This is a genomic window from Mesorhizobium sp. WSM4849 (assembly GCF_055811385.1).
Genome location: NZ_JBVVPW010000007.1, coordinates 1 through 113,298 on the forward strand (window position 1 = coordinate 1; position 113,298 = coordinate 113,298).

Consider the following 113,298-nt stretch of genomic DNA (forward strand, 5'->3'; position numbering starts at 1 on the left):
TTTCGCCGACCTTGACTGGCGATGTAGTTCTGGACGTAGGGCTTGCGGTGATCGGGGTGACCCGGATCGCCGAGGTCTTTGCCGCTGCCGGTCTCCAAGTTCTCGATCCAAGGCAGGCCGAGGTCGCCGATCTGCTCGCGTGTCAGACCGCTGCTGCCCCTTCTTGACCTCGGTATGATCGATGATCGAATGCGGAAAGCCATAGCTCGGGATGGACACGCTGACGCGGTCCTCCGTGACCCGTCTGCGGACGATGGCCATGATCGCCACCAGATCTCCAATCCCAATTCCCCGCGCCATTCCATGAGTCTGGAGCGGCCGGCACCTTAGTCAAGTGATAGCTAATTATAGGGACCGCTTCATCCGATCGATGGAGGAAGCCCATCAAGGGCCGGTGCTAATTTGATGCATGTCGCGACCTTACTTACCCCCGAGCCACCTTGCTATCGCTATCCTCGCGATCAGCGTCAGCTATGCCGAAGCTGCGGACCGTAAGGTCGAAACCGCGACGCTCGGCACGTACGCCAATTCGATCCTGCCGGTTTGCTGCGCGGCAAACTCACTCTTCGAAATGCTTGATAATTGGAATCGTCGCCCATGAGGCTCGCGACCCTCCACCTAGAAACTGCGACATACGGCGACGTTTATCGCGCCGAAAGGCTCGCGCGGCTGAGGCAGGAGGTGATCCGGCACATCAAGCGCACTGACGCCTCGGCTCAAAAAGTCGAGCAAGCGCTGGCTAGGTTGGCCGAAGCAAACGCCCCCATGGACCGGCTCGCGCGGCATCAGTAGGGCCACGCTCATGCACGCCTGCGCATCAGCGATGTGCGGCGGGTTGTTTGTGGACTGGAGGATTTTGAAGATCCAAACGAGGCTTTCCTGTCGATCGCCGCCGCGATCAGGCGCCTTGCAGACGGCGGCGCAGCATGAGCACCGCACCAACCGTCGAACCGTTCTGCGTCTCTGACACGTTCTCAGGCTGACCTTGCTTGTCAAACAGCGATCGACCTACGACAGCGACGACAGCGGCACAGAAAATGCCGTGGTGGCCAAGCTTGTTGGGAGCCGCTTCGACATGCTCCAAATCGCGGCCGCCATCCTTCGCGGATGCAACGCGCGGTCAATGCCGATAGCCAAGGTGGCTGAGAGCTTCATGGAGTTTCTCGAAGCACCGGCAGAGCGTCACTGACCGAGTGGACAAATTGTCCAGACGGCCCGCTGCCTCACGGTGGCGGGCCTTTTTTGTTGCTGAGGAACCATACGCTGCGGCGGCCGTTGAGCCCCACCCCAAAGGGAGATCACAAATGGCCGACGACCCAAACGAAGCCGCAAAGCCGACGGAGACGCAGCGGGAAGCTCAGGAAGCCTTGGAGAAGCAAGTTGCGCAGCTGAAGCGCGAGATCAGCAAGATCAATCGGACGCTCGCGGAGCGCGCTGAAGAGGTGGTCGAGGAAGCCACTGGTTGGTATGAGGGCGCGGCCGATGGCGTGTCTCGGACAACGCAAGCGCTTCGCAAACGGGCATCTACTGCTTCCGATATCGTTCAAGAAAATCCTGGCACGGTGTCGTCCGCCTTCATTCTGGGCGCGGCTGTAGGCTTGCTGTTGGGCCTTGTTCTTGTGGCCGGCGACCAGCGCCGGGACCGCTGGATCTAACACGCCCAAATGAGGCGGGGCATCTAGCTACGGCTTCCTCCGACTGATTTGACCGGGCCCCACATGCCGCCTGTAAAACTTTCGGAATCGGCGATCTGCACGACGTTTGGCAGGTCTTTTTGATATTTTTCTCCGAACCAACCTTCATATTCGATCTGAATCGGAAACTCGGCCTGTGCCCTCCAAAAGCTTCGGCGCAGATCTCTATGGGTGAATCCAAACGAGCATGACGTCCGGGCGCCGTTTTGGAGAAGGCGGATTACCCTGGAGGGCTCGAAACAAGCGAGCCACAATTCTCGTGCGTCTTTGTCGGCGCCGGCGCCAAGCGCGGCCTCTAGCGAAGGCCGATCGCGCAGGTGCAGTTTGATGTTCTTCGCCGGGATTGATCCTGAATTGAGGATGACCAGGTTGTAAGAGATCCCATCGCTCCCGCCGTGGTGTGTCTCGACCATTGCCGTCACGATCGGCCGAAACTGACGGTGCCAAAAGAAGATGGAAAAACCTAAGGCCACCACCGAGACAATCAATGCCACAGTTGCGACTGCAAGATTAAGCAAGTCTGCATTATCGCCCATTGCCGTCCCCCAATACCATGCATGTCGCATGGGCCCTGTCGATAGTCGCAGGAAGACGCGGGAATGCAAGTAAAGCGGGAAGCCGACGCTACGGTTTGGTGCGAAGGTCGCGTACAGAGCAGCCGTTGGCCGTGGCTACCTTTGTCAGCGCTTGATCATTTGTGACCAGGAGAAAGCCGTTCTGGATGCAAGTGTCGGCGATCAGAGCGTCATTCGTATTGCTAGGGCGCCTCTTCTCGGCATCCAGTTGCGTCTTCAAGGTATTATACTGCGAAGCTGGACCAGACCACTTAGCCTCCCCCATCGAGATGTGCCCCACACTGCCGATTCGGTCGCAACCTTAACCGTCACCGTGGCGATGACCATAGCTTGCAAAGCTTTGCGCTTTGTCGGATCTGAAGTTCTTTCGATCTCGTCGTTCTGAAGGTGCGTGATAACCGGCTCCCAGTCGCCGGGTATTGAGGCTGGATCGATTGCCCCCTCCACCAAGTGGTTGAAGACGTTTGTGTCCAGCATGACTTTCACGGCAACTTACCCCTTCAGCGGGTGATACAGCCCGTCGCTCGGCCGACCTCGATCATGGCCATGATGACCGTGGCAACGGTGACGGCCAGCGCCATTCCCCGCTCGAAATTGGCAAGACGCTTCTCCGTCGCAAGCTCCTGCCCATCCCAGTAAAGTTTGTTGGTCTTGGGATTGATGCCTAACAGCGAAGTGCCCGGCAAGCTGATGGCGCGTACGCCGTCAGGCCATTCCGGCGGTGGCGCATCCTCGGTGTAGCGAAATTTTCGGATGTTATCCCAATCAATCATTTACCCCTCCCCGCGCTGTGCGCAATCCTGTACGCAGGACTAGTAAAACGACAGATTATCCAAGAAAAACAAAGGTTGATGGCGGAGAGGATGGGATTCGAACCCACGAGAAGCTTTTGACCTCTACTCCCTTAGCAGGGGAGCGCCTTCGACCACTCGGCCACCTCTCCGTTGCGCCGGTGGATAAAGAAAAGCGCCGGCACAATCAACAAGCCTGACCCATTATCGTTGAAAAAACCGGCTTCTGCCGAAACCGCGCTTTTGCCATGCGGCGATTCTGCGGCAATCCCTTGGCTGACGACTCACAACATCGTCGCAATTCCGGGAGGGGGCAATTGCCGGAATCGGCCGGATTGCAAGGGCTCGCCCAAGGGTCTCCGACAGCTCAATGGTTAACGGGAGCTTTCCGAGTGAGGCCAAATCGTGTCATTTGTGCAACAACGCAGGGGGATAGCACCCGCACAGACCTTTCGCCGATGCGATGGTGGTTGAACGCCGCCGCCTCATGGGTAATGTCGAATTCGAAGGAGCGGCGCGGTGCGCATCTTTTTCGGTAGTGGGGATGGGGCAGGGAACGCTGTCCTTCAGCAAAGAATACCCAGACCCGTTTTTTAACTTTTGACTGGAGGTCAGAAAATGAACATCAAGAGCCTTCTTCTTGGCTCCGCTGCGGCACTGGTCGCAGTTTCCGGTGCGCGCGCCGCCGACGCCGTCGTCGTTGCCGAGCCGGAACCCGCTGAATACGTCCGCATCTGCGACGTCTACGGCGCTGGCTACTTCTACATCCCCGGCACCGAGACCTGCCTGCGCATCGGCGGCTATGTCCGCTACGACATCGGCATCGGCGACGTCGGCTCGTTCGATGGTGCTGAGAACTTCGACGTCGAGGACGGTGACGCGCAGGACACGTACTACAAGCAGGCCCGCTTCACGCTGAAGACCTGGACCGGCCAGGAAACCGAGCTCGGCACCTTGAAGACCTACACCGAGACCCGTTTCAACTTTGGCAACCGGAACCGACACGTCAGCGTCGACACCACCGACCCGGACGGCGACGGTCCGCTGCTACCGGTCACGACCTATGTCTTTAACCCTGCCGAAAACAAAGGCATTTCGCTGAACTTCGCCTGGATCCAGCTCGGTGGCCTGCGCGTCGGTAAAGACGAATCGGCCTTCGATACGTTCATCGGTTATGCCGGCAACGTCATCCAGGATACGCTGGTTCCCTACGGCGGTTTCGACACCAACGTCGTTCAGTACTACTTCGATGCCGGCAACGGCTTCTCGGCCGTGGTCTCGCTCGAACAAGGTTATGGCGACTTCACGATCGACAGCTATGTTCCGAATGTCGTCGGCGGCGTGAAGTGGACGCAGGGCTGGGGCGCCATCACCGGCGTCATTGCTTACGACGCCAACTATGAAGAAGTCGCCGGCAAGGTTCGCCTCGACGTCACCCCGATGGAGAACCTGTCGCTGTTCATCATGGCCGGCTACGGCACCGACGACAACCTCACGGACGGCGGCTATGCATTCCCCGCCGCCGGCGGCCGCGGCTTCTACAAGCTGTGGTCCGGCAACTGGGCGGTCTGGGGCGGTGGCACTTACACCATCAACGAGAAGACCTCGTTCAACACCCAGATCTCGTATGACGAAGGTGAAAACCTCGGCATCGCCGCCAACATTGCCTATGACATCGTTCCCGGCCTGACGATCACGGCCGAAGTCGACTACCTGCACGCCGGCGAGTTCGGCGAGGACGGCTTCTCCAACTGGACCGCTGCGGACGACGAAGACAGCCTCGGCGGCATGCTCCGCTTCCAGCGCTCGTTCTAACAGGCTTTGCCTGACTGAACTCCAACCCGGCGGGCAACCGCCGGGTTTTTTCGTATCGGCGGGCTGTCAAGGGCGGAATGTATGGCGCCGCCGATACCGGCCAGGGTCGTTCGCTGCTGGATCGGTCTTCATCTGCTAGATTGGCCTTCCATTGCCAAATCTCAAACGCCGGCGATTGGCGATCATGCCTTCGTCATCCTAGGGCGGAGTGACGCGAAGCGGAGCGCAGACCCTGGGATCCATTCCGTTACCTCAGCCGAAGAATGCAGCTGTGCAGAACGGCACTTGCATACGCAACGGCGCGAGCTACCCTTCAACCGCGACCGGTTACGTCTATATGACCGCGAGCCAGAGCGCGGCACGATCCACACCGGCCGGGTGGTGGCGTTCGGTTCTGGTCCGGAGGAGCACTGCCGACCGTAACGGCATGGATCCCAGGGTCTCCGCGACGTCGCTTCGCTCCTGCTCCGCCCTGGGATGACGAAGCGAAGGATGCTGACAGGTACCGGCCGCACGCTAGAAATCGGTCAGCAAGCCTATGCGCTTGCGACCCTCGTGACCCGCGCAATGCGGACCGCCGGCCTCAAGTCAAATCTCTGCAAGATCGCCCAGCGACTGTATCAGCGGCTGAATTTCGTTTTCGTAATTCTTCCAGCGCTTGACCGACGATTTGTAAATCGGTTGACGAACCTGCCAGCGACTGGGCGTGTTGACCGAACCATCCCTGTCGAAAAAGCGCAGGCAGGCATCATCCCAGGGCAGCCCGAGATAATCTATCAGGCGGCGTGATTGCGCTTCCTGGTCCTCGACCAGCGTTTCGTAGCGATTTTCGAAGATAAGGCCCGGAAAAACCTCGTTCCAATGCTGCATCAGGCGGTCATACTCGCGATAATACAGCCCGAGTGTCTGCAAGTCGGTATTGTAGCTGTGTGCCTCGCTGAAGTTGAGGACAAAGCAAGAGACGCAATTGTCGATGGCGTCACGACGGCAATGAATGATGCGTGCGTTGGGGAAGAGAAGCCCGATAAGGCCGATCAGTTCGAAATTGTGCGGCGTCTTATCCACGACGCGAAGTGCGGCAGGCGCCCGCTCCCGCAAGTAGGACAGATGCTCTTCGGCCAAGGTTCTGGACAGGTCTTCCGTGATCGACGTGATTGGCTGGTGCAAATCTCCAGCCGATGATGTCTTGAGACCGATCGCATTCGCGACCCGCCTTAGTTTGCTAAGCTCCCCTGCACCATGAACATCGGGATGGCTGGCGCAGATCTGCTCCGTGAGCGTCGTTCCCGAGCGGGGCATGCCAACCACGAACACAGGCATTTCGGAAGGATTTCCATAGCCGGCCCGGGCAGCCAAAAAGTCCGGCGTGAAGGTCTCAATCATCGAATCGATCCACCGACGATACAAGTCGATATCGAACTTGTGGCCTGAGGCCTGTTTCGCCCTGTTGAAGTGGTCGAATGCCTCATCATAGCGCTTGAGGTCGTTCAGCACCTTGCCGGCGGCGTGATGGAGTTGCTGCGCGGCTTCCGAACCAAGTTTCGGATTACCGAGTTCGCGAAGGATGGATTGGAGCTCCTCGGGCTCCTCGGTGAACTTTCGCGTCTGTACAAGGTCGTTGTAGGCAGCCGGCACCCCAATACGGCGATCGATCGCTTCTTTCAGATAGACGGCGGCTTCATCCATACGCCCCAGGCCGCTGAGCGCGCCGGCCAGCCCGGCTCGCACCTTGGGATGATCGCGGTTGATTTTCAGCGCCTTCTCGTAAAGCGGCAAAGCCATGTCGGGCTTGTCAAACTCCGTGTAAGTGCGCCCCAATGCGCAAAGTGCTTCGATTAGGCCGGGCTGCAGTTCCAAGGCATACTGAATATGCTTGATCGCTGGCGAATACTCGCTGACCTTCACATAGGCCTCGCCCAGGCTGAGGTGGTAGTAGGGGTTTTTAGGTTCCTCGCCGACCGCCCGTGCGAAATATCGCAAGGCCCTCTCATCATCGTAACCCAGGTATACGGTGCCCAGGATGTACAAGGCGAGCGGATGGTTTGGCGTGCGCGCCAGAACCCGAAGGCATAGGTCCTGAGCCTCGTCGAGCCGCTTGGCCTGCTGAAAGGTATATGCCTGTTTCAGCAGCGCATCGTCGGCCTGCGCACGCGATTGGGCGTTTCCTTTCTGCGGGCTCGCTAACGGCTTCGCTATCGGCACCTTCGCTTTCGGCGCGGGTCCGGGCTTGATGTGCTTTGACCAAGCAGGTGGGAGTCGATTGTTCATGATATCTCGCTAGCAAAAAGAGCGGGGAGAATCCAGCATGGTGGTTGCAGCCAAGGAGGGAGCTTGCGCGGCCAACTGTGCCGCGCTAGCAAGAAGGCCCTTTTCGACGAGCCTTTGCCATGCGCCAGCGCCCTCCCCTCACGCCAATCATCAGCGCGCTCCCCTCGACGGTGCCGTTTGTGGGCCCGGAAGCGCAGGAGCGTGACCGCAGCCGTGCGTTTCGCGCCCGCATCGGCGCCAATGAGAGCAGTTTCGGGCCTTCGCCGCGCGTCATCGCCCGCATGGCCGACATCGCCCGCGACATGTGGATGTATTGCGACCCCGACAATCACGATTTGAAGGTGGCCATCGCCGCGCATCTTGGTGTCCGCGCCGAAAACGTGGTGGTCGGCGAAGGCATAGACGGGTTGCTCAGTCTGGTGGCGCGCATGTATGTGGCGCCGAGCGACGCGGTGGTCACCTCGCTCGGCGCCTATCCGACCTTCAATTTCCATATTGCCGGCGTCGGCGGCCGGCTTGTCGCGGCTCCCTACGAGAACGACCGGGAAAGCCTGGACGGCCTATTGGCTGCGGTCGCCAAGGAAAATGCGCCGCTGGTCTACCTGTCCAACCCGGACAATCCGATGGGCAGCTGGTGGGAGGCGGCCGAACTCATCCGCTTCATCGAAGCCCTGCCGGAGACCACCATGCTGGTGCTCGACGAGGCCTATGGCGAGCTGGGCCCGGCGTCGGCGCTGCCGCCGATCGATGTCGCGCGGCCGAACGTCATCCGCATGCGCACCTTCTCGAAGGCCTACGGGCTGGCCGGCATACGCTGCGGCTACGCGATGGCCGACGCCCAGGTGATCCGCGATTTCGAGAAGATCCGCAACCATTACGGCGTCAGCCGCATGGCGCAGATCGCCGGTGTCGAGGCGCTGGCCGATCAGGACTATCTGCAAAGCGTGGTGGCGCGGGTCGCTGCCGGCCGCCGCCGCATCGCTGAAATAGCCGAGGCGAATGGGCTGAAGCCGCTGCCGTCGGCGACCAATTTCGTCACCATAGACTGCGGCGGCGACGGCGCCTTCGCCCTGAAGGTGCTGCAGGCGCTGCTGTCGCGCGATGTGTTCATCCGCAAGCCGATGGTGCCGGTGCTCGACCGCTGCATCCGGGTCAGCGTCGGCCTCGACCACGAGCTCGACATTTTTGCTGAGGAGCTGCCCGGTGCGCTGGCGGCGGCACGGGGGAACTGAGGATCGCAAAGCCCTGCCGCTATTTCCCCCCGTCGCCGAGCAGGCACATGACCCGCTTCAAGGCGTCCGCAAGCTCGGCGGCTTCGTTGTCGGCCAGGCCGGCCGTCAGCCGGGTAAGATCGCGGTCCGCCGCCGCCTGCAGCGTGGCCAGTTCCGAGTTTCCCCGCGCGGTCAGCGACAGGATGCGCCGACGCCGGTCGTCCGGGTCGGCACGCAGTTCGATCAGGCCCATGGCGGCGAATTTTCTGAGGATCCGCGCGACATAGGCAGGGTCCAGCCGGAGTTCGCCGGCAATCCCGGACGCCGCTGGCCCGAGATCGAGATGGAACGCTCGCGCGAGAAACCCTGCCTCGCCGCCCGGGTTGCTAGCGACGGCGCCCGCCCGGTGACCCAGCTCGGACAGCACCCGCGCCTCGGTCAGCGTGTAGGTGCTCTGCATCAAGGTCTCGTCGAGCAGCCCGATCAAGCTGGTGTAAAACCTGTTGAAATGGCGGATTTCGGTGACCATGGCATTCCGCTCATCCGGCATGGCAGGCTCCTTCTCAGGAGATTTCTACGCTGCAGGACCATCGCCAAATCGATTGACTAAGTCAACTATTTAAAAGACGTGGTCATTTATCTTGGAATCGAATCCACGCTTGAATTAATTGAACGTTCGTTTTATTATTGCCACTCGAGAGGCGATCATGGCGCGCACGACCGGTTCCGACGGAGAAAAGACCGAAGCTGCGGTCCGCGAGGCGGCGGTCAGCCTGATCGCGCGTCTTGGCTACGAGGCAATGTCGATGCGTCAGCTGGCCGCCGAGGTCGGCGTGCAGGCCGCGGCGCTCTATCGCTATTTTCCGACCAAGGAAGACCTCTTGTTCACGCTGATGCGCGAGCACATGGAAGGGCTGATCGAGGCGTGGGCCGCGGCGCGCCCCGTCGTGGCCGATCCGGCGACGAGGCTCGCCGCCTATGTCGAAAACCACATCGCCTTCCACATCGAACGCCGCCACTCCACCCATGTCTCGAACATGGAATTGCGCAGCCTGTCGCATGATCGCCTGACGCAGATCCTGCGAATGCGCACGACCTATGAAAAGGAGCTGCGCGCCATTTTGCGCGACGGCGCAGAAGCCGGTGTCTTCGACGTCGAAGACACGGGGCTGACTGCCATGGCGCTGATCCAGATGATGACCGGCGTCATCGTCTGGTTCCGGCCGGGCGAGCGGCTATCGATCTCGGAGGTAACCGCCACATATCTTTCAATGACGATGCGCCTGGTTGGAGCAAAGGCCCGCAGCGCGACAACGACCTACAGCGCCGGGCGAGCAAACGACGCTGTAGCACTTTGATTTTGCGCATGATCCACCGCGAAAATCGAATTCGATTTCGCGGTCGTGCGCCGGGAGGAACGGCATGTACACGCACACACTTAACTTCGGGCTTGACGAAGACATCGAGGCGCTGCGCGACCTGGTGCGGCGCTTCGCCCAGGACAAGATCGCGCCGATCGCCGCCGAGATCGACCGCTCGAACGAATTTCCGGCGCATCTGTGGGCCGAGCTCGGTGGGCTCGGCCTGCTCGGCATCACCGCCGATCCGGATTTCGGCGGCACCGGCATGGGCTATCTCGCTCATGTTGTCGCTATGGAGGAGATTTCCCGCGCCTCGGCATCGGTCGGCCTCTCCTACGGCGCTCATTCCAACCTCTGTGTCAACCAGATCAATCGCTGGGCAACGCCTGCGCAGAAGCAGAAATATCTGCCTGCGCTGTGCACCGGCGAAAAGGTCGGCGCGCTGGCAATGTCGGAATCCGGCGCCGGCTCCGACATCGTGTCGCTCAAACTGCGTGCCGAAAAGCGCAACGACCACTACGTGCTCAACGGCACCAAGATGTGGATCACCAACGGCCCGGACGCCGAGACGCTGGTCGTCTATGCCAAGACCGATCCGGAGCTCCATTCGCGCGGCATCACCGCCTTCATCGTCGAAAAGGATTTTGCCGGATTTTCCGTCGCGCAAAAGCTCGACAAGCTCGGCATGCGCGGCTCCAACACCGGCGAACTGGTTTTTTCAGACGTCGAGGTGCCGTTCGACAATGTGCTGCATGAGGAAGGGCGCGGCGTCGAAGTGCTGATGTCGGGCCTCGACTACGAGCGCACCGTGCTCGCCGGCGGCCCGATCGGGCTGATGGCGGCGTGCCTCGATGTGGCAATACCTTATGTGCACGAACGCAAGCAGTTCGGCCAGCCGATCGGCGAGTTCCAGCTGGTGCAGGGCAAGCTCGCCGACATGTATACGACTATGAATGCCGCGCGCGCCTATGTCTATGCCGTGGCCGCCGCCTGCGACCGCGGCGAGACGAGCCGCAAGGACGCCGCCGCTTGCGTGCTGTTCGCTGCCGAGAAGGCGACGCAGATGGCGCTCGACGCCATCCAGCTGCTGGGCGGCAACGGCTACATCAACGACTATCCGACTGGGCGGCTTTTGCGCGACGCCAAGCTCTATGAGATCGGCGCCGGCACCAGTGAAATCCGCCGCTGGCTGATCGGGCGCGAAATCATGGCGGATGCGATCTAGTGGTCCCTTTTTTGAATCTTTGCCATGATTAGCCAATTGTGCCATATTGACTAGAATGTGCCACATTTCGAGAACGAGGCAGACTATGGCGAACGGAACCGAAAAGGCTGGGTTTGACGAAAATCCGCAAACACAATTCGAGGCCGGAGCTCGGAAAACTCCGCTCCGGGTTCCAGCGAAACGCGAGCGCGTTAGACTTGGCGAGGGCGGACGCTTCGTTATCCCGGCTGCGATGCGCGAGGAAATGGGCGTGAAGCCTGGTGAAGACTTGATCCTTCACGTCGAGAACGGCGAATTGCGGGTAAGGTCGTGGCTTCGGAATCTCAGGCGCGTCCAGGCGGAATTGTCGGCGTTGAAAAGGCCTGAGGAAAGCGTCGTCGACGAATTTCTCAAAGAGCGGCGGGAAGAACAGCGTCGAAGCGATAAACGTTTGGACCGGCTTCATGCCGAAGGGATTGCGAGGAAGGGAGCGAAGTGAAACCTTACGTCATGGACAGCTCGGCGGCGCTTGCGATCCTGCTCAACGAGAAAGGCACCGATATTGCCTTGGGTTTCGCGCCGGATGCGCAATGCAGCTCCGTCAATGCGGCCGAAATCATCGCCAAGCTGATCGACAGGGGACGCAGCATGGAAGAGGCCGCGGACGACCTCGCCAGCCTCGGCATGCCGGTCGCTGTTTTCGACGAAATGATGGGCATCGCCGCCGGTCAGCTTCGCGAGTTGACGCGGCATCGCGGCTTGTCGCTGGGCGATCGCGCCTGCCTCGCACTGGCAATTCGCGAGAACGCCATTGCCGTCACCGCTGACCGTGACTGGGGCGACCTGGATATCGGCTGCAAGATCGAACTGATCCGGTAACATCATGCCCACCCTCACCTCCCAGATCTCGCCCGCCTCCGGCACCTTCCGCGCCAATGCCGAGCGCATGCGGGCGCTGGTCGCCGACATTGCGGAAAAGGCGGCAACCGTCGAGCGTGGCGGCTCGCAGGAAGCGCGTGAGCGCCACCAGAGCCGCGGCAAGCTTTTGCCGCGCGAGCGCCTTGCCCAATTGCTCGACACCGGCTCGGCATTCCTTGAAATCGGCCAGTTCGCTGCATGGTCGATGTACGGCGAAGACATCTCATCGGCCGGCATCATCGCCGGCATCGGCCGCGTCGAAGGCACCGAAGTCATGGTCGTCGTCAACGATGCCACGGTGAAGGGCGGCACCTATTATCCGCTGACGGTGAAGAAGCATCTGCGCGCCCAGGAAATCGCGCTGCAGAACAGATTGCCTTGCGTCTATCTGGTCGACAGCGGCGGCGCCAATCTACCCAATCAGGACGAGGTGTTTCCCGACCGCGACCATTTCGGCCGCATCTTCTACAACCAGGCCAACATGTCGGCTTCGGGCATACCACAGATCGCCTGCGTCATGGGTTCGTGCACGGCGGGCGGCGCCTATGTGCCGGCGATGTCGGACGAGACGATCATGGTGCGCAACCAGGCGACCATCTTCCTCGGCGGCCCGCCGCTGGTGAAGGCCGCCACCGGCGAGGACGTCAGCGCGGAGGAGCTGGGCGGCGCCGACGTCCACACGCGGCTTTCCGGCGTTGCCGACCATTTTGCGCTGGACGACGAGCATGCGCTGGCGATCGCGCGCCGCATCGTCAAGAACCTGAATCGAAAGAAGGAGATCGGGCTGGCACTTCGCGATCCGAGTCCGCCACTTCATGCAGCCGATGAGCTCTACGGTATCGTGCCGACCGATCTGCGCCAGCCCTATGACGTGCGTGAAGTGATCGCCCGCATCGTCGACGGCTCCGACTTCGATGAGTTCAAGCAGAATTACGGCACCACGCTGGTCACCGGCTTTGCCCATCTCAATGGCATGCCGGTCGGCATCATCGCCAACAACGGCGTGCTGTTCTCCGAAAGCGCGCTGAAGGGCGCGCATTTCATCGAGCTGTGTTGCCAGCGCAAGATCCCGCTCATCTTCCTGCAAAACATCACCGGCTTCATGGTGGGGCGAAAATACGAGGCCGGCGGCATCGCCAAGGACGGCGCCAAGCTAGTGATGGCGGTCGCCACTGCCCGGGTGCCGAAGGTAACCATCATCATCGGCGGCTCGTTCGGCGCCGGCAATTACGGCATGTGCGGACGCGCCTATTCGCCGCGCTTCCTGTGGATGTGGCCGAATGCCCGCATTTCGGTGATGGGCGGCGAGCAGGCGGCCACCGTGCTGGCCGTCGTCAAGCGCGAGGGGATCGAGCGCAAGGGCGGGGAATGGAGCGCGGAGGAGGAGGCAAAATTCAAGAAGCCGATCCTGATGAAATACGAGCATGAGGGTCACCCGCTCTATTCCTCCGCCCGACTCTGGGACGACGGCATCATCGATCCGGCCATGACGCGCGAGGTGCTGGCGCTCAGCCTTTCAGCCGCGCTGAACGCCGAGATCGAGGAGACACGGTTCGGCGTGTTCAGGATGTGAGATGAGCGAAATCAATCAGAGGATTCGCGTTCATATCGGCGACATTACGAAGCTGGCGGTCGATGCCATCGTCAACGCCGCCAACACGTCACTTCTGGGCGGCGGTGGCGTCGACGGCGCCATTCACCGGGCGGCCGGCCCTGAGCTTCTGGCCGAATGCCGAACACTCAATGGCTGCAAGGTCGGCGACGCAAAACTCACCAAGGGTTACAGGCTGCCGGCACGCTATATCATCCACACGGTCGGTCCGGTCTGGCAAGGCGGCGGCAAAGGTGAAGCCCATCTGCTCGCCTCCTGCTATCGCCGGTCGCTCGAACTCGCCGTCGCCAAGGATTGCCGGACCGTGGCATTCCCGGCGATCTCGACCGGTGTATACCGGTATCCAAAGGACCAGGCGACGCAGATCGCCGTTGGCACCGTGAGCGCCTTCGTCGGCCAGAACGCGGTTCCGGAAACTGTCATTTTCTGCTGCTTCGACCAGCAGACGGCAGAACTATACCAGCAGGCGTTGCTGCGCTTGGCGGGAGCGTGACCTGTCCCGATGAGAAATCCCATCCACACCCTTCAGACTCATTTTCAAACATCGAACTGGCCAGACGGAAAAATTGCGGCTATTGCTGATTTGCAATTTCCATGGGGATGGGGCGAAGATGAGACTGCGACTTTCTCAGAAAACTACTGTATCGATACTTGCAGGGCTTCTTATATTAGCTGTTCCAGGCGGCAGCGCTGCGGAATCACTGGCGGGCAACAAAGGCGACATCCGTTTCTACCCGACTTTGGCTGGAAACCCGAAGGATCCGTGTACCAAGACGTACAACGCCTATGTGGCGGCCAGCGGCCATTCAGCCTATGCAACGACCTTTTATTCGCGCGTCGTCGACATCTCCATCATTTGCGGCGCGCGGCTGAACGCACCGTCGCAAAAGGCGGCGGAAGATCTGGCGCTGCGGAACTGTCAGTCAGGCTTGAAAAAGTGGAAAGTCAGGCTTGCGAGCGGCGGCTGTCAGATCGCGCTTTCCAAATAGTCAGTCGCCTGGCTGACTGGCACCGCCCGCGGAAAATCCGGGAGGTTTCATGTTCGCCAAAATCCTGATCGCCAACCGCGGCGAGATCGCTTGCCGGGTGATCCGCACGGCGCGCAAGCTGGGCGTACGTAGCGTTGCCGTCTATTCCGACGCCGACGCCGGGGCTTTGCATGTCGAGATGGCCGACGAGGCGGTGCATATCGGTCCCTCCCCGGTCGGCGAAAGCTATCTGCGCGGCGACAAGATCATCGCCGCGGCTTTGGCCACCGGCGCCGAGGCCATCCATCCGGGCTACGGCTTCCTCTCGGAAAACCCCGATTTCGTCGATCAGGTGACGGCGGCGGGGCTCGTCTTCATCGGCCCGTCGGCCGCCTCGATCCGCGCCATGGGGCTGAAGGACGCGGCCAAGCGGCTGATGGAGAAGGCCGGCGTGCCTGTCGTGCCGGGCTATCACGGCGAGGCGCAGGAGATTGTGCTGCTCGCCTCCAAGGCACGCGAGATCGGCTATCCCGTCCTGATCAAAGCGCGCGCCGGTGGCGGTGGCAAGGGCATGCGGCGCGTGGAACACCCCGACGACTTTTCCGAGGCGCTGTCGGGTGCGCGGCGCGAGGCCAAGGCCGCTTTCGGCGACGACCGCGTGCTGGTCGAGAAATATATCGACAAGCCGCGCCACATCGAGGTTCAGGTATTCGGCGATATCTTCGGCAACGTCGTGCATCTCTACGAGCGCGACTGCTCGGCGCAGCGCCGCCATCAGAAGGTGATCGAGGAAGCCCCCGCCCCCGGCATGACGCCAGCATTGCGCAAAGCGATGACGGAGGCGGCGGTGAAGGCCGCCAAGGCGATCAATTATTCCGGCGCCGGCACGATCGAGTTCATCGTCGATGCCTCGCAAGGGCTGAAGGCCGACCGCTTCTGGTTCATGGAAATGAACACCCGCCTGCAAGTCGAGCACCCGGTCACCGAAATGGTTACCGGTACCGATCTGGTCGAGTGGCAGTTGCGGGTGGCGTCCGGCGAAAAACTGCCGAAGACGCAGAGCGAGACCACGCTCTCCGGCCATGCCTTCGAAGCGCGCATTTATGCCGAGGACGCGGCAAAGGGTTTTTTGCCGGCGACGGGCACGCTGCATCACCTGAAATTTCCGGATACTGCGCCCGAGGGCGCCAGCATGCGGATCGAGACCGGCGTGCGGGCCGGCGATGCCATCTCGCCCTTCTACGATCCAATGATCGCCAAGCTGATCGTCCACGGCAAGGGCAGGCAGGCGGCGCTCGAAGCGCTGAGCATGGCCCTTTCGCAGACCGAGATCGCCGGCTCGACCGTCAACACCGCCTTTCTCGCCGCTCTTGCCGCTGACGCGGATTTTTCGGCAGGTGATGTCGATACCGGCCTGATCGGCAGGCATCAGCAAGCGCTGACCGCAGTGCCGCCGCCGAGCAGCGAGATCGTCGCCGCAGCCGCATTTGCGGCGTCCGGCGCCGGGGCTCAGGCGCCGTCCGACGATCCATGGTCGTCGCTTGCCGGCTATGCGCATTTCCACACTGTTCCGCGGCGCACGCGACTGCGCTACGGCGAGGACGAGATTGTCGCGCTAGTGTCGGTACTGCCGCCGGACGGGCGCTTCCAAGTGGCACTGGACGCACCTTATAACAATAACAGCGCGCTTGATCTGCGCGCTGGCTCTCGCCTTGCCCGCTGGCCGGGCCATGTCACTGTCTTTTCGGGCGCCGTCGGCTACAGCTTCGCGGTGCCGGACCCGTTGGCAAGGGCCGACGAAATCGCCGCCGGTTCTGACAGCCTGCGGGCGCCGATGCCGGGTCTGGTCAAGCTGGTGCGTGCAGCCAAGGGCGAGGCCGTCATCAAGGGCCAGCCGCTGTTGATCCTGGAAGCGATGAAGATGGAACACACGATTTCCGCCACCCATGACGGCACGATCGCCGAAATCGCAGCGGAAGGCGCGCAGGTCACCGACGGGACCGTGCTGGTGCGTTTTGCCGAGGAAGCCCACGGCTGACCGCTGTTCCCCCATTCATAAGGTGACGTTGAAGACACGCGCCACAAACGCATGCCCAAATGAAAATGGCCGGTCTGACGCGGCCATTTCCGTTTTACCGCAAGCGACGCCAATTGTTACGGCTGGATCGGCGCGTATTTGCCGTCGTGCCACTGGTTGATGTCGTAGCTGACGTTCTTGAGGTCGCCCTTTTCATCGAAAGTGACAGGGCCGACGACGGTGCTGATCGGCTCGCCGTTCTTCAACGCTTCGGCAACCTTGGCCGGGTCGTCGCTGCCGGCGCGCTTGATACCCTCGGCAAAGGCCTGGATCACGGCATAGGAGAACAGCGTAAAGCCCTCGGGCACGAAGCCGCCCGCCTTGATCTTTTCGATGGCTTCCTTGGCTTCGGGCTTGGCCCGCGGATCCGACGGGAAGACGAACATGGTGCCTTCGCCGGCCGGGCCAGCAACCTGCCAGAATTCCGGGGTGGCGATCGAGTCCGGCATGATCAGCTGGAACTTGAGGTTCTGTTCCGCCGACTGGCGCAGGATGAGGCCGGCCTCGGGGTGGTAGCCGCCGAAATAGACCACATCAGCCTTCAGTTCCTTGAGCTTGGTGACAAGCGCCGAGTAGTCCTTTTCGCCGGCGTTGATGCCCTCGTAGAGGATCTCTTTGAGACCGTTCTGGTTCATCGTCGCCTTGACGGCATCGGCCACGCCCTGCCCATAGGCGCTCTTGTCATGCATGATGACGACCTTCTTGCCGGCATATTTCTTGGCGATCCATGGACCGATGAAGGCGCCCTGCGCATCGTCGCGCGTATAAAGGCGCATGATCGTCGGCCAGCCGGCTTTCGCCGCCGCGTCCGTCAGCTCTGGGTTCGACGAAGCCGGACTCATCATCAGCGCACCGGCTTCGGCATACACGGCCGAGGCCGGGATGCTCGAGCCCGAGCAGGCATGGCCATCGATGAACTTGACCCCGTTGGCGACGATGCGGTTGGCGACCGAAACCGCCTGCTTCGGATCGCACTGGTCATCCTGGACGTCGAGCTTGATCTGGCGGCCTTCGACACCTCCAGCGGCGTTGATCGCGTCGGCGGCGGCTTGCGCGCCCTGCTTGAACTGGTCGCCGATGGTGGCAAGCTGTCCGGTCATCGGTCCGACCACCGAAAAGGTGATGTCTTCGGCGAAGGCAATCGGCGCGCTCATCACCAGGCCTATTACGGCCGCGCTCAAAATACCCAACTTTTTCATGGTGATACAACTCCTCCACTCTCGCGCGGCCGTCCCGGCCGCGCCTCTTCCAGAGTGGCCGGGAGAATCTCACCCTTCGCTAGGCCTGTCTAGGCGCATCGGCGGCACTCGATTGGGCCTGCAACCTGAGGCCTGAACACAAAAACCACGCCGGCCTTGTTCCGGCCGGTCGCGGCTTTTGTCGATCGAACGATCCCAAGCGCTCCCGCGTCCGAAAACCGCTCGCCTTCCCCGTCCGTCGCGCAGCTTGGCCGTATCCGGCCTGCCGCGTTCTTGTCATTGTTGGTACGACCGTCTTGCGCGGCCTTGTTCCTGCAGGTCCTGCCGTCTTGCGCGGCGTTGACCTGAAGCGTCCCTATCGATCATCTCGGTGCCTGATGAGTTCAGGGCCAGCTTAGTGCATCGTCATCCATTCGCGGGCTTCGCGCAGCGCCCTGGCGATCTCGACCTTCGACATGGCGACCGACAATTCCGAGCGCAGTTCCGCGGCGCGGACCGAGCCCTTGATCGCAGCGATGTTGAACCATTTGTGGGCGGCGACGACATCGGTCTCGCAATCGCGGCCGGTCGCATACATCATGCCCAGTTCGAAAAGAATGTCGGCCTGGGCAGTTGCCCCCATGGCGCCGAAGCCGGCTTCAGGCATTTCAAAACGTGCCATTTCAATCCCCTGTTCTAGCCCCTGTCAGGCTCCCGAGAGCTGCCTCGTTCTGTCCCTTGGTGTCTGTTGATAACCCTTGGGGGTGGCCGCTCTTTCGATGCTTTCGAGAATGAACCGGAGGCTTGAATCCGCGGTTAAGTGGCGTGCTTAATTTGAGGAAAACAAAGCTAAAACAAGAGGTAAACGCGAGAATTCGTTAAGGATGCAAAGCCAGCAATTGCGCCGGTTTGCACTAAATTTGACGAAAATTTGCGAGGCGAAGATCAAGACTCCGCTAACCACGGGAGACAAAGACGGAGTTGCGAACTTTTCATTTCCCACCGACGAGACCGCTTCGTGCGGCCAGGAAATCCTGAAGTCTTCCGCAGCGGCACCGCTTTTGTTTTGTCGGGAGGTGAATTAGCTTACGTTTGCGTAAAAGGCAGACAGGCGGGGCGGAACACCCGGCCGGATGCCCAGAGGGAGGAGAAACATGTTTCGCAAAATCAGCATGGCCCTTGCGGCCACCTTGATCATGGCCGGCGCGGCTTGGGCCGATCCGATCGAAGGCAACTGGAAAACGCAAGCTGGTTCGACTGCCGCCATCTCAAGCGGCGGCGGTGCATTTTCGATCACGCTCAAATCAGGCAAGTTTGCCGGCAAGCGCATCGGTTCGTTCAAGGTGTCCGGCGCCAACAAATATACGGGGACCATAACCGACCCGGAGACCGACAAGACCTATTCGGGCAAGGCCTCGGTCTCGGGCGCTTCGCTCAAGATGAGCGGCTGCGTGCTCGGCGGGCTGATCTGCAGGAGCCAGACCTGGCACAAGCTCTAATCGTTTCCGCTGCCACAAATTGAAAACGGGGCCGCGAAGGCCCCTTTTTTGTTTGCGCCGTCTGCTTGGGACAACGGATCAATCGTGCGGGCCGTGCCTTCAGCGCCCTAATAGCAATTTTACCCGCCCTTGTCGGCAGCAAGATTGGATGTCGGTAGCAAGACTGCGGCGGCGCTCGTGGCCGGCGACGGCGCGGTGGCGGCGGGCACTCGACCCTCCGTCGATAAATTTGAACCGCAGATGAACGCCGGCATCAGAACCGGTTCAGTTGCATAAGGGCATTCTCATGCGTGTTGAAGGAGACACCACGCAATGTTCGCCCGCCGCTTCACCATCGTCTGCCTGCTGATGAGCCTGTTCGGCATGTCGTTCGCCATCCTCGTTGCCGAGGCCGGCCGCCCAGCCCGCTCCTGGGACCAGGCCAATTCCTGCCGGTTCGGTTGCCCGAGCCACCTTCGCCATTGACGCCGACAGAAACCCTTAGAGAGAAGCAACACACCATGAACCGCATCATCGCCAACGCCCTCAAGACCCTTCGGCTTGTGCCGCGGGCGACGCTCATCCTGATGGTTCTTGCAGCGCCGGTTCTGGCCGTGCCCTCGATGCGCGCCGATGCCGGCTCGACGATCGAAGCGCCGGCGTTGAAGAAGACCGGCGTCGGCTTTGTGCTGTTGGTCAGCCTGCGGCGCGGCTAGGCGCAATCGGCCTTCATCGAAACTATCCAAAAACAAAAAACGACCCTTTGGCCCCTCCCAACCGCATGGCCAAGCCTCTATATTGGGTCATGGAAAAGCGAATCTATCCCCAAGCCATAGACTCAGTCGTGATGCCGGAGCCGTTTGGTCGGCAAAGCTTTAATGATGCAGGAAAGGCCGTCGCGGCCTTGCAGGTCCTCTACGATCGCAACACCAAATTCCTGCGCGATTCATTTACGGCGCTCGCCGCAGGCGGCGACAACAACAAGCGCTACCGGGCCTTCTATCCCGAGGTCGGCGTCACCACGACTTCATTCACCCAGATCGACTCGCGGCAGGCTTACGGCCACATGCCGACACCTGGGCATTTCTCGACCACCATAACCCAGCCTGCCCTTTTCGAACGCTATCTTACCGAACAGCTTGGCCTGATCATGCGCAATCACGGCGTTCCGGTCACGGTTTCGGAATCAACGACGCCCATCCCGCTGCATTTCGCGTTCCTGGAAGGCTCCCATGTCGACGGCGCGGCAGCCGAGCGCATCAGGCGGCCGATTCGTGACCTGTTCGACGTGCCGGACCTCGACGGCACCGACGACCAGATCGCCAACGGCACGTTCGAAGTGGCGTTAGGCGAAGCCAGGCCGCTGGCGGCGTTCACGGCGCAACGCATCGACTACTCGCTGCACCGGATGTCGCACTACACGGCGACCAGTCCGCAGCATTTCCAGAATTTCGTGCTGTTCACCAACTACCAGTTCTACATCGACGAATTCGTCGCCCGTGCGCACAAGCTGATGGCGAATGGCGGCGGCGGATACGTCGAATTCGTCGAGCCGGGAAACGTCGTCACCAAGGCTGGACAAAGCGCGCCTAGCGATGGCGTGGCACCGCCGCGCCTGCCGCAGATGCCGGCCTATCATCTGAAGAAGCCGAACCATGGCGGCATCACCATGGTCAACATCGGCGTCGGCCCCTCCAACGCCAAGACGATCACCGACCACATCGCGGTGCTCAGGCCGCATGCCTGGGTGATGCTCGGCCATTGCGCCGGGCTGCGTAACACCCAGGCGCTGGGCGACTATGTGCTGGCGCATGCCTACGTGCGGGAAGACCATGTTCTGGACGACGATCTTCCGGTCTGGGTGCCGATCCCGCCGCTGGCCGAAATCCAGGTTGCGCTGCAGGAGGCGGTCGCCGAAGTCACCGGCCTTTCCGGCTACGACCTCAAGCGCATCATGCGCACCGGCACCGTCGCCACCATCGACAACCGCAACTGGGAGTTGCGCGACCAGCGGGGGCCGGTGCAGCGGCTGTCGCAGTCACGGGCGATCGCGCTCGACATGGAATCGGCGACGATCGCAGCCAATGGCTTCCGTTTCCGCGTGCCCTATGGCACCCTGCTTTGCGTCTCGGACAAGCCCCTGCATGGCGAATTGAAGCTGCCCGGCATGGCGACCGAGTTCTACAAGCGACAAGTGGCACAGCATTTGACCATCGGCATCAGGGCGATGGAAAAGCTGGCCGAGATGCCGATGGAACGGTTGCATTCGCGCAAGCTCAGAAGCTTTTCGGAGACGGCGTTCCAGTAGCACCGATCGGCTTGCATCGACCGGACCTTGGTAACCGCGCGGCAGGGCATTTCGTAATCTTGATTTGGGCTGCATTTCTGCCGATAAACAAAGTAGATGGCACGCGTTCGAAACATGATGGCGTCGGCAGCATTCGTAGCAATGCTCGTCTTCTCGGTCGCGCTGGTGGCCGGGTTTTTCGGAACGCTGCATCCGGCCTTCGATTCCTTCGCTCATTTCCGCGCTCATCTTGCTGTGCTGATGGCGCTTTGCGCGCTGCCGCTGCTGGCGACCTCGTTTCGCCTAGAGGCGGCCGCAGCACTGCTCTTTGCGGTGGCTGCCTTTGCCACCACCTCGAACGCCCTGTCGGTGCCCCGCCTGTGGCCGGTCCAGGCAGCCTACGAAGCTGAGGCCGGCGATCAGGCGGTCCCCGGTGACCAGGCGGTCTACCCCGGTGACCAGGCGGTCTACCGCCTGCTGCAGATGAATCTGCGGTTCAACAATCCAACGCCTGAAAAAGTCCTGTCGCTGATCGGCCGGACCCAGCCTGATGTGATCGCCCTCGATGAGGTATCCGACATGTGGAAGGCGAAGCTCGGCCTTCTCGCCAGTGCCTATCCTTACCGGATCCTCTGCCCCTACCCCAATGGCGTTTTCGGCGTTGCGCTGCTGTCCAGACGGCCGTTTGCCACCGGCACGCAACCGCGCTGCGATGGCCGCGGTGCGATGGCCATCGCGACGGTCGATTTCGGCGGAATCGACGTCGACGTCGCCGCCATGCACCTCACCTGGCCATGGCCGCGCAACCAGTCACAGCAGATCGGCGGATTGTCGGGGGAGTTCGCCTCGCTCGGCGAAACATCGATCATGGCATGCGACTGCAATGCAGTGCCGTGGAGCGCCGCCGTCCGGCGCGTCGCAGACCTTGGCAAGCTGACCGTGGCGCCTTCGCCGGGGCCGACCTGGCTCTATATCGAGCTGCCGGATTTCCTGCGCTTCGCCGGACTGCCGATCGACCAGGTTTTCAGCAAGGGCGCGGTTCTCATCCATTCGGTGTCGAGGCTGGAAGGTACCGGCTCCGACCATGTTCCGCTGATGGTGGAATTCTCGCTCAGGCCGGAACAGAAAAAGCCGGTCGACGAACATGAAACCGCAACCGCCTCCGTGAGACAGGACGGCAGGACTCGAAGCTGAGCGCCTACTGCTTGCGCAACAGGGCACCGATGAGGCGCTCGACATGGCCGCCGGCGCGATGCTCGCGCGCGTCGAAAGCGTTCTGTTTCGCCTCGTATTCGGCATAGACAGCCTTGATCCGGCGCCTCGCCTCGCGATGCGTCTTGCTGCAAACCCAGTTGTCGGCGAGTTCCAGTCCGGTGATCGATTTCTCGGTCGCCCGCATCATTGTCCTGGCGATGCGGCCGTGGTTATGCTCGTGGGCACGAACGCCCGCGAAAAACCGCTTCCAGCGCTTCTGAAGCGCCGGCGTCGCGGCTGAGACCATGCGCGGTAAGGTGTAGGTGAGATCGAGTGTCCCATTGGCCTGCCGCAGACGGCAGACACCACCCTCCCTGGTGATCTCAAGGTCCCAATTTACCGTATAGGCGGCCAGCGCGATGGCGTGCGTCATGAAGCCGTGCCGCTTCGGACCTTTCCGGTCCATGGCCTCGATCAGGGCGGCGCCCGTGGTTCCTGATATGTCGTAGGTTCGGGTCTTGACCAGCACCTTCGTGTCAGCCGATGCCGACGGTGCGAAGCCGCACAAGCCACCAATAGCCACAAGGCACGTCAAAACCGCCAGGCGCATGGTCATTTCTCCGCGTCAGGAGGGAAGGGAACCACAAGCGCCGCGCCGCTTCAACTTCTTTTAGACGCCGCAAATATAACGGAGTTCCCCGGCTTTCATTTTGGTCGACGGTTCCGGTGGACTTCACACGCTGACGTTGTGCTCCATTGATCCACGCATGACAGCGACGCATTCGATCGCACATTGAACTGGCCGGAACGTCTCTCGATCCAGAAGCGGACTTCCTGCGCTTCCGGGTTCTCGTACCCGAACATACGCTCTCGAAAACCACCATGTCGGCGCGGCCTGGCTTGAATCTCAACACACCCCGAGTTCCCGATGGTCCGCTGGCTGGCGCAAACGCGGCGTCTCTTAAGCGCCTGCGGCACGGAAAGGGGGCGACGCGTCATGCGTTCGGCAGCGCGGCGTGCTGCGCGCCAATCGCGATCCTTGCGGATTTCCTCAACGCGGCGGACCCGTCGATCCGCGGACCGCCAGCTCAACCGACATGATGATCTGCCTCGGCTGGCCGTTTTCAAACACCATCTGGGCAGCAAGGCGACCCTTCCCGACGATGTCATGCGTGACAGTGGTGAGTGGGGGCGTGGTACGTGCCGATTCCGCGGTGCCATCGAAGCCCACAACCGACACGTGCTCGGGTATGTCTATGCCGCGACGAACCGCTTCGTCGAGCACGGTGATTGCCTGCCAGTCCGACATGGTCAGGATTGCCGTTGCTTCTGGAAATCGATCGAACACGACAGCTCCGGCCGAAGGCTCCCCAGGGGTGGTTTCGATGATCGGAAAATCATCGATCGACAGATTGACCTCCGCCAAGCCTTGGGCGAAGCCATCAAGCCTTTCATAGTCGAGCTGAAAGCCCGCGGTAATCGCACGCTTGCCCTTGCCCGGCATGTGGACAATCGGTGGTCCGGATGTGCGCCGGATGGAGAGGATCACAAAATGCCGGTGCCCGAGAGCAGCCAGGTGCCCGACAGCCATCAGCGCTCCGCTCCTGCCGTCGATCCGGATCGAATTGATATCCGGGCCGGCATCGCTTTCGAGGATGACGAATGGCAAGCGCCGGCGCTGCGCCGAGGTGATCAGGTCGATGTCTACGCTATGGCCCAAAATGAAGCCGTCAACCAACGCCTCCCGGATGGTGGAGGTGCGCGTTTCTTCCGTACCGTTGACTAGGCTCAGCGTCGCCCCGGCCTCGTCGCACGCAAGCGAAACGCCAAGCACAAGTTCGCGTCCATATGGGCTTCTGATCACGTCGGCAATGGCATAGGCGCCCGGCGGCATAAACCCGATGGCGTTGAATTTGCCATTACGCAGTACCCGCCCCCTAGGGTCGGGACCATCATAACCAAGCTGGCGCGCCGCAGCTTCGACGCGCTCGCGCACGTCGGACCGCACCAGGTCCGGGTGATTGAAGACATTGGAGACAGTGCCGCGGGAGACCCCGGCAACTCTCCCGACATCCGCGAGGGTCGGCGTTTTGGAATGGTTCACCCCTTCAGTTAAACACTTTTTTGGAGCGCTCCAAGTTTATTCTTGACTCGTCATCATAAAAGGCAGACCCTGCATTGGAGCGCTCCAATTAGCAGAAATAGCAGATTTGTAAGCATTCTGTGCCAGCGAAGGCTCGTGTGCCCAACTCTGGGCGTGTGAGCGCTAAATCATCACATCAAAGGAGGAATAGGATGGCTGCTACCAGTGGTGGGGCGACATCGCTCGTCGGGAAGACTTTCGACTGTGCATTCGGCCCGTTCGTGCCGCGGCTGACGGTTCTGTCGCCGACAGAATTGCATGTGCGGGCGACGCTCGGCGCTACTCAGATCGACGAGGTCGTGAAGAGCGATCTGACAGGCGTCCGCCCTGATCTGTTCATCATGAGCTGGACGGAGCAGAGCGGTAACTTCGTCGTGCAGGTTCAGGATCACGAGAACAAAGTCGTTCATAATTATGCGCGGCTGGCCGACGGGCAATTGTTCTGTGCGCAGGGGATCATTCAGCCGGTACCGGCGGCCTGACAGGGTATCACACCGCGCCGCGCGAACTACGCGAACTGTTGTGCGGCCACTTGACGAATACAGGAGTACATTTCCCTCAATATAGACCCGTTCACCTTCAGGAGTGTCGTTATGAACACCCTTTCCGAACCAATCTTCGATGTCGCCCAGCTCGCGCATGTCGAATTGCTGACGCCCGATTTCGATGGGACATTACGCTTCTTCACGGACCTCATGGGTATGCAAGAGACCGAGCGGCGCGGCAAGTCGGTCTATCTGCGCGGCTATGAGGAGCAGTACCACCATTCGCTGAAGGTGACCGAGGCACAGCACGCCGGACTGGGGCACGTTGCTTGGCGAACGCGCAGCCCGCAGGCGCTGGAGCGCCGAGTCGCAGCGGTAGAGGCGACCGGCCTCGGGCGAGGCTGGATCGACGGTGACGCCGGCCATGGCCGCGCCTTCAGATTCGCAACGCCCGAGGGGCACTCGATGGAGCTGCTGTGGGACGTCGACTATGTCAGCATACCGCCGGGGCAGGCTACGAAATTGCTTAATCGCCCGCAGAGACGCCCGCTCAACGGCATTCCGGTTCGCCGCATCGACCACCTGAACCTGATGGCCGCCAACACCGGCGCCTGCCGCGATTTCATGGTTGACGTGCTAGGCTTTCGCGAGCGCGAGCGGGTCGTTGGTGACAACGGGTCGGCGATCGCGAGATGGCTCAGCGTGACCAACCTTTCGCACGATATTGCAATCGTCCCGGAGCCGACGGAGATGCGTGGACGCTTCCACCACGTCTGTTTCCACTACATTTCGGTGCAGCATCTCTTCGATCTGGCGGAGCTGGCAAGGGAAGCCGGCATTTCGATAGAGTACGGGCCGGGCCGGCACGGCATCGGCGGGGCAACGTTCCTGTACATGCTGGAACCAGGGGGCAATCGCATCGAGGTGATGGGCGATCCCGGCTACATGATTTTCGATCCGGCCTGGAAAACCGTGGTGTGGGAGGCGTCCAAGATCGCCGATGCCGTGGTCTGGAGCGGCTCTCCGGTTCCGGATTCCTTCTGGGTCTATGGAACGCCGGTGCCGCGGCCGGTGGAGGGTACGACCATCGCCGCCGTGGCGTAGATTCGGTATTTGCGCGAAGACAGAACGGCAATTTTCTGGCATTCAATACGCTCGCCGGATCTGCTCGGCACGGCACCGCGCGATCCCACGTCGAGTGCAAGATGTGCCAGCAGTCTTGCCACTCGTTCTGTCAATTAGGAATAGCTAATATCTGACGCTACATGTTCTGGTAAACTGGGCCTTCGCCACCTTGTGGTGGCACCCAGGTTATGTTTCGGTTCGGGTCCTTGATGTCGCAAGTCTTGCAGTGGACGCAGTTCTGCGCGTTGATGACGAAGCGCACGTCCTTCGCCTCGGGATCGGCGGCGGCGTTGCCATCCTTGTCGACCCATTCGTAGACACTGGCCGGGCAGTAGCGTGTCGAAGGCCCGGCATAGACATCGTGCTCGGAACGCTGCTGCAGATCCATATCCGCGACCAGCAGGTGGACAGGCTCGTTTTCCTCGTGGTTGGTGTTGGAGAGAAACACCGAGGACAGGCGGTCGAAGGTGAGCACGCCGTCCGGCTTCGGATAGGCGATCTTCTTATGCTTGGCGGCCGGCTCCAGCGTCGCATAGTCGGGCTTGCCGTGCTTCAGCGTGCCGAAAGGCGAGAAGCCGAACAGCGTGTTCAGCCACATGTCGAGGCCGCCAATGCCGACGCCGATGGCGGTGCCGAAGCGCGACCACAATGGCTTGACGTTGCGCACCTTCTTCAAATCCTTGCCGATGTCGGTTGCCCGCCATGCCGCCTCGTAAGAAGCCAGTTCGTCATTGGCGCGGCCGACGCCGATCGCCTCGGCGACATGCTCGGCCGCCAGCATTCCGGAGAGCACGGCATTGTGCGAGCCCTTGATGCGCGGCACGTTGACGAAGCCGGCAGCACACCCAATCAGCGCGCCCCCAGGGAAGGACAGTTTCGGCACCGACTGCCAGCCGCCCTCGGTGATGGCACGGGCGCCATAACCGAGCCGCTTGCCGCCCTCGAATGTGCCTTTGATCGCCGGGTGGGTCTTGAAGCGCTGGAATTCGTCGAATGGCGACAGATAGGGGTTCTTGTAGTTGAGGTGGACGACGAACCCGACCGCCACCTGGTTGTCCTCCAGGTGGTAGAGGAAGGAGCCGCCGCCGGTCTTCATGTCGAGCGGCCAGCCGAAGGAATGCTGGACAAGGCCTGGCCGGTGGTTCTCCGGCTTGACCTGCCAGAGCTCCTTGAGGCCGATGCCGTATTTGCCGGGCTCACGGCCGTCGGAAAGATGGTATTTGGCGATCAACTGCTTGGCCAGCGAGCCGCGTGCGCCCTCGCCGATCAGCACATATTTGCCCATCAGTGCCATGCCCGGCGCGAAGCCAGGGCCATGCGTGCCGTCCTTCTCGACGCCCATATCGCCGGTGACAACGCCGGTGACCGCGCCCTCGTCACTGTAAATGAGGTCCACGGCGGCAAAGCCCGGATAGATCTCGACGCCCAGCGCCTCGGCCTTGGTCGCCAGCCAGCGGCAGACATTGCCGAGCGAAACGATGTAGTTGCCGTGGTTGTTCATCAGCGGCGGCATCAGGATGTTGGGCAGACGGAACGAACCGGCGGGGCCGAGGACCAGGAAATGGTCTGCCGTGACCGGCGTCTTGAAGGGATGTCCTTCTTCGTCACGCCAGCCCGGCAGCAGCCGGTCGATGCCGATCGGATCGACGACGGCGCCGGACAGGATATGGGCGCCGACTTCGCCGCCCTTTTCAAGGACTACGACGGAAAGCTCGGGATTGACCTGCTTGAGACGGATCGCGGCGGCGAGGCCGGCCGGACCGGCGCCGACGATGACCACGTCGAATTCCATGCTTTCGCGTTCGATCTCGCTCATCAACATCTCACTGGCTACCGCATTTGCGCATCTTGCTGGCTTATCCGCTGCATAGCGCATCAATTCGCGACGTGAAACCGGCGCTGACGTGACAATGCCGATTTCGTCAAAAAGTCGCGCATCGTATACAAAATCGCGGTTTGCGGTCCACCGGAACATCGATCCGGGCCAAGCCATTCCAAAGAGAGCCGGCGCCCTGACGTTTTTAATTGTTCGACGGCTTGCTTATCGGCCATACTTCGCACCATGCGCATTCCTGGGCCATCCGGCTTTTCATCGACGCGCTTTTTTTCGTCGCCCGGACGGATTTGCCGGGCGCTCGTTTTGGCCCTTTTGCCGCTGGCGTCCGTTGGCGCCCACGCCGAGCCGCAAAGGGTCTGGGTGGCCGGAGCCTACTCCTTTTCCGACGAGCTGGGCGGCTTCCGCATCACCAGCGCCTCGGGCATCGGGACAAAGGAGGACCCGCTTGTCATCACCGAAGAGCTGAATTCGGCGACACCGGTGACACTGACGATCCGCACGACAAAGCCGATCCAGCCCTTCGGCACTGCGGGCCAATTTGCCAATGGCCTCATGTATATGCGCGTCGACGTGCTCAACAACAGCGGCCAGGCCTGGGTCGAGTTCCAGTTCGAACTCCAGGAGATACTCCACCGGCCGAGCGTGTTCGGCGACGGCCTGTCGTTCGACCAGCGCAACAAAACGCCTGACAACATCTGGTCGAGCAGCTTTGCCGATTTCGATCGCGACTTCGAACCCTATGACCGGCTGCTGTTCAAGAGCGGCAAGATCGACCCGTTGAAGACAGCAAAATTCGATTACCTGATCACCGACTACACACCGCGCTGGACGTTCTATCTGGTGCAGGATCCGCGTATACCGTCGAGCTAAGAATCCTTGTTTTCGTCATGTCGTTGTCCCAAAACCGCTGCGCGCTTTTGGGCTACATGCATTACTTGCAAATTGCTGCCGCGCGGCGGAATGTGGAAGTATGACTGCCGTTTCCCGAGACGACCGACCAGATATCGCCGACCTGCTGGCCTTCTACGCCAGCGCCGGCGTCGAAGAAGCGCTCGAAGACGAGCCGCTGAACAGGTTTGCCGAGGCTGCGTCAAAGCCGCCTGAGCGGGCGCCGGCGACAGTTACGCCGCCAACTGGTGAAAACGCCGCACTGCCACGCTCGACAAGCCTGTCACGCGCCGGAATGGGCGAAAGGCAAGCTGCGGCACCGGCGGTGCGCGCGCCGTCCGGGACGGCGACGGTGCCCGACGAGCAGCAAGCGGCCTTGGCGCGCCAATTGGCAACGACCGCGGCGACCCTGGACGAGCTTCGCCAGCACATGGCGGCATTCGACGGCTGCAATCTCAAATTCACCGCCAAGAACCTGGTGTTCGCCGACGGCAATCCGAATGCCGCGGTGATGCTGGTCGGCGAGGCGCCCGGCCGCGACGAGGACCTCGAGGGATTGCCGTTCGTCGGCCGCTCGGGCCGGCTGCTCGACCGGATGCTGGCCGCGATCGGCCTCGACCGGACGTCGGCCTATATCGCCAATGTCATCCCCTGGCGGCCGCCGGGCAACCGCACGCCGACGCCGCACGAGACCGAGATCTGCCGGCCATTCATCGAACGGCAGATCGAGCTGGTCAAACCGAAGGTGCTGGTCAATTTGGGCGGCCCCTCGGCAAAGACCTTGCTCAACATCACCGAGGGCATCCTGCGGTTGCGCGGCAATTGGCGCGTCCACACGACTGCCGCCGGGATTGCCATTCCCGCCATGCCGACCCTTCACCCGGCCTATCTCTTGAGAACCCCCTCGCACAAGAAGCTGGCGTGGCGGGATTTCCTCGAGGTGAAGGCAAAGCTGCGGGCGCTGGGTTGAGGGTTCGAGATTAGCCAATCTCCCCCCTCGTGGGGGAGATGGCCGGCAGGCCAGAGGGGGGCGCGAAGGATGGCCCACTTTCGTGGCCTCCCGATAGGTCGGCGGGACAGCGCCCCCCTCTGCCTTACCAGGCATCTCCCCCACAAGGGACCCACAAGGGGGGAGATTGCCGTCATCACCGCTTTCGCCAATCTCCGACGTAGATGCTGTACCGATAACCTCCCCGATAATTGAAATGCATCTGCTGCAGGCCTAGTCATATCCCATGACAGCAACCCAGACTTCCGCCGGCAACCTCATTCGCGAATGGCGCACGCGCCGGCGCATGAGCCAACTCGATCTCGCCATGGAAGCCGAAATCTCGCAACGGCATCTGAGCTTCGTGGAAAGCGGCCGCGCGGCACCCTCGCGCGATATGGTGCTGCATCTGGCCGAGCAGCTGTCGATCCCACTGAGGCAGCGCAATCAGCTCCTGCTGGCCGCAGGCTTTGCCCCCAGCTTCAGCGAGCGTTCGCTCACCGATGCTTCACTAGCGCCGGCGATGGCTGCCGTCGAGATCGTGCTCAAGGGGCACGAACCCTTCCCAGCTCTGGCTGTCGACCGGCACTGGAACCTGGTGTCGGCGAATGCGGCCATCGACCCGTTCCTTGCCGATGTCGCCGAGCCCTCCTTGCTGAAGCCCCCGGTCAACGTGCTGCGACTCAGCCTGCACCCAGGTGGCGTCGCGCCGCGTATCGTCAACCTGGCCGAATGGCGCGCGCATCTTCTTGACCGGCTGAAACACCAGAACGACGCTTCAGGCGACCCGGTTCTGGTCGAGCTGGAGCGCGAGCTTCGGACCTATCCGTCCGGCCTGAACGGCACACGGCCGGTACCGGTCGAGCCGAACGCGATCGTGCACCCGCTGCGGCTTGCCCATGGCGATGCTGTGCTGTCGTTCATCAGCACCATCACCGTGTTCGGCACGCCGCTCGACGTGACGCTGTCGGAACTGGCGATCGAATCCTTTTTCCCCGCCGATGAGCAGACAAGGACCGTGCTGGTGCGATTGGCGAAAGAGCAGGCCGAGCCGTCCTGATCATCCTTGCGGCGGCGTCGCCTGGCGGGTGCGGGCACGTTCGAGGCCAAGCTGGCGCTCGCGCCAGATGATGAAGATGCCCGCGGCAACGACGATCGTGCCGCCGACAAGCATGTGAACCGTCGGGACGTCGCCGAAGGCGAGATAGCCGACGGCTATGCCAAGCAGCATCGACGTGTATTCGAAGGGCGCCACGACCGAGGCCTCGGCATGGCGATAGGCTGCCGTCATCAGAATCTGAGCGAGCCCGCCGCAAAAGCCCGCAGCTATGAGAAGACCCGCCTGCGCCGGTGTCAGCGCCCGCCAGCCGAACGGCAGCGACAGCAACGCCAGGACGCTCGCCGTCACCGAAAACCACAGCACGATGGTTGCCGTCGGTTCGCTCTGGACGAGATTGCGCACCAGCAGCATGGCGACGGCCGAGATCGCTGCCGCGACCAAAGCGGCGATGACGCCGAGCACCTCCTGATCGCCGAGTGCAGCGCCCGAACCAAGCAGCGTCAGTTCCGGCCACGAGATGACCAACACCCCGACCAGTCCGACCGCAACCGCGCTCCAGCGATAGACGCGGATTGCTTCGCCGAGGAAGATTGAACTGAACACCACAACCAGCAGCGGTTGTGCGTAGTTCAGCGTGATCGCCTCGGGAAGCGGCAGCCGTGTCAGCGCAAAGAAGCCGAGGCCCATGGCGCAGACGCCGACAACGCCGCGCGCAATGTGGTTGAGCGGACGTTTGGTCGAGAACGCCGTGCCAAGCTTTCCCTGGAAGGCCAGTAAGACGATGATCGGAAAGATGGCGAAGAAGGAGCGGAAGAACACGATCTGGCCAGCCGGCACCGTGCCCGCCGCCTTGATGCAGGACGACATGCCGACAAAGACCGCCACCGACACGATCTTGAGCATGATCCCGGTCAGCGTGTTGTGCGCGCCGGGATGATCCGTCGGGTTCACTTAGCAGCTGCTTCCTGGATCGCTGCCCAGATGCGCGCCGGCGTTGCCGGCATGTCGATATGCCTGATGCCGTAGGCGCGATAGAGCGCATCCGTCACCGCATTGAGCGCGGCAGGAGTCGCTCCGATCGTGCCGGCCTCGCCGGCGCCCTTGATGCCGAGCGCATTGGTGGTCGATGGCACATTGCGGGTCTCGAAATGGAAGAACGGTAAATCGTCGGCGCGCGGCATGGCATAGTCCATGAAGCTCGCCGTCAACAGCTGCCCGTCCTCGTCATAGACCGTGTTCTCGGTCAGCGCCTGGCCGATGCCCTGGACGACGCCGCCATGCACTTGGCCGGCCAGCAGGATCGGATTCACGGTGACGCCGAAATCGTCGACGATCGTATAGCGAACAATCTCCGTCGTGCCGGTGTCGGGATCGATCTCGACCTCGCAGATGTGGGTGCCGTTCGGATAGGTGCATTCGTCCTGCACGAACTCGCCAAAGCCTTTGAGATCGTCCGGGTTCTTGGCGGCCTTGGCGATGCTCGAAAAATCGATGGTGCGGTCGGTGCCGACGATGCGGGCAACGCCGTTGGACAATTCGATGTCGCCGGCCGAGGCTTCCAGCTCATCCGCGGCGATACGCTTGATCTTGTTGGCCAGATCCTCGCCCGCGCGAGAAGCTGATACGCCACCAAGGGGAATGGAGCGCGAGCCGCCGGTGCCGCCGCCGGCCTTCAACTCGTCGGTGTCGCCCTGGCGGACATGGATCTTGTTGATGTCGAGATGTAGCTTTTCCGAGAGGAACTGCGCATAGGCGGTCGCATGCCCCTGCCCGTTGGTCTGGGTGCCGATCTTCAGCGTCACGGTCCCGTCGCCGTTCAACTCGACAAAGGCCGGCTCAGAGCCCGGAAAGGCACAGGCCTCGATATAGGTCGCCATACCGATGCCGCGGATCTTTCCTTCAGCCTTCGACTGCGCCAGCCGCTCCGGGAACGCCTGCCATTCCGCCTCCTCGATGGCGCGGTTCATATGGCCTTCGAATTCGCCGGTGTCGTAGAGACGGCCGGTCTGCGTGCGGTAAGGGAACTGCTCAGGCTTGACGAAATTGCGCCGGCGAATCTCCTCGACGGGAAGGCCCAGATCGTGAGCGCAGGCGTCGACGAGCTTTTCCAGCAGGAATGCCGCTTCCGGGCGGCCGGCGCCGCGATAGGCGTCGACCGGGCAGGTGTTGGTGTAGAGGCCGGTCACCGAAACATCGAGCGCCTGGATGTCGTAGACGCCAGTCGACATGGTGACGCCGATATAGGGGATAAATGGGCCGTATTGCGAGACATAGGCGCCGATATTGGCGAGCAGATCGACCTTCATGCCGAGGAAGCGGCCGTCCTTGTCCATCGCCATCTCGGCGGTCACGACATTGTCGCGGCCTTGCGCATCGGTAAGGAAGTGCTCGGTGCGGTCGCCGGCCCATTTCACCGGGCGGCCAAGGCGCCTGGCGGCCTCAAGGACCAGCGGATGTTCGCGATAGACGAAGCTTTTCGGCCCGAAGCCGCCGCCGACATCCGGCGTGATGACGCGCAGCTGGTTCTTTTTGATCTTGAACACGTCGGCCAGGATGTACTGCATCGAATGCACACCCTGCGAGCCCGTGGTCAGCACGAAGCGGTTGTCTTTCGTGTTCCATTCGCCGATCGCCGAGCGCGGCTCAATGTAGTTGCAGACCAGCCGGTTGTTGATGAATTCGATGCGGGTGACATGCGCCGCCCTGGCGAATGCCACCGCGGTCTTCGCCTTGTCGCCGATGTGGTAGCTGAAGGCACGGTTGGAGCCGAGTTCCGGCCACACCAGCTGCGTGCCTTCGTCAAGCGCGGTGGCGGTGCCGGACGCGGCAACCTCGCCCTCGTAATCGACCTCGATCAGTTCGGCGGCGTCCTGCGCCAGTGTGCGGCTGTCGGCGACGACGAAGGCGACCGCGTCGCCGACATAATTGACCCGGTCGCGGCAAAGGACCGGAATATCGCGGGTCGGTGCCTTGGTGCCGTCCGGCTGCCTCTGCATGACGCCGGATTTCAGCTTGCCGAGATGAGCAATATCCGCACCGGTCAGCACCAGATGGACGCCAGGTGCCGCCTTGGCAGCCTCGGTCGAACCGATGGTGAAGCTTGCCTTGGCCACCGGTGAGCGCAGAACGTAGCCGTGCAGAAGGCCGGCCGGCTGGATGTCGTCCGTGTAGCGACCGAGACCCTTGATGAAGGCCTGGTCCTCGCGACGCAGCACAGAGGCGCCCATGCCGAATTTCGGTGTGACGACGGTCAACGTATACCTCGCGATGATGATTGGAAAACGAGTGCCTGAAATAGGCGCTGCGCCAGTTTTGTCGAGTGACGGTTTCGTGTAAAGAGCGCGGGCTTCAAATTTCTTGGACCAGCGGACTCACCTGCCGCTGCGGGAATCGACAGGACACCCCACGGAATGCGCACGGACACCGGCCAGGTCTTCAGGCTCGAAGACTATCGCCCCACCGACTATCTCATACCGGAAACCAGCCTGACTTTCCGCCTGTCGCCAGAAGCCACGCGCGTCGTCGCCGTGCTGACGGTTGAACGCCGCGACGGCATCGCGGCGTCAGTGCCGCTGGTGCTGGACGGCGATGGCCTGACGCTCAGCCGCATCGCAATCGACGGCCGGACACTAGCGCCGGCAGATTTTTTTGCCACGCCCGATCAGCTGACGATCACTACGCCGCCCGCAGCACCCCGTTTCCAGCTCCTGATCGAAACCGAGCTGGCGCCGGCACACAACGAAGCCCTGATGGGCCTCTATCGCTCCAGCAACGTCTATTGCACGCAATGCGAGGCCGAGGGCTTTCGGCGCATCACCTATTTTCTCGACCGCCCCGATATCCTGTCCGTCTATACGGTGCGAATCGAGGCGCGGCAGCACGAGGCGCCACTGCTTCTTTCCAACGGCAACCCGAGGGGCAGCGGCGAACTTGCCGACGGCTGGCACTATGCGGTCTGGCACGACCCCTTCCCCAAGCCGTCCTATCTGTTCGCCCTGGTGGCGGGCGCTCTCGGCAAGGTCGCTGACAGCTTCGTCACATTGTCCGGCCGCAAGGTCGAACTCGGCATCTATGTCGAGCCGGGCAAGGAGCGGCTCGCCGGCTACGCCATGGACGCCCTGAAACGGTCGATGAAATGGGACGAGGAGGCGTTCGGCCGCGAATACGACCTCGATGTCTTCAACATCGTCGCCGTGTCCGACTTCAACATGGGCGCGATGGAGAACAAGGGCCTCAACATCTTCAACGACAAATATGTGCTGGCTGACCAGGAGACCGCAACAGACGCCGATTTCGCAAATATCGAGGCGATCATCGCGCATGAGTATTTCCACAATTGGACTGGCAACAGAATCACTTGCCGCGACTGGTTCCAGCTTTGCCTGAAGGAAGGGCTGACGGTTTTCCGCGATCACGAATTCTCCGCCGACCAACGCTCGCGAGCGGTGAAACGCATTGCCGAAGTGCGCACGCTGCGGGCGCATCAGTTTCCCGAAGACCAGGGACCGCTGGCGCATCCGGTGCGACCTCGCCGCTACCGCGAGATCAACAATTTCTACACGGCCACGGTCTACGAAAAGGGCTCGGAAGTTGTGCGCATGATCCGCACCATTCTCGGCAGCGAGACGTTCCGGGCCGGCATGGATCTCTATTTCGAGCGCCACGACGGCGAGGCTGCGACGATTGAGGACTTCATCAAGGTGTTCGAGGATGTGTCCGGCCGCGACCTCTCGCAATTTTCGCTCTGGTACCATCAGGCGGGCACGCCCAATCTGACGATCAGTTCGACGTACAATCCGGCAGCCCAGGAATTCATGCTCGAGATCGAGCAGTCGGTACCGCCAACGCCGTCCGAAAGCCGCAAGCGGCTGATGCATATTCCGCTGGCCTTTAGCCTGGTCGGCGCCGACGGCAAAGCGATAGCCTATAGCGGCGTCGAGGGCGCCAGCGTCGAGGACGGCGTCATCCATATCCGCAAGCGCCGGCACATGGTGCGCTTCTCGGGCGTTGGCGAGCGCCCGGCGATGTCGCTCAATCGCGGCTTCTCGGCGCCGGTGACGCTTTCCGTCGAGCAGAAGGCCGACGATCAGTTCTTCCTTGCCGGCCATGACAACGATACGTTCTCGCGCTGGCAGGCGTTCAACACGCTTTTGACCGAGGCGCTGATATCAGCCTTCCGCCAGGTCCTTGACGGCAAGCAGCCCGGTTTCGCATCACGGCTGACCGGGCTTGCCGGCAAAATAGCCGGCGACGAGACACTCGAACCGGCCTATCGGGCGCTGGCCCTGGCGCTTCCTGGCGAAGCCGATATCGCCCGCGACATCGGCAAGAACATCGATCCCGATGCCATTTTCTCGGCCCGCGAGCCGCTGACGGCCGCGATCGCCGAGGCCAACCGCGAGATATTCTCCGACCTCTACGATCGATTGGCCGACAAGGACGGTTTCAGTCCGGATGCGGCGAGCGCCGGGCGCCGGGCGCTGCGCAACACCTTGCTCGACTATCTCTCGCTGCTGCCGGGAGGTGCGGCGCTTGCGGCCCGGCACTTCCAGTCCGCGACCAACATGACGGACCGTGCCGCCGCACTGACCGTGCTTGCGCTCCGCCACCGCGGTTCGCCCGAGACGGTCAAGGCGCTGGCCGACTTCGAAGCGAAATATGCCACCGATCCGCTGGTGATGGACAAATGGTTCCAGATCCAGGCCAGCGTGCCGGGCCCGCAAACCATTCATGCGGTGCGCGCCCTCACCGGCCACCCGGCCTTCTCGATGGCCAATCCGAACCGGGTGCGCTCGCTCGTTGGCACGTTTTCCAGCGCCAACCAGACCGGCTTCCATCGCGCCGACGGCGAAGGCTACCGGTTTTTCGTCGAAACGGTCCTGCAGGTCGAAAAGCGCAACCCGCAGCTGGCCGCCAGGCTGGCGACGGCACTCAGATCATGGCGCTCGCTCGAACCTGCCCGGCGGGCCAAAGCAAGGGAAGCGCTGCTTTCGATTGCCAAAACCGAGAACCTGTCGACCGATTTGCGGGACATCGTCGAGCGCACGCTGGCGTAAGGTATGTCGATATTCAGGTGATGCCGGCCTGCGAACGGCGGTTTTCTGCGCTTCCGGTGCTCACGTACCCAAAAGTACGCTCCGCTCCTGTTCTCGGAATCCACCATTCTCGGCGCGACCTGACCTGAATCTCAACACACCTTTGAAGGTTGCCGCCCGGCATCGGGCGGAAAAGCCATTATTTTAGTCGATTTTTAATCTTTTTTCGCCGCGCCTATGGACAAGCCGAATCACCTTTGATTCTTTAGCTGAAGATTCGGAAGTGCGGCGTCGCCGGATCGTCAAGCAGATTTAAAATCGGGGAGAGCCATTTATGGCGAAGGCGGACGCGTGGGGCGCGCCCGGAGGGACGGGTTTTGAGCAGCGTGAGACGAGAAGCGATGGTCTCGCCGGCAACGCGCGGCTCATCGCCGAACCCGCCTACCGACGGCTTCTGGCAGCCGAGCCATTGTTGCGTCGATCGATACCGGCCCTCATCATCATTTTCCTGGTCGTCATCGCGGCGCTGCGGTTCCTGTCGCTGATGAACGAACGTGACGACGTGGAACGCGACGCCAAGGCGATCCTTTCGCTCGCGGCGGGCCAGCTCGCCAGTTCGATGAGCACCGATGCGAAGATGGCCTCAACGCCTGGCGCGACGCAGGACCTGTTGGAGGGCATCAGCCGTCAGGGCGCCATGGGCCGAAGCCACGTGCTTGCGGTCACCGATAGCGCGTTCAAGATCGTCGCCGTGACACCGCAATCGACGGGCTGGGAAGGGCGGTCGCTCGACGTCATCGCCCAGGGCGGTCAGCCGCTGTTCATGTTCGGCGACCGCGCCGGGGTGATGGAGGTAAGCATCGGCGGCCAGGACTGGTATGCCGCGGTGAGCCTGACAAATGCCAGGAACGGTGCTGCCGCAGCGCTCGTACCGCAGGAAGCGGTCTTCGACACGTGGCGCAAGACCGTTTCGCTCAACGTCACGCTGTTCGTGCTGACAGCCGGCGTGCTGATCGTCATCCTCTACGCCTATTTCGGCCAGGCGGCGCGCGCCCAGGCCGCCGACCGCATTTATCTCGAAGCGCACCAGCGCATCGATATGGCGCTGGTGCGCGGCCGCTGCGGCCTGTGGGACTGGGACATGGTGCGCGGCAAGATGTACTGGTCGCGCTCGATGTACGACATGCTGGGCTATGAGCCCTGCGACACAATGCTGTCGTTCGGCGAGGTCGACGAGATCATCCATCCCGAGGACGGCGACCTGTTCCAGCTCGCCAACAGGATCGTCGCACGCGAGATCGATCACATCGACCAGGTGTTCCGGATGCGCCATGCCGACGGACAATGGGTGTGGATGCGCGCAAGGGCGCAGGTGATCGACCCGGAAGCGCCGGAGATCCAGCTGATCGGCATCGCCGTTGATGTCACCGAGCAGCGGCACCTGGCGCTGCGCTCCGAGGCCGCGGATCTTCGCCTGCGAACGGCCATCGAAAACATCAACGAATCCTTCGTGCTCTGGGATTCCGCCCAGCGCCTGATCATGTGCAATTCCAAATACCAGCAGGACAACGGCCTGTCGGACCGCGACGTGATGCCGGGCGCCTCGCGCGCCGTTCTGGAAGATCGCATGCTTGCCTTCGCCTCAGAGCGCCGGCTTGCCAACACCAACGGGCAGCAAGGCGGCGTAACCTTCGAGCGGCAGCTTGCCGATGGCCGCTGGCTGCAGGTGAACGAATTGCGGACCAGGGACGGCGGCACCGTCTCGGTCGGCTCCGACATCACCCAGATCAAGCTGCACCAGGAGAAGCTGGTCGACAGCGAGCGCCGGCTGATGGCGACGATCCACGATCTCAGCCTTGCGCGCCGGGCTGAGGAAGAGCGGTCGCGCGAACTGGTCGAGCTCAATCACAAATACATGAAGGAAACCGAGCGCGCCGAGGCCGCGAACCGGGCCAAATCCGAGTTCCTGGCCAACATGTCGCATGAATTGCGCACGCCGCTCAACGCGATCATCGGCTTCTCGGAGCTGATGGAACAGGCGCTGTTCGGGCCGTTGGGTTCGCCGCGCTACGAGGAATACGCTACCGACATCAACGGCAGCGGCAAATATCTTCTGGGCGTCATCAACGACATCCTCGACATGTCGAAGATCGAGGCCGGCCAGTTCTCGATGGATCAGGAGGAAATCGACCTCTGCCCGCTGATGCGGGAAACGGTGCGCGTCATCTCGCTGCAGGCAGCGGAAAAGTCGATCACCGTCGAAACACGCATCCCCGATTCGCTGACGCTGTTCGCCGACCGCCGGGCGATCAAGCAGATCATCATCAACCTGCTGTCGAACGCGGTGAAATTCACCGGCCAGGGCGGCCGCATCGCGGTAAGGGCCCGCAACACGTCCAGCGCTCTGGTCCTGACGATCGAAGACAATGGCTGCGGCATCCCGAAGGAGGCGCTGAGCAAGCTCGGGCGGCCGTTCGAACAGGTGCAGAACCAGTTTTCCAAGAGCCATGCCGGTTCCGGCCTTGGCCTTGCCATCTCACGCTCGTTGGCCGAACTTCAGGGCGGCGCCTTGAAAATCCGCTCCACCGAAGGCACCGGCACGATCGTGTCGGTGCGCATTCCGATCAAGAAGCCGACGCAGCCGGTCAGGGCCGCCGCCTGACCTCTGTTGTCGTGAAGCGGTTGCAACTCTCGGAAACGCCGTGGGGCAGCGCCCCCGATGCAATTCAAAGCAGCCGTTTGGTGTTGCGACGTCATGACCGTTTCGCACGAAGCAAAAGGTCGAAATCCTTTCTGACCTTTTGCGACGTCTCCTTGAGGTGCGCTTCCAGCACAGCGAAATCCGGCAGGTCGGTGACCGCCAGAAGCAGATCCAAAAGCCCCGGCGGAACATCGTCGCGTTCGAACACCCCGGTGAGGCAGAGCCGCGTCATCTGGGTCAGCGCCAGATAAAGCGCATAGGCATCGCAAAGCTCCTGCCTGACCTGGGCCTCGGCGAAATCCGGCGCCAGCCTCGACAGGGCTTCCGCTGTCCCGGTGACCCGGCGGCCGGCTTCGAGCTTTCCCGTGATCACCGCCACCTGCGCGATGAATTCGAGGTCGATGAGACCGCCCGGGATCAGCTTGATGTCCCAGAGATCGCGCGACGGCTTCTCCTTCTCGATCATCGCGCGCATCTCGGCCGCCTCGGCCATCACCTTGGCGCTGTCGCGCGGCAGGGCAAGCACCGCCGCCACCTCGGCCTCGACCTCGGTGCACAGCGCCTGATCGCCACCGATCGCGCGGGCCCTGGACAGCGCCATATGCTCCCACGTCCAGGCGTCCTTGCGCTGATACTTCTTGAAGGCATCGACATGGGTGGCCACCGGCCCCTTGTTGCCGGACGGCCGCAAGCGAAGGTCGAGCTCGTAGAGAACGCCCTCGGCGGTCGGCGCGGACACGGCTGATATCAGCCGCTGCGTCATCCTGGAGTAATAGTGGGATGGGGGGAGCGGCTTGTCGCCGTCGGATTCTTCGGCATCCGCATCGTGATCATAAAGCAGGATGAGGTCGACGTCTGAGCCGGCCGTCAGTTCGCGGCTGCCGAGCTTGCCCATGCCGAGCAGCGCAACGGTGCCGCCGGCGATGCGACCGTGACGCAGCGCGAACTCGGCGATGACCGCCCGCAGCGCCGCGTCGATGGTGAGATCGGCCAGATCGGAAAAGGCACGGCCGGCGCGGGCCGGGTCAATCGAGCCGGCAAGCAGCCTGACACCGATCAGGAATTTCTGCTCGGACGCAAAGATGCGCAAGCGGTCGAGCACGTCCTCATAGGCCCTGTCGCCCTCGAGGAAGGCGGCGAGACGGCCGGACAGATAGGCGCGATCCGGCAGCTCGGTCAAAAGGGCCGGATCCAACAGGCCATCGAACACGTGCGGCCGGCGCGTGATGATAGCGGCCAGCCGTGGGGCCGCGCCCATGATCGTCGCCAGCAGCTTCAGCAGAGCCGGATTGGACTGGAGCAGCGAGAAGAGCTGGATGCCGGCGGGCAGGCCGGCAAGGAATTCGTCGAAGCGTATCAACGCCTCGTCCGCCCGGCGCGTCTGACCGAAGGATTGCAGCAGCGCCGGCGTCAGTTCGGTCAACCGCTCGCGCGCCTCGGCCGACTGGGTGACGCGATAGCGGCCGAAGTGCCAGCCGCGGATGACGCGGCAGATGTCGCTCGCCCGCTGGAACCCCAATCTCTGCAGGGTCTGCAACGTATCGGGGTCATCGACATCGCCGGTAAAGACCAGATTGCCGATGCCCGCCGAAAGCTCGGGCGCAGTTTCGAAGAGTGCTGCGTAGTGGCGTTCGACCTGGTGGAGTGCGGCGCGGAACGCCTCGGCAAAGGCCGCCGCATCGGCAAAGCCCAGAATGCGGGCAATGCGTTCGAGCTCTTCGTCATCCTCCGGCAGTACATGGATCTGCTCATCGGCGACCATCTGGAGAGCATGCTCGACGCGGCGCAGGAACCAGTATTGCCGGGCGAGCGCGTCGCGCGCATCGGCCGTGATCCAGCCGCGTGCCGCAAGCTGGCCAAGCATCGGCACGGTCACGCGGCCGCGCAGCTCGGGGAAGCGGCCGCCGGCGATGAGCTGCTGGGTCTGGACGAAAAATTCGATCTCGCGAATGCCGCCGCGGCCGAGCTTGACGTTGTGGCCCTTCACCGCGATCTCACCAAGACCCTTGTGGGCGTGGATCTGGCGCTTGATCGAATGGACGTCGGCGATCGCCGCATAGTCCATGTATTTGCGCCAGATGTAGGGCTGGAGATCCTTCAGGAACGCAGCACCGGCGGCGAGATCGCCGGCCACCGGACGCGCCTTGATCATGGCGGCGCGCTCCCAGTTCTGGCCGCGCGCCTCGTAGTAGCGCAGTGCCGCCTCGACCGGGATCGCCAGCGGCGTAGAACCGGGATCGGGACGAAGCCTGAGGTCGGTGCGGAAAACATAGCCGTGTTCGGTGCGATCCTGGAGAATGCGGACCAGCCGGCGCGTCAGGCGCGAAAACAGCTCCGTCGCATCGAGCGGGTCGACGACGGCAGACGCCTGCGGGTCGAAGAAAACGACGAGGTCGATGTCGGAGGAGAAGTTCAGCTCATGGGCGCCCAGCTTGCCCATGCCGAGCAGGATCCAGCCCGACCGGCGCGCCGGATCCTCGAGGTCCGGCAGTTTGAGCTTGCCTTGTCCGTGCGCGTCGCGAAGCAGGAAGTCGACGGCAGCGCGGGTGCAGGCGTCGGCAAGATCGCTCAGCCGCTGTACTGTGACTGCTGTTTCAGCCTCGCCTGCAAGGTCGGCCAGCGCGATCAGGACATGCGCTTCCGCTTTCCATTGCCGCAGCTCCATCATCAGGCTGTTTTCGGAGATGGCTTCCGCCCGCGCAGCCTTGTCGATGGAGGCGCCGATCGACGCCAGCCGGGCCACGACGGTCTCATCGAAAAGCGCATCCACGATCTGCGGGCGGCGGCGTACTGTGTCGCGGAGAAATGGCGACAGGTCGAACACTGCGGCGAGGAAATCCTGGACGGCGCCCTTGCCGGTGAGAAATTTCGCGAGCCGGGCAAGCCCGTCTTCCTGCGCAGCGGAAGCGATTTCCGACAATTCCCGCCTGGCGCGGTTCCGATCCAGGGGGACGAGCTTTGTCGCCGGATTCAGAAGCCAGTTGGTCTGTTCCGCAGCCGCCCTCACCGCCATCAGCGATCCTCCCGTTCGGGAAAACTCATGACGACGGACAATCCGGGATCGGCGGGCAGAAGATCAAGCCGTCCGTTGTGGAATGTCATGATTGCGTTGGCAAGGCTGAGGCCCAGACCGGAGCCCGGCTGCGAGCGGCTCTTCTCCAGGCGCACGAAACGCTCGGTCGCCCTGGCGCGATCGGCATCGTCGGGAATGCCCTGGCCGTTGTCTGTGACGGAAAGCCTGATTTCGCTACCGACGCGATCGAGCGTCACGCGGACGATCGGCTTGGATGTCGAATCGGTCGAATATTTGATCGCGTTGTCGACGATGTTCGATAGCGCCTGGCCGATCAGCTCGCGATTGCCTTCAACGGCGAAGGCATCCTGCACCGAGGTCTCGAGCGTCACTCCCACCTCCTCCGCCACCGGCTCGTAGAGCTCGACGACATCGCGCACGGACGCAGCCAGATCGACCCGGCTGGTGCTTTCTGAGGAATAGCCCGCCTCCAGCCTGGAGATCATCAGGATGGCGTTGAAGGTCTTTATCAGCTGGTCGGATTCGGCGATCGTCGCTTCCAGCGCCTGGCGGTAGTCGGTAGCGCTGTGCTTGCCGGAAAGCGTCGCTTCGGCACGGTTGCGCAGCCTGGTCAGCGGTGTCTTCAGATCATGGGCGATGTTGTCGGAGACCTGCTTTAGCCCTTCATTCAGCGTGGCGATCCTGGCCAGCATGGAATTGAGATTTTCGGAAAGCCGATCGAACTCGTCGCCGGCGCCGGTGACCGGTAGCCGGCCGGAAAGGTCGCCGCCCATGATGCGGCGACTGGCCTCCGACACCGAGTCGATGCGCTTCAGCGCCGCGCGGCCGACGAAGAACCAGATCAGGAACCCGCCGAGCGCCATCATGCCGAGCGCCAGCATCAAAGCGCGGCGGATGACGGCGCGGAACCGCTCCGGCTCGCCAAGGTCGCGGCCGACGAGCATGATCATCTGGTTCGGCAGGCGCAGCACCAAGGCAATGGCGTTGTGGCCCTTCTCGCCTTCGACCTGGACTTCGCTCTGGCTGGGTTCGTTCGGGTCGGCGACCGGGTTGCGCTGCCGCTCGAGCTCGCCCTCGCCGAAGCGTCGGTAGGAAAACGGCGCCGTCGTCCAGCCCTCGGCCTCGAGAACGCCGGGCTCCAGGCTCTGCACGTTTCCGGTTAGGATCTGGCCGTTGGTGTCGGCGATCAAATAGAGATTGGCGCCGGGCTGGCGGGAGCGCTGCTCGACCACGCGGACCAGCAGCGGCAAGCCGCCGCGCTGGTAGGCCCGGGCGAGGCCGAGCACTTCGTCGTTGATAGTCTCCTGCGTCTGGCCGGTCAGCATGCGTGCCGACAGCGAGGTCATGTAGAAGACGAGCAGCACCGCACAGATGGCGAACAGCAGGAGATAGAGCGCCGAAAGCCGCGCTGCCGTCGTCTTCATGATGGCCGGCATGGAGAGAGCCATGCTACCCGCTCTTGAGCATATAGCCGGCACCACGAACCGTGTGCAGGATCGGCTTGTCGAAGCCCTTCTCGATCTTGCCGCGCAGCCGCGAGACGTGAACGTCGATGACGTTGGTCTGCGGATCGAAATGGTAGTCCCAGACATTTTCCAGCAGCATGGTGCGCGTCACCACCTGGCCTGCATGGCGCATCAGATATTCAAGCAGGCGGAACTCGCGCGGCTGCAGCGTGATCTCGCGCGCCGCGCGCCGCACCGAATGAGAGAGCCTGTCGAGTTCGAGATCGCCGACCCGGTAGACGGTTTCGGCTTCCTTGGCGCTGGCGCGGCGGTTCAGCACCTCGACCCGGGCCAGAAGCTCGGAAAAGGCATAGGGCTTGGTCAGATAGTCGTCGCCGCCGGCGCGCAAGCCGGTGACCCGGTCGTCGACTTCGCCGAGCGCCGACAGGATCAGCACCGGCGTTGTATTGCCTCTGGATCTCAGACCGGCGATGACCGACAGGCCGTCGCGGCGCGGCAACATGCGGTCGACGACCATCACGTCATAGTCGCCGGAGTCAGCGAGCGCGAAGCCGGTTTCGCCGTCGCCGGCGACATGGGCGGTGTGGCCGGCCTCGGTAAAGGCTTTCTGGAGGTAATCGGCCGCCTCGCGATCGTCTTCTATGACGAGAATCTTCATGGGACCGTTATACGCGATTTCGCTGGAAGATTGAGTGGCCGGCATATGCATCGTGGCCTTCACCAGGGCGTATCGCGAACAAATTTGATTCAAGGATACGCAGTAAGTCTTTGTTTTGAAATGTCGTTGCCCCAGAGCCATCGGCACCCTCGGATCAAGCCCGAGGCTCATCCCAAAACCGCTTCACACTTCTGGGCGAGATGCTCTGTTGTTCGAGCATATCGTCATGCAATGTTCGAGCGGCAGCGGGCGATGGGAGCCCGCTGCCGCTGGGGCGGAACACGATGACTGACTAACGCATTCAAGCCCCGTGCTTTCCCCATGCGACGGCTCGGGGTGTTTGAAACCGCCGCACCGGAAAAGTCTGGAACGTCAGCCCTTGGCGACAGGCAGCGCGACGAAGCGGTTGCTGTCGTCGCGGGTGATCTGCATCAGCACCGCCTTGCGGCCCGATTTCACCGCATCGGCCATGGCCTCGGCGACGTCGTCGGTGCCATTGACCTCCGTCGAATTGACCGAGGTGATGACGTCGCCGGGCTGGATGCCGCGATCGGCGGCATCGCTGTCGGGATCGACATCGGTCACCACAAGCCCTTTGCCCTCATCGGACCTGGTGACGGTGAGGCCGAGATCGGCCAGCGTATCGGCCTTTGGCGGAGCGGAAGGCTGCTGGTCGGCCGAAGCCTGCTTGTCGCTCAAAGGCAGCGTGCCGAGGTCAACCTTGACGGTCTCACTCTTGCCGTCACGCCACAGCGTGACGTCGACCGGCTTGCCGGGCTGGTAGGCGCCGATCAGACGAGCGAGTTCCTTCGGCGAAGCGACGTCCTTGCCGTCCACCTGAGTGATGACGTCACCAGCTGATATGCCGGCCTTCTTGCCGGGACCATCGTCTTGGGCGCTGGAAACGAGCGCGCCCTTATCGGACTTCAGCCCGAGCGATTCGGCGATTTCGGAGGTGACCGGCTGGATCTCGACGCCAAGCCAGCCGCGCTGGACGGTGCCGTCCTTCATCAGATCCTGCACGACCTGTTTGGCGGTCGAGGCGGGAATGTCGAAGGCAATGCCGACGCTGCCGCCGGACGGCGAGAAGATCGCGGTGTTGATGCCGACGACCTGGCCGTTGAGGTTGAAGGTCGGGCCGCCCGAATTGCCGCGGTTCACCGAGGCATCGATCTGGATGAAGTCATCATAGGGACCGGCGCCGATATCGCGGCCACGGGCCGAGACGATACCGGCGGTGACCGTGCCGCCGAGGCCGAACGGATTGCCGACGGCCACGACCCAGTCGCCGACGCGAACCTTTGAATCATCGGCGAAGTCGACATAGGTGAACTTGCCGTCGCCTTCGACCTTGAGCACCGCGAGGTCGGTGCGCGGATCCGTGCCGACCAGCTTGGCGTCGAGTTCCTTGCCGTCATGCATCACCACAGTGAAGGACGAGCCGTCTCCGACGACATGGTTGTTGGTGACGAGGTAGCCATCCTCGGAGATGAAGAAACCGGACCCTTGGGCGACCGGCCGCGGCTGGCGGTCACGGCGTCCGAAACGCCGCATTCCATCCCGGCCATCCTGATCGCCAAAACCACGGAACTCCCTGAAGAAGCGGCGCAATTGCGGATCATCGGGAAGATTGCCGAAAGCGTCCGGCAGATCGGAGCCGTCGTCGGCGGTCGATTCTATCTTGGCTTTGACACGGACACTGACGACCGCCGGCGAAACGCGCTCGACCACATCGGCGAAGCTGGGGACCTGTGGCGCCTCGACACGCACGGCCTCGGCCAGGACCGGGGCTGTCCCGGTGGCAACCGCGCCGAAGCCGATTGCGCCGGCAATGGCCACTGAAGCGGCGGCAGCCATCAGGCGTTTGCGGGTGCGGGGATATGAATTGGGGGCAATATTCATGGGTCTCGTATCCTCTTTCAAGGGATGCGCTTCGGTCGGCATCCTCGGGCAAGAGAAATAGGGGCGCGCACATTACGGCGCCATTTCCGGTGCATGAAACTTTTGTAATGTTTGCGGGCGGCGGCCGCCATCAGTCCCGGTGCAAAATAGTGTCCAGCTCTGCCTGTTCCTCGGCGGTCAAAGTATTGGTTGCCGTCGAACGGCGCGACCGGGCAGTCAGCACGATGAAAATCCCACCGACAAGCAGCAGAAACACCGGCGTACCCCACAACAGCGCATTGCGCAGGCTGAAGCGCGGCTTCAACAGCACGAACTCGCCGTAGCGGGAAACGATATAGTCGATCACCTGCCGGTCGGTGTCGCCGGCGACGAGGCGCTGGCGAACCAGCACGCGCAGGTCGCGGGCAAGATCGGCATCGGATTCGTCGATCGACTGGTTCTGGCAAACCATGCAGCGCAGCTGCTCCGAAAGCGTCCGGGCCCGCGCCTCGAGCGCCGGGTCGGCCAGAACCTCGTCGGGCTTCACCGCAAGTGCGGCGCCGGCAAACAACAACGTCAGCAGCAGAATCAGCGAGGCCAGCGAAAATCTTGCGCTCATGGCAGGCTCGCGGAAGGCACGGCGCCTGCCGACTTGCGGCGGCGCGACGGTGCCCCGACGCGCAGCCGCCGGTCCATGAGCGACATCGCAGCACCTGCCATCATGACAAGGGCGCCGCCCCAGATCAGCGTCACCAGAGGCTTCCACCACAGCCGCACCACGACGGAGCCGTCGGTCGCCACGTCGCCAAGCGAGAGGTAGAGCTGGCTGAACCCGATCGTCTTGATACCGGACTCGGTCGTCGTCATCTGCCGGACGGGATAGGAGCGCTTGGACGAGGTGATTGCAGCGGCAATGCGTCCATCGGCGCCGAACAGGGCGAAGCGGCCGCGATCCTCGCTATAGTTGGGCCCGTGGGCCGGATAGAGCCCTTCGAAACGCAGCGTGTGGCCGGACAGTTGCACGGTCTCGCCTGCACGCATCGACAAGATCTTCTCGGTGCCGAAGCAAAGCGTGCCGACGATGCCCAGCGTCGTCAGCCCGAGGCCGAGATGGGCGAGCGCGGTGCCGAAGACCGAACGCGGCAGGCCGGCGAAGCGCCTGAGCATGGTGCTGGGCGCCACAGCGCCAAAGCCGGACTTGACGGCAATATCGGTGAGCGCGCCGCAGATCAGCCAGACGGCCAGGCCGACGCCAAGTGCTGCGAACACCGACGCGCCATCGATGAACAAGGCCGTCACCAGCACGGCCAGAAGCGCTGCGGCGAAGGCCGCCATCAGCCGCTGGGCGACAGCGAAAATGTCGCCGCGCTTCCAGGCCAGCAGCGGCCCGAACGGGACCACGACGAGAAGCGGCACCATCAGCGGGCCGAACGTCATGTTAAAGAACGGCGCGCCGACCGAAATTTTGTCGGCTGAAACGGCCTCGACGGCCAGCGGATATAGCGTGCCGATCAGCACGGTGGCGGTGGCCGTGGTCAGGAACAGATTGTTGAGGACCAGCGCCCCCTCGCGCGAGATCGGATGAAACAGGCCGCCGGCCGTCAACCTCGAGGCGCGAAAGGCGAACAACGCCAGTGATCCGCCGATGAACAGTGTCAAGATACAGAGAATGAACACGCCGCGCGTCGGATCTGTGGCGAAGGCGTGGACGGAAGTGAGCACGCCGGAGCGCACCAGGAAGGTGCCGAGCAGCGACAGCGAGAAGGTCAGGATCGCCAGCAACAGCGTCCAGATCTTCAAGGCCGAGCGCTTTTCCATGACGATCGCCGAATGGAGCAGCGCGGTGCCGGCCAGCCAAGGCATGAAGGAGGCGTTCTCGACCGGATCCCAGAACCAGAAACCGCCCCAGCCAAGCTCGTAATAGGCCCAGTAGGAACCCATGGCGATGCCGCCGGTCAGGAACATCCAGGCGACCAGCGTCCATGGCCGCACCCAGCGCGCCCAGGACGCGTCGATGCGGCCTTCGATGAGGGCGGCGACCGAGAAGGAAAAGCAGATCGAGAAGCCGACATAGCCGAGATAGAGCAGCGGCGGATGGATGGCGAGGCCGAGATCCTGCAGGATCGGGTTGAGATCGCGGCCCTCGATCGGCGCCGGATTGAGCCTGGCGAACGGGTTGGACGTCGCCAGGATGAACAGGAAAAAGGTGGCGCCGATCGCGCCTTGCACGGCCAGCACATTGGCTCGAAGGGTCGCGGGAAGATTGCTGCCGAAAGCAGCGACGAGCGCGCCGAAGAAGGTCAGGATCAACACCCAGAGCAGCATCGAGCCCTCGTGATTGCCCCAAGTGCCGGTGATCTTGTAGATCAGCGGCTGCAGCGAATGCGAGTTGTCCCAGACGTTGGCCACCGAAAAGTCGGACGTTGCATAGGCTATCGCCAGCGCCGCGAAGGAGAGAGCGGTCAAGGCAAAGCCGGTCACTGCGACCGGACCGCCGACGGCCATCAACTTCTGGTTGTTGATACGCGCGCCGAACAGCGGCACCAGCGCCTGCACCAAAGACAGCGCGAACGCCAGGACCAGCGCGAAATGTCCGGTTTCAACCAAGGCCGTTACTCACTCTTGCTCTCCTGCCACACGCCCTTGGACTTGAGGCTCTCGGCCACCTCCTTGGGCATGTAGTTCTCGTCGTGCTTGGCCAGCACGCTGTCGGCGACGAAGACGCCGTCCGGGCGAAACGTGCCTTCAGTGATGACGCCCTGCTCCTCGCGGAAAAGGTCGGGAAGAATGCCGGTGTAGGTGACCTTGACCTGCTTCTGGTTGTCGGTCACCGAAAAGGCGACGGTGGCCCCCTCACCGCGCTCGATCGTACCTTTTTCGACGAGGCCGCCGAGTCTGATACGCTGCCCGGGCTGCAGGCTGGCGTTGGTCAGATCGGCGGGCATGTAGAAGTAGGAGGCCTTCTGGCCGAGCGCGTAGAAGGTCAGACCGGTGGCGGCACCGAGAAATGCCAACCCTCCGGCGATCACCGACAGTCTTTTCTGCTTGCGCGTCATGTTTTACTCCGTCGCCGTCAGGCCAAGCGAGACGGCAAAGGCGGTGAATTTCTTCGCTTCCTCACTATCGGAGCCAAAAACGGCGATACCGCGATTGAGCGCATCGCGTGCCTGATCGGCCTTGCCCAGCACGACATAGGAACGAATAAGCTGCATCCATCCTTCCGCATCGCGCGGGTTTTGCCGAAGTCTTTCATCAAGTCCCGCGACCATGGTGTCGATCATCGCTTCCCTGTCCTGCGGCGACATCGACGAGGATGCATCGACATCCCCGGCGTCCGGGCCTTTTGCAGGCACTCCCGAAGCGACGCTCTGTCTGGCGGATTCGGCCAGTGCTTGCTCGACGGCGGCGCGCCAGGCTGAGTCCTGCGGCAAGGCCGCGAGCATTTTCTGCCAGCCAGCTGTCGCCTCCTCAATGCGGCCTTCCTGCGCCATGCCCATCGCCAGATAAAAGCTGGCCTTCGGATTTGCCGGATCGAGCTTCAGCGCCGCCTCGAAGGCGGCCTGAGCGTCGGCCGAGACAATACCGCCCGCTGCGCTGGCGATCGCCTCGCCGAGGCCGGCCTGGCGGGCAGCGCTGTCGCCGTCGAGGCGAATGGCGTTGCGGTACGCCGTCACCGCGTCGGAAAACCGCTGCATGCGCAGATAGACCGGCGCCAGAACGTCCCAACCCCTGCCGTCGGACGGATTGGCGGCAAGGTGGGCCTCGGCGCGTGCCACCAGTTCGTCCACCGAACTGTCGGCGGGATTCTTGGCCAGTCGCTCGCTGAGCGGCTGCGACGGCAGCTCGGGCGAGCCGAGCTGGCTGTACAAGCCCCAACTGACCAGCGGAACCGCCAGGACCGCGGCCGTCGCAACCAATCTGGTCGCCATCGACGGCTGCCGCGCCGCTGCCTTGTCGGCGGCATTGTCCAGGCGAAGGATGCGGCGGGCGATCTCCGCACGCGCCTCTTCGGCCTCCGCCGGCTGGATCAGGCCACGCGCCACGTCCCGGTCAAGCTCGGACAACTGGTCGCGATAGACTTCAAGGTCATGATCGCTGCTAGCCGAGCCACCCTTCGGGCCGCCGGCCAGCGGCAGCAGAACCGTCAGGCTTGCACCCAGCGTGAGAATGGCAGCTATGACCCAGAACAGCATGCTTCTTCCAATAACGGCAGAGCCCTGCCCTGCCAACACAGGCGTCCTGCGACGCTTTGACGGCAGATGCGTCGCTTGTCCTTGATTAATGTCAACCGGACCTAAAGCGCGTCGCGTTCGACCGGCCTCATGCGACGCGCTTCAGGCTGTTGTTTTCATGCATGTCGTTATCGCAAAACCGCTACACACTTTTACGCGACATGCATTGTCCGGCCGGTCGTTACGTCAGTGGCGTCCAGCTGCCATCGGCGTTGCGGCAAGCGGTTCCGCGCGCGGTGGCGCCGGCAGCGCCGGTAAAGACCGTATGCGTGTATTGCCGGCAGTCCTGCGAGCCGACACGATAGGGCTGGGCGGGCACGACTTCGCCGTAATGCGCCGACCGATCGCTCTTCCATGTCACCTTGTGGCCGCTCGCCGTGTACTCGAGCGCCCTGTATTCCGCTTCCAGCGCCTTTCGCTTTTCCGGATCGCTCAAGCCGGTACCGATGGATCCGCTGACGAGGCCGCCCCCCATGGCGGAAATGATCGTCGTCGCGATCTTGCCGTCACTTGGCGGCGTGGCGGCCGGCTGCGGCGCCACCGTGGGGCCAGAGCTCTTGCCCAGCGTCGTGCAGCCGGAAACGGCCAGCAGTGCGGAAACGAGCGCGACGCGAATCTTCATGCCAACAACCGGTTTTCTTGAGTTAGAGCTGGGCCGCGCCATCGGGGGAGTCGGCGTGGCCATAGTGTCGATGTGGCCGACGGCTCCGGGACCAGTCGACATGCCGCAATATCACGCACCGTCGATCAATGTCGACTGGCCCAGCAAAAGCATAAGTCTAGTGAAGGCTCCGCAATCGAACCACCGCCTTCAACCCGCCCATGCTCGACCGTTCCAGAGCCAGAACGCCTCCATACTCGTTGACCAGGTCGGCGACAATGGCAAGTCCAAGCCCGGTCCCCGGCTTTGTCTCGTCGAGCCGCCGTCCGCGCTTCAGCGCCTCGCGCGCCTTCTCTTCGGGAATGCCCGGGCCGTCATCTTCGATGCTGATCTCGAATAGATCGACAGCACCCTCCTTGCCGACGCCACTCTTCTTGCCGGAGATTGGCGCCACCGACACGGCGACAGCGCTCTTTGCCCATTTCATGGCGTTGTCGAGCAGATTGCCAAGCAATTCTTCCAAATCCTCGCGTTCGCCGGCAAAGACGATATCGACTGCCGGCAGCGAAAGCGAGAGAGCGGTCTGCGGGTTGAGTTTTTGCAGCACGCGCACCATGCGCTGGACCAGCGGCGCCACCGGCGTGCGGTAGACGACGCTGTCGCGTTGTGCCGCAACGCGGGCGCGCTGCAGATAATGGTCAACCTGCTTCTGCATAGAGGCGGCCTGCTCGGCTATGAGCTGGCCCTTGGCGCCGCCGAGCGCCCGCCCCTCATTGATCAGCACCGCCAGCGGCGTCTTCAGCGAATGGGCGAGGTTGCCGACCTGCGTCCGCGAGCGCTCGACAATACGCTTGTTGTTTTCGATCAGCGCGTTGGTCTCGTTGGCGAGCGGCTCGATCTCGGCCGGGAAGCGACCGTCGAGCCTTTGCGCGGTTCCTTCGCGCACCATGGCGAGAGCGTTCCTGACCCGGCGCAATGGCTGCAGGCCCAACAGGATCGCGATGGCGTTGATGGCGATCATGCCGACGCCGAACAGGGAAAGATAGGTCAGCAGGCGACGCTGGAAGGCGCCTATCTCCTGCTCGAGCTCGGTCTTGTTGCCCATGACACGGAAGCGCGCTGCGCGATTTTTCGCGTCGAGAACGAATTCGCTCTCGAACACTTCCAGTTCCTCGCCATCGATGCCTTCTGTCGCATAGCTGCGCTGGAAGCTGGCATTGAAAGGAACCTCGGCGACGCTTGGCGACAGGATCGCCTTGGTCATCGAGGAGGAGTGCAGCTCACCGCGCACGCCTTCCGACGCAGGCTCCACCGACCAGTACCAGCCGGAATTCGGCTCCGAGAACCGAAGATCGCCAAGGTCGGGAGCGCCGGTCAGCGAACCGCCTTCGGACACGCCGACCGAGCCGATCAGATTGAACAGATGCGCCGACAACAAGCTGTCGAAACCGCGCTCGCTCGCCTGGCGATAGAGGGTCGTGATCAGCGTGAAGATGACAATCAGAGTGAGTATCGCCCAGACCGTGGAAAAGGCGATCACCCGGAACGCCAGCGAACGCGGCCAGAACCGCAGTGAAAGCGGCGTTCTTGCAGTCTGTTTGAGCGGTTCCGCCTTACGCCTCCGGCTCACGCATTCGATAGCCCATGCCGCGAACGGTTTCTATCATGTCGATGCCCATCTTCTTGCGAAGCCGCCCGACAAAGACCTCGATTGTGTTGGAATCGCGGTCGAAATCCTGATCGTAGAGATGCTCGACCAACTCGGTCCGGGACACGACCTCGCCCATATGGTGCATCAAATAGGCAAGCAGGCGAAATTCGTGCGACGTCAACTTGAGCGGCACGCCGTCGACATCGGCCTTGGAGGCCTTGGTGTCGAGCCGCAGCGGCCCGCATGTCAGCTCGGACGACGCATGGCCGGCCGCGCGCCGGATGAGCGCCCGAACCCTGGCCAGCACCTCTTCGATGTGGAACGGCTTGGTGACATAATCGTCGGCGCCGGCGTCGATGCCGGATACCTTGTCGCTCCAGCGATCGCGCGCCGTCAGAATTAGGACCGGCATCTTGCGGCCGCCGCGCCGCCAGCGCTCGACCACGCTGATGCCGTCCATCTGCGGCAAGCCAATGTCGAGCACCACGGCATCATAGGGTTCGGTATCCCCGAGGAAATGCCCGTCCTCACCGTCGAAAGCCCGGTCGACGACATAGCCGGCATCGACCAGCGCGTCTGATATCTGCCGGTTGAGATCCTTGTCATCTTCGACAACGAGTACGCGCATGCGGGGATCATACCTGTTGAAGATCTGGCCTGTTGAAGAACTGCCCTGTTGAAGAGTTGCCCTGTTGAGAAGCTGGGCGTGAGATATAGGCCGATTCCAGCGCCTGGGAAACGGGAGGGATCAGTTCAGCGGAACGACGATCTCGGTGCGGCGCGGACGCTGCCCGTCCTTGCCCGGGACCAGCACGACGATGACGCAGACCGGCTGGCCACCGCGCGTCGACTGCGACGCCTTGGCCAGCGTGCCGCCATTCTGCTCGGCAACCTGCTGACCGATCGCGTAGCAGTCGGAGGAAGCCAGGATGATCGGCCGGTTCTGCTCGGGCACGACGACCGGCAGCGCCGTCGCCTGCGACGCAAACAGACCGGCAGCGCAGAGCGCCAATGTCGCGGTTCGGAAATGGGAGTGAAGCGTTTTCATGATCAGCGTCCTAACGCATCGGTGCTGAACGTGAAATGAACAGTGAACGCCTGCAACACATGCCTATCTCACCCCCTGAAACGCGAGACAACCAACCTTATGATTTTGGCCGCCCCAACCCGGCAAATTCATCCAAGCGCCAGTCTAGACTGTGTTGCAGCCAGATTGAAAGCGCGTCAGGCGTTTTCTTCCGTCACGGCGCGAAAGCGCAGCAGCCCGTGATAGGCTGAAAGGTCCTCGTCGTAACGGGCCTCGGTGAATTCGAGCCTGAGATTGATGCGGTGATGCTTGTCGAGCGCGAGCGCCGCATCCTGGAGGCGGGTGCTGACAAGGTCCATAACATCGAGCATTTCTTTCCTGGCCTCGGACTTCGACCAGAAATGCAGCGTGAAAAGCTGCTCTGCATCGTTCTCCATGCCGGTTGTCCAGTCGTAGACGCTGGTCCGGCCGTAGGTGACATAGGGGAATGGGACATTTTCCGGGGCATGATCGAACAGTTTTGCGCCGCCCAATGCCACTGACAGGGAACCATCACCGTTCAACGCTTCGAACAAGACCTTCTGCAGCGCGGCGGCCGGCGCGGTCATCGTCTTCTCCCTCGCCCGTCACGGCTGAACAGGCCTTCACCCCGACAGCGATTTCCCCTTGCAGCGTAGCCGCGTTGACGGTCTGGCGCCAGATCACTGGATTTCCAAGGTCCCGATCGCGCGGACGGTCGGGATCTATCGAAAATCGGCCGCTGTCAGCACATACATGCTCTTGCCGGTACGGGCATAAGCGTTCCTTGCGACGTCATGTATGGGACCGACGGCCGAATCGAAGGCGGCGAGATACGTGGCTTCGGCTGTCGCCGTCTCCGGCGGTGCCGTCGAGATGGCGTCTGCATGGACAAAGAAAGAAATCTGGGACATGCCGTCATAACCGACGAAGCGGATCCGTCGGCTCGCCTCGTCGTAGCTTCGGCTTAGATTTGGAAATGTCAGGCTCATGACTTGACCGCCGTTAAGCGGTTCCCGCCTTCTTGACTGCCGCCCGCTTTTTCTTGGGAGCGACGGGATTGAGGGCTTCCGCCGCACGGTCGGCCTCTTCCTTGGCCAGCCGCAGCGCCCGCAACCTTTCGGTCTTGATAGCCCTGGCTTTGGCCTCGGAAACATATTCGGCCGTAGCCTGGTTTCGCTCCGCAGTTTTCTTCTGCTTCTCCATGAAGCGCGCTTCAGCTTTTTCCATGATATTCTGATTGAGTTCCGCCATTGATAAAATCTCCTTTTCGCTGAGGTGATGAAAATTAGTTCCTCACCTAAAATAGGAACTCGGAACGGAAAAACCAATTTTCAAAAATGTTTTTGATTGATCAAATGTCTGAAAGACATCATGAAATAATACTAGAAATTGCATTCGCACCGACCCCAAATGCCGTACCGACTGCTCATATACCCCGCTCCAATCAGCGCTAGATCGGGAAACGGCCCGCGCCGGCCCCGCTGGCTTCAGGCTGACGGTTTCTTGCTTCGGCGGTCCAGCAAACTCGAGCTCACGCTGCGGACGAGGACGATCATGGCCTCCACCGCCTCCTCGTCCGACAGGCCCTGGTTCTCAACAAGCGATTGCCACGTCGCCAAGCAACGCGCCCAGATTGCCGCTCACCACATACCTGCGCCGCCCTCTTCCGTGCGCCGCGCTATGAATTCGTCAAGAACACCTGATGTGGCAGCGGCGGAAGCCGGCGGCCGAAAATCGGCCAGCAGCCGTTTCCAGATGCCGGTGGCGCGCTCCGTGGCGGTTCTTGACCCGGCCTGCGTCCAGTTGCCGAAATTCGACCAATCGGCGACCAGCGGCTCGTAGAAAGCGGTGCGGTAGCGCGCCATTGTGTGCCCGGCCGAAAAGAAATGCCCGCCCGGCTGCACTTCGGCGATAGCCTCGAAGCCGATCGCGGCCTCGTCTCCGGGCGTCGCCGCGCAGAGTTCGGCGACCGTCTGCAGTGCCTCGATATCGGTGATCAGCTTCTCGAACGAAACGCTCAAGCCGCCTTCGAGCCAGCCCGCGGCATGGATGCAGACCGTTGCACCCGCAAGCACCGAGCCCCACAGAGCGAACTGCGTTTCATGGGCAGCCTGCGCATCCGATATGTTGGCGGCGCTGCCGCCGCCGGACCGCCAGGGAAGGCCGGTGAGGCGCGCAAGCTGACCGGCGCCGAGCGTGGCCTTGACGTGCTCCGGCGTGCCGAACGCCGGCGCCCCCGACTTCATGTCGACATTGGAGGAGAACGAACCATAGACGACCGGCGCGCCCGGTCGCACATTCTGGGCCAGCGTCAGCCCGGCCAGCGCTTCGGCGTGCTGCAGCGTCAGTGCGCCGGCCACCGTGATCGGCGCCATGGCGCCGGCCAGGCAAAAGGGCGTGATGATCAACACCTGCCCCGCCTTGGCAAAGTCGACGATGCCTTGCGCCATCGGAGTGTCGAGCTGACGCGGCGAATTGGTGTTGATGACGGTGTAGCAATGAGCGCCCGAACGGAATTCGGCCTCGGACAGGCCGCGCGCCAGCCGCAGCATCTCGAAGCCGTCCTCGACCTGCGGCGTGCCGCGCGCGAAGACGAACGGTAACTTGTCGGAGAGCGTCAGTTGAGCCCGGTTGACGGCATAATGGCGGAAACGGTTGTCGATATCCTGCGGCTCAATGCAAGGTCCCAGCATGTGCAGCACGTCGAAATGCTGCACCAGGCGGATGAGATCCTCGAAAGCGGCAAGCGTTCCCGGCCGCCGGCCGCGCTCTAGATCGGCGACGTTCGGCGCCCCGGATCCCGCCAGGAACGTCATCGAGCCAAGCTCGAGCGTCAGGTCGCGGGCACGGTCACCAGCGTGCGCCCGGATCGATTTCGGCGCAGAGACCAGCGCCGCGTCGACAATGTCGCGGCCGATGCGCACCATTTGACTGTCTTCGTCGACCAGCGCACCGGCACGAGCAAGCATGGTGCGCGCCTCCGGCAGCAGCACCTTGACGCCCAGTTCCTCGAGCACGCGCAGCGCCGTGTCATGTATCGCGGCGACATGGTCGGCCGAAAAGATCGGCTGCGGCAGGAACGGGTTCTTCAGCGAACGATAGTCCGGCCGGCGGCGGGTCTCGCTGCCGGCCTCGCCGGTTCGTCCGCGCCGCCTGCGTTCGCGCCTGAGATCACGTGCGGCGTCATCGATCATGGCGGATACTCCTCATTGCCGTATTGCCCTGCCGTATTGCCCTGCCCTGGGGATCGTAGGGAGAAGCCGCGATGATGCGCGCCGGCCGCTCGGCCCAGTTCGTTGAGGCGGGCAGGGTACTTGCACTGTACATATGTGTCTAGTACGGTTGTATGCAGTTCCCCCTCATGCCTATTGTGCGGCCATGATCATGATTGCTCCGCAGCACGAGCCGGCGCCCGGCAACATCAAGGTGACGCGCTGGGACTGGATCAATCTTGCACTCCAGACATTGATTTCAGACGGCATCGAAAGCGTGCGCGTGCTGCCGCTCGGCCAGAAGCTCGGCGTTTCGCGCTCAAGCTTTTACTGGTATTTCGATAGCCGTCAGGATCTGCTCGACCAGTTGCTTGCCCATTGGCGGAACACCAACACCAGGGCGATCGTCGAACGCGCGCAGCGGCCAGCCGAAAGCATCATCATGGGCGTCATGAACGTGTTCGAATGCTGGGCGGACGAGCGCCTGTTCGATCCCAGGCTCGACTTCGCCATCCGGGAATGGGCGCGTCGTTCCGACGACGTGCGCCGGGCCATCGACCAAGCCGACAGGGACCGGCTAGGCGCGATCCGCGACATGTATCGCCGGCATGGCTACGACGAAGAGGATGCATTCATCCGCGCCCGTGTCCTTTATTACATGCAGATCGGTTATTATGTGCTCGACCTCAAGGAACCGGTCGAGGCGAGAGTCAGTCATCTCGCCGCCTATCTGCGCAGTTTCACCGGCCAGGAGCCAAGCGACGCCGAGGTGGCACATTTCATGCGCTTTATCGCGGCGCGGTAATTTGAAAGCGGATGCGAGGTGCCAAGGCGGTGGAGGTTGCAGGTCCCTACCCCTCGCATCGACAATCCGTGCCGCAAAAGTCCCCCTCGCCCTTGTGAGCGGGGCCAAAATGGACGAATAGTCTTGGCTGGCGCGCCGCCCTGAAATTGCCCGCATGCAGTTTCTCAGTGAGAGGCGTAGCCGCAGCCGGATCCTGGAATGGCCAGTCCTTTGAAACCACGCAGGAGAAGAGGTCCGATTGCCGCAAGACTGCTGGCAGCGGATGCGTGGTTCGATTCCTCGCTCTACGAGATCGGCTTCAAGACGCGCCGGTTCTGGGAAGCGGCCACGATTTTTTTCCGGCGCTTCCGCGTCTCCGGCTGGCGCCGCGGCATCATCGAACTGTTGAGCGAAGGTTTCACCCTCGGCGCCGGCGGCATCGTCGTCATGCTGGCGCTTGCCTTGCCGGCCTTCCAGGAAACCGCCGGCGACTGGCGTGCCCAAGGCGATTTCGCCATCACCTTCCTCGACCGCTACGGCAATGAAATCGGCCAGCGCGGCATCATCCAGCGCGATTCGGTGCCGGTCGACGAGATGCCCGACCAGGTCATCAAGGCGGTGCTGGCCACCGAGGATCGGCGTTTCTTCGATCACTACGGCATCGATGCGCTCGGCCTTTCGCGCGCGATCTTCGCGAATGTGCGGGCGAATTCCGTGGTGCAGGGCGGCTCGAGCATCACCCAGCAGCTGGCCAAGAACCTGTTCCTGACCAATGAACGGACGCTGGAGCGGAAGGTCAAGGAAGCCTTCCTGGCGCTGTGGCTCGAGGCCAATCTGTCGAAGAAGGAAATCCTGCAGCTCTATCTCGACCGCGTCTATATGGGCGGCGGCACGTTCGGCATCGAAGCGGCCGCCGATTTCTATTTCGGCAAAAGCGTCAAGGATGTGAACCTCGCCGAAGCGGCGATGCTGGCCGGCCTGTTCAAGGCACCGACCAAATACGCGCCGCACATCAACCTGCCTGCTGCCAGGGCGCGGGCCAATGTGGTGCTGTCGAATCTCGTCGAAGGCGGCTTCATGAGCGAGGGTCAGGTGCTGCAGGCGCGGCTGAATCCGGCTGAAATCGTCGACCGCGGCGAGCAGAAGAGCCCGGATTACTACCTCGACTGGGCATTCGAAGAGGTCAAGAAGATCGCCGCGAAGTCCGGCCAGCATTCGCTGGTCGCTCACACCACTTTCGACGCCAACATCCAGAAGGCGGCGGAAGAATCTATGGAATTCCATCTCCGCCAGTTCGGCAAGGAATACAACGTCACCGAAGGCGCCATGGTGGTCATCGAAACCAATGGTGCAGTCAGGGCGATCGTCGGCGGCCGCGACTACGGTGCCAGCCAGTTCAACCGCGCCACCAAGGCGCTACGCCAGAGCGGCTCATCGTTTAAACCCTACGTATACGCAACGGCGATGGAGCACGGCTTCACGCCGGACTCCGTCGTTTCCGGCGGGCCGATCTCCTGGGGTGCCTGGTCGCCGCACAATTACAATGACGGACGCGCCGGCAAGGTCACGCTGATCACGGCGATGGCCAAATCGGTCAACACCGTGCCGGTGCGGCTGGCCAAGAATCATCTCGGCATCAAGCCGATCAAGGCGATGGCGGAAGCCATGGGCGTCGAATCGCCGCTCGAATCGCACAAGACGATGGTGCTCGGCACATCGGGCATGACCGTGATGGACCAGGCGACAGGCTATAGCGTGTTTGCCCAGAACGGCTTCGTCGGCTCCCGGCATGGCATCACCCAACTCGTCACCCGTACCGGCGAGGTGGTTTACGATTTCGCCAAAGATGCGCCGCCGCCGCACCGTGTGCTCTCGGAACAGGCGCTGAAGTCTATGAACACCATGCTGGCGGCGGTGCCGGTGATGGGTACGGCGCGGCGCGCTGCTCTTCCCAATATCGTTTCGGCCGGCAAGACCGGCACCACGCAGTCTTATCGCGACGCCTGGTATGTCGGCTTCACCGGCAACTACACGGCTGCCGTGTGGCTCGGCAATGACGACTTCACCCCGACCAACAACATGACCGGCGGCTCGCTGCCGGCGATGGTTTGGCAGAGGCTGATGGTCTATGCGCACCAGAATATCGACCTCAGGCCGATCCCCGGTCTCGATCATCCCTTCGTAGACGAAGAAATCGCCGCCAAGGCCGAGGAAGCGGAAACGAAGAATGCCGAGCAGGCAGCGGCCGACGCTACCGCCGAGCGCCCGCCGGTGCTGTCCAGCCAAACAACGCGGGCGCTCAGGGACATCACAAGACTGTTCCAGTCAGCGCCCGTCCTACGGGCGCCTGCGACGCCGGAGACCCTGTCGGCGCTTTGACGCCGGCACGACGGGCCAGGCCATGCTCGCGCCGGCAATTCCACAGAGGTCCGCTTGCCATCGCCCCCTGCCCCGCGATATCCCCGGGCGGCACTCCTCTTTTTTCCCGCGGCTCTTCATGCTCAAGAACGCATTCCTGACGCTCCTCGCGCTTGCCATAGCCATCGGCGGCGGCGGCGGCAGCGTCTGGTACGCTCTCAAGACGCAGGATGGCATCGGCGCGATCAGGATCGACCCATGGACAGCGTTTCCCGATATCGGCACGAGGGCGGCGGATCCTTATTCGAAAGCCCGCGTGGCGCGCGAGGGTATCCTTGCACTCGGGCAGGCAGAAGGCCTGTCCTTTATCGCCGAACGCGATTCCGGTGGCGAACAATTGAAACGCCAATGCGCCTATGAAATCGAAGGCGGATTTCCCGCGGCCCGGTTCTGGACCCTCTATGCCGCCGATCAATCGCTCGGGGTGGTCGAGACCGGCAAGCCAAGGCTTGCGGCACTTCAATCATACCAGGTGCTGCGCCAGCCCGACAATTCGGTAGTGATTTCCGTCAGCAACCGCCCCGCACCCGGCAACTGGCTGCTTTCCGACGGTTTCGGCCGGATGTATTTCGTGCTGACATTCTACGACACGCCGATCGCCAGCAGCACGGGTCTTTCGGACATCACGCTGCCGCAGATCCTGAAGGTCGGCTGCAATGCGTAGGCTGCTGCACGCGATCCTGCTCGGCCTGCTGGGCGCCGGCATCGTGCACATCGTCGTGCTGCTGCTCGTCCCGGAATTTTCCGAACGTGATGCGTGGTCGCGGCTGGCCATGGCCTCGGACCTCTATAGGATGACCAGGCTGGACGCCGAGGCCGGCGGTATGCCGGTGGTAAAATCCGTCGATCCGCTGTTTAATGCGGCTGCTTGCCGGTTCGATCTGTCAGAAGGGATGGTTCGGGTGAAGGCACCAGGAAACGTCCCGTTCTGGTCCGTATCGGTCTATGACCGCAGCGGCCATAACATCTACTCCTTCAACGACCATAGTGCGACCGGAAGGGTGCTGGACAGTATCGTACTGACGCCGGCGCAGATGATCGAGATCCGCAAGGAGCTCCCGGAGGAATTGCAAGGGGCAATCTTCGTCGAGGTGCCCGTCGACGAAGGCATGTTCGTCATCCGCTCGTTTGTGCCCGACGACAGCTGGAAGCCGGTCGTGTCGCGGTTTCTCGAGCAGAGTTCCTGCGAACTGCAGGCTTACTGACGTCAACCGAAATATGCCGCCGGTTTCCGGCCCAACAGGGTGCGCGGCGCTCATTTACAGTGTTAGAGCGTCCTTTGCGCGCCCAACAGGGCGCGCGGCGCTCTAATGATGCGGAACAGGCAGCGTCCCCGACGATCCCGGCATCGTCGTTGACGAGCCCGGCATCGTCCTTGACGAGCCCGGCTTATCTGGACCCGCGCCTGGCCGCGTCTCGCCCGTCAGCTGCCGTGGCTCGTAGCGGACGCCTGGGAAAATGATCACCGCCGCCGGCGTTCCGGTGTTTCGTTCTGCTCGATTGGTTGCCGCCGTTCGCGGCACGAAAGACAGTACCATGCCCATGGTTCGTGCATTCCTCTCGGTTGCCCCGGAGCACAACGCAACGCCTCCAATCTGATTAAGGACGGCAGTAGGTTAACGGAACGCTAACGGATCGCCGCTAATTTGATCTTCGTTCTGAGGTCAGGAAGTCCTGACCCGAGGCAAATGCGAAACCGACACAGTCCCGGTCGAGCATGGTCCAGATCGTGTCGAGTGTCAGGCGTATCCTTCGTGTCAGCTTCGGATTTCAGGCAAATCGCTATACGGGCTGAATCGGGAAAGGCCGAAAGGCTGTTCCGCGCGGCGGTGTCGGCGTTCTGTTCGCTCACCCGCCCTTCGCGCCGGGAGATCGCACAACTTGAGGATCTGACGCTTCCGCTTTTCGCCAATGTGTCGGTCGAATCGCGCCGCTATGTCGCCGCCGCCCTTTCCGAATGCGAATACGCACCCACTGCGCTGGTCCGGCGGCTTTGCGGGGAGCCGGTCGACGTTGCCGCGCCGTTGCTCATCCGCTCGCGCGCGCTGAGTGATATCGACCTCGTCGCGCTGATCGGACGGCACGGCCTGCCGCATGCGCGCGCCATCGCGCGCCGCAAGGATCTGAACCCGACCATCGCCCAGTTGATCAGGGCACTTGAAAAGCCGACGCTGGTGAGCGTGCGGCAGCAGGAGGCGGTCGCCAAGACGGCGCCTAAAAGCGCCGAAGTCATCGCGCCCAGCCCCGACAGCCAGCATGTGCCCGGCGCCGCCGCCGAGAATGCACGGCGCCGGCTGCGGTCGATGATGCGTGCCGATGATGAGAGCGGCGGCGCGACCGTCAATCCGTTGGCCGGCGCTGAAACCTATGTCAAACTGCGCGAGACGGCGCTGACCGGCAATGTCGCATTCTTCCAGACAGCACTGGCCGACGCGCTCGAAATCGATTTTTCAACGGCGCGGTCGCTCACCGCAAACCAGAACTACACGTCGCTGTTAGCCGCCCTGCGCGCGCTTGATCTCGGCGAAGAGAGGGCGTTCCTGATCACCGTCGCCGTCTATCCCACAGAGTTTCCGCACCCGCAGGCTATTCGCATCTTCCTCGACCGCTACCGACTGCTGCATCGCGACGCAGCGCAGGACAGGCTACGCGGCTGGAAGGCCGAGACACTGTCGAAGGCCGTTCGCAATGCCGGACCGGTTGCGGCAAGCGCCGACATCCGCAAAGCGGACAGCGACAATGCTGCCGCCAGCCCTAAAGCGCGTCGCGTTTGACCGGCCTCATGCGACGCGCTTCAGGTTGTTGTTTTATGCACGTCGTTACCGCAAAACCGCTGCACACTTTTGCGCGACATGCATTAAGGCGCGTCGGGTCTGAAAGAGATTCAAGCGAACGCTTTAAGCCTTTGTTTTCATGCATATCGTTAGAGCGACTTGACGGAAATAAGTTCCTCGACGGGAACAGCGCCGGCCTCGATCTCGACGACCCAGATGTCGGGATCGAATTTCTTCTCCCTTTCCAGTTGTGCGTCAAAAACGGCGGCATCCTCGCCGGCGCCGAGCAAACTGAAGAATCGATCGTCGGGTTTGGCTGAATCGTAGCTCGTCTGCGGCGCCGGTCCAAACAAGGCAATCTCGCCCATGCGGCCTCGCGCCAGCACGAAGACGGCGCCGGCCTCGGTTGCGCCGCGCTTGACCACGGCGGCAAAGCCGCCGGCGCCGAAAACCCGGCGCAACAGGGCCGATACCCACAGATCGGTGGTTATGCGCATAGCAGCATTCTGGACGACATCGGACGGTACTTAGAGCGCTTTGCGTTTGGGTGAAACCAAAACCGCGCGCCTCCGCCCATCAGTTGGTCAGGCCGATCTCGCGCATCTTGACGTAGACGACCTCGTCGGGCTCGCCGGTCTCAGGCAGCGCGAACAGCGACTGGAACTCCCTGATCGCTGCCTTGGTGCGGGCCCCGACCACGCCGTCGAGTTGCATATCGTCATTGCCGAATGCCTTCAACCCAGCCTGGATCTTGATGATACGGGCGTCGGGTGCCTGCGCCGGCACATCTGCCGGCGCCGAAGCGGAGACGGGAATCGCGGCCAGGTCGTCCGGACGAGGTGCCGGATGCGGCACGACCGTCGAGGCGGTTGGCGTGGCGCCCAGTTGATCGAGCAGAACGCTGTCGATCTCACCGGAAGCGTTGAGCCCGACCTTCTGCTGATAGGCTTGTATGGCCTTACGCGTGTTGGGGCCAGAAATGCCGTCGACCGTGCCGGAATAGAAATCCAGGTCTTTCAATATGCCCTGGATCTGCTCGACGACCGGATCGCTCTTGATCAGGCCCAGGCCCGGCCGCACGATATTGATGGTGGTTTCGGGCTCGTCGGCGCCTGCTTGAGGAAAGGTCTCTATGCTCCTGGTCGCGAAAAACGCGCCGGCATGAGGAAAAGGCTGATACCAGAGGGCGTTCGCCGAGACGTAGAACAGCGTCACCAGGAAGGCGGTCGAACCGCCGACCAGAACCGGATTGCGCGAGATCAGGCTGCCGACCGCGACCGCGCCACCCTGGAAGGCATCGCCGCGGCGCTTGACCGTCTTAGGCTGTTTTGCGGAGCGAGCCATGCCTGTCCCCTTTCGTCTCCGCCTTCGCCGCAGGCATTGGCAGCACGCGGGGCTTGTCCGTCGAACGTCCCTTCGGTCCGTTCACCGGCAAGCTGATCGTGACCGTGGTGCCCTCGCCCGGCATGCTTTCGATCGACATCGTGCCCTCGTGCAGCGCCACCAGGCCCTTCACCAGTGACAGGCCGAGCCCGGTTCCCTCGAAGCGGCGCTTATAGTCGTTCTGGATCTGCATGAACGGCTTGCCGAGATTGGCAAAGTCTTCCTCGGCGATGCCGATGCCGGTGTCCCTGACCCAGAAATGCAGTCGCGAGCCGATCCGCTTGGCGCCGACCACGACATCGCCGCCATCGGGCGTGAACTTGATGGCATTGGAGACTAGGTTGATGAGTATCTGCTGCACGGCACGACGATCGGCGTTTATCTCGCCGGCATCCGGTGCGATCTGAGCCTGCAGATCGATGTTCTTTGCCTCGGCCTGCAAGCGCATCATCGACTGGCACATTTCGACCGCTTCCACGAAACGGAACGGTTCCGGCTCGGTTGCATAGGCGCCGGCTTCGATCCTCGACACGTCGAGTATCGAGGTGACGACGGCAAGCAAATGCTGGCCGGACTCCTTGACCAGGCCGACATATTCCTTCTGGCGCGGATCCTTGAAGGTGCCGAACATCTCATGCAGCAGCATGTCGGAAAAACCGATGATGGCGTTCAACGGCGTGCGAAGCTCGTGGCTGACGACCGCCAGAAACCGTCCCTTCGCCACTTCGGCAGACGCGGCCGCCTCTTTCGCAGCGGCAAGCTCTTCGCGCAAGCCGGCGAGTTCGTCGTTCTCGCGCAGGACGAGCGCGAAGACATCCTCCTGCTCCGCCCGCATCAGCTCAAGGGAAAACGGCCGGTAATTGTCCGCCATTGGGCCGTTGCCGTTTTGCGGCAGTCGGACGCGAAGATCGAGCCGACGCGCCGACGCGCCATCGCGCATATCGGCCAGCGCGCTGAGGTATGCGACGCGATCGGACAGATGGATGCGGTCGAACAGGCCGCTACCGGACAGCAGTTCCGGCTGCAGCTTCAGGATCGTGCGCGCCTTTGCCGACGCATCCAGAACCTCGCCATGCCTGCCGGCCCGCAGGACAACGGCGTCAATGATGTTTTCGAGCCGATCGTCGGTCGCCGGATCAAGCCGCGCGCCGGCCGGATTGCCAAGTCTCGCGACGCGCGGAACGACGGTGAGCGTCCAACCCAGCGGCAGCAGCCAATGCCAAGCGGTGATTTCCGCCGGGCTGAACGGGAAAACTGAACCGGCAAAAGCCTGCAGCAGGATAGCGACAAATGCAGCTATGGCGCCCCAGAGTGCGGCGCGACGAGACGCCCCGATCCACCAGGCTTCGAACGGCAGCGCCACGACAAGCATGGCGACCGGCGAGGCCAGACCGTCTGCCGCGGCAATGACACCGGCAAGAGCAAGACTGCCCATCACCAGGGCGACCTGGCCGGCAAACGCCATCTTGCCCGATGCCGCCACCAGCAAGGCGGCAAACCAGCAGAGGCCGAAAGTCGCAAAGATCGCAGCCATGGTCACGGCCGCGCCCATGCCTGAGGTGACCAGCGTGACTGCTGCGCCTGCCGCAAAGAACGGAGCGGCCAGCATGACACCGATAAACCGGCGCTGGCACCGACGGTCGTTCTGTCCGAGGATCGACGGATGAACCATACGTTCGCAACCGGCTGCCATCGCGCCGGGCAACTCAACGTATCTGGCCCTTATCGAAGTCAACTCAACGCACTCGCACCTGGTCGTGAACAGCCCTGCTTCGCAGATTGCTTTTGTTGATCTGAAACTCGCATCCAGCGTTTAAGGAATGGATAAGGCAGGACCGATCAATGCCCGGCCTGAGACAAATATTGGAAGGCCGGCGCGGCAAAACCTTGGCATTTGCAGCCATAGTAAATGGAGCGTTATCCGGGCGAACCGCCCTTTCGCCTCCGACAGGCGCCACTGGCACGCCGCGTTTCGGGGAAATAACTACGGAAAACAATTAGATGGATGGTTAACCTCAAGTGAAGAAAATCGGCTGGATTTGAGACAAATCCATCGCAAAATGCTTCGTTTCGAATTTGCCTAAAATTTGAGGAAAATTTTCGCTGACCGGGCAAGCCGTCCTTTGCGCGGCTATGCCACTATCGTACCCATAAAGAGGTCATGCCGCACGAATGCATGATCCGGTCACAGATGAGGGCATACAGATGGGCTTTCTGATCAGAATGGCTTTCTGGTTTTCGCTGGTGCTTCTGGCACTGCCGCTGAATGTCGGCTCCGACGAGACAGGCCACCAAAGCGTCGGGCCGATCCAGGCGTTGTTTGCGGCACGCGAAGCCGTCGGCGACATTGCTGGCATATGCGAGCGCAAGCCCGATGTCTGCGAGACCGGCAAGTCCGCAATGCACACGATCACCGCCCGGGCCAAGGAGACCGCCAAGTTTGCGGCCGCCATGTTGGACGACAAGACGGGCGAACCAGACACGGCGACAATGACCGGCAGCTTGCCCAAAGGCATCGTCTTGCCCGCGAAAATCGACTTGCCGGCGAAAATCGATCTGCCGGCGAAAAACTGAGATATTTTTCAGTGCATCTATCACCGCACCACAGGCCGTCCGCCCGTCGACGCCTATGGTGTTTTTCCTCTTTTTCCGTGACGCGGCGTCGCCGGATGACTATATCCGGGGTGATGACCACGACGATCCAAACGATCCGCGACGACTTCTCCCTGCTTGACGAGTGGGAAGACCGCTATCGCTATGTGATCGAACTGGGCGAGGCCCTGCCGCCGTTTCCCGATGAGGAACGCAACCCTGCCAACAAGGTGCCCGGCTGCGTCAGCCAGGTTTGGCTGACGACCGAATATGGATCGGGTCCCGACCCAGTCGTCACCTTCGCCGGCGATTCGGACGCCCATATCGTGCGCGGCCTTGTCGCTATCATGCTGGCGCTGTTTTCCAGACGACCCGCCAGCGAGATCCAGAAAACCGACGCGGAAGCCACGCTGAAGGCACTTGGCCTCGACGAGCACCTGTCGCCGCAACGCGCCAATGGTCTTCGTTCCATGGTCAAGCGCATCAAACGCGACGCCGAGGCGGCGTTGAGGCAGACCGCCTGATTAGGCCGCGCGATTGCCCCGCATGACGGAGAGCCCGCACATGAGGCAACGCATATCGGCTGCTCCAGCAATGCTCCGAAACCAAAACGGCGCCCGGAGGCGCCGTTGATCGTTCAACCCACGTTGGGAAGCGCCGATATCAGCGTCCCTTGCGCTTGCGGCCGAGACCCATCTTCTTGGCGAGCTGGGAGCGGGCGGCAGCATAGTTGGGAGCAACCATCGGGTAGCTTGCGTCCAGGCCCCATTTTTCACGATACTCGTCCGGCGTCAGACCGTAGTGGGTCATCAAGTGACGCTTCAGCGACTTGAACTTCTTGCCGTCTTCAAGACAGACGATGTAGTCGTCATGGACGGAGCGTTTCGGGTTTACTGCCGGCTTCTGCTTGTCGGCAGGAGGCTGTTCACTGGCCCCGCCCACGCGCCCGAGGGCGGCATGGACATCGGCGATGAGGCTCGGCAGCTCGCCGACCGGCACCGGATTGTTGCTGACATAGGCGGCTACGACGTCGGCCGTCAATTCGATCAGCGCATCACTATTTCTGGAAGGTGTTTCGATAATATCCATGGCTTCCTGGCCCCAACGTGAGTTGTTTCTATCTGCGCCCTATTTTTGACAGGTCGGGCATCGCGCGAAATTTTTGCAGGAAAGAGCCTCTGCGATTCGCGTCGCAGCATCCTAATGAGCCACTAAACCAAGTAAGTCAATTCGCTTCTTGCGCTGTATTCATCGATGGCAATAAAATATTCGACGATCAGCTTCAACCTTTCGTGCACTCTGTAACTTTGCGATATTTTCTGGGCAGACCAGCAGCGGCGGACGCCCGGTCGAGCTGCCGTTACATCCATGGGAGCCAGTAAAAAAAATCTCAATGCTTGGCTATGCTTGGTTGTGGCGCAGGCTAGCTGGTTGTTTTCAGAGTCCACAAAACCATAGGTTGCGATTTGCTTTTTGCAAGCTAGCCGGAAATCAGCACCGCGCACCGGCAGCGATCTATCAATGTGGGGTGATGTATTTTCCGTAGACCCAGCCGGTTACGAAATTGCCGTTCTGTGCCGGATCATGCCAGACTTCGCACCAGCGATAGCGGATCTTCTGTTCCTGCTTCCAAGCGCATGACCCCGAAAATCGGAATCGATTTTCGGGGTCATGCGCAGATTCAAAGGTGCTACAGCGTCCTTTGCGCGTCCAGAGGACGCGCGGCGCTGTAGTGCGGCTGCTTGGCGATGTCGAGCAGGTTTATGCCGCCTGTGCATTTCCCGGTCATCTGCAAAACGGCACCGTTGGGATAGGCGGCCTGCTTCTGGGATGACCCCGCCGGATATTTGCGCACGTTGAGCGTGTCGCCAAACGGAACGTTGGTGACTTGCCAAGCTGCGAACGCGGTTGCATGAGATTGGCCGGTAAAGGCCAAAACTGTCGAAGCGACGGCGAAAGCCGCAGCAACGTGAAAACGGAATTTCATTTTTCCCTCTCCTCCGGCTCATCTTCTGGAGCCCGACGCAAACATACATTCCGGCTCTTGAACCCGCGCTGATCGGCGTGTTCATTCTCCATTCAAGTAACTTCCACAGCGAGACGCAATGACCCAAACCCCAGCATTTCCAACTGTCAGCCCGCCACAACCCGAGAAGCGACCGGTCTTCGATCTGCATCATGGAGTATCCCGGACGGACGACTATGCCTGGCTGAGAGCCGACAACTGGCAAGAGATGTTCAGGGATCCGTCGCTGCTCGACGGCCAGATCCGCGCCCATCTCGAAGCCGAGAACGCCTATCAGGCGGCGTTGATGGCCGACACCGCCCAGTTGCGGAAGCAGCTTTTCAAGGAGATGAAGGGCCGCATCAAGGAAGACGATTCTTCCGTGCCGATGAAGGATGGGCCGTACGCCTATGGGTCATCCTTCAAGCTTGGCGGCGAGCAGCCGCGTTATTTCCGCACGCCGCGCGATGGCGGCGACCAGCAGATCCTGCTCGACGGCGACATCGAGGCCGAGGGCAAGGCCTATTTCCGCCTCGGTGGCGTCGACCATTCGGCCGATCACGGCAAGCTCCTGTGGGCATTCGACGACAAGGGCTCCGAGTTCTTCACGCTTCGTGTGCGCGATGTTGCCAGCGGCAAGGAGTTGCCGGACAGGATCCCGGACACGGGCGGCGGCGGCGTGTGGGATGCCGGAAATGACGGATTTTTCTACACCCGCCTCGATCCCAACCACCGTCCTTCCAAGGTGCTGTTCCATGCCCTTGGCGACAGTCCTGAGAACGACCGGCTGATCTACGAAGAAACCGATCCGGGCTTCTTCATGAATGTCGGCGGCACGCGCTCCAACGAATGGATCATGGTCGGCATCAACGACCACGAGACCTCGGAATACCGCATCATGAGCGCCAGCGAGCCATTCGCCGAACCGAAGCTGGTTTCGCCGCGCGAGACCGGCCTGCAATACGATCTCGAAGAAGGCGGCGATATCTTCTTCATTCTCACCAACGCCGACGGCGCCAAGGATTTCAAGATCATGACGGCGCCGGCGAGCGACCCAGTGCGCGCCAACTGGCAGGAGTTGGTGCCGCACGAAGCCGGCCGGCTGATCCTTTCGGTGATCGGCTTCAAGGACCATATGGTCAGGCTTGAACGCAAGGAAGGCCTGCCGCGCATCGTCGTGCGTGACCGCAAGAGCGGCGAGGAACACCTCATCTCCTTCGACGAGGAAGCCTTCTCGCTCGGCCTGTCGGGATCCTATGAATACGACACCGAGATCATGCGCTTTTCCTACTCGTCCATGACAACGCCGGCGCAGGTCTTCGATTACAACATGCGCACCCGCGAGCGCGTGCTGCTGAAGATCCAGGAAGTTCCGTCCGGTCACGACCCGGAGCATTACGCAACGCGGCGGCTGATGGCGCCCGCAGCCGACGGCGAACTGGTGCCTATCTCGCTCATCCACCATCGCGACACGCCGCTCGACGGATCAGCGCCTTGCCTGCTTTACGGCTACGGCTCCTACGGCATCACGGTCCCGGCCGCCTTCAACACCAATTTGTTTTCGCTGGTCGACCGCGGATTCGTCTACGCGATTGCCCATGTCCGCGGCGGCAAGGACAAGGGCTATGGCTGGTACGATGACGGCAAGCGGGCGCACAAGATGAACACGTTCACCGATTTCATCGCGGTCGCACACCACCTCGTCGCCGAGCGCTACACGGCTCATGACCGCATTGTCGCACAGGGCGGCTCGGCCGGCGGCATGCTGATGGGCGCGATCGCCAACATAGCGCCGGAATGCTTCGGCGGCATCGTCGCCGAGGTTCCGTTCGTCGACGTGCTGACCACCATGCTCGACGCGACCTTGCCGCTGACGCCGCCGGAATGGCCTGAATGGGGCAACCCGATCGCTTCGGCGGAAGACTACCGGACGGTCGCCGCCTACTCGCCCTATGACAATGTCGGGGCGCTCGACTACCCGCCGATCCTGGCGCTTGCCGGTCTCACCGACCCGCGTGTCACCTATTGGGAGCCGGCCAAATGGGTAGCGCGGCTGCGCGACCGCAAGACCGGCGACAATCCGGTGCTGTTCAAGATCAACATGGACTCCGGCCATGCCGGCGCATCCGGCCGGTTTTCCAGGCTCGAGGAAATCGCCTTCACATATGCGTTTGCACTGAAGGTGGCGGGCAAGGCCGACCTTTCCACCACCGCGCCGGCCCACCCTTTTTGACGCGCAAAGGGCGCTGTAGGAGCTTGATCTTGCGCACGATCCCCAACGGGGAATCGATTCCGATTTCGGGTCATGGCCTGGCTGATTTTCCGCTCGCAATTGCGATGGCCGCGCGCTACCCAATGCGCGGCTTTTCGCAGCCGCGCCGCCAAAATCATCCAGTCAAGTCAAGGGTCTGCCATGTTGCTCGTCGACGTCTATCTCGACAAATCGCCCATCCAGGGCATCGGTGTCTTTGCCAAGAACCACATCCCACGCGGCACACTGGTCTGGAAGCTCGATCCCAATTACGACCGGCGTATCCTCGTCGAGGTCTATGAGCGCGAAACCGGGTCGGTTAAAGCCTATCTCGATCGCTATTCCTACCCCGACCGGCGCGACCCGAACTACATCGTTTTCGAAGCCGACGACGCGCGCTACATGAACCATGCCGATGACCCGAATTGCGACGTCGCCACACCCGAGGAGACATATGCGTTGCGTGACATAGCGCCCGGCGAGGAGATGACCTGCGACTACAATCATTTCTTCGAAGCCGGCTTCGATTTCCTCGGCGACCGCTGACGCGCCGCCATCCCGTCCGGTTTTCGCGTCAGCTCGAAGGCTGCTTGCGCGCCGGATAGCCATTGGGATGCGGCGGTATGGCCTTCAGATAGGCTGATATTGCCGCCCGGTCCTCGGGCGTCAGTTCGGCCATGTTTCTCTGCACGTCGACCATGGCGCCACCGACGGAATCGAAATCCGGCGTGAAGCCGGTTTCGAGAAAGTAGGCTATGTCGGCCTCCGACCAGTCACTGAGCCCGCCTTCACCCGAAGTAATGTTCGGCACGATGCCGCTGCCTTCGGCAGCAGTGGCTCCGGCCAACCACTCGCTCTTCCTGGTGCCGCCGGCAAAATCACGCGGCGTGTGGCATTCGCCGCAATGGCCCGGCCCTTCGACCAGGTAGCGGCCGGCCATCACCGGATCCGGCGTGCCATCGGGGAAGGAAACCACCGGCTGGTCACTCAAATAGAGACGTTTCCACAGCCCGATGCCGCGGCGGATGTTGAACGGGAATCCCAGCGAATTGGGCGGCGCCTTGCCGGCGACCGCTGGAAGCGTTTTCAGGAAGGCATGGAGGTCGGCAATGTCGGCCGGCGTCATGCGCGCGTAGGATGCATAGGGAAACGCCGGATAGAAGTGCTCGCCGCTCGGCGACACCCCCTTCAGCATGGCGTTGGCGAGGTCTTCGACCGACCAGGCGCCGATACCGTCCTTGGCATCCTGCGAGATGTTCGGTGGCACGAAGGTGCCGAACGGCGTCTTGAGTTCGAGACCGCCTGCCAGTTGAAGGCGAGCATCGCCTTGTGAGCCTGGCTTCGCATGACATGATGTGCAGCCTCCGGCATAAAAAACGCGCTTGCCCCTGGCGGCATCGCCGGGGCCGAGTTGCGCCAGGGTCTCAGTGTCGAGCCTGACCGGCGCCGACTGGAACCAGCCGGCGACAGCGCCGGCGGCGCCCAGTACGAGGGCGGCGCCGACGAGTTTTTTCAGCCGGCGCATCGCCCGCTATCAGCCCTTCTTAATCCTGTATGTCTGGTGGCAGGTGCCACAATCGCCGCCTATGGTGTTGAACCCCGCCTTCAAGGCATCGACGTCGGCAGGGGCGGCCGCCGCCGCCTTGACGTCGGCGAGATATTTTTCCTCAACCGCCTTGAAGCCGGTCATATCCTCCCAGATCTTGGGGGCAGCGGTGGTGTCGCCGGTTTCGCTGCCAGCCGGGAAAAGGGTCTCGACGTTTGCATGGAATTTCTCGGCGTTCGCCTGCAGCGCCTTCAACGCCACCAGCACGGCCGCGGCGTCATAAGGGGTCTCGCCCTTGACCACTTTCGACAATTGGCCGGCGATCTTTCCACGTTCCTTCATCAGGGCCTGGCGCTCCTGGATCGGATCGGCGAATGCCGCCGAACCGGCGAAGGCGAGCATCGAGATGGCGAGGATAAGCTTTCTCATTCAATTGGCTCCATGGTGAAGATGTTTCGGGTGAAGGTCCGACTGATCGATAACGGCAAAATTGGCTTAAAAATTCCGGTAATTCGCCTCACGCTTGTGTAAATTTTTCGCGACGATCGTTCTGTGCTGGAAAAGGGGCGGCCGATCCCTTGAGCCAAAAAGAAAGCCCCGGTTTTGCCGGGGCTTTCCTGCAACTCAGTTAGGCCTATGCCTTTTCGTAGAGCTCGAGGACATGGTCCCAGTTGATAAGACTGTCGACGAAGGCTTCGAGATATTTCGGCCGGGCGTTGCGATAGTCGATGTAATAGGAGTGCTCCCAGACATCGACGCCCAGGATCGGCGTCGCGCCATGGACCAGCGGGTTCTCGCCGTTCGGCGTCTTCGAGATCGCCAGCTTACCGTCCTTGACCGAAACCCAGGCCCAGCCCGAACCGAACTGAGTGGTTCCGGCGGCGATGAAGTCGGCCTTGAACTTGTCGTAGCCGCCGAGGTCACTGTCGAACGCCTTTTGCAGCGCGCCCGGCAACTTGTTGCCGCCGCCGCCCTTCTTCATCCACTTCCAGAAATGGATGTGGTTGTAATGCTGGCCGGCATTGTTGAAGAGCCCGGGGTTCTTGCCGAAGGACTGTTTCACAACCTCTTCGACCGACAAATCGCCGAGCCCGGCTTCGGCAGCAAGCTTGTTACCGTTGTCGACATAGGCCTTGTGGTGCTTGTCGTGGTGATACTCCAGCGTCTCCTTCGACATGTAAGGCTGCAAAGCCTCGTAGTCATAGGGCAAGGCGGGCAGTTCAAAAGCCATCGGTCGTACTCCTCGTGGAAAAATCCGGTGCAATACCGGACTAACATAGGTCTGGATTAATATGGAGCAACTCCGGAATGAAGCGCCGGTTCGCTTTTTCGCCAGTCAGCCGGCCGAAGTCGAATGCGCCCAATCCCAGTAGAGTTCGCGCGCCTTCTTGGCTACAGGCCCGGGCTGAAGATTGCGATCCTCGATGCGGGTGACCGGCACGACCTTTGAATGGTTTCCGGTCGAGAATATCTCGTCCGCTTCGAGGAAATCGCGCACCGACAGCGTCTTTTCGGTGGTCTTGAACCCATACTCGTCAAGCAGCATCATCGTCCGCGAGCGGGTTATGCCGGACAGGAATGTGCCGTTCGGCGCCGGCGTCAGGACATGGCCGTCCTTGACCAGGAAAATGTTCGAGGTTCCGGTCTCGGCGACATTGCCAAGCATGTCGAGCACCAGGGCATTGTCGAAGCCGCGCATCTTGGCTTCGAGGATGGCACGACCGTTGTTGGGATAAAGGCAGCCGGCCTTGGCGTTGGTCGGCATGGTTTCGATGGTCGGACGCCGGAACGGCGAGACGCTGACCGAAAAGCCCGACGGCGGGATCATCGGCGATTCATAGAGGCAAAGGCAGAAACGGGTCGAGGCCGGATCGGCCGGCACGCCCATATAGCCACCATGCTCGGCCCAGTACATCGGCCTTATGTAGACCGCCGTCTTGCCGTCGAACTTCTTCAGCCCGTCCCAGGTCAGCCCGACGATCTTTTCGGCGCTCATGGATGGTTTGAGACCAAGCGCGATCGCCGAAGCGTTTACCCTCGCGGCGTGGCGGTCGAGGTCGGGGGCGACGCCCTCGAACCCGCGGGCACCGTCGAACACGCTGGTGCCGAGCCACATGGCATGGCTGCGCGGCCCCAGGATGGCGACGTTGCCTTCGTACCAGTCGCCATCCACGAAGGTCCATGTCGCGGATTGCGCCGCAGTCGCCAGTGTCATCGCTTGGTTTCCGTTCCAGACTGTCCTGTGTCGCCATTGGAAGATGCTTTGGCGTCTGCCGTCAACGGGCATCGCTGAGATTTGTTGAGGCCAGCGCTATGTGAACTGCAATCTGTGCTTGCGCCTTGCCTTGCCTCGCCGCAAAACTGTCACCATGCACCACGCGGCTTACGTTTTCGACGCTTACGGCACGCTGTTCGATGTCCATGCCGCCGTGCGCCGTCATGCCGACCAGATCGGGCCGGATGGCCAGCTCCTGTCGGAGATATGGCGCGCCAAGCAGCTGGAATATTCCTGGGTCAGGACGCTGATGGGCGCCTACGCCGATTTCTGGCAACTCACCGAGCAGGCGCTCGATTTCGCGCTGCGCAAGGTTCCCTCGGCGGACAAGGGGCTCAGGGCCAAGCTGCTCGACGCCTATTGGCGGCTGGACTGCTATCCGGAGGTGCCCGTCGTGCTCAAGGCGCTCAAAGCATCTGGCGCCAAGCTGGCGATACTCTCGAACGGCTCGCCTGAAATGCTGGAGGCGGCGGTCAACTCGGCCGCGCTCGACCAGTTTCTGGACGACATCTATTCCGTCGACGCCGTCAAGCGCTTCAAGGCCGATCCGTCGGTCTACGACATGGTCACGACAGGCTGGCGCCTCTATCCGGGTGCGGTGTCGTTTCAGTCATCGAACCGCTGGGACGTCGCCGGCGCCACCAAATTTGGTTTCCGGACAGTCTGGATCAACCGCTCCAACCAACCCGAAGAATACCATGACTTTCCGCCGGCCCTAATCCTGCCCTCGCTCGAAGGCTTGCTGACTGGAGGCTGACGCATGACCCAAAATCGGAATCGATTTCTGGAAGGGACCATGCGCAAAGTAAAAGTGCTACAGCGTCCTTACGCGTCCAAATGGACGTCGCGCGCTGTAGCCCTGTTGCCCCGGCGCAACAGCGGCGGAACCGTCACAGCTTTGCCTTTGTTTGTCCACCCTCAGGCCAGAATCGGAACCGCCTATCGCGCCGGGCATTGGTAGGGCTGGCGCCGTACTGATCGGCGTATTGATGTTTTGTTTCGATTTGAGACCTAAAGGCAACCATGTTCACAACCGAAATCGAGTCCTATTGCCTGAGCCGTCGCGGCTTTCTCAACGCCGCTGCGCTCGGCGCCGCCTCGATTGCGGTTTCCGCCTGCACCACGGTGGGAGGGCAGCCGGTCGAGCCGCCGCCGCCAGCCAACGTCGAGCCGCCGCTCCTGGACTATGCAACAATGTACGCTCCGGTCAGCGACGGTGGGTTCGAGCTCCCGGGCATACCGTTCGAGAAAATCGACGAGCAATTTCTGCGTCAGATCGTTCCCGATCCGACCGGCCAACGGCCCGGCACCATTGTCGTCGATACGGCTGGCCACCACCTCTATCTCGTGCGACCGGGCGGACAAGCCATTCGCTACGGCGTCGGGCTGGGTCGCGCCGGTTTCGAATGGTCTGGCGATGCCGTCGTCCAGTGGAAGCAGAAGTGGCCGAAATGGACCCCGCCGGCCGAAATGATCGCCCGCCAGCCCGAGCTCGCAAAATACAGCGCCGAGAATGGCGGCATGCCCGGCGGGCTGACGAATCCGCTCGGCGCGCGGGCGCTGTATCTGTTCGACGGCAACGAGGACACGCTTTACCGCCTGCACGGTTCGCCGGAGTGGTTCTCCATAGGCAAATCGGTATCATCCGGCTGCGTTCGCTTGATAAATCAGGACATTATCGATCTCTACAACCGCGTGCCCAACAAGACGCCGGTGGTCGTTACCGCCGGTGTCGGTCAGGAGCTGGTTGCCACGGCAGACCGCAAAGCCATTCCGATCGATGCGGGCGTCCCGGAAGGATCGATCCTGCTCGGCCCGGCAAGAACGATCTCTGACTCGATTTTCTGAGCTGGTCGAAAGCGCTGGAGCGGTGGACTTTCGGCGCCGCAACTTTCCGGTCCGATGCTTTTCCCTGAGCAGTCGGATTCTCGCAAAACCGGTGCCCACTTTGGGTCCGATGCGGTGCTTTCAGCGCCGCCCCCTTGCCAGGCTTCCGAGGATGCCGCGCACGATTGCCCGTCCGACGGATGACCCGACCGAACGAACGACCGATTTGATCGCCGCCTCCGCCACCGTCTGGCGATTTGACGCTCGCGGCGCCGGTGCTCGCCTGCTGCCGGTGGGCTGGTGGGCGGGATCGTCATTGCCGAAGCCTGGAATGGTCCAGCGTGAGCGGCCGCTCTCCTGCTGCTGCGCCTCCGCGTCCAGCGCATCCTTGGCTTTTTTCTGCAGCATCTCGAAAGCCGAGTCGCGATCGACGGTCTGATCGTACTGTCCCGCGACCGGGCTCTCGGTGATCAGCATACGGCGCTCGTCAGGCGTGATCGGCCCAAGTCGCGACGACGGCGGGCGAACCAGGGTCCGCTGGACCATGGACGGAACACCTTTGGCTTCCAGCGTCGAGACCAGCGCCTCGCCAGTGCCGAGCTGCGTGATCACGGTTGCACAGTCGAAATCGGGATTGGGCCTGAACGTCTCGGCGGCGGTCCTCACGGCCTTCTGCTCCCGTGGCGTGTAGGCGCGCAGGGCGTGCTGCACGCGGTTGCCGAGCTGGGCTAGAACCGTTTCGGGGATATCCAGCGGATTCTGGGTGACGAAGTAAACGCCGACGCCCTTCGAACGGATCAGGCGGACCACCTGTTCGACCCGGTCGATCAGCACCTTCGGCGCGTCATCGAACAGAAGGTGCGCCTCGTCGAAGAAGAAGACCAGCTTTGGCTTGTCGGGGTCGCCGACTTCGGGAAGCTCCTCGAACAACTCCGACATCAGCCACAACAGGAATGTCGCATAGAGCCTGGGATTCATCATCAGCTTGTCGGCAGCCAGCACGCTGATGGCGCCGCGCCCGTCGCGGGTGGTACGCATGATGTCGGCGATGCGCAACGCCGGCTCGCCGAAGAAATTCGTCGCTCCCTGCTGCTCCAGGACCAGCAGCGTGCGCTGGATCGCGCCGACCGAGGGTTTTGTGACATTGCCGTAGCGAGCGCCGATTTCTTCGGCGCGTTCGGCGATGTTGGCAAGAAGCGCTTGCAGGTCCTTCAGGTCCAGCAGCAACAGGCCCTCTTCGTCGGCGATGCGGAAGGCGATGTTCATGATGCCTTCCTGCGCCTCGGACAGGTTCATCAGGCGCGACAGAAGCAGCGGCCCCATTTCCGAGACGGTGGCGCGGATCGGATGGCCCTGCTCGCCGAACAAATCCCAGAAGATGACCGGAAATTCCTGGAAATCATAAGGATCGAGCTTGACCTGCTCGGCGCGCTTGACCAGAAAATCCTGTGCCGTGCCCATCATGGCGATACCGGACAGATCGCCCTTGATGTCGGCGCAGAAGACCGGCACGCCGGCATTGGAGAAACCTTCCGCCAGAATCTGCAAGGTCACGGTCTTGCCAGTACCGGTCGCACCGGTGACCAGGCCGTGACGATTGCCATACTGAAGCAGCAGATTTTCGGCGCGCTGGTAGCTGTCATCAGGCTTTCGGCTGGCTCCTATGAAAATACTGGTGTCGTCAGCCATGTGTCCGGTCTCCGCAAACCTGAAGTGTTGAACGCCCTGGTCTATTGAAAGTAACGGGGCTCGCCGCAGGTATAATGACGCCATTGCGCAGCGACAATGGCCATGGTCGAAATAGGGCTTTTGGAGCTTGCGGATTTTGCGCATGTTTGGCAATCGGTTGACGGTTCACCGTCGCAGGACGCGTGTTGCATTGTGATATCGGACGGGGAACCGTAGACTGACGTTTCAGGCCTATCGGCCGAGAAGACGAGGAGAGCGGATGGGCGCCGGTGCCTTGAACCACGATGCCGAACTTCCGAACCCTGACCGGCAGCGGTGGCTGGCCCTTGCGGAAAAAGCCTTGGCCGGCGGATCCTTAGAAAAGCTCGTATCCCATACGGACGATGGCATCCGCATCCAGCCGCTCTATGATCGTTCAGTCACCGCAGAGCCTCTCGCGCGGGCAAATCCCAGATCGCCGTGGATCGTCAGCCAGCGTATCGACGATCCGGATATCGGCCGTGCCAAAGCCCAGGCCCTGGAAGACGTCGCACAGGGCGCCACCGGATTGTCGCTTGTCTTCGAAGGCGCGCCGAATGCGTTCGGCTACGGCCTGCCGAGGACTGCCGAGGCGCTGGAGACCGTGCTCGACGGCGTGCCGCTCAACCGCATCCAGGTCCGCATCGACGCGCATCCCTGGAGCCGCGCCGTGGCCGACTGGCTGGTTGCGTTCTTGAGCAAGCGCCGGTCGGACCCGGCAAAGCTCAACCTTTCCTTCGGTATCGATCCGGCGGCAATCTTTGCCGGAACCGGCCGGTTGCGGATGTCGATCGAGGCCCTGCAGGCATCGATGCCGCAGTCCCTGGCACATTTTTTCTCGATGGGCGTGCCCGGGGTTCTGCTGGAGGCAGACGGACGCGTCTTCCACAATGCCGGCGCCACCGAAGCGCAGGAGCTGGGCGCCATGATGGCTTCGGCGGTCTCCTATCTCCGGATGTTCGAGGAGGCGCGCCAGCCGCTCGTCTATGCGGCGCCCCATATCGGCTTTGCGCTGAGCGTCGACCAGGATCAATTCGTGTCGATGGCCAAGGTCAGGGCTTTGCGCAGGCTGTGGGCGCGTGTACAGGAGGCATGCTCGATCGCCGCCTCCACCGCCAACATCCATGCCGAGACGTCCTTCCGCATGATGACTTCGGCGGACCCGGAGACGAACATCCTGCGTACTGCGATCGCCGGTTTTGCCGCGGCAGCCGGCGGGGCGGATTCGATCTCCATCCTGCCGCATACGATCGCGCATGGCCTGCCGGCGGGCTTTGCCCGCCGTGTCGCCCGCAATACGCAACTGATCATGGCCAGCGAAAGCCATATCGATCATGTCGCCGACCCTGCTTGCGGTTCGGGCGCGGTTGAAGCGCTGACCGCCGAACTCTGCGAAGCGGCGTGGGAAGAATTCCAGCGGATCGAGGCGGAAGGCGGCGTGCTGTCCAGCCTGCAGCGAGGACACATCCAGAAACGGGTTCAGGCGGCCGCCGCCCGCCGCAATGCTGCCCATCAGGCGGGCAATCGGGCCATCATCGGCACGACGCTTCACCCGTCGAAGACCGAACGTCCGGTCGAAACGCTGGCGGCGGAGCGGCGGCCTGCCGTCGCCGAGGGCGTAGCGGTGTGCGAGCCGCTGTTTCCGATCCGCCTCGATCAATCGATCGGAGCAGCGCCATGATCCCGGATTTCAGCCAGATCGGCTGGTCGGCGCCGCGCCGGGCGCCGATCGAGGCCAAGGGCCAGCGGATGACCCCGGAAGGGCTGGCCATCAAGCATCTGTACAACCAGGGCGACCTCCAGGGGTTACCGCATCTCGACACCTATCCGGGCCTGCCGCCATTCGTGCGCGGCCCCTACCCGACCATGTATGTCCAGCAGCCGTGGACGATCCGGCAATATGCCGGCTTCTCGACAGCGGAAGAGTCGAATGCCTTTTACCGGCGCAACCTTGCAGCCGGCCAGAAGGGACTGTCGGTCGCTTTCGACCTCGCCACGCATCGCGGCTACGACAGCGATCATCCGCGTGTCGCCGGCGATGTCGGCATGGCCGGCGTCGCCATCGATTCCATCTTCGACATGCGCCAGCTCTTCGACGGCATACCGCTTGACGAGATGACAGTGTCGATGACCATGAATGGCGCGGTGCTGCCGATCATGGCGCTCTACATCGTGGTGGCGGAAGAACAGGGCGTTGCGCAGAAGGACCTCGCCGGAACCATTCAGAACGACATCCTGAAAGAGTTCATGGTGCGCAACACCTACATCTATCCGCCAAAGCCTTCGATGCGGATTGTGTCGGACATCTTCTCCTACACGTCGCAGCACATGCCGAAGTTCAATTCGATTTCGATCTCCGGCTATCACATGCAAGAGGCAGGTGCGACCGCCGACCTCGAGCTCGCCTACACGATCGCCGACGGCATCGAATATGCCCGCGCCGGTATCGCGGCGGGTCTCGATATCGACCGTTTCGCGCCGCGCCTTTCCTTCTTCTGGGCGATCGGCATGAACTTCTTCATGGAGGTCGCCAAGCTGAGGGCAGCCCGCCTTTTGTGGTCGAACCTGATGCTGAAGAACTTCTTGCCGAAGGACGAGCGCTCACTGTCGCTGCGCACCCATTGCCAGACTTCGGGCTGGTCGCTGACGGCGCAGGACCCCTACAACAACATCATCCGCACCATGATCGAGGCGATGGCGGCGACGCAGGGTCATACGCAATCGCTGCACACCAACTCCTTCGACGAGGCGATGGCGCTGCCGACAGACCATTCGGCTCGTATCGCCCGCAACACGCAGCTCATCCTGCAAAAGGAATCCGGTACCACCCGCATCATCGATCCATGGGGAGGTTCCGCCTATCTCGAACGGCTGACGCATGACCTGGCGGCGCGCGCGCTTGCCCATATCGAAGAGATCGAGAGCCTGGGCGGCATGGCCGCCGCAACCGAAAAAAACATACCGAAGCTGCGCATCGAAGAGGCCGCCGCGCGCACGCAGGCGCGGATCGATTCCGGCGAGCAGATACTGGTCGGCGTCAACGCCCATCGTCCGGAGACGGACATCAAAGTCGACGTGCTGAAGATCGACAACGCCGAAGTCAGAGCCCGTCAATTGTCGAAACTGCAACGGCTGAAAGGCACGCGCGACGTCGCTGCCGTCGAGAGCGCACTGAATGCGCTGAGCCGCGCTGCGGAGAGCGGCGAAAATCTGCTGGAGTTCGCCATTCGCGCCGCGCGCGCCAACGCCACGGTCGGCGAGATTTCGCTGGCTCTGGAAAAGGTCTTCGGCCGCCATGTCGCTTCGGTCCAGACGATCTCCGGCGTCTATCGCAAGGCGCTCGGCGACAATCCGGTGGTCGACCGGCTGCAGGACAAGATCGTGGCGTTCGAGGAGAAGTCCGGCGGCAAGCCGCGCATTCTCGTCGCCAAGATGGGGCAGGACGGCCACGATCGCGGCCAGAAGGTCATCGCCACGGCCTTTGCCGATCTCGGCTTCGACGTGACCGTCGGACCGATGTTCCAGACGCCGGACGAGATCGCCAGGCTCGCGGTCGAGCACGACGTGCATATCATCGGCGCCTCGTCGCTGGCGGCGGGACATTTGACGCTCATTCCCGAACTCAAGGACGCGCTGAAGAAGCTCGGACGCGACGGCATATTGATCGTCGCCGGCGGCGTTATCCCGCCGCAGGATTACGATGCTGTGATGCAGGCGGGGGCCGCGGAGATCTTCCCGCCGGGCACGGTCATCCCCGAGGCCGCCGACCGGCTGATGGACCGGCTGTTGCGGGTTGGATGAGTCGTTATAACATATGTTGTAACGATGGCGGGTTTCGTTATAATTAGTGTTGCAACCAAGGTGCAACACCACGAACACGACCATCCGCAAGATCGGCAATTCCGAAGGCGTCATCCTGCCGAGGGAGCTTCTCGATCGTCTGAACCTGAAGGCTGGCGACCAGCTTCAAATCGTTGAAACCGGTGATGGCCTTGCGCTGAAGCCGGTGGACGATAGCTTCGAGCGGCAAATGAAAGCTGCCCGCGAGGCGATGGACAAATACAAAGTGGCGCTTCGAAAGCTCGCCGAATGAGCTGGCAATTCCTGAGCCGGCGCGCCGTGGAAGCGATGCACGCGGAGCAGCTGCGCCGGCATGGCGGCGCACAAGGTTTGAGAGACGAGAGTGCTCTTGAATCGGCGCCCGCCCGAGCCGAGAACAAGGCGAACTATGGTGATCCATCGATCGAGGATCTGGCTGCGGCCTATATCTTCGACACCGCCAGAAATCACCCCTTTGTCGACGGCAACAAGCGCACGGCCATCGTCGCCGCCGGCGCGTTCCTGATTGTCAACGGCTATACGCTGACGGCCGACAACGGCACGATCTATGAATTCGTCATGGGTGTCGCCGCCGGCGAGATCGACGAGGCTGGGGCGGCGGCATTCTTCCGCGACCATGTCGTCAAGATCGAGGTCTAATTGTCGGAGAGCTTGACGATTTCCCACTCCTTGCCATTCACCACGGCAATTTCGCCGACCTTCTTGCCGAACAAAGCCAGGGCCATCGGTGAAACATGGGAAATCGTGCCCTTGGCCGGATCGGCCTCATCCTCGCCGACGATCTTCCAGTGCACCTTCCTGCCGTCATCGCCTTCCAGCGTGACACCCATGCCGAAGCGAACCAGGTCGCTGCCCGGTTCCGGCACGGAAAGCTCGGCGCTTTCACGCCGCGCGGTCCAGTAGCGCAGGTCGCGCGAGATGAGCGCGATGCGCTCGCGGTCGGCCCTCTTCTCCGCTCTGGCCAGATCATCGCGCAGGACAGCCAGTTCGGCGTCGATCAGCGCCAGGCCGCGTTGCGTCACCAGATTGCGATGCTGACTGATCGGCCGCTCGCCGATGCCGGCGATGGCGTTTTCGCTATCCTCTTCACGCGTGAAGGCTCTGCTCATTAGTCGAGCTTATGCCTCGCGCGGCGACTTCACAAGCTATTGCCGGCAAACCCGGATCGGCCGATCCGGTCTGGCACGATTCCTGCGGCGCGACGGCCGAACGCTGGGAATCTGTGCCGATGTTGAACAGACGAAAATTTCTCGCACAAACCGCCGGCTTTGCCGTCCTGGGCCTCTCGCTCGGCAAGGCAGCGGCGGCCAGCGTGCCCGGCATCGACAATGCCCCGATGCGAGGCTCGATCAACGCTGCCGACCTCGGCGTGCGGCCCGGCGCGCTTGACGACCAGAGCGAGGCCTTCGCCACGCTGCTGCGCCAGGCAAACGACCGCGACATGCCGGTGTTCCTCCCGCCGGGCACCTACGTCGTATCCAACCTTTCACTGCCCAGCCGCGTCAGACTTTCCGGCGTGCCGGGCGCATCGCGGATCGTCTATGGCGGCAACGGCCATCTGCTCATGGCCGAACAGGCCGAGCATATCGAATTCACCGGACTGGTGTTCGACGGCACCAACCGCTGGATGGGCGACTACGCGCAAGGCCTGCTCGACTTTCGCCGCGTCGCTCACCTCGTCATCGACAATTGCCGGATATCAGGCAGCGGTAAGAACGGCCTGGCGCTCGAGCATGCTTCGGGCCGCATCGAGCGCTCGGAAATATCAGGCGCGGCCGACGCCGGCATCTATTCGGTCGAAGCCGCCGGCCTGGAGATATCAGGCAACACCGTTTCCGACTGCGCCAATGGCGGTATCCTCGTGCACCGCCGGCAAGCGGCCGAGGACGGCACCATCGTCAGCGGCAACCGGGTCGAGCGCATTCAGGCGCGTAGCGGCGGAACCGGCCAGAACGGCAACGGCATCAATGCGTTCCGCGCCGGCAACGTCGTCATCTCGGGCAATATCGTCTCGGATTGTGCGTTTTCGGCGATCCGCGCCAACAGCGCCAGCAATCTGCATATCGCCGGCAACACCTGCTCGCGGTCGGGCGAGACGGCGCTCTATTCCGAATTCTCCTTCGAGGGGGCGATCGTCAGCAACAACATCGTCGATGGCGCCGCCAATGGCATCTCTATCGTCAATTTCAACGAAGGCGGCCGCATGGGCGTGTGTTCGGGAAACATCGTCCGCAACCTCTCGACCAGCGGCCCCTACCCTGCCGACGCGCCCGGTTTCGGCGTCGGTGTCAGCGTCGAGGCGGATACTGCCGTCTCCGGCAACGTGATCGAGAATGCGCCGCTCTACGGCATGCACATCGGCTGGGGGCCGTTCATGCGCAATGTGGTCGCCACCGCGAATATCATCCGCAAGGCCGGAACCGGCATCGCCGTCACCGTGGTCGAGGGCGCCGGGACGGCGGTCGTCTCCGACAATGTCATCGACGGCGCCCAGAACGGGGCTATCGTCGGCCACCGCTGGGCCAAGCCGGTGACCGGCGATCTCGCCTCGTCAGGCAATGCCGGCTATGCGCATCTAACCATCGAGCGCAATCATGTGAGCTGAATGCCCGATCTCAGTGCAGCAGTGGGGCGGAGTGCGCCGACCTTGGCGCCGATCCGGCTTTGGATGGATGGATTTGCCTGGTCGATCAGCTTCTCCGCCAGTGCCTTGTCGGCGTGCAAAAGCCTGGCCATGCATGCCGCGACCATGACTTCAGCGGCGCGGCCAGCGCCATCATCGCATTTCAGCGCGATGCCAAGACCAAGCTCGGGAAGTGCTGCGCAATAGACGCCTTCGGCCCCTCCCTTGACAAAAATCCGGCCGGGTGCGGCCTCCATCAGCGCAACATCGGCCCTGCCTGTGCCGGCGACCAGAAAGGGCTCGGCCATGCAGGCGGAAAGCAGCCGCTTTGCGGCTTTGGCGCGCACGGGTTCAAAGCCGACCCCGGTCGCCATGCGGGCAAAGCCGAGCGCGAAGCTGCGTAGCGGCACGGCATAGGTCGGGATCGAGCAGCCGTCAGTACCGCAATGATCGAAATCATGGGCGGCACCGGTCACCGCCTGCATCGCATCGCGCACCATCTCCTGCGAGGCATGGCCTGATTTGACATAGCCGCGATGGGCGATGCCGGCGTGGACGCAGGTGCAGAGAAAGCCCGCATGCTTGCCAGAACAATTGTTGTGCAGCGCATTTGGCAAGTTGCCGGCGCTGGCAAGCGCAAGCGTCGCGTCGTGGCCGGATGGCCAATGTGCGCCGCATTCCAGCGCCACCTCGTCCAGCCCGGCCTTCGCCAGCATCGCCCGCGCCAGTTCGACATGCGCCGGCTCGCCGGAATGCGAAGCGCAGGCTAGCGCTAGTTCGCGGTCGCCGAAACCATACGCATCGGCCGCGCCGCTTTCGACCAGCGGCAGCGCCTGAATCGCCTTGACCGCCGAGCGTGGGAACACAGGGCGGACCGTATCGCCGATTTCCCAGACCGGCTTGCCATCGGCATCGAAGACCGCAATGGCGCCACGATGGGCGCTCTCGACCACGGCGCCGCGCAAAACTTCGACCAGAACCGGATTCGTCATGATTTCCCCGCTAACGCATGACCTCGAAAGTCATGCGTAAAATCAAAGTGTTACAGCGTCCTTTGCGCGCCCGGAAGGGCGCGCGGCGCTGTAATGCGGGCCGCTTTTATCTGATCCGATCGAGAATGGAAACGTAGTTGGCGACCGCAGCGCCGCCCATGTTGAAGATGCCGCCGAGCCTTGCTCCCGGTACCTGGATGCCGCCGGCCTCGCCGACGAGTTGCATGGCGCTCAGCACGTGCATCGAGACGCCGGTGGCGCCGATCGGGTGCCCTTTGGCCTTCAGCCCGCCGGACGGATTGACCGGCAGCCGGCCATCCTTCGCCGTCTCGCCGTCCAGCGCCAGTTTTGCGCCCTCGCCCGGTTTCGCCAGTCCCATCGCCTCATATTCGATCAGCTCGGCGATGGTGAAGCAGTCATGCGTCTCGACGAAGGACAGATCATCGAGCGTCACACCAGCCCTCTTCAGCGCCTGGTTCCAGGCCTGTTCGCAGCCTTCGAACGCCAGGATATCGCGCTTCGACATCGGCAGGAAATCCTGCACATGCTCGTTGGCGCGGAAGGCGACGGCGCGGCGCATCTTTAACGCAGTCGCCGTGTCGGCAAGGACCAGGGCGGCGGCGCCGTCCGAAACCAGCGAGCAGTCGGTGCGTTTCAGAGGGCCAGCGACGAAGGGGTTCTTCTCGCTCTCATGCCGGCAGAACTCATAGCCGAAATCCTTGCGCATCTGCGCATAGGGATTGTCGACGCCGTTCTTGTGGTTCTTGGCGGCGATCATCGCCAGCGCGTCCGACTGGTCGCCATAGCGCTGGAAATAGGCTTGGGCGATCTTGCCGAAAACGCCGGCGAAGCCTGCCGGCGTGTCGCCCTCCTCGGGCAGATAAGAGGCCTTGAGAAGGTTCTTGCCGATTTCTGGACCTGATGTCGTCGTCATCTGCTCGGCGCCGACTACCAGCACGATGCGGGCGGCATTGGCGTCGATGGCGCGGATGCCTTGCCTGACCGCCGCCGAACCGGTGGCGCAAGCGTTCTCGACGCGGGTCGCCGGCTTGAAGCGCAGCCGGTCGTCGGCCTGCAGGACCAGGCTTGCGGTGAAATCCTGTGCGGAAAAGCCGGCATTGAAGTGACCAAGCACGATCTCGTCGACCTCGTCCGGACCGATGCCGGCATGATCGAGCGCCTCGCTAGCCACCTTGGTGATCAGGCCCTCCAGCGTCTCGCCTTCGAGCTTGCCGAAACGCGAATGCGCCCAGCCGACGATGCATGCTGTCATGGTTTATCTCCATCCTGCGGGCCGGGCTACGCGATGTCGCAGCGCCTCAGCATTGTTCAAGCATGACCGTTCCAGCGACTTCGTGAAGGGGCCAGAACCACACAATCGCTTGATCTTGAGTATCTGGTCACGGCACCTGACTTTTGCCACCAAATCAGGCTGGATTTTTGTTGATTGATCCGTCAATAAAAAATAATCTCGTCGCAACAGGCCGGAGCAAGAATGCCGAAAGTCGGAATGGAGCCGTTGCGCCGCAGGGCGCTGATCGACGCGACGATCTCGGCGATCGGCGAGCGCGGTTCGCTTGATGTGACGATGTCGGAAATCGCCGGGCGCGCCGGCGTGTCCTCGGCGCTTGCCCATCACTATTTCGGCGCCAAGGACGAACTTTTGCTGGCGACGATGCGGCACATCCTGGCCGAGCTGACCGCCGACATGCGGCGCGCGCTTCGATCGGCCAGCACGGCACGCCAGCGCGTTTCAGCCGTGGTCGCCGTCAATTTCTCCGAAGTCCAGTTCCAGCCGGAAACGATCGCCGCCTGGCTGGCCTTCTATGTCGAGGCGCAGAAATCGTCGGCACTGCGCCGGCTGCTCAAGGTCTATGCGCGACGGCTGCATTCCAATCTGTTGAGCGGGCTGACCGGCATCCTGCCGAGAAGCGAAGCCGACCGGGTCGCCGAGGCGACAGCGGCGCTGATCGACGGGCTCTACATCAGGCGCGCGCTGAAGGACGGCGTGCCCAATGCCGCGACCGCGATCGCACTGATCGAGGATTACCTCGAAACGAAATTCAGCCGCCGGAGCGCGCAGTGACGTCCAAGCGACCCAATTTCCTGATCGTCATGGTCGATCAGCTCAACGGCACATTGTTCCCGGACGGACCGGCGGACTTCCTGCATGCGCCGCATCTGAAGGCGCTGGCCGCTCGTTCGGCGCGCTTCAAAAACAATTACACCGCCTCGCCGCTCTGCGCGCCGGGCCGCGCCTCGTTCATGAGCGGCCAGTTGCCGTGGCGCACCGGGGTCTACGATAACGCCGCCGAATTCGTCTCGTCGATCCCGACCTTCGCTCATCATCTGCGCGCCGCCGGCTACTACACCTGCCTGTCCGGGAAGATGCATTTCGTCGGGCCGGACCAGTTGCACGGTTTCGAGGAGCGGCTGACCACTGACATCTATCCCGCCGATTTCGGCTGGACGCCGGATTACCGTAAGCCCGGCGAGCGGATCGACTGGTGGTATCATAATCTCGGCTCGGTTGCCGGCGCCGGCGTCGCCGAGATCACCAACCAGATGGAGTATGACGACGAGGTGGTGTTCCTGGCCACGCAGAAACTCTATCAGCTTTCGCGCGAACAGGATGATGCGAACCATCGGCCCTGGTGCCTCACCGTTTCGCTGTCGCACCCGCACGATCCCTATGTCGCGCGCAAGCAGTATTGGGATCTCTACGAAAACTGCCAGGCGCTCGACCCAGAAACAGGGTTCATCGCGCATGACGAGCAGGATGTGCATTCGCAGCGGCTGTACCGCGCAAGCGACTATCCCTCGTTCGAGATCACCCCTGAGCAGGTGCGACGTTCGCGGCGCGGCTATTTCGCCAACATCTCCTATGTCGACGACAAGCTCGGCGAGCTTCTGGACGTTCTCAGCCGAACACGCATGCTCGACGATACCGTCATCCTGTTCTGCTCGGACCACGGCGACATGCTCGGCGAACGCGGCCTGTGGTTCAAGATGAGCTTCTTCGAAGGCTCGGTGCGGGTGCCGCTGATGATCGCCGGCAAGGGCATACCAGCCGGGCTGATCGATGCGCCGGTCTCCAATCTCGACGTCACGCCGACGCTTTGCGACCTCGCCGGCATCGATATCGGGGCGATCGCGCCATGGACCGACGGCCAGTCGCTGCTGCCGCTCACAGAGGGCAGGCAGCGCACCGCGCCTGTGTTGATGGAGTATGCAGCGGAAGGCTCCTGCGCGCCCTTGGTGGCGATCCGCGACGGCAGATACAAGTTCGTCCATTGCGAGCTTGACCCGCCGCAGCTGTTCGATCTCGAAGCCGATCCGCTCGAGCGAGACAATTTGGCCGACGACCCGGTCAATGCGGACCTGGTGGCGACGTTCATGGACAAGGTTCGGGCGCGCTGGGACATGGCCGGCTTCGACGCCGCCGTGCGCGAAAGCCAGGCGCGCCGCTGGGTCGTCTATCCGGCGCTGCGCAATGGCGCCTACTACCCCTGGGATTTCCAGCCGCTGCAAAAGGCATCGGAGCGCTACATGCGCAATCACATGAACCTCGACAATCTCGAAGAGAGCAAAAGGTATCCGCGAGGCGAATGATGACAACCCTTGTGCCCTCCCTCGATCACCTCAAACAGGCCTATGCGGTCACCGCCAAGGCGACGCAGATCACGCCGCTGCTGGAGTCGGCGGCCCTTGCCCGCGAGACCGGTGCTGCCCGCGTCTTCGTCAAGCCGGAATCGCTGCAATGGGCCGGCTCCTTCAAGGTACGCGGCGCCTATTGGCGGCTGAAGCGGCTGTCGCCTGATGAGGCCAGCAAGGGCGTCGTCGCCTACTCCTCCGGCAATTTCGCGCAAGGGCTGGCCGCCGCCGGCCAGGCGCTGGGCATTCCGGTCACGATCGTCATGCCGATCGATGCGCCGGCCGCCAAGCGCGACGCAACGGCCGGCTACGGCGCGCGCGTGGTGTTGACCGATCATGGCGAGAGCGCGCGTGAGGAGGTTGCCGCCGCCAAGGCACGCGAGATCGCCGAGACCGAGGGACTTGCGCTGCTGCATCCCTTCGACGATCCGGAGATCGTCGCCGGCCAGGCAGGCGCGGGGCTGGAAGCACTCGAACAGCTCGATGCCAAGGATGCCAGCGCCGATTTGCTGTTCTGCGCGGTCGGCGGCGGTGGGCTGATCGGTGGGGTTTCGCTGGCTTTCCACTATCTGTCGCCGGCGACAGAGATCATCGGCGTCGAGCCGGAAGGTTTTAACGGTATGGGCGCCTCTCTGGCGCATGGCGTCATCGAAACCATGCCGATCGGGCCGAAATCGATCTGCGACGGGCTGATGGCGCGCAAGCCTGGCAACGCGCCGTTTGCGGCGGTCAAGACGGCCGGCGTTCGCGGCATCACCGTCGACGATCAATCGGTGCGCCGTGCGATGCGGATCGCCTTCGAGCGGATGAAACTGGTGCTTGAACCATCGGGCGCGGCATCGCTGGCGGCGCTGCTCGGCGGCAAGGTGGATGCGCGCGGCAAGACCGTGCTCGTGGTGGCGACCGGCGGCAATGTCTCGCTCGCCGATTTCATGGTGCACATGAACCATGCTTGAGGCGGATTTCGTTATCATCGGCTCCGGCTCGGCCGGCTCGGCCATGGCCTACCGGCTTTCGGAGGACGGCAAGCATTCGGTGATCGTCATCGAATTTGGCGGCAGCGACGTCGGGCCGCTGATCCAGATGCCGTCGGCGCTGTCGATCCCGCTCAACATGAGCCTCTATGACTGGGGCTTTGCCAGCGAGCCGGAGCCGCATCTCGGCGGCCGCGTGCTGGCGACGCCGCGCGGCAAGGTCATCGGCGGCTCGTCCTCGATCAACGGCATGGTCTATGTACGCGGCCACGCCCGCGATTTCGACCATTGGGCCGAACAGGGCGCGGCCGGCTGGGGGTTTGCCGACGTGCTCCCCTATTTCAAGCGCATGGAGGACGCCAACGGCGGCGAGAATGGCTGGCGCGGCCACGGCGGCCCGCTGACCGTGCAGCGCGGCTCAAGGACGAACCCACTCTACGGCGCCTTTGTCGAGGCAGGCCGTCAGGCCGGCTTCGAGCTGACCGACGACTACAACGGCGCTAAGCAGGAAGGCTTTGGGCCGATGGAACAGACCATTCGCGGCGGCCGCCGCTGGTCGGCGGCGAGCGCCTATCTCAGGCCGGCGCTCAGGCGGAAAAATGTTAGCCTGATCAACGGCTTCGCCCGGCGGGTGATCATCGAGAATCAACGCGCCACCGGTGTCGAGATCGAAACGCGCAAACGGATTCAGGTGGTCAAGGCGCGACGTGAAGTGATCGTTGCCGCGTCCTCGATCAATTCGCCCAAAATCCTGATGCTGTCCGGCATCGGCCCGGCCGAACATCTCAGGGAATACGGCATTCAGGTGCTCGCCGACCGGCCCGGCGTCGGCCGCAACCTGCAGGACCATATGGAGCTCTATATCCAGCAGGAATCGACGCAGCCGATCACGCTGAATTCGGTGCTGAATCCCTTCTCCAAGGCGATGATCGGCGCGCAATGGCTGTTTTTCAAATCGGGTCTCGGCGCAACCAACCATTTCGAGGCGGCGGCCTTCGTGCGGTCGCGCGCCGGTGTCGACTATCCCGACATCCAGTATCATTTCATACCGGCCGCGGTTCGCTATGACGGCAAGGCGGCGGCGAAAGCACATGGTTTCCAGGCGCATGTCGGGCCGATGCGATCGAAGTCGCGCGGTTCTGTCATGCTGCGCTCGCCCGATCCGAGATCGAAGCCGGTGATCCGCTTCAACTACATGTCGCATCCGGACGACTGGACCGAGTTCCGCCACTGCATCCGGCTGACACGAGAGATCTTCGGCCAGTCGGCATTCGACCCTTATCGCGGCAGGGAGATCTCGCCGGGCTCGAACGTGCAATCGGACGACGATCTCGATGCCTTCATTCGCGATCACGCCGAAAGCGCCTACCACCCTTGCGGCACCTGCAAGATGGGCCGCACCGATGATCCGATGAGCGTCGTCGATCCGGAATGCCGTGTCATCGGTGTCGAAGGGCTGCGGGTCGCCGATTCTTCGATCTTCCCGCGCGTCACCAATGGCAATCTCAACGCGCCGTCGATCATGACCGGCGAAAAGGCCGCCGACCACATTCTTGGCCGCGCGCCGCTGGCGCCATCCAACCAGGAACCATGGATCAATCCGCGCTGGCAGGCGTCGGACAGATAGGCCATGATCCGGCGGACTGCTCCGCTCTAGCGAAGGCGATTGGAGAACAGCTATGCGCGCCCAGCCAAAGGCATCGCACTATGTCAACGGACGCTACATCGACGACGAGCAGGGTGCGCCGCTGCCGGTCATCTATCCGGCAACCGGCGAGACCATCGCGATGCTGCGTTCGGCGACGCCGAACGTTCTGGAACTCGCGATCGAAGCAGCGCGTGCAGCGCAACCGGCCTGGGCGCGGCTGAAGCCGGTCGAGCGCGGACGCATCCTGCGCCGCGCCGCCGATATCTTGCGCGCGCGCAACGCCGACCTGGCGCGCATCGAGACGCTCGATACAGGCAAGGCGATCCAGGAGACGCTGGTGGCGGACGCGCCATCGGCAGCCGACTGCCTCGAATATTTCGGCGGCGCGGTCGCTGCCTATAATGGCGAGTCCTTCGATCTCGGCGGCCCCTTTGCCTATACAAGGCGCGAGGCGCTGGGCGTCTGCGTCGGCATCGGCGCGTGGAACTATCCGATCCAGATCGCCGGCTGGAAATCGGCACCCGCACTCGCCATGGGCAACGCCATGGTGTTCAAGCCATCGGAGAACACGCCGCTGTCGGCGCTGGCGCTGGCCGAAATCTATACCGAGGCCGGCCTGCCCGACGGGCTGTTCAACGTCGTGCAAGGCTATGGCGATGTCGGCGCCGGCCTCGTCGGCCACGATGTCGTCGCCAAGGTCTCGGTGACCGGCTCGGTGCCGACCGGCCGCAAGGTGCTGTCGCTCGCCGGCTCGAAGATGAAGCATGCCACCATGGAGCTTGGCGGCAAGTCGCCGCTGATCGTCTTCGATGATGCCGATCTCGAAAACGCTATCGGCGGCGCCATGCTCGGCAATTTCTATTCGACCGGCCAGATCTGCTCCAACGGCACGCGTGTCTTCGTGCAGAAGGGCATCCACGACCGTTTCGTCGAACGCCTGACCGAGCGGACGAAGAAGATCCGCATCGGCGATCCGCTCGACCAGGAAACGCAGATGGGGCCGCTTGTCTCCAAGGTCCAGCACGAAAAGGTCATCGGCTATATCGAGGCCGGCAAGCAGGATGGTGCTGTGCTCGCCTGCGGCGGCAAGGTGCCTTCGCTGCAAGGTTTCGGCGGCGGCTTCTTCGTCGAGCCAACGGTCTTCACCGGCGTCACCGACACCATGCGCATCGCGCGCGAGGAGATTTTCGGGCCTGTCATGAGCGTGCTGAAATTCGACGGTGAGGACGAGGTGATCGACCGCGCCAACGATACCGAATTCGGCCTTGCCGCCGGCGTGTTCACGCGCGACCTGCCCCGCGCCCACCGCGTCATCGCCGAGCTGCAGGCCGGCACCTGCTGGATCAACGCCTATAATCTGACGCCGGTCGAAATTCCGTTCGGCGGCTTCAAGCAGTCCGGTATCGGCCGCGAAAATTCGCTGGCGGCGCTGGCGCTCTATTCGCAGCTGAAGTCGGTCTATGTCGAGACCGGGGATGTGGCGAGCCCCTATTGAGGCTCGCGGCTACTGCTGGTCAGCCGCTGTATTTGCCCGACTGGAAATCCGGTCGGATGCGAGCTCGATGAATTCCTTGACGAGGGGCGAAAGATGCCGGCTGCTCGGATATAGGACATGCAGCCCGCCGACCGGAGTCGTGTAGTCCCGGAGAACGCGGCTCAGCCGCCCCCCATTGATGAGGGGCTCGGCGATGCTGTGCGGCAATTGGGCGATGCCGAAGCCTGCGAGCGTGGCCGCAACGACCGCCTGCATTTCATTCGCGGCGAAGCGCCCGGCCACCGTGACCGTTTCCTCGCCGTGTGGCCCGTCCAGCACCCAATGGGTGCCCGAGGTCGAAGGGCCTGCGATGACGCACTGGTGGTGCGCGAGATCCGCCAGGCGTTCCGGCATCCCGTGCCTTGCGAGATAGTCCGGGCTGGCGCAGAGCAGCCTGTGCGTGGAACCGAGTTTGCGGGCAATCAGCGTCGAATCCTGAAGGATGCCGGTTCGGAAGGCGAGATCTATACCATCCTCAACCAGGTTGAGCTTGTCGTCGGTCAGGCGGAGCTCGACCTTGGTTTTTGGATACATCGCAAGAAAGTCGACCACCGCCTGGGTGAGGAAATAGCCGCCGAAGCCGACAGGAGCCGAAACGCGGATCGTGCCCGATGGCTCCGCTCTTGCTTCCGCGAGGCGCAAATTTGCTTCCTCAATCGTCCGCAGCGCCTGGCTGCTCTGCTCGTAATAGAGCCGTCCAGCGTCCGTCATATTGAGGCTGCGTGTCGTGCGCTGCAACAGGCGGACCCCGACCTCGCGCTCGAGCGCGGCAATGCGGCGGCTGACCGTCGTCTTGGGCATGGCGAGCAGGCGCGCGGCGGCGGTGAAGCTGCCAGCTTCGACGACGCGAGCGAACACCACGATGTCGTTGAGGTCGAGCATTGTATCCATTGTTGGGACAACGTTTTCCAATTATAGGTGGTTATGCATCAATGCGATAGGTCCTAATTTTGCTCCAGCGAACGGAAAAGGAGCGAACAAGATGACCACCAAACGAAACGTTCTGGTGACCGGCGCCACAGGCCAGCAAGGCGGCGCAGTTGCGCGTGCTTTGCTGTCGAGTGGTGGACATCGCGTCAAGGCACTGACCCGCAAGCCGGACAGCGATGGCGCACGGCAGCTGGCGTCGGTAGGCGCCGAGATCGTGGCCGGCGATCTCGGCGATACGGCCTCCGTTGTGAAGGCAGTCAAAGACGTCGACACCATGTTCTTGATGGGCAACAGCTACGAAGCCGGGATGGAAGAGGAGACCCGCCAGGGGATTCTAGCCGCCGATGCAGCCAAGGCTGCAGGCGTCGGGCATCTGATCTATTCGTCCGTTGCCGATGCCAACAAGAAAACCGGCATCCCGCATTTCGAAAGCAAATATCTCGTCGAGCAGCATGTCGAACGGCTCGGCATTCCCTATACGATCAGCGCCCCGGTTGCCTTCATGGAGAATTTCGTCGCGCCGTGGTCGATCGGCGCGCTCAGCCAGGGCACGCATGCCTTTGCAATGCCCGCCAAACGTGTCCTCCAGCTGGTCGCACTTGCCGACATCGGCGCCTTCGTTGCCGCCCTGGTCGAGCGACGCGAGCGCGTGTTCGGCAAGCGCTTCGATATTGCGGGAGACGAGTTGTCCGGCGAAGACCAGGCCAAGATCCTTTCGCAGTCCATCGGCCGCCCGATCAACTATCAGGCAATTCCAATCGCGGTGGCCCGCCAACAAAGCGAAGATACGGCGCTGATGTTCGAATGGTTCGACCGCGTCGGCTATGACGTCGATATCGCTGCCTTGCACAGGGATTTCCCGGAGGTCCGCTGGCACAGTTTTGCCGACTGGGCGCGGAAGTTCGACTGGCGTGCCCTTGAGCGGGCTTATTCCGCTGCCTGAGTTCCTGTAGACATCATCGGCCGATGAAAACTGGGGGGAGCGGACCAGCTGTAACGGGAAAATTTGGTCCGCTCCCCACCGTGGCCTTCTAACGCCGCGATGAAATGAGAAAACCTAAAGCGCGTCGCGTTTTGACCGGCCTCATGCGACGCGCTTTAGGTTGTTGTTTTATGCATGTCGTTATCGCAAAACCGCTGCACACTTTTGCGCGACATGCATTAGAACGTCTGGTTGTAGGCGCCGACTTCAGGGCTGCGGCGCAGCACCGCATCGACGGCTTCGAACATCTGCCGGCGCCGCTCGGATGACACCGGGCTCTCCACCACGACGACAAGCTCCGGCTTGTTCGACGACGCCCGCACCAGGCCCCAGGTGCCGTCCTCGGCCACGACGCGCACGCCATTGACGGTTATCAGATCGGCGATCTTCTGGCCGGCGAAGACCGTGCCGTCCTGCTTCATTGCCTGAAAATCGGAAACGACCCGCTCGACCACGCCGTATTTCAGCTCGTCGGCGCAGTGCGGCGACATGGTCGGCGTGCCGAAGGTCAGCGGCAGGTCGCGATAGAGATCGGCCATACTGCTGGTCGGGCTGCGATCCAGCATCTGACAGATGGCGATAGCTGTGATGAGACCATCGTCATAGCCGCGCCCGATCGGCGGATTGAAGAAGAAATGACCGGATTTCTCGAAACCGGCGATGGCGCCAAGCTCGGCCACGCGCCGTTTTATGTAGGAATGGCCGGTCTTCCAATAGTCGGTGATGGCGCCATCGGCGCGCAACGCGGCGTCGGTGTTGAACAATCCGGTCGACTTGACGTCAACGACGAAAGTCGAGCCGGGATGCAGTCGCGCGATATCGCGCGCAAGCATGACGCCGACCTTGTCGGCGAAGATCTCGTTGCCTTCATTGTCGACCACGCCGCAGCGGTCACCATCGCCGTCGAAGCCGAGCCCGACGTCGGCTCCCGTCTCCAGCACCTTGTCGCGGATCGCGTGCAGCATCTTCATGTCTTCGGGATTGGGATTGTAATTCGGAAACGTATGATCGAGCTCGACGTCCAGCGGGATCACCTCGCATCCGATCCGCTCCAGCGCTTCAGGTGCAAAGGCGCCGGCGGTGCCGTTGCCGCAGGCGGCGACCACCTTGAGCTTTCTCGATATGCGCTTGTCCCGGGTCAGGTCGTCGAGATAGGTTTTGCGGAAATCCGCAACGAAGTCATAGGAGCCGCCGCCGATAAGATCGAAGTCGCCGGCAAGCACGATCGTCTTCAATGCGCTCATTTCCTCCGGGCCGAAGGTCAGCGGACGCGCCGCCCCCATCTTGACGCCGCTCCAGCCGTTTTCGTTGTGCGAGGCGGTGACCATGGCGACGGACGGCGTGTCGAGCGCGAACTGGGCGAAATAGGCCATCGGTGACAGCGCCAGCCCGATATCCCTAACCCGCGCGCCGGCGGCCATCAGCCCGGAAACCAGCGCCAGCTTGATCGCCAGCGAATAGGAGCGGAAATCATGACCGGTCACGATATCCGGCCCGGCGCCCAGGCGTCGGATCAGCGTGCCGAGCCCCATGCCGAGCGCCTGGACACCGATCAGGTTGAGCTCAGGCGGCTTCGCAGATCCAGGATGGCCGAACCACCAGCGCGCATCATACTCACGAAAGCCGGACGCCTTGATCAGCGCCGAGGTTTCAAACTCGAAGGTGTTGGGAAGGGCTTCGCTAACGATCTTCAGGGACAAGACAGCAACTCCAAGCGGCTGGAATCAGAGTGGTTTTAACGCAGGTGGCCATGCCTATAACATGAGCCCTTAAGCGGTGTTTATCCCGCAGGGAACTGAAACCTGTATGACGTTACGGCGAAAGCGGAAGAAATGCGACAGAAGCGTTGCCATTGGCGCTTGCAGGAACGAAGTGCGGCGGCTATAAGCCCGCGGTCTGGTCACGGAGTGTAGCGCAGCCTGGTAGCGCACATCGTTCGGGACGATGGGGTCGCAGGTTCAAATCCTGCCACTCCGACCAGAAAAAACAAGCACTTAGCTTTTTCCCGAAGCTGCCTCCCACCTGAAACTCACTCGCAAGCCCAAATCTTCTACGCGTTTTCGGCGTGACTTCCATGCCGTATTGGCCGGCGGCTAACGCGCCATAAGGATCGGCATCGGCGGGTCTTCAAGCATCGAGACGGTGACGCCGCCGAAGATGCGCTCGCGCAACCGGGAATGACCATAGGCGCCCATCACCATCAGATCGGCGGCCATGTCGACCGCGTGCCTGCGAAGCACGTCGGCGACTGAATGATCCAAGCTGGGCAGCCGGTCGACCGTGACATTTACGCCATGCCACGCGAGATAGGCAGCGGCGTCGGCTCCGGGTTCGGCCCCGTGGCGGTATTCGTCCTCCACCGGATCGACCATGACAAGGTGCACCTCATCGGCACCTGGCAGCATGTCGAGCGACTCGCGGACGGCACGCGATGACTCCAGACGGGCGTCCCAGGCGATCAGCACGCGCTTCGGCTTCAGTGTCGGCCTCGGTCCCTCGGGGATGAGCAGCAAGGGCTTTCCCGAAGAAAACAATACGCCTTCGATCGCTTTGCTTTTCAGCGTTTCGTTGGCAAGCAACTCCGGTCCAATAGCCGTAATGTCGGCGTAGCGGGCACGGCGGCCGATGGTGTCGTCGGCCCAGCCGGCTTCCGGATACTCGTTGGAGACATCGGCCGAAAGAACCCTGCCGGCGAGAAAAGCCGACACGGCAGCGGTTCGCTTCTTCAACAGATTCTCGTCGGCCTGACGCTCCTCGAGCCAGGCTTCTGAAACGACTGCGGCATACTCCCCGACCGGTGGCGGCGCAGCTACGGCAACGACCAGAACAGCGAGATGGGCGCCGATTTCGGTGCACAGGCCGGCGGCGAGCTTGAGATCGTCGTCTCCCTTGTTCGGTCCCGTAACGGTAAGTATCGTCCTGAAAGCCATGGCGGCTGCTCCCGATTTTGCGTCAAAGCCCAATCGTCGTTGCAAAAACAGCGAGACGGCTCGGCGCGCTCCTAGCGCTGAGTCAAGAACGCCGCCGCGCATCATTTGATCCGTATCAACATGGCCAGTGCCGACGCCAATAGGCTTCAGGCCGTTACGTCGTGCCGGAACATGGCGATCGCGACATGCCTGTGTGGTCGCCAACTTTCTTCCGGAGGACGCTAAGAAATACCGCCTGAACACCGGAAAAGCATCACCGCGGAACGCATCCATGACCTGGCTGGTTATATCCAGACGCTGCAGCAGTAAGGGCCTGATGGCGTGGAATTTCAGCGACCGCGCTCGTCGGATTCCAAGGGTTCGATACAGATTGATACAGATTAAAGAGGCACCCGATGATCGTCGAAGATCAGGAATCCGTGGCCGCGATGTTGATGAACCCCTCTGCATATGGCGAGAGCGGGCCGGTCGAGGCGATCGAAACCCATATCTCGCGCATCTTCCTGGTTGGCCAGCGCGCCTACAAGATCAAACGAGCAGTCAAACTGCCCTATGTCGACTTCTCGACTGCGGTCCTGCGGCTCGCCGCTTGCGAAAAGGAGGTCGAGCTCAACTCCAAGACCGCGCCCGGCCTCTATCTGGGTGTGCGGCGCATCACGCGAGAGGCCGGCGGCAAGCTCGCCTTCGACGGAAGCGGCGACCTGGTCGATGCGGCGATCGAGATGGTCCGCTTCGACCAGTCGAAGCTGCTCGATCGAATGGCAGTCGGCGGCGAACTGACGCCTGCGTTGATGACGGCGGTCGCGCGCATGGTCGTGCGCTATCATCGCGGCGCGCCGGAGGTCCACAACGGCAGCGGATCCTCGAACCTGGCAGGCGTGCTCGCCATCAACGAAGCCGGCTTTGCCACCAGCCATGTTTTCGAAGCAGCCGAGATCAAGGCATTCACCGGGATCTTCCGCACCGCCCTCGGCCGTCATCGCGAGCTGCTCGACCGGCGGGAGGCGGCAGGCAAGATCCGGCGATGCCACGGCGACCTGCATCTGCGCAACATCTTTCTCTTCGACGGAGAGCCCCGCCTCTTCGATTGCGTCGAATTCAATGACCAGATCGCCAGCATCGATGTGCTTTACGACCTGGCCTTCCTGCTGATGGACCTTTGGCGTCGCGGGTTTCCGGAACTCGCCAACCTGGTGATGAACCGCTACCTCGACGAAGCAGACGACGAGGACGGCTTCATTCTCCTGCCGTTTTTCATGGCAGTGCGGGCCGCAGTGCGCGCGCATGTCACCGCAACCCAGATCGAGGAAGGCGGTGACGATTCCGGCGGGCTGATTGCCGAGGCCAGATCTTATTTCGAGCACGCTCGAACACTTCTCCAGGTAAGGCCGCCGCGGCTGATCGCCATCGGCGGCTTGAGCGGCTCCGGCAAGACGGCCGTTGCCGAGGCACTCGCCGCACATGTCGGCGCGCCGCCCGGCGCGCGCATTGTCGAGAGCGACCGCATCCGCAAAGCGATGCACGGTGTGCCGGCCGAGACGAAGCTGCCGGACAGGGCTTATCGACCTAATGTGTCGGACCGCGTCTACCGCGAAATGGCATGGCGCGCCGACCTGATCCTTTCCGAAGGCGGTTCGGTGGTCGCCGATGCCGTCTTCGACCGGCCGGCCGATCGCGACCGCATCGAGAAGGCGGCAAACGGCAGAGACCTTGCTTTCGCCGGATTCTGGCTGGAGGCGGATCCGCTTGTTCTTTGGCGACGGGTAAGCGAGCGTCGGGGTGGCCCTTCCGATGCCACCATCGATATCCTTTCGCGGCAATTGCAACGAAAGGCCACCCAGTCCACTTGGCGCAAGGTCGACGCCGATCGAAAGCTCGCCGATATCGCCGCCGAGTTGGCAAGCGTTTCGGAAGCGGCCGCTGCTGCGCAGGGTGCTCCACTCAAGACAGCATCGTGGCGGCGACGCGCATAAAGATGGGTGAATGGGCATGACGCAGGAAAAACTGGTGGTTTGCGGCAAATGCGGCGGGGTCAATAGCCTGCCGCCTGGACGGGATGCCGGGGACGCGAAATGCGGAAAGTGCGGCTCCAAGCTGTTCTCGGGCCATCCCGAGGACGTCGACGCACAGAGCTTCGATCGCCACGTCAAACGAAGCAGCCTCCCCGTCGTCGTCGACATCTGGGCACCGTGGTGCGGCCCCTGCAAGATGATGGCGCCGGCCTATGAAGCAGCAGCAAACGAACTGGAGCCGCATGTTCGCCTGATCAAGCTCAACTCCGATAATGAGCAGGCCGTTGCAGCCAGGCTCGGCATTCGCAGCATCCCGACCATGATCCTCTTCCATGGCGGACAGGAGGTTGCGCGCACATCCGGCGCCATGACGGCGGGGCAGATCGTCAGGTGGGTCCGCGATCACCTGCCGACGGCCGCGGCCTGAAAGCCGTCACGCTGTGGATGATCGCCGCTGGCCGCATCAGCAAGCGAGCGCAGAAAGCCATATGATGATCTGAGGGCTATGACAAATTTCATATGATGACCTCGCTTTTGACCCGCACTGGGAGTATGGATCCTCATGACCCGGCAAAGTTTGGAGGACCCATGCAGCAGGCCGAACATCGAACGTCCCGCAGGTCGTTCGTTTCTCAGGTCGCAGATGCGCTGCGCGGCCAGATCGAAGCCGGCTTTTATGCGCCTGGCGACAAATTGCCGACAGAACCCGCGCTGATTGACCGGTTCGGGTTCAGCCGCACTGTCGTCCGGGAGGCCATTGCCGCGCTTCGCGCCGACGGGCTGGTGGAATCGCGGCAAGGCGCCGGCGTCTTCGTTCTCGGCCCGAAACCCGTCGACGAGGGATTGAAGCTCTTCACCGACGAAACGAACAAGATCTCGGACATCATCGAAGAGCTCGAGCTGCGCATCGGCATCGAAGTCGAGGCAGCGGGCCTTGCTGCAGCCCGCAGTTCGCCGGCGCAGGAGGCCGAAATCGAGGCCCAGGTCGAAAGGTTCGCCGATCTCATGGCGCAAGGACAACCCACCGACGAGGCGGACTTCCAGTTCCACTTGGCGATTGCCACCGCAACCAACAACGCCAGGTTCAAGGCATTCCTCGAACATATCGGCCGGCGGATGATCCCGCGGGTGAAGTTCAAGACGATGATGGGCGGCATCGATCCCTTGCCCAATCGCGACCATCCAATTCTGGAGGAGCACAGGGAAATCGCCGATGCGATCCTCGCCCGCGACCCGGAAAAGGCGCGTGAGGCGATGCGCCGCCATCTGGTGACGGGGATAAAGCGCTATCGTGCCCTCACCGTCCGGCGCTCGACAAATCAAGACAACACCAGCAGTTGACTCGTCCGCATACTCATCATATGAATCTGGATGACATCATATTAATTGTGGGATGAGTTCCTTTGTCGCCAGATGAAATCAAGTCGCGTGTCGCTTCAGGGCTGCTGTCGTTTCCGGTCACACATTTCAACGAGGATTTCAGCCTCAATCTCGAAAGCTATCGCGCGCATGTGGAATGGCTGTCGGGGTTCGGTGCCGCTGCCCTGTTCGCGGCCGGCGGCACGGGTGAATTCTTCTCCCTGTCGCCGGAAGAGGTCGCCGACGTTACCCGTGCTGCCAAGGATGCCTCGGGAGACGTGCCTATCATCGCCGGCTGTGGTTACGGCACGGCGCTCGCCACGGAAATTGCTCGCCGCGCCGAGGCTGCGGGGGCCGACGGTCTCTTGCTTCTGCCGCATTATCTGATGGAGGCCTCGCAAGAGGGGATATTCCGGCATGTCAAAGCCGTGTGCCAATCCACCGGCCTAGGCGTCATCATCTACAACCGTGCGAACTCGGTCGCCAATGCCGACACGGTTGCCCGCCTTGCTGATGCGTGCCCAAACCTCATCGGCTTCAAGGACGGCACAGGCAAGATCGATCTTGTCCGCCACGTCACCGCAAAGCTCGGCGATCGGCTCTGCTACATCGGTGGCATGCCCACGCATGAGCTCTTCGCCGAAGGCTTCAACGGCGCCGGAGTGACGACTTATTCCTCTGCGGTCTTCAACTTCGTGCCGGAATTGGCACAGCGCTTCTACAGGGCGATGCGGACAAGCAATCGCGCTGCGATGGAAGAAATCCTGCACAGCTTCTTCTTCCCCTTCGCGGCTTTGCGCGATCGCGAGCAAGGTTATCCGGTGTCGATCATCAAGGCAGGCGTCGAACTCATCGGACGGACACCCGGTCCCCTTCGGCCGCCGCTGACGGATCTGAAGCCGGAGGAGAAAGACATGCTGCGCGGACTGATCGCGAAAATCGCCGGCTAGTCGCCGGGAGATCGGCAAATTGTCGGACGAACGCGCCGAGGAGGTTCGCCCGTCGCACGACAGCCAGAACGGAAGATCCCAAGCGGAAGATCAAAGGGAGGAGAGACATGAATAGAAGCGTTCATACGATTGCAGCTGTCGTATTGATGACCGCTGCCGCGCCATCGGCTGTCGCACAAGAAGCGGCGCAGGAAATCCGTATCGTCCTGCCGGAGCAGCCGGCCAATCTGGAGCCCTGCGGCACCATCATCACCAATGTCGGCCAGATACTCAGCCAAAACGTCGTTGAATCGTTGACCGTCATCGATCCGACCACCGGACAACCTCAGCCGAAACTGGCGACCGAATGGACCAGCGTGGACCCGACGACTTGGCGGATCAAGCTGCGCGAGGGCGTGAAGTTCCAGGACGGAACGGAACTCAACGCGGATGCGGTCGCATTCTCCATCAACAGGATGATCAGCGGCAAGATCACTTGCAGCAACATTGCGAAATTCGGCGATGCCAAGCTGACGCTGACGCCGGTCGACGATCTGACCGTCGAGATAAAGTCGGACAGGCCCGAACCCATCATGCCGACGCTGTTGAGCGTGGTCATGATCGTCTCGCCGAAGACACCGGTCGACCAGGCGGTGAACGATCCGGTCGGGACCGGCCCGTTCACGCTATCGACCTTTTCCCCGCAAACCGTGGTGCTGGACGCGTTCGATGGCTATTGGGGCAAGAAGCCGGAGATCACCAAGGCAACCTATGTCTGGCGGCCCGAATCATCGATTCGAGCGGCCATGGTCGAAACCGGGGAAGCCGACCTGACGCCGTCGATTGCCATCCAGGACGCCAGCAATCCGGAGACGGATTTCGCTTACCTGAACTCCGAAACCACCGCCATCCGCATCGATGCCGCCGAGCCGCCGCTCGATGACCTGCGCGTCCGCAAGGCGCTCAACCTGGCGATCGACTGGGAAGGCCTTGCCCAGCTGTTCGGCGACGACGTCAAGCGTGCGTCGCAAATGGTCGTTTCCGGGATCAACGGCCATGACGATGCGCTCGAGCCTTGGCCGTACGATCCGGAAGAGGCGAAAAAGCTCGTCGAAGAGGCGCGCGCGGCGGGTGTCGCGGTCGACACCGAGATCAAGCTCATCGGGCGAAACGGCATCTATCCGAACGGCGCCGAAGCGATGGAGGCCATGATGACGATGTGGCAGGACGCCGGCCTCAACGTCAAGCTTACCATGCTCGATGTCGCCGACTGGCTGCGCTATCTGCAAAAGCCGTTCCCGCCGGAGCGCGGCCCCAATCTCCTGCAGATGATGCATGACAACAACAAGGGCGATGCGGCCTTCACGGTTCCGATCTTCTACCGATCGAGCGGCAGCTACTCGACCTTGGCCGATCCGGCATTCGACAAGGAGATAGACGCGGCCCTGGCGGCGACCGGCGAGGCCCGCACGAACAGCTTCAAGGCGATCTTCGGCAAGGTCCGCAACGAAGTGGTGGCGGACATCCCGATGTTCCATATGATCGGCTATACCCGTGTTGGCACCAGGCTGGAATGGAAGCCCGATATCACCACCAACAGCGAAATACCGCTGGCCAATATCGCTATCAAAAAAGACTGAGTGATACGGGGGCGCTGGGTCCGATCGTGACCCTGCGCCCTGACCCGTTGCCTCCGTCGATATCCGTCCAAGGGCATCCCAAATGATTACCTATCTTGGACGCCGCGCGTTCCACAGCATCCTGTCGGTCATAGGTCTGTTGACGCTGGTCTTTTTCCTGACACGGCTTACCGGCGATCCTTCCGCCTTGTACCTGCCTCTGGACTCGACTGCGGAAGCTCGGGCCGCGTTCGCGCGGTTGAACGGCCTCGATCAGCCGATCTATTGGCAGTTTCTGGATTATTTGCGCGATCTTCTGCAGCTGGATTTCGGTGAATCGCTGCGCCAGAACCGCTCGGCGATGCAGGTCGCGCTTGAGGCGTTCCCGGAAACGCTGAAACTTGCCGCCGTCGCGATCACCCTGTCGACCGCTTTGGCTATCCTTGTCGGTTCTCTGGCGGCCGCGCGGCCGGGCAGCATCTTCGACCGTGTCGCCAGCTTCGTCTCCCTGGCCGGCGCAAGCGCGCCGGATTTTTGGGTCGCCATCGTCGGCATCCTTGTCTTCGCCGTAGGGCTCGGGCTTTTGCCGACATCCGGCACCGGAAGCTGGGCGCATTGGATCATGCCCAGCTTCGTGCTGATGCTTCGTCCCTTCGGTCTCCTGGTGCAGGTCGTGCGCGGAACGATGCTGTCCGCACTTGCCTCTCCATACATCAAGACCGCAAGGGCCAAGGGCCTGCCTCGTCAGAAGATCATCTTCGGGCATGCGCTTCGCAATTCGCTGCTGCCCGTCGTCACGGTCGCCGGCGACTTGGCGACCAGTCTCGTCAACGGCGCTGTCGTCGTGGAATCGATATTCGGCTGGCCCGGCATCGGCAAGCTGATGATCGACTCGATCATCCAGCGCGATTTTGCTGTCGTCCAGTCGACCATTCTGGTGACGGCTACCGCCATCTTCATCCTGAACATCGCGATCGACCTGCTTTATGCGGTTCTCGATCCGCGCATCCGGTACTGAGCCATGACGATCATCACCCCCGACATCAAGCCGGCGGCCGTTCCAGGCAGCGGCAGCGTGCTTCTCTCCTTTTTGAAGCGCGACAGGCTTGCGCTCGCCGCCGCTATTTTCCTGGCGATCGTCGTCATCGCGGCGGTCCTCGGCCCGTGGCTGGTGGGCGACGCCGCTTCGCGGCTGGGGCTGCGCCAGCGCAATCTCGCCCCGTTCTCGCTGGCCAGCGGCTGGATCTATGTCCTCGGCGCCGATACCCTCGGCCGGCCCATCCTGGCCAGGCTGATTGTCGGCGCGCAGAACACGTTCGGCATTGCCGCGGCTGCGGTATTCGCGTCGATGCTGGTTGGCGGAACGCTGGGCCTGATAGCGGGCTATTCGGAGCGCTGGTACAGCCATCTCATCCTGCGCCTGGCCGATGTCGTCATGAGCTTTCCCTCGCTGCTGCTGGCGCTCATCGTGCTCTACACGCTGGGCCCGAGCATCACCAACCTGGTGATCGTTCTCGCCGTCACGCGCATGCCGATCTACCTCAGAACGGCGCGCGCAGAGGTGCTGGAGCTGCGCGAGCGCATGTTCGTCAGCGCGGCGCGAGCCATGGGTGCGAAGCCGACCCGGATCATCGTCCGGCATATCGCACCCCTGGTCCTGCCGACACTTGTGACGATTTCCGCCATTGATTTCGCGACCGTCATTTTATCGGAATCGGCGCTGAGTTTCCTTGGCCTCGGCATTCAGCCACCTGACTTTACCTGGGGTGCAATGGTGGCAAACGGCCGCGGCTATCTCGCCACCGCCTGGTGGATCGCATTCTGGCCGGGTCTTGCGATCATGCTGACGACGCTGTCGCTCAACATCCTCTCGAACTGGGCGCGCACCGTCGCTGATCCGCAGCAACGCTGGCGTCTTCAGACATTGCGAAAAGCTGCCCGATGAGCAACGCGACCATTCTCAAAGTCGAGGGCCTGACCGTCGATTTCCTTTCGGACGATGAGCCGGTACGCGCCGTCGACGATGTCTCTTTCCACGTCAGCCGTCGCGAGACACTGGTGATCCTCGGCGAAAGCGGTTCGGGAAAGAGCGTCAGCACCAGCACGGTGATGGATCTCATCGACTGTCCGCCAGGCGATGTCGTGGCCGGTTCCTGCCTCTTCGATGGCGTCGAACTCTCGGGCCTCGGTGCCGAGGCGCGCCGAAGCATCAACGGCCGCAGAATTGCGATGATCTTTCAGGATCCGCTCGCCTATTTGAACCCCGTCTACACGGTGGGGCGCCAGATCGAGGAGGTATATGAGAGCCACGGCGCGGGAGCCGGCAAGGACGCACGCGCCAAGACCATAGAGCTGCTTCGGCGCGTGGGCATTCCAGAGCCGGAAAACCGCGTTGACTTCTATCCGCATCAATTCTCGGGCGGACAACGTCAGCGCGTAATGATTGCCATGGCGATCGCGCTGAAACCGGACATCCTGATCGCCGATGAGCCGACGACCGCTTTGGACGTCAGCGTGCAAGCGCAGATTCTCGATCTGCTGCGTGATCTCCAGCGCGAGACCGGCATGGCGTTGATCATGATCACCCATGACCTCGAAGTCGCCGCGTCCATGGCGGACCGGATTATCGTCATGAACGGCGGCAAGGTTGTGGAGACAGGCATCGCCAAGGAGGTCTTCAGCAATCCGCAGCACGCCTATACGCGCCGCCTCATCTCCGCCCTGCCCCACGGCAACGCAGCGGAGGCGCCGAACAAGCGTTCGACGACGACCGCCGACGAGACCCTGCTCAAGGTGGAACATCTCACCAAGCACTATGTGCTTGCTTCCGGAGCCTTCAGCAGCAAGCGGACGTTCAAGGCGGTGGACGACATAAGCTTCGAGGTCAGGAGAGGAGAAACGCTCGGCATCGTCGGCGAGTCGGGCTCCGGCAAATCGAGCGTCGCACGCATGCTGTTGGGGCTGAACGAGCCAAGCGCCGGCAAGGCTGTGTTTGCCGGTGAGAACATCTTCGAAATGAACGAGAAGCGGCTTATGGCGTTTCGGCGCAAGGTCCAGATGGTATTCCAGGATCCGTACGGATCGATGAATCCGCGCATGCGCGTTTATTCGATCATTTCCGAACCCTGGGTGATCCACCGCGATATTCTGTCGAAGAACAGGTGGAAGGCTCGAGTGGCAGAGCTCCTGGAATTGGTAGGGCTGTTGCCGGAGCACGCCGACCGCTACCCGCACCAGTTTTCCGGGGGCCAGCGACAGCGCATCGCCATTGCGCGAGCGCTTGCGAGCGAGCCGGAACTGATCGTCTGCGACGAGGCGGTTTCGGCGCTCGACGTCTCTATCCAGGCGCAGGTGATCGACCTTCTGTCCGACCTTAGGACCAGGCTCAGCCTCTCCTATATTTTCATCACCCACGACTTGCCGATCGTGCGCCATTTCGCGGACCGGATCATGGTCATGAAAGATGGAAGGATTGTCGAAGAAGGCCAAACCTCGGCGCTGTTCGGGGCGCCTCGCCACGAATATACGCAAAGCCTGTTGCAGGCTGTGCCCAGGCCCAAATGGCTTACGCAAGCCCAATAGTCCGGGCGATGCGCGAACAACGCCTGGCAGTGCCAACCGCGCGTCGCGGAGACTTCTGCACCGGCCCGGGTTTCATCCTCCCGCAGTCAACCTTTGAACAGCCGAACGTCAAGCTCGAACGGATCGACTCGTACGATTTTGATTCGGGCCGCGGCAGGATGACGAGGATTGATGAGCACATTCTCGTCTGGTCCGTCCGAGATCGGGACAATGGCTGACGGAACACAGAACAGAGCAGCGCTGACGCTGTTCAGCCCCTCATTGCCGAGCCGAATCCGCCGACTTGAGTCGGCGGATTGTTCGGCACTATGATCAAACCGCACTGCCGGAGGATCTGCCGATGCCACAACGCCCCTATGATGAGCGCCTGCTCCGTCAGGCGTTCGAAGTCGCGCGCAGGGCCCGCGATGCTGGCGAACATCCCTTTGGTTCGCTCCTCGCTGACAAAGACGGCAATGTGTTGCGCGAGCAACTCAACGGTTACAAATCCGGAGGGGGCGACCGCACCGCTCATGCCGAAAGGCTGCTGGCCTCGTGGGCGGGGATGAATTTCAGTCTCGAAAAGCTGGCCTCCTGCACACTTTACACTTCGGCCGAACCTTGCGCGATGTGCTCCGGGACAATCTATTGGGCGGGCATCGGAAGGGTTGTCTTTGGGCAGAGCGAACATGACGTCAAAGGGTTGACGGGTGCACACGTCGAGAATCCCACACTCGATCTCCCCTGCACGATCGTTTTCGAAGCTGGGCAGCGTCCGACTGAAGTCGTCGGCCCGCTGCTTGCTGATGAAGCGGCGCAACTCCACGCCGATTTCTGGGAAGACAAGTAGCTCAATTGGCGCGCGCGGAAAACGAGTGAGTGCTAGGCGATGTCGTCGCGAATGCAGGCCTTCAGATGGCCATCGGACGTTGTTGCCCGTAATGGCGGGACGATGCCGGCGCAAGCATCCAGGGCAACCGGGCAACGGGTTCGGAAAACACACCCGGTTGGCGGATTTGCCGGGCTTGGAATGTCGCCCTTCAGCACCTGCCGGCCCTGCTTGGCCAGTGGGTCGAGCGACGGAATGGCCGAAAGCAGCGCGCGCGTATAGGGATGCTGCGGCCGGGCATAGAGCGCGGCAGCATGCGCGACTTCCATGATCCGGCCGAGGTAGAGAACGATCACCGTGTCGCAGATATATTCGACGACGGCCAGGTCATGCGAAATGAACAGCATGGTCAGACCGAGCCGGACCTGCAGGTCGCGCAAAAGATTGATGATCTGCGCCTGGATCGAGACATCGAGGGCAGAGACCGGCTCGTCGGCGACGATGAATTCGGGTTCGAGCGTAAGCGCCCTGGCGATGCCGATGCGCTGACGCTGCCCGCCCGAAAATTCGTGGGCGTAGCGGTCATAGGCGTCGACCGGCAACTCGACCGCGGCAAGTGCCTTCTCCGCCCTCGCCCGCCGCTCGGGCCTGTTGCCGATGCCCTGAATATCCAGGCCTTCGGTCAGGATCTGCCCGATGGTCATGCGCGGCGACAGACTGGCGAACGGATCCTGGAAAATATATTGCATCTTGCGGCGCTGGCGAGTCAGCGAGCCGGCGCTCAGCTTGGTGATATCGACGCCGTCAAATCTTATTTCGCCGGACGTCGGCTCGATGAGACGCAGCACCGAGCGGCCGATCGTGGTCTTGCCCGATCCGGATTCGCCAACGAGACCGACCACCTGGCCGCGCGCAATGTCGAAGGAAATATCTTCCAGCGCCCTGACGACGGGACCGCGCGAGAACGCCGTCGGCGCAAAATGCTTGGTCAGCTTCCTGACCGAAAGGAAGGGGGCGTCCACTATCAGAGATCCTCCCAGCGCAAACAACGGCTTTGCTGGGTCGGTGTCGCCGCGAACAATGGCGGTACAGCAGTGCGGCAGGCATCGACAGCCAGGGCGCAACGCGGCGCGAAGGAGCAGCCATTGGGCAGCAAGGCCAGCGACGGAACATTGCCGGCGATGGTCGGAAGTGGCGTTCCTGCTGCCTTCAGCGTGGTGGCCTGGCCGAGCCGCGGCACCGAACGCATCAGCCCGGCGGTGTAGGGATGACGCGGACGAGTGAACACCTCGCTCACCGGACCCGATTCCACGATGCGCCCGGCATACATCACCGCGACCCGGTCGGCGATCTCGGCAACGACGCCGAGATTGTGCGTGACGAACAGAATGCCCATGCCGCGTTGCGCCTGCAGCTCGGCCAGCAGGTCGAGAATCTGGGCCTGGATGGTGACGTCGAGCGCAGTGGTCGGCTCGTCGGCGATCAGCAAGGTCGGATCGCAGGACAATGCCATGGCGATGGTGGCGCGCTGGCGCATCCCTCCCGACAGCTCATGCGGGTATTGCCGCGCCCGCCGATCGGGATCGGGAATGCCGACCTGAGCCAGCAGTCGCACGGCATCAGTGGCCGCATCACGATGCGACTTGCCGAGATGGATGCGGATCGGCTCGGCGATCTGTTCGCCGATGGTGTAGACCGGATTGAGGCTGGTCATCGGCTCCTGGAACACCATGCCGATGTCGTTGCCGCGCACCTTGCGCAGCGACTCAGGATCGAGGCCGGTCAGCTCGGTGACAGTGCCGTCCCTGCGCCGCAGCGCGATCGATCCCTCGGCGATGCGCCCGATCTTCTTCGGCAGCAGGCCGATGATCGACAGGCTGGTGACGGATTTGCCCGATCCGGACTCGCCGACCAGCGCGACCGTCTCGCCCGAACCTATCACCAGATCGACGTCCTGCACGGCGGCGATGTCGCGTCCGGCGATACGGAACACCGCCCGCAGACCGGAAATCGAGAGGATCGGAGCGTCCACGGTCAGCGGAGCAATCCGACGTCGCGAAGGATGATTTCGACCTTTGCGGTTTCCTCGTCGTTCAAGCTGCGTTGCGGCCGCGCCATGGTGTTGGAGGCGATGATGCCGAGGCTCTTCATCGCGCTCTTGAAGGCGCCGACGCCGGCCGAGCCGGCGCTTGTCCTGCCGAGCGAGATCCAGACGATCTCGAACAGCTTCAACAGCCGCTCCTGCTCCAGGCGGGCTTCGGCGTGCTGACCCGCCTGCATCAGGTTCCACAGCCTGACGTAGCCGTGCGGGTCGACGTTGGCGAGGCCCGGCACGACACCATGCGCACCCATGGCAAGCACGCTGTCGACCAGGATCTCGGACCCGGTCATGCCGAAGAAACTCGGATCGTTGGCCATGTCCTTGAGCACATAACGCAGATTGCCGTCATCGCCGCTGGAATCCTTGATACCGGCGATAACGCCTTCGCTGGCAAGGCCGACGGTGGTCCTGCGCTCCAGCTTGACATGGACGCAGACCGGGATGTCGTAGGCGATGATCGGGATATCAACCGCGTCCTTGATATAGCGGAAATGATCGCCGATCTCGGGCTGGCTGGTGCGGGTATAGAAGGGCGCTGTGACCACAACAGCGTCGGCGCCGGCCGATCTGGCTGTCCGGGCGTGGTTGATGACACGATCGGTTGTCGGGTCGATGACCCCGGCGAAGATCGGAACGCGGCCGTTGTTGACCTTGACCGCGTGCTCGATGATGGCCCTGCGGCCGGCCTCGTCATGGAAGACTACTTCGCTGGTCGAGCCGAGCACGAAGAGCCCGTGGACGCCGCCGTCGAGCAGGTTTTCGATCGTCCGGGTGAACGACGGCAAGTCGACACTGAAATCGGAATGGAGCGGGGTGACGACAGGTGGCACGACGCCGGTAAACAGGGGCATTTTTGAAAAAACCTTCAGGTCAGTTGAGATCGGAACGGGGGTCGAATGCATCGCGCAGGCCATCGCCGATGAAGTTGATGGCCAGGACGGTGAGCACGAGGACGGCGCCGGGAAACATCCATTGCCAGGGATATTGCTCGAGCACCACGGTGGAGCGGGCGAGATTGAGCATGTTGCCCCAGCTGGCTTCGGGCGGCGCGATGCCGAGACCGAGGAAGGAGAGACCGGCTTCGAGTAGAATGGCGTTGGCGATCTGCAGCGTGGCATAGACGACAAGAATGTCGATGCAGTTCGGCAGGCCGTGACGGAACAGGAGATGCGGCAGCCCCGCCCCCATGCCACGGGCGGCGACGACGAAGTCACGCTCGCGCAGCTCGAGCAGCCGGGCGCGCACCATGCGCGACAGCACCGGCCAGGAGAGCAGCGAGATCACCAGGATGGTCGGCGCAATACCGGTGCCGGCAATCGAAGCGAGCACGAGCAGGAAGATCACCGGCGGCAGCGTCATTGCGAGATCGACGAAGCGCATCACCGTGCCGTCGACAAGGCGCCCGCCGAAGCTGGCGACAGCGCCGACCAGGAAGCCGATGACGATCGATATGGCGACCGAGCATACGGCGACCAGCAGCGAGATCCGCCCGCCTTGCAGCAGCCGGGCCATGACGTCGCGGCCGACGCCGTCGCTGCCTAGC

105 protein-coding genes and 2 tRNA genes (1 of these 107 only partly in view) are annotated in these 113,298 nt (G+C 62.3%); 56 read left to right on the forward strand and 51 right to left on the reverse strand.

Going from position 1 to position 113,298, the window contains the following annotated elements:
- Window positions 1-597 precede the first annotated feature (597 nt).
- Window positions 598-792 carry a hypothetical protein gene (locus AC0L3L_RS09110; protein WP_473548579.1) on the forward strand — a complete coding sequence of 65 codons (195 nt, stop codon included), beginning with the start codon at window positions 598-600 and terminating at the stop codon, window positions 790-792.
- A gap of 106 nt (window positions 793-898) precedes the next feature.
- On the opposite strand, the gene AC0L3L_RS09115 is transcribed toward AC0L3L_RS09110, so the two are convergent.
- Window positions 899-1,084, reverse strand: a complete 186-nt coding sequence (locus tag AC0L3L_RS09115) for a hypothetical protein (RefSeq protein ID WP_473637320.1) — start codon at window positions 1,082-1,084, stop codon at window positions 899-901.
- Between the two features lie 220 nt (window positions 1,085-1,304).
- On the opposite strand from AC0L3L_RS09115, the gene AC0L3L_RS09120 reads away from it, so the two are divergent.
- On the forward strand, window positions 1,305-1,655 hold the full coding sequence (locus AC0L3L_RS09120; protein WP_473637321.1) for a hypothetical protein: 351 nt from the start codon (window positions 1,305-1,307) through the stop codon (window positions 1,653-1,655).
- Between the two features lie 23 nt (window positions 1,656-1,678).
- Here AC0L3L_RS09120 and AC0L3L_RS09125 read toward each other — a convergent pair whose 3' ends face one another.
- The 5 genes from AC0L3L_RS09125 to AC0L3L_RS09145 form a co-directional block, all read right to left on the reverse strand.
- Window positions 1,679-2,230, reverse strand: coding sequence for a hypothetical protein (locus AC0L3L_RS09125; RefSeq protein ID WP_473637322.1), 552 nt, complete (start codon window positions 2,228-2,230; stop codon window positions 1,679-1,681).
- An 88-nt stretch (window positions 2,231-2,318) separates the two neighbouring features.
- Entirely contained in the window at window positions 2,319-2,534 is a 216-nt protein-coding gene (locus AC0L3L_RS09130; RefSeq protein ID WP_473637323.1) for a PIN domain-containing protein, read from the reverse strand.
- Window positions 2,486-2,755, reverse strand: a complete 270-nt coding sequence (locus tag AC0L3L_RS09135; RefSeq protein ID WP_473637481.1) for a hypothetical protein — start codon at window positions 2,753-2,755, stop codon at window positions 2,486-2,488. Before AC0L3L_RS09135 ends, AC0L3L_RS09130 begins: the two co-directional genes overlap by 49 nt.
- A 14-nt stretch (window positions 2,756-2,769) precedes the next feature.
- The gene (locus AC0L3L_RS09140) at window positions 2,770-3,042 is read right to left on the reverse strand and encodes a hypothetical protein (RefSeq protein WP_473637324.1); all 273 of its coding nucleotides are present in this window, start codon (window positions 3,040-3,042) and stop codon (window positions 2,770-2,772) included.
- Window positions 3,043-3,121: 79 nt separating this feature from the next.
- Window positions 3,122-3,212, reverse strand: a tRNA-Ser gene (locus AC0L3L_RS09145).
- A 466-nt stretch (window positions 3,213-3,678) separates the two neighbouring features.
- Here AC0L3L_RS09145 and AC0L3L_RS09150 point away from each other — a divergent pair.
- Entirely contained in the window at window positions 3,679-4,875 is a 1,197-nt protein-coding gene (locus tag AC0L3L_RS09150; RefSeq protein ID WP_473637325.1) for a porin, read from the forward strand.
- Between the two features lie 588 nt (window positions 4,876-5,463).
- Here the strand turns inward: AC0L3L_RS09150 and AC0L3L_RS09155 are convergent.
- Window positions 5,464-7,143 carry a tetratricopeptide repeat-containing sulfotransferase family protein gene (locus tag AC0L3L_RS09155; RefSeq protein WP_473637326.1) on the reverse strand — a complete coding sequence of 560 codons (1,680 nt, stop codon included), beginning with the start codon at window positions 7,141-7,143 and terminating at the stop codon, window positions 5,464-5,466.
- A gap of 119 nt (window positions 7,144-7,262) precedes the next feature.
- Between AC0L3L_RS09155 and AC0L3L_RS09160 the strand changes: the two genes are divergently transcribed.
- Window positions 7,263-8,375 (forward strand): pyridoxal phosphate-dependent aminotransferase, encoded by a 1,113-nt coding sequence (locus AC0L3L_RS09160; RefSeq protein ID WP_473637327.1) that lies wholly within the window; start codon window positions 7,263-7,265, stop codon window positions 8,373-8,375.
- A 19-nt stretch (window positions 8,376-8,394) separates the two neighbouring features.
- On the opposite strand, the gene AC0L3L_RS09165 is transcribed toward AC0L3L_RS09160, so the two are convergent.
- A complete protein-coding gene (locus tag AC0L3L_RS09165; RefSeq protein WP_473637328.1) occupies window positions 8,395-8,883 on the reverse strand; it encodes a MarR family transcriptional regulator in 489 nt (162 codons plus the stop codon).
- 178 nt (window positions 8,884-9,061) lie between these two features.
- Here AC0L3L_RS09165 and AC0L3L_RS09170 point away from each other — a divergent pair, with 178 nt between their 5' ends.
- From AC0L3L_RS09170 to AC0L3L_RS09205, 8 genes are all read left to right on the forward strand, one after another.
- A complete protein-coding gene (locus AC0L3L_RS09170; protein ID WP_473637329.1) occupies window positions 9,062-9,712 on the forward strand; it encodes a TetR/AcrR family transcriptional regulator in 651 nt (216 codons plus the stop codon).
- Window positions 9,713-9,776: 64 nt separating this feature from the next.
- Complete coding sequence (locus AC0L3L_RS09175) at window positions 9,777-10,940, forward strand: isovaleryl-CoA dehydrogenase (protein WP_473637330.1); 1,164 nt, start codon at window positions 9,777-9,779, stop codon at window positions 10,938-10,940.
- Between the two features lie 244 nt (window positions 10,941-11,184).
- The gene (locus tag AC0L3L_RS09180) at window positions 11,185-11,418 is read left to right on the forward strand and encodes an AbrB/MazE/SpoVT family DNA-binding domain-containing protein (protein ID WP_473637470.1); all 234 of its coding nucleotides are present in this window, start codon (window positions 11,185-11,187) and stop codon (window positions 11,416-11,418) included.
- Entirely contained in the window at window positions 11,415-11,798 is a 384-nt protein-coding gene (locus tag AC0L3L_RS09185) for a PIN domain-containing protein (RefSeq protein ID WP_192356790.1), read from the forward strand. The genes AC0L3L_RS09180 and AC0L3L_RS09185 overlap by 4 nt, the downstream gene beginning before the upstream one ends.
- A gap of 4 nt (window positions 11,799-11,802) precedes the next feature.
- Window positions 11,803-13,410, forward strand: coding sequence for a carboxyl transferase domain-containing protein (locus AC0L3L_RS09190; protein ID WP_473637331.1), 1,608 nt, complete (start codon window positions 11,803-11,805; stop codon window positions 13,408-13,410).
- Between the two features lies 1 nt (window position 13,411).
- Window positions 13,412-13,942 carry an O-acetyl-ADP-ribose deacetylase gene (locus AC0L3L_RS09195; protein WP_473489808.1) on the forward strand — a complete coding sequence of 177 codons (531 nt, stop codon included), beginning with the start codon at window positions 13,412-13,414 and terminating at the stop codon, window positions 13,940-13,942.
- A gap of 118 nt (window positions 13,943-14,060) precedes the next feature.
- Window positions 14,061-14,438 carry a hypothetical protein gene (locus AC0L3L_RS09200; protein WP_473637332.1) on the forward strand — a complete coding sequence of 126 codons (378 nt, stop codon included), beginning with the start codon at window positions 14,061-14,063 and terminating at the stop codon, window positions 14,436-14,438.
- A 49-nt stretch (window positions 14,439-14,487) separates the two neighbouring features.
- A complete protein-coding gene (locus AC0L3L_RS09205; RefSeq protein ID WP_473637333.1) occupies window positions 14,488-16,455 on the forward strand; it encodes an acetyl/propionyl/methylcrotonyl-CoA carboxylase subunit alpha in 1,968 nt (655 codons plus the stop codon).
- A 116-nt stretch (window positions 16,456-16,571) separates the two neighbouring features.
- Here the strand turns inward: AC0L3L_RS09205 and AC0L3L_RS09210 are convergent, their stop codons facing one another.
- Window positions 16,572-17,693, reverse strand: coding sequence for a branched-chain amino acid ABC transporter substrate-binding protein (locus tag AC0L3L_RS09210; protein WP_473637334.1), 1,122 nt, complete (start codon window positions 17,691-17,693; stop codon window positions 16,572-16,574).
- A gap of 394 nt (window positions 17,694-18,087) precedes the next feature.
- Window positions 18,088-18,354 (reverse strand): sel1 repeat family protein, encoded by a 267-nt coding sequence (locus AC0L3L_RS09215; RefSeq protein ID WP_473637335.1) that lies wholly within the window; start codon window positions 18,352-18,354, stop codon window positions 18,088-18,090.
- 472 nt (window positions 18,355-18,826) lie between these two features.
- On the opposite strand from AC0L3L_RS09215, the gene AC0L3L_RS09220 reads away from it, so the two are divergent.
- The 5 genes from AC0L3L_RS09220 to AC0L3L_RS09240 all read left to right on the forward strand — a co-directional run bounded on the left by AC0L3L_RS09220 (window position 18,827) and on the right by AC0L3L_RS09240 (window position 22,631).
- Window positions 18,827-19,171 (forward strand): DUF2147 domain-containing protein, encoded by a 345-nt coding sequence (locus AC0L3L_RS09220; RefSeq protein ID WP_473637336.1) that lies wholly within the window; start codon window positions 18,827-18,829, stop codon window positions 19,169-19,171.
- A gap of 312 nt (window positions 19,172-19,483) precedes the next feature.
- Window positions 19,484-19,636 carry a hypothetical protein gene (locus AC0L3L_RS09225; RefSeq protein WP_165848692.1) on the forward strand — a complete coding sequence of 51 codons (153 nt, stop codon included), beginning with the start codon at window positions 19,484-19,486 and terminating at the stop codon, window positions 19,634-19,636.
- Window positions 19,637-19,671: 35 nt separating this feature from the next.
- Window positions 19,672-19,866, forward strand: a complete 195-nt coding sequence (locus tag AC0L3L_RS09230) for a hypothetical protein (protein ID WP_473489802.1) — start codon at window positions 19,672-19,674, stop codon at window positions 19,864-19,866.
- 131 nt (window positions 19,867-19,997) lie between these two features.
- Window positions 19,998-21,458, forward strand: coding sequence for an AMP nucleosidase (locus tag AC0L3L_RS09235; protein ID WP_473489801.1), 1,461 nt, complete (start codon window positions 19,998-20,000; stop codon window positions 21,456-21,458).
- Between the two features lie 96 nt (window positions 21,459-21,554).
- Window positions 21,555-22,631, forward strand: coding sequence for an endonuclease/exonuclease/phosphatase family protein (locus tag AC0L3L_RS09240; protein ID WP_473637337.1), 1,077 nt, complete (start codon window positions 21,555-21,557; stop codon window positions 22,629-22,631).
- 4 nt (window positions 22,632-22,635) lie between these two features.
- Here AC0L3L_RS09240 and AC0L3L_RS09245 read toward each other — a convergent pair whose 3' ends face one another.
- On the reverse strand, window positions 22,636-23,241 hold the full coding sequence (locus AC0L3L_RS09245; protein ID WP_473528083.1) for a DUF922 domain-containing protein: 606 nt from the start codon (window positions 23,239-23,241) through the stop codon (window positions 22,636-22,638).
- Window positions 23,242-23,682: 441 nt separating this feature from the next.
- Complete coding sequence (locus AC0L3L_RS09250) at window positions 23,683-24,735, reverse strand: LacI family DNA-binding transcriptional regulator (protein WP_473637338.1); 1,053 nt, start codon at window positions 24,733-24,735, stop codon at window positions 23,683-23,685.
- A gap of 191 nt (window positions 24,736-24,926) precedes the next feature.
- On the opposite strand from AC0L3L_RS09250, the gene AC0L3L_RS09255 reads away from it, so the two are divergent.
- Together AC0L3L_RS09255 and AC0L3L_RS09260 are read left to right on the forward strand one after the other, a co-directional pair.
- Window positions 24,927-25,256: a MoaF-related domain-containing protein gene (locus AC0L3L_RS09255; RefSeq protein ID WP_133254826.1), complete on the forward strand. Its 330-nt coding sequence runs from the start codon at window positions 24,927-24,929 to the stop codon at window positions 25,254-25,256.
- A 111-nt stretch (window positions 25,257-25,367) separates the two neighbouring features.
- Window positions 25,368-26,363, forward strand: a complete 996-nt coding sequence (locus tag AC0L3L_RS09260) for a catechol 2,3-dioxygenase (RefSeq protein ID WP_473637339.1) — start codon at window positions 25,368-25,370, stop codon at window positions 26,361-26,363.
- Between the two features lie 157 nt (window positions 26,364-26,520).
- Here AC0L3L_RS09260 and AC0L3L_RS09265 read toward each other — a convergent pair whose 3' ends face one another.
- Window positions 26,521-28,200, reverse strand: a complete 1,680-nt coding sequence (locus tag AC0L3L_RS09265) for an electron transfer flavoprotein-ubiquinone oxidoreductase (RefSeq protein WP_473637340.1) — start codon at window positions 28,198-28,200, stop codon at window positions 26,521-26,523.
- Between the two features lie 246 nt (window positions 28,201-28,446).
- Between AC0L3L_RS09265 and AC0L3L_RS09270 the strand changes: the two genes are divergently transcribed.
- From AC0L3L_RS09270 to AC0L3L_RS09280, 3 genes are all read left to right on the forward strand, one after another.
- On the forward strand, window positions 28,447-29,091 hold the full coding sequence (locus AC0L3L_RS09270) for a hypothetical protein (RefSeq protein WP_473489796.1): 645 nt from the start codon (window positions 28,447-28,449) through the stop codon (window positions 29,089-29,091).
- Window positions 29,092-29,191: 100 nt separating this feature from the next.
- Window positions 29,192-30,079 (forward strand): uracil-DNA glycosylase, encoded by an 888-nt coding sequence (locus tag AC0L3L_RS09275; RefSeq protein WP_473637341.1) that lies wholly within the window; start codon window positions 29,192-29,194, stop codon window positions 30,077-30,079.
- A gap of 265 nt (window positions 30,080-30,344) precedes the next feature.
- Window positions 30,345-31,157: a helix-turn-helix domain-containing protein gene (locus AC0L3L_RS09280; protein ID WP_473637342.1), complete on the forward strand. Its 813-nt coding sequence runs from the start codon at window positions 30,345-30,347 to the stop codon at window positions 31,155-31,157.
- Here the strand turns inward: AC0L3L_RS09280 and AC0L3L_RS09285 are convergent, their stop codons facing one another.
- Both AC0L3L_RS09285 and AC0L3L_RS09290 read right to left on the reverse strand, forming a co-directional pair.
- Window positions 31,158-32,060 carry a DMT family transporter gene (locus AC0L3L_RS09285; RefSeq protein ID WP_473637471.1) on the reverse strand — a complete coding sequence of 301 codons (903 nt, stop codon included), beginning with the start codon at window positions 32,058-32,060 and terminating at the stop codon, window positions 31,158-31,160. It lies immediately after the preceding gene.
- Window positions 32,061-32,104: 44 nt separating this feature from the next.
- Entirely contained in the window at window positions 32,105-34,411 is a 2,307-nt protein-coding gene (locus tag AC0L3L_RS09290) for a xanthine dehydrogenase family protein molybdopterin-binding subunit (protein ID WP_473637343.1), read from the reverse strand.
- Between the two features lie 156 nt (window positions 34,412-34,567).
- On the opposite strand from AC0L3L_RS09290, the gene pepN reads away from it, so the two are divergent.
- Together pepN and AC0L3L_RS09300 are read left to right on the forward strand one after the other, a co-directional pair.
- The gene (gene pepN / locus AC0L3L_RS09295) at window positions 34,568-37,213 is read left to right on the forward strand and encodes an aminopeptidase N (protein WP_473637344.1); all 2,646 of its coding nucleotides are present in this window, start codon (window positions 34,568-34,570) and stop codon (window positions 37,211-37,213) included.
- A gap of 313 nt (window positions 37,214-37,526) precedes the next feature.
- Window positions 37,527-39,854: a PAS domain-containing sensor histidine kinase gene (locus tag AC0L3L_RS09300; protein WP_473489724.1), complete on the forward strand. Its 2,328-nt coding sequence runs from the start codon at window positions 37,527-37,529 to the stop codon at window positions 39,852-39,854.
- A 91-nt stretch (window positions 39,855-39,945) separates the two neighbouring features.
- Here the strand turns inward: AC0L3L_RS09300 and AC0L3L_RS09305 are convergent, their stop codons facing one another.
- The 16 genes from AC0L3L_RS09305 to AC0L3L_RS09380 all read right to left on the reverse strand — a co-directional run bounded on the left by AC0L3L_RS09305 (window position 39,946) and on the right by AC0L3L_RS09380 (window position 57,658).
- Entirely contained in the window at window positions 39,946-42,906 is a 2,961-nt protein-coding gene (locus AC0L3L_RS09305) for a bifunctional [glutamine synthetase] adenylyltransferase/[glutamine synthetase]-adenylyl-L-tyrosine phosphorylase (protein ID WP_473637345.1), read from the reverse strand.
- Window positions 42,906-44,375 (reverse strand): sensor histidine kinase, encoded by a 1,470-nt coding sequence (locus AC0L3L_RS09310; protein WP_473489722.1) that lies wholly within the window; start codon window positions 44,373-44,375, stop codon window positions 42,906-42,908. Before AC0L3L_RS09310 ends, AC0L3L_RS09305 begins: the two co-directional genes overlap by 1 nt.
- Before the next feature lies 1 nt (window position 44,376).
- Window positions 44,377-45,051 carry a response regulator transcription factor gene (locus AC0L3L_RS09315; RefSeq protein WP_123149880.1) on the reverse strand — a complete coding sequence of 225 codons (675 nt, stop codon included), beginning with the start codon at window positions 45,049-45,051 and terminating at the stop codon, window positions 44,377-44,379.
- A 372-nt stretch (window positions 45,052-45,423) separates the two neighbouring features.
- Entirely contained in the window at window positions 45,424-46,953 is a 1,530-nt protein-coding gene (locus AC0L3L_RS09320) for a Do family serine endopeptidase (RefSeq protein ID WP_473489721.1), read from the reverse strand.
- A 130-nt stretch (window positions 46,954-47,083) separates the two neighbouring features.
- Complete coding sequence (locus AC0L3L_RS09325) at window positions 47,084-47,551, reverse strand: cytochrome c-type biogenesis protein (RefSeq protein WP_473489720.1); 468 nt, start codon at window positions 47,549-47,551, stop codon at window positions 47,084-47,086.
- On the reverse strand, window positions 47,548-49,539 hold the full coding sequence (locus AC0L3L_RS09330) for a heme lyase CcmF/NrfE family subunit (protein WP_473637346.1): 1,992 nt from the start codon (window positions 49,537-49,539) through the stop codon (window positions 47,548-47,550). Before AC0L3L_RS09330 ends, AC0L3L_RS09325 begins: the two co-directional genes overlap by 4 nt.
- 5 nt (window positions 49,540-49,544) lie before the next feature.
- Entirely contained in the window at window positions 49,545-49,988 is a 444-nt protein-coding gene (ccmE, locus tag AC0L3L_RS09335; RefSeq protein ID WP_473489718.1) for a cytochrome c maturation protein CcmE, read from the reverse strand.
- 3 nt (window positions 49,989-49,991) lie between these two features.
- Window positions 49,992-51,125: a c-type cytochrome biogenesis protein CcmI gene (gene ccmI, locus AC0L3L_RS09340; protein ID WP_473489717.1), complete on the reverse strand. Its 1,134-nt coding sequence runs from the start codon at window positions 51,123-51,125 to the stop codon at window positions 49,992-49,994.
- A gap of 220 nt (window positions 51,126-51,345) precedes the next feature.
- Window positions 51,346-51,786 carry a hypothetical protein gene (locus tag AC0L3L_RS09345; protein WP_473489716.1) on the reverse strand — a complete coding sequence of 147 codons (441 nt, stop codon included), beginning with the start codon at window positions 51,784-51,786 and terminating at the stop codon, window positions 51,346-51,348.
- Window positions 51,787-51,943: 157 nt separating this feature from the next.
- Entirely contained in the window at window positions 51,944-53,395 is a 1,452-nt protein-coding gene (locus AC0L3L_RS09350; RefSeq protein ID WP_473637347.1) for an ATP-binding protein, read from the reverse strand.
- Entirely contained in the window at window positions 53,379-54,044 is a 666-nt protein-coding gene (locus AC0L3L_RS09355) for a response regulator transcription factor (RefSeq protein ID WP_473637348.1), read from the reverse strand. Before AC0L3L_RS09355 ends, AC0L3L_RS09350 begins: the two co-directional genes overlap by 17 nt.
- A gap of 120 nt (window positions 54,045-54,164) precedes the next feature.
- A complete protein-coding gene (locus AC0L3L_RS09360; RefSeq protein ID WP_473637349.1) occupies window positions 54,165-54,464 on the reverse strand; it encodes a hypothetical protein in 300 nt (99 codons plus the stop codon).
- Window positions 54,465-54,640: 176 nt separating this feature from the next.
- Window positions 54,641-55,051, reverse strand: a complete 411-nt coding sequence (locus tag AC0L3L_RS09365) for a DUF3168 domain-containing protein (protein WP_473529352.1) — start codon at window positions 55,049-55,051, stop codon at window positions 54,641-54,643.
- A 135-nt stretch (window positions 55,052-55,186) separates the two neighbouring features.
- The gene (locus AC0L3L_RS09370; RefSeq protein ID WP_473529353.1) at window positions 55,187-55,453 is read right to left on the reverse strand and encodes a DUF1488 family protein; all 267 of its coding nucleotides are present in this window, start codon (window positions 55,451-55,453) and stop codon (window positions 55,187-55,189) included.
- Between the two features lie 13 nt (window positions 55,454-55,466).
- Window positions 55,467-55,715 (reverse strand): hypothetical protein, encoded by a 249-nt coding sequence (locus AC0L3L_RS09375; protein ID WP_473637350.1) that lies wholly within the window; start codon window positions 55,713-55,715, stop codon window positions 55,467-55,469.
- 389 nt (window positions 55,716-56,104) lie between these two features.
- Window positions 56,105-57,658 (reverse strand): trimethylamine methyltransferase family protein, encoded by a 1,554-nt coding sequence (locus tag AC0L3L_RS09380; protein ID WP_473637351.1) that lies wholly within the window; start codon window positions 57,656-57,658, stop codon window positions 56,105-56,107.
- A gap of 184 nt (window positions 57,659-57,842) precedes the next feature.
- On the opposite strand from AC0L3L_RS09380, the gene AC0L3L_RS09385 reads away from it, so the two are divergent.
- From AC0L3L_RS09385 to AC0L3L_RS09405, 5 genes are all read left to right on the forward strand, one after another.
- Window positions 57,843-58,481, forward strand: coding sequence for a TetR/AcrR family transcriptional regulator (locus AC0L3L_RS09385; protein WP_473637352.1), 639 nt, complete (start codon window positions 57,843-57,845; stop codon window positions 58,479-58,481).
- A gap of 198 nt (window positions 58,482-58,679) precedes the next feature.
- On the forward strand, window positions 58,680-60,839 hold the full coding sequence (locus tag AC0L3L_RS09390) for a transglycosylase domain-containing protein (protein ID WP_473637353.1): 2,160 nt from the start codon (window positions 58,680-58,682) through the stop codon (window positions 60,837-60,839).
- A 118-nt stretch (window positions 60,840-60,957) separates the two neighbouring features.
- Window positions 60,958-61,542, forward strand: coding sequence for a DUF1214 domain-containing protein (locus tag AC0L3L_RS09395; RefSeq protein ID WP_473529360.1), 585 nt, complete (start codon window positions 60,958-60,960; stop codon window positions 61,540-61,542).
- A complete protein-coding gene (locus AC0L3L_RS09400; protein WP_473529361.1) occupies window positions 61,535-62,083 on the forward strand; it encodes a DUF1254 domain-containing protein in 549 nt (182 codons plus the stop codon). The genes AC0L3L_RS09395 and AC0L3L_RS09400 overlap by 8 nt, the downstream gene beginning before the upstream one ends.
- 549 nt (window positions 62,084-62,632) lie before the next feature.
- A complete protein-coding gene (locus AC0L3L_RS09405) occupies window positions 62,633-63,652 on the forward strand; it encodes a hypothetical protein (protein WP_473637354.1) in 1,020 nt (339 codons plus the stop codon).
- Between the two features lie 149 nt (window positions 63,653-63,801).
- Here the strand turns inward: AC0L3L_RS09405 and AC0L3L_RS09410 are convergent, their stop codons facing one another.
- The 3 genes from AC0L3L_RS09410 to AC0L3L_RS09420 form a co-directional block, all read right to left on the reverse strand.
- On the reverse strand, window positions 63,802-64,149 hold the full coding sequence (locus AC0L3L_RS09410) for a DUF1491 family protein (protein WP_123149214.1): 348 nt from the start codon (window positions 64,147-64,149) through the stop codon (window positions 63,802-63,804).
- A 79-nt stretch (window positions 64,150-64,228) separates the two neighbouring features.
- Window positions 64,229-64,996, reverse strand: a complete 768-nt coding sequence (locus AC0L3L_RS09415) for a peptidoglycan-binding domain-containing protein (protein WP_473637355.1) — start codon at window positions 64,994-64,996, stop codon at window positions 64,229-64,231.
- Window positions 64,971-66,707, reverse strand: a complete 1,737-nt coding sequence (locus AC0L3L_RS09420) for a PAS domain-containing sensor histidine kinase (RefSeq protein ID WP_473637356.1) — start codon at window positions 66,705-66,707, stop codon at window positions 64,971-64,973. Before AC0L3L_RS09420 ends, AC0L3L_RS09415 begins: the two co-directional genes overlap by 26 nt.
- Before the next feature lie 533 nt (window positions 66,708-67,240).
- Here AC0L3L_RS09420 and AC0L3L_RS09425 point away from each other — a divergent pair.
- Both AC0L3L_RS09425 and AC0L3L_RS09430 read left to right on the forward strand, forming a co-directional pair.
- Window positions 67,241-67,609, forward strand: a complete 369-nt coding sequence (locus AC0L3L_RS09425) for a DUF5330 domain-containing protein (protein WP_473637357.1) — start codon at window positions 67,241-67,243, stop codon at window positions 67,607-67,609.
- 113 nt (window positions 67,610-67,722) lie between these two features.
- Entirely contained in the window at window positions 67,723-68,151 is a 429-nt protein-coding gene (locus AC0L3L_RS09430; RefSeq protein ID WP_473637472.1) for a SufE family protein, read from the forward strand.
- Between the two features lie 139 nt (window positions 68,152-68,290).
- Here AC0L3L_RS09430 and AC0L3L_RS09435 read toward each other — a convergent pair whose 3' ends face one another.
- On the reverse strand, window positions 68,291-68,716 hold the full coding sequence (locus tag AC0L3L_RS09435; protein ID WP_023800837.1) for a Ros/MucR family transcriptional regulator: 426 nt from the start codon (window positions 68,714-68,716) through the stop codon (window positions 68,291-68,293).
- A 601-nt stretch (window positions 68,717-69,317) separates the two neighbouring features.
- Window positions 69,318-69,614, reverse strand: coding sequence for a hypothetical protein (locus tag AC0L3L_RS09440; RefSeq protein WP_473637358.1), 297 nt, complete (start codon window positions 69,612-69,614; stop codon window positions 69,318-69,320).
- Between the two features lie 118 nt (window positions 69,615-69,732).
- Here AC0L3L_RS09440 and AC0L3L_RS09445 point away from each other — a divergent pair, with 118 nt between their 5' ends.
- Complete coding sequence (locus tag AC0L3L_RS09445; RefSeq protein ID WP_473637359.1) at window positions 69,733-71,865, forward strand: S9 family peptidase; 2,133 nt, start codon at window positions 69,733-69,735, stop codon at window positions 71,863-71,865.
- Window positions 71,866-72,045: 180 nt separating this feature from the next.
- Window positions 72,046-72,429, forward strand: coding sequence for an SET domain-containing protein (locus tag AC0L3L_RS09450; RefSeq protein WP_473529368.1), 384 nt, complete (start codon window positions 72,046-72,048; stop codon window positions 72,427-72,429).
- Between the two features lie 28 nt (window positions 72,430-72,457).
- Here the strand turns inward: AC0L3L_RS09450 and AC0L3L_RS09455 are convergent, their stop codons facing one another.
- The 4 genes from AC0L3L_RS09455 to AC0L3L_RS09470 form a co-directional block, all read right to left on the reverse strand.
- Window positions 72,458-73,408: a cytochrome c gene (locus AC0L3L_RS09455; protein WP_473529369.1), complete on the reverse strand. Its 951-nt coding sequence runs from the start codon at window positions 73,406-73,408 to the stop codon at window positions 72,458-72,460.
- A 9-nt stretch (window positions 73,409-73,417) separates the two neighbouring features.
- A complete protein-coding gene (locus AC0L3L_RS09460; protein ID WP_473529370.1) occupies window positions 73,418-73,858 on the reverse strand; it encodes a c-type cytochrome in 441 nt (146 codons plus the stop codon).
- Window positions 73,859-74,063: 205 nt separating this feature from the next.
- Window positions 74,064-74,660 (reverse strand): superoxide dismutase, encoded by a 597-nt coding sequence (locus AC0L3L_RS09465; RefSeq protein ID WP_029354634.1) that lies wholly within the window; start codon window positions 74,658-74,660, stop codon window positions 74,064-74,066.
- 105 nt (window positions 74,661-74,765) lie between these two features.
- The gene (locus tag AC0L3L_RS09470) at window positions 74,766-75,644 is read right to left on the reverse strand and encodes a branched-chain amino acid aminotransferase (RefSeq protein WP_473637360.1); all 879 of its coding nucleotides are present in this window, start codon (window positions 75,642-75,644) and stop codon (window positions 74,766-74,768) included.
- Between the two features lie 154 nt (window positions 75,645-75,798).
- Here AC0L3L_RS09470 and AC0L3L_RS09475 point away from each other — a divergent pair, with 154 nt between their 5' ends.
- Both AC0L3L_RS09475 and AC0L3L_RS09480 read left to right on the forward strand, forming a co-directional pair.
- Window positions 75,799-76,461 (forward strand): haloacid dehalogenase type II, encoded by a 663-nt coding sequence (locus AC0L3L_RS09475; RefSeq protein ID WP_473529394.1) that lies wholly within the window; start codon window positions 75,799-75,801, stop codon window positions 76,459-76,461.
- 266 nt (window positions 76,462-76,727) lie between these two features.
- Window positions 76,728-77,552 carry a L,D-transpeptidase gene (locus tag AC0L3L_RS09480; protein ID WP_473637361.1) on the forward strand — a complete coding sequence of 275 codons (825 nt, stop codon included), beginning with the start codon at window positions 76,728-76,730 and terminating at the stop codon, window positions 77,550-77,552.
- 120 nt (window positions 77,553-77,672) lie between these two features.
- Here AC0L3L_RS09480 and AC0L3L_RS09485 read toward each other — a convergent pair whose 3' ends face one another.
- Window positions 77,673-79,220, reverse strand: a complete 1,548-nt coding sequence (locus tag AC0L3L_RS09485; protein WP_473637362.1) for a helicase HerA-like C-terminal domain-containing protein — start codon at window positions 79,218-79,220, stop codon at window positions 77,673-77,675.
- 259 nt (window positions 79,221-79,479) lie between these two features.
- On the opposite strand from AC0L3L_RS09485, the gene AC0L3L_RS09490 reads away from it, so the two are divergent.
- From AC0L3L_RS09490 to AC0L3L_RS09505, 4 genes are read left to right on the forward strand one after another with little or no spacing between them, the layout of a single operon-like run.
- Window positions 79,480-80,919 carry a methylmalonyl-CoA mutase subunit beta gene (locus tag AC0L3L_RS09490; RefSeq protein WP_473637363.1) on the forward strand — a complete coding sequence of 480 codons (1,440 nt, stop codon included), beginning with the start codon at window positions 79,480-79,482 and terminating at the stop codon, window positions 80,917-80,919.
- Window positions 80,916-83,039: a methylmalonyl-CoA mutase gene (scpA, locus tag AC0L3L_RS09495; RefSeq protein ID WP_473637364.1), complete on the forward strand. Its 2,124-nt coding sequence runs from the start codon at window positions 80,916-80,918 to the stop codon at window positions 83,037-83,039. Before AC0L3L_RS09490 ends, scpA begins: the two co-directional genes overlap by 4 nt.
- 46 nt (window positions 83,040-83,085) lie before the next feature.
- Entirely contained in the window at window positions 83,086-83,331 is a 246-nt protein-coding gene (locus AC0L3L_RS09500) for an AbrB/MazE/SpoVT family DNA-binding domain-containing protein (protein WP_473637365.1), read from the forward strand.
- The gene (locus AC0L3L_RS09505) at window positions 83,328-83,717 is read left to right on the forward strand and encodes a type II toxin-antitoxin system death-on-curing family toxin (RefSeq protein WP_473637366.1); all 390 of its coding nucleotides are present in this window, start codon (window positions 83,328-83,330) and stop codon (window positions 83,715-83,717) included. The genes AC0L3L_RS09500 and AC0L3L_RS09505 overlap by 4 nt, the downstream gene beginning before the upstream one ends.
- Here the strand turns inward: AC0L3L_RS09505 and greA are convergent.
- Window positions 83,714-84,187, reverse strand: coding sequence for a transcription elongation factor GreA (gene greA / locus AC0L3L_RS09510; RefSeq protein WP_258118353.1), 474 nt, complete (start codon window positions 84,185-84,187; stop codon window positions 83,714-83,716). The genes AC0L3L_RS09505 and greA overlap by 4 nt on opposite strands.
- Window positions 84,188-84,306: 119 nt before the next feature.
- On the opposite strand from greA, the gene AC0L3L_RS09515 reads away from it, so the two are divergent.
- Window positions 84,307-85,683 (forward strand): TIGR03808 family TAT-translocated repetitive protein, encoded by a 1,377-nt coding sequence (locus AC0L3L_RS09515; RefSeq protein ID WP_473637367.1) that lies wholly within the window; start codon window positions 84,307-84,309, stop codon window positions 85,681-85,683.
- Here AC0L3L_RS09515 and AC0L3L_RS09520 read toward each other — a convergent pair.
- Both AC0L3L_RS09520 and AC0L3L_RS09525 read right to left on the reverse strand, forming a co-directional pair.
- Window positions 85,671-86,693 carry an asparaginase gene (locus AC0L3L_RS09520; RefSeq protein ID WP_473637368.1) on the reverse strand — a complete coding sequence of 341 codons (1,023 nt, stop codon included), beginning with the start codon at window positions 86,691-86,693 and terminating at the stop codon, window positions 85,671-85,673. The genes AC0L3L_RS09515 and AC0L3L_RS09520 overlap by 13 nt on opposite strands.
- A gap of 106 nt (window positions 86,694-86,799) precedes the next feature.
- Window positions 86,800-87,966 (reverse strand): acetyl-CoA acetyltransferase, encoded by a 1,167-nt coding sequence (locus AC0L3L_RS09525; RefSeq protein WP_473529380.1) that lies wholly within the window; start codon window positions 87,964-87,966, stop codon window positions 86,800-86,802.
- Between the two features lie 222 nt (window positions 87,967-88,188).
- Between AC0L3L_RS09525 and betI the strand changes: the two genes are divergently transcribed.
- The 5 genes from betI to betB are packed head-to-tail and all read left to right on the forward strand — an operon-like array spanning window position 88,189 to window position 94,464.
- Window positions 88,189-88,779 (forward strand): choline-binding transcriptional repressor BetI, encoded by a 591-nt coding sequence (gene betI, locus AC0L3L_RS09530; protein ID WP_473637369.1) that lies wholly within the window; start codon window positions 88,189-88,191, stop codon window positions 88,777-88,779.
- On the forward strand, window positions 88,776-90,305 hold the full coding sequence (gene betC / locus AC0L3L_RS09535; protein ID WP_473637370.1) for a choline-sulfatase: 1,530 nt from the start codon (window positions 88,776-88,778) through the stop codon (window positions 90,303-90,305). The genes betI and betC overlap by 4 nt, the downstream gene beginning before the upstream one ends.
- Window positions 90,302-91,303: a threonine/serine dehydratase gene (locus tag AC0L3L_RS09540; RefSeq protein ID WP_473637371.1), complete on the forward strand. Its 1,002-nt coding sequence runs from the start codon at window positions 90,302-90,304 to the stop codon at window positions 91,301-91,303. The genes betC and AC0L3L_RS09540 overlap by 4 nt, the downstream gene beginning before the upstream one ends.
- Complete coding sequence (gene betA / locus AC0L3L_RS09545; protein ID WP_473637372.1) at window positions 91,296-92,948, forward strand: choline dehydrogenase; 1,653 nt, start codon at window positions 91,296-91,298, stop codon at window positions 92,946-92,948. The genes AC0L3L_RS09540 and betA overlap by 8 nt, the downstream gene beginning before the upstream one ends.
- Window positions 92,949-93,000: 52 nt before the next feature.
- Window positions 93,001-94,464 (forward strand): betaine-aldehyde dehydrogenase, encoded by a 1,464-nt coding sequence (gene betB / locus AC0L3L_RS09550; protein WP_473637373.1) that lies wholly within the window; start codon window positions 93,001-93,003, stop codon window positions 94,462-94,464.
- Between the two features lie 9 nt (window positions 94,465-94,473).
- On the opposite strand, the gene AC0L3L_RS09555 is transcribed toward betB, so the two are convergent.
- Window positions 94,474-95,385 (reverse strand): LysR family transcriptional regulator, encoded by a 912-nt coding sequence (locus AC0L3L_RS09555; protein ID WP_473637473.1) that lies wholly within the window; start codon window positions 95,383-95,385, stop codon window positions 94,474-94,476.
- 100 nt (window positions 95,386-95,485) lie between these two features.
- Between AC0L3L_RS09555 and AC0L3L_RS09560 the strand changes: the two genes are divergently transcribed.
- A complete protein-coding gene (locus tag AC0L3L_RS09560) occupies window positions 95,486-96,376 on the forward strand; it encodes an NmrA/HSCARG family protein (protein WP_473637374.1) in 891 nt (296 codons plus the stop codon).
- A gap of 218 nt (window positions 96,377-96,594) precedes the next feature.
- On the opposite strand, the gene AC0L3L_RS09565 is transcribed toward AC0L3L_RS09560, so the two are convergent.
- On the reverse strand, window positions 96,595-98,115 hold the full coding sequence (locus AC0L3L_RS09565) for a phosphomannomutase/phosphoglucomutase (protein ID WP_473488782.1): 1,521 nt from the start codon (window positions 98,113-98,115) through the stop codon (window positions 96,595-96,597).
- A gap of 203 nt (window positions 98,116-98,318) precedes the next feature.
- On the opposite strand from AC0L3L_RS09565, the gene AC0L3L_RS09570 reads away from it, so the two are divergent.
- A tRNA-Pro gene (locus AC0L3L_RS09570) sits at window positions 98,319-98,395 on the forward strand.
- Between the two features lie 113 nt (window positions 98,396-98,508).
- Here the strand turns inward: AC0L3L_RS09570 and AC0L3L_RS09575 are convergent.
- A complete protein-coding gene (locus AC0L3L_RS09575; RefSeq protein ID WP_473637375.1) occupies window positions 98,509-99,345 on the reverse strand; it encodes a universal stress protein in 837 nt (278 codons plus the stop codon).
- 395 nt (window positions 99,346-99,740) lie between these two features.
- Between AC0L3L_RS09575 and AC0L3L_RS09580 the strand changes: the two genes are divergently transcribed.
- From AC0L3L_RS09580 to AC0L3L_RS09620, 9 genes are all read left to right on the forward strand, one after another.
- Entirely contained in the window at window positions 99,741-101,318 is a 1,578-nt protein-coding gene (locus AC0L3L_RS09580; protein WP_473637376.1) for a bifunctional aminoglycoside phosphotransferase/ATP-binding protein, read from the forward strand.
- Window positions 101,319-101,334: 16 nt separating this feature from the next.
- Entirely contained in the window at window positions 101,335-101,784 is a 450-nt protein-coding gene (trxC, locus tag AC0L3L_RS09585) for a thioredoxin TrxC (RefSeq protein ID WP_473637377.1), read from the forward strand.
- 161 nt (window positions 101,785-101,945) lie between these two features.
- Window positions 101,946-102,698, forward strand: coding sequence for a FadR/GntR family transcriptional regulator (locus AC0L3L_RS09590; protein ID WP_473637378.1), 753 nt, complete (start codon window positions 101,946-101,948; stop codon window positions 102,696-102,698).
- A 62-nt stretch (window positions 102,699-102,760) separates the two neighbouring features.
- A complete protein-coding gene (kdgD, locus tag AC0L3L_RS09595) occupies window positions 102,761-103,666 on the forward strand; it encodes a 5-dehydro-4-deoxyglucarate dehydratase (protein ID WP_473637379.1) in 906 nt (301 codons plus the stop codon).
- 107 nt (window positions 103,667-103,773) lie between these two features.
- Window positions 103,774-105,285 (forward strand): ABC transporter substrate-binding protein, encoded by a 1,512-nt coding sequence (locus AC0L3L_RS09600; RefSeq protein WP_473637380.1) that lies wholly within the window; start codon window positions 103,774-103,776, stop codon window positions 105,283-105,285.
- Window positions 105,286-105,367: 82 nt separating this feature from the next.
- Window positions 105,368-106,282 carry an ABC transporter permease gene (locus AC0L3L_RS09605; protein WP_473488775.1) on the forward strand — a complete coding sequence of 305 codons (915 nt, stop codon included), beginning with the start codon at window positions 105,368-105,370 and terminating at the stop codon, window positions 106,280-106,282.
- A 3-nt stretch (window positions 106,283-106,285) separates the two neighbouring features.
- Complete coding sequence (locus AC0L3L_RS09610) at window positions 106,286-107,209, forward strand: ABC transporter permease (protein WP_473637381.1); 924 nt, start codon at window positions 106,286-106,288, stop codon at window positions 107,207-107,209.
- Window positions 107,206-108,846 carry an ABC transporter ATP-binding protein gene (locus AC0L3L_RS09615; RefSeq protein WP_473637382.1) on the forward strand — a complete coding sequence of 547 codons (1,641 nt, stop codon included), beginning with the start codon at window positions 107,206-107,208 and terminating at the stop codon, window positions 108,844-108,846. Before AC0L3L_RS09610 ends, AC0L3L_RS09615 begins: the two co-directional genes overlap by 4 nt.
- A 340-nt stretch (window positions 108,847-109,186) precedes the next feature.
- The gene (locus tag AC0L3L_RS09620) at window positions 109,187-109,675 is read left to right on the forward strand and encodes a nucleoside deaminase (protein ID WP_473637383.1); all 489 of its coding nucleotides are present in this window, start codon (window positions 109,187-109,189) and stop codon (window positions 109,673-109,675) included.
- Window positions 109,676-109,707: 32 nt separating this feature from the next.
- Here the strand turns inward: AC0L3L_RS09620 and AC0L3L_RS09625 are convergent, their stop codons facing one another.
- The 4 genes in view from AC0L3L_RS09625 to AC0L3L_RS09640 are tightly spaced (at most 19 nt apart) and all read right to left on the reverse strand, a layout consistent with a single transcriptional unit that may run on beyond the window.
- Entirely contained in the window at window positions 109,708-110,676 is a 969-nt protein-coding gene (locus tag AC0L3L_RS09625) for an ABC transporter ATP-binding protein (RefSeq protein ID WP_473637384.1), read from the reverse strand.
- 2 nt (window positions 110,677-110,678) lie between these two features.
- Complete coding sequence (locus AC0L3L_RS09630; protein ID WP_473637385.1) at window positions 110,679-111,686, reverse strand: ABC transporter ATP-binding protein; 1,008 nt, start codon at window positions 111,684-111,686, stop codon at window positions 110,679-110,681.
- Between the two features lie 2 nt (window positions 111,687-111,688).
- Window positions 111,689-112,606: a dihydrodipicolinate synthase family protein gene (locus tag AC0L3L_RS09635; protein ID WP_123149250.1), complete on the reverse strand. Its 918-nt coding sequence runs from the start codon at window positions 112,604-112,606 to the stop codon at window positions 111,689-111,691.
- A 19-nt stretch (window positions 112,607-112,625) separates the two neighbouring features.
- Window positions 112,626-113,298, reverse strand: partial view of an ABC transporter permease gene (locus tag AC0L3L_RS09640; protein WP_473488770.1) — the 3' portion only. 218 nt of this gene lie beyond the right edge of the window; 673 of the gene's 891 nt are visible here — the last part of the coding sequence; its start codon lies off the right edge, out of view; the stop codon is at window positions 112,626-112,628.

Bases quoted from the DNA above. Each gene is read 5' to 3' on its own strand.
- AC0L3L_RS09125 (WP_473637322.1), bottom strand. From the start codon at position 2,230: ATGGGCGATAATGCAGACTTGCTTAATCTTGCAGTCGCAACTGTGGCA.
- AC0L3L_RS09525 (WP_473529380.1), bottom strand. From the start codon at position 87,966: ATGACAGCATGCATCGTCGGCTGGGCGCATTCGCGTTTCGGCAAGCTC.
- AC0L3L_RS09280 (WP_473637342.1), top strand. From the start codon at position 30,345: ATGACAGCAACCCAGACTTCCGCCGGCAACCTCATTCGCGAATGGCGC.
- AC0L3L_RS09415 (WP_473637355.1), bottom strand. From the start codon at position 64,996: ATGGCTCGCTCCGCAAAACAGCCTAAGACGGTCAAGCGCCGCGGCGAT.
- AC0L3L_RS09170 (WP_473637329.1), top strand. From the start codon at position 9,062: ATGGCGCGCACGACCGGTTCCGACGGAGAAAAGACCGAAGCTGCGGTC.
- AC0L3L_RS09380 (WP_473637351.1), bottom strand. From the start codon at position 57,658: ATGATCGATGACGCCGCACGTGATCTCAGGCGCGAACGCAGGCGGCGC.
- AC0L3L_RS09485 (WP_473637362.1), bottom strand. From the start codon at position 79,220: ATGGCTGACGACACCAGTATTTTCATAGGAGCCAGCCGAAAGCCTGAT.
- AC0L3L_RS09245 (WP_473528083.1), bottom strand. From the start codon at position 23,241: ATGCGCCTGGCGGTTTTGACGTGCCTTGTGGCTATTGGTGGCTTGTGC.
- AC0L3L_RS09520 (WP_473637368.1), bottom strand. From the start codon at position 86,693: ATGACGAATCCGGTTCTGGTCGAAGTTTTGCGCGGCGCCGTGGTCGAG.
- AC0L3L_RS09440 (WP_473637358.1), bottom strand. From the start codon at position 69,614: ATGAAATTCCGTTTTCACGTTGCTGCGGCTTTCGCCGTCGCTTCGACA.
- AC0L3L_RS09435 (WP_023800837.1), bottom strand. From the start codon at position 68,716: ATGGATATTATCGAAACACCTTCCAGAAATAGTGATGCGCTGATCGAA.
- AC0L3L_RS09150 (WP_473637325.1), top strand. From the start codon at position 3,679: ATGAACATCAAGAGCCTTCTTCTTGGCTCCGCTGCGGCACTGGTCGCA.
- AC0L3L_RS09120 (WP_473637321.1), top strand. From the start codon at position 1,305: ATGGCCGACGACCCAAACGAAGCCGCAAAGCCGACGGAGACGCAGCGG.
- AC0L3L_RS09515 (WP_473637367.1), top strand. From the start codon at position 84,307: ATGTTGAACAGACGAAAATTTCTCGCACAAACCGCCGGCTTTGCCGTC.
- AC0L3L_RS09110 (WP_473548579.1), top strand. From the start codon at position 598: ATGAGGCTCGCGACCCTCCACCTAGAAACTGCGACATACGGCGACGTT.
- AC0L3L_RS09260 (WP_473637339.1), top strand. From the start codon at position 25,368: ATGAACACCCTTTCCGAACCAATCTTCGATGTCGCCCAGCTCGCGCAT.
- AC0L3L_RS09465 (WP_029354634.1), bottom strand. From the start codon at position 74,660: ATGGCTTTTGAACTGCCCGCCTTGCCCTATGACTACGAGGCTTTGCAG.
- AC0L3L_RS09300 (WP_473489724.1), top strand. From the start codon at position 37,527: ATGGCGAAGGCGGACGCGTGGGGCGCGCCCGGAGGGACGGGTTTTGAG.
- AC0L3L_RS09175 (WP_473637330.1), top strand. From the start codon at position 9,777: ATGTACACGCACACACTTAACTTCGGGCTTGACGAAGACATCGAGGCG.
- AC0L3L_RS09450 (WP_473529368.1), top strand. From the start codon at position 72,046: ATGTTGCTCGTCGACGTCTATCTCGACAAATCGCCCATCCAGGGCATC.
- AC0L3L_RS09310 (WP_473489722.1), bottom strand. From the start codon at position 44,375: ATGGCTCTCTCCATGCCGGCCATCATGAAGACGACGGCAGCGCGGCTT.
- AC0L3L_RS09455 (WP_473529369.1), bottom strand. From the start codon at position 73,408: ATGCGCCGGCTGAAAAAACTCGTCGGCGCCGCCCTCGTACTGGGCGCC.
- AC0L3L_RS09325 (WP_473489720.1), bottom strand. From the start codon at position 47,551: ATGAGCGCAAGATTTTCGCTGGCCTCGCTGATTCTGCTGCTGACGTTG.
- AC0L3L_RS09480 (WP_473637361.1), top strand. From the start codon at position 76,728: ATGTTCACAACCGAAATCGAGTCCTATTGCCTGAGCCGTCGCGGCTTT.
- AC0L3L_RS09635 (WP_123149250.1), bottom strand. From the start codon at position 112,606: ATGCCCCTGTTTACCGGCGTCGTGCCACCTGTCGTCACCCCGCTCCAT.
- AC0L3L_RS09410 (WP_123149214.1), bottom strand. From the start codon at position 64,149: ATGCGCATAACCACCGATCTGTGGGTATCGGCCCTGTTGCGCCGGGTT.
- AC0L3L_RS09475 (WP_473529394.1), top strand. From the start codon at position 75,799: ATGCACCACGCGGCTTACGTTTTCGACGCTTACGGCACGCTGTTCGAT.
- ccmE (WP_473489718.1), bottom strand. From the start codon at position 49,988: ATGACGCGCAAGCAGAAAAGACTGTCGGTGATCGCCGGAGGGTTGGCA.
- AC0L3L_RS09490 (WP_473637363.1), top strand. From the start codon at position 79,480: ATGGGCGCCGGTGCCTTGAACCACGATGCCGAACTTCCGAACCCTGAC.
- AC0L3L_RS09355 (WP_473637348.1), bottom strand. From the start codon at position 54,044: ATGCGCGTACTCGTTGTCGAAGATGACAAGGATCTCAACCGGCAGATA.
- AC0L3L_RS09425 (WP_473637357.1), top strand. From the start codon at position 67,241: ATGGGCTTTCTGATCAGAATGGCTTTCTGGTTTTCGCTGGTGCTTCTG.
- AC0L3L_RS09315 (WP_123149880.1), bottom strand. From the start codon at position 45,051: ATGAAGATTCTCGTCATAGAAGACGATCGCGAGGCGGCCGATTACCTC.
- AC0L3L_RS09140 (WP_473637324.1), bottom strand. From the start codon at position 3,042: ATGATTGATTGGGATAACATCCGAAAATTTCGCTACACCGAGGATGCG.
- betI (WP_473637369.1), top strand. From the start codon at position 88,189: ATGCCGAAAGTCGGAATGGAGCCGTTGCGCCGCAGGGCGCTGATCGAC.
- AC0L3L_RS09285 (WP_473637471.1), bottom strand. From the start codon at position 32,060: ATGCTCAAGATCGTGTCGGTGGCGGTCTTTGTCGGCATGTCGTCCTGC.
- AC0L3L_RS09555 (WP_473637473.1), bottom strand. From the start codon at position 95,385: ATGCTCGACCTCAACGACATCGTGGTGTTCGCTCGCGTCGTCGAAGCT.
- AC0L3L_RS09200 (WP_473637332.1), top strand. From the start codon at position 14,061: ATGAGACTGCGACTTTCTCAGAAAACTACTGTATCGATACTTGCAGGG.
- AC0L3L_RS09225 (WP_165848692.1), top strand. From the start codon at position 19,484: ATGTTCGCCCGCCGCTTCACCATCGTCTGCCTGCTGATGAGCCTGTTC.
- AC0L3L_RS09320 (WP_473489721.1), bottom strand. From the start codon at position 46,953: ATGAATATTGCCCCCAATTCATATCCCCGCACCCGCAAACGCCTGATG.
- AC0L3L_RS09345 (WP_473489716.1), bottom strand. From the start codon at position 51,786: ATGAAGATTCGCGTCGCGCTCGTTTCCGCACTGCTGGCCGTTTCCGGC.
- AC0L3L_RS09460 (WP_473529370.1), bottom strand. From the start codon at position 73,858: ATGAGAAAGCTTATCCTCGCCATCTCGATGCTCGCCTTCGCCGGTTCG.
- AC0L3L_RS09580 (WP_473637376.1), top strand. From the start codon at position 99,741: ATGATCGTCGAAGATCAGGAATCCGTGGCCGCGATGTTGATGAACCCC.
- AC0L3L_RS09445 (WP_473637359.1), top strand. From the start codon at position 69,733: ATGACCCAAACCCCAGCATTTCCAACTGTCAGCCCGCCACAACCCGAG.
- AC0L3L_RS09560 (WP_473637374.1), top strand. From the start codon at position 95,486: ATGACCACCAAACGAAACGTTCTGGTGACCGGCGCCACAGGCCAGCAA.
- AC0L3L_RS09575 (WP_473637375.1), bottom strand. From the start codon at position 99,345: ATGGCTTTCAGGACGATACTTACCGTTACGGGACCGAACAAGGGAGAC.
- AC0L3L_RS09590 (WP_473637378.1), top strand. From the start codon at position 101,946: ATGCAGCAGGCCGAACATCGAACGTCCCGCAGGTCGTTCGTTTCTCAG.
- AC0L3L_RS09505 (WP_473637366.1), top strand. From the start codon at position 83,328: ATGAGCTGGCAATTCCTGAGCCGGCGCGCCGTGGAAGCGATGCACGCG.
- greA (WP_258118353.1), bottom strand. From the start codon at position 84,187: ATGAGCAGAGCCTTCACGCGTGAAGAGGATAGCGAAAACGCCATCGCC.
- AC0L3L_RS09395 (WP_473529360.1), top strand. From the start codon at position 60,958: ATGCTCAAGAACGCATTCCTGACGCTCCTCGCGCTTGCCATAGCCATC.
- betA (WP_473637372.1), top strand. From the start codon at position 91,296: ATGCTTGAGGCGGATTTCGTTATCATCGGCTCCGGCTCGGCCGGCTCG.
- AC0L3L_RS09400 (WP_473529361.1), top strand. From the start codon at position 61,535: ATGCGTAGGCTGCTGCACGCGATCCTGCTCGGCCTGCTGGGCGCCGGC.
- AC0L3L_RS09230 (WP_473489802.1), top strand. From the start codon at position 19,672: ATGAACCGCATCATCGCCAACGCCCTCAAGACCCTTCGGCTTGTGCCG.
- AC0L3L_RS09385 (WP_473637352.1), top strand. From the start codon at position 57,843: ATGATCATGATTGCTCCGCAGCACGAGCCGGCGCCCGGCAACATCAAG.
- AC0L3L_RS09180 (WP_473637470.1), top strand. From the start codon at position 11,185: ATGGGCGTGAAGCCTGGTGAAGACTTGATCCTTCACGTCGAGAACGGC.
- AC0L3L_RS09160 (WP_473637327.1), top strand. From the start codon at position 7,263: ATGCGCCAGCGCCCTCCCCTCACGCCAATCATCAGCGCGCTCCCCTCG.
- AC0L3L_RS09215 (WP_473637335.1), bottom strand. From the start codon at position 18,354: ATGGCACGTTTTGAAATGCCTGAAGCCGGCTTCGGCGCCATGGGGGCA.
- AC0L3L_RS09130 (WP_473637323.1), bottom strand. From the start codon at position 2,534: ATGGGGGAGGCTAAGTGGTCTGGTCCAGCTTCGCAGTATAATACCTTG.
- AC0L3L_RS09615 (WP_473637382.1), top strand. From the start codon at position 107,206: ATGAGCAACGCGACCATTCTCAAAGTCGAGGGCCTGACCGTCGATTTC.
- AC0L3L_RS09165 (WP_473637328.1), bottom strand. From the start codon at position 8,883: ATGGTCACCGAAATCCGCCATTTCAACAGGTTTTACACCAGCTTGATC.
- AC0L3L_RS09255 (WP_133254826.1), top strand. From the start codon at position 24,927: ATGGCTGCTACCAGTGGTGGGGCGACATCGCTCGTCGGGAAGACTTTC.
- AC0L3L_RS09420 (WP_473637356.1), bottom strand. From the start codon at position 66,707: ATGGTTCATCCGTCGATCCTCGGACAGAACGACCGTCGGTGCCAGCGC.
- trxC (WP_473637377.1), top strand. From the start codon at position 101,335: ATGACGCAGGAAAAACTGGTGGTTTGCGGCAAATGCGGCGGGGTCAAT.
- AC0L3L_RS09240 (WP_473637337.1), top strand. From the start codon at position 21,555: ATGGCACGCGTTCGAAACATGATGGCGTCGGCAGCATTCGTAGCAATG.
- AC0L3L_RS09235 (WP_473489801.1), top strand. From the start codon at position 19,998: ATGCCGGAGCCGTTTGGTCGGCAAAGCTTTAATGATGCAGGAAAGGCC.
- AC0L3L_RS09540 (WP_473637371.1), top strand. From the start codon at position 90,302: ATGATGACAACCCTTGTGCCCTCCCTCGATCACCTCAAACAGGCCTAT.
- AC0L3L_RS09205 (WP_473637333.1), top strand. From the start codon at position 14,488: ATGTTCGCCAAAATCCTGATCGCCAACCGCGGCGAGATCGCTTGCCGG.
- AC0L3L_RS09210 (WP_473637334.1), bottom strand. From the start codon at position 17,693: ATGAAAAAGTTGGGTATTTTGAGCGCGGCCGTAATAGGCCTGGTGATG.
- AC0L3L_RS09220 (WP_473637336.1), top strand. From the start codon at position 18,827: ATGTTTCGCAAAATCAGCATGGCCCTTGCGGCCACCTTGATCATGGCC.
- AC0L3L_RS09195 (WP_473489808.1), top strand. From the start codon at position 13,412: ATGAGCGAAATCAATCAGAGGATTCGCGTTCATATCGGCGACATTACG.
- AC0L3L_RS09275 (WP_473637341.1), top strand. From the start codon at position 29,192: ATGACTGCCGTTTCCCGAGACGACCGACCAGATATCGCCGACCTGCTG.
- AC0L3L_RS09305 (WP_473637345.1), bottom strand. From the start codon at position 42,906: ATGGCGGTGAGGGCGGCTGCGGAACAGACCAACTGGCTTCTGAATCCG.
- AC0L3L_RS09155 (WP_473637326.1), bottom strand. From the start codon at position 7,143: ATGAACAATCGACTCCCACCTGCTTGGTCAAAGCACATCAAGCCCGGA.
- scpA (WP_473637364.1), top strand. From the start codon at position 80,916: ATGATCCCGGATTTCAGCCAGATCGGCTGGTCGGCGCCGCGCCGGGCG.
- AC0L3L_RS09190 (WP_473637331.1), top strand. From the start codon at position 11,803: ATGCCCACCCTCACCTCCCAGATCTCGCCCGCCTCCGGCACCTTCCGC.
- pepN (WP_473637344.1), top strand. From the start codon at position 34,568: ATGCGCACGGACACCGGCCAGGTCTTCAGGCTCGAAGACTATCGCCCC.
- AC0L3L_RS09265 (WP_473637340.1), bottom strand. From the start codon at position 28,200: ATGAGCGAGATCGAACGCGAAAGCATGGAATTCGACGTGGTCATCGTC.
- AC0L3L_RS09370 (WP_473529353.1), bottom strand. From the start codon at position 55,453: ATGAGCCTGACATTTCCAAATCTAAGCCGAAGCTACGACGAGGCGAGC.
- ccmI (WP_473489717.1), bottom strand. From the start codon at position 51,125: ATGCTGTTCTGGGTCATAGCTGCCATTCTCACGCTGGGTGCAAGCCTG.
- AC0L3L_RS09470 (WP_473637360.1), bottom strand. From the start codon at position 75,644: ATGACACTGGCGACTGCGGCGCAATCCGCGACATGGACCTTCGTGGAT.
- AC0L3L_RS09620 (WP_473637383.1), top strand. From the start codon at position 109,187: ATGCCACAACGCCCCTATGATGAGCGCCTGCTCCGTCAGGCGTTCGAA.
- AC0L3L_RS09430 (WP_473637472.1), top strand. From the start codon at position 67,723: ATGACCACGACGATCCAAACGATCCGCGACGACTTCTCCCTGCTTGAC.
- AC0L3L_RS09390 (WP_473637353.1), top strand. From the start codon at position 58,680: ATGGCCAGTCCTTTGAAACCACGCAGGAGAAGAGGTCCGATTGCCGCA.
- AC0L3L_RS09375 (WP_473637350.1), bottom strand. From the start codon at position 55,715: ATGGCGGAACTCAATCAGAATATCATGGAAAAAGCTGAAGCGCGCTTC.
- AC0L3L_RS09600 (WP_473637380.1), top strand. From the start codon at position 103,774: ATGAATAGAAGCGTTCATACGATTGCAGCTGTCGTATTGATGACCGCT.
- AC0L3L_RS09605 (WP_473488775.1), top strand. From the start codon at position 105,368: ATGATTACCTATCTTGGACGCCGCGCGTTCCACAGCATCCTGTCGGTC.
- AC0L3L_RS09360 (WP_473637349.1), bottom strand. From the start codon at position 54,464: ATGAAAACGCTTCACTCCCATTTCCGAACCGCGACATTGGCGCTCTGC.
- AC0L3L_RS09270 (WP_473489796.1), top strand. From the start codon at position 28,447: ATGCGCATTCCTGGGCCATCCGGCTTTTCATCGACGCGCTTTTTTTCG.
- AC0L3L_RS09610 (WP_473637381.1), top strand. From the start codon at position 106,286: ATGACGATCATCACCCCCGACATCAAGCCGGCGGCCGTTCCAGGCAGC.
- AC0L3L_RS09365 (WP_473529352.1), bottom strand. From the start codon at position 55,051: ATGACCGCGCCGGCCGCCGCGCTGCAGAAGGTCTTGTTCGAAGCGTTG.
- betB (WP_473637373.1), top strand. From the start codon at position 93,001: ATGCGCGCCCAGCCAAAGGCATCGCACTATGTCAACGGACGCTACATC.